General features: G+C 58.7%; 90 protein-coding genes, 1 other RNA gene and 2 pseudogenes (1 of these 93 only partly in view). 49 read left to right on the top strand and 44 right to left on the bottom strand.

The window, feature by feature from the left end; all coding sequences use genetic code 11:
• Positions 1-404: 404 nt before the first annotated feature.
• Genes M5G20_RS10315 through M5G20_RS10305 form a run of 3 tightly spaced genes read right to left on the bottom strand, consistent with a single transcriptional unit; the run spans position 405 to position 2,126 of the window.
• On the bottom strand, positions 405-674 hold the full coding sequence (locus tag M5G20_RS10315; protein ID WP_023446638.1) for a pentapeptide MXKDX repeat protein: 270 nt from the start codon (positions 672-674) through the stop codon (positions 405-407).
• A 52-nt stretch (positions 675-726) separates the two neighbouring features.
• On the bottom strand, positions 727-1,512 hold the full coding sequence (locus M5G20_RS10310; protein ID WP_047292637.1) for a molybdopterin-dependent oxidoreductase: 786 nt from the start codon (positions 1,510-1,512) through the stop codon (positions 727-729).
• Entirely contained in the window at positions 1,509-2,126 is a 618-nt protein-coding gene (locus M5G20_RS10305; protein ID WP_047292638.1) for a cytochrome b/b6 domain-containing protein, read from the bottom strand. Before M5G20_RS10305 ends, M5G20_RS10310 begins: the two co-directional genes overlap by 4 nt.
• A 273-nt stretch (positions 2,127-2,399) precedes the next feature.
• Here M5G20_RS10305 and M5G20_RS10300 point away from each other — a divergent pair, with 273 nt between their 5' ends.
• Positions 2,400-2,807 (top strand): hypothetical protein, encoded by a 408-nt coding sequence (locus M5G20_RS10300; RefSeq protein ID WP_126634724.1) that lies wholly within the window; start codon positions 2,400-2,402, stop codon positions 2,805-2,807.
• Between the two features lie 472 nt (positions 2,808-3,279).
• Here M5G20_RS10300 and tnpC read toward each other — a convergent pair whose 3' ends face one another.
• From tnpC to tnpA, 3 genes are all read right to left on the bottom strand, one after another.
• Positions 3,280-4,806: an IS66 family transposase gene (gene tnpC, locus M5G20_RS10295; RefSeq protein ID WP_047292640.1), complete on the bottom strand. Its 1,527-nt coding sequence runs from the start codon at positions 4,804-4,806 to the stop codon at positions 3,280-3,282.
• An 81-nt stretch (positions 4,807-4,887) separates the two neighbouring features.
• Complete coding sequence (tnpB, locus tag M5G20_RS10290; RefSeq protein ID WP_034149241.1) at positions 4,888-5,223, bottom strand: IS66 family insertion sequence element accessory protein TnpB; 336 nt, start codon at positions 5,221-5,223, stop codon at positions 4,888-4,890.
• Entirely contained in the window at positions 5,223-5,579 is a 357-nt protein-coding gene (gene tnpA / locus M5G20_RS10285) for an IS66-like element accessory protein TnpA (RefSeq protein ID WP_073665531.1), read from the bottom strand. Before tnpA ends, tnpB begins: the two co-directional genes overlap by 1 nt.
• Positions 5,580-6,165: 586 nt before the next feature.
• Between tnpA and M5G20_RS10280 the strand changes: the two genes are divergently transcribed.
• From M5G20_RS10280 to M5G20_RS10260, 5 genes are all read left to right on the top strand, one after another.
• The gene (locus tag M5G20_RS10280; protein ID WP_273919046.1) at positions 6,166-6,468 is read left to right on the top strand and encodes a hypothetical protein; all 303 of its coding nucleotides are present in this window, start codon (positions 6,166-6,168) and stop codon (positions 6,466-6,468) included.
• A 1-nt stretch (position 6,469) separates the two neighbouring features.
• The gene (locus M5G20_RS10275) at positions 6,470-7,972 is read left to right on the top strand and encodes a hypothetical protein (RefSeq protein WP_273919045.1); all 1,503 of its coding nucleotides are present in this window, start codon (positions 6,470-6,472) and stop codon (positions 7,970-7,972) included.
• Positions 7,973-8,201: 229 nt separating this feature from the next.
• Positions 8,202-9,146: a choline ABC transporter substrate-binding protein gene (gene choX / locus M5G20_RS10270; RefSeq protein ID WP_273919044.1), complete on the top strand. Its 945-nt coding sequence runs from the start codon at positions 8,202-8,204 to the stop codon at positions 9,144-9,146.
• 24 nt (positions 9,147-9,170) lie between these two features.
• Positions 9,171-10,085, top strand: a complete 915-nt coding sequence (locus M5G20_RS10265; RefSeq protein ID WP_273919043.1) for an alpha/beta hydrolase — start codon at positions 9,171-9,173, stop codon at positions 10,083-10,085.
• Positions 10,086-10,226: 141 nt separating this feature from the next.
• On the top strand, positions 10,227-11,201 hold the full coding sequence (locus tag M5G20_RS10260; protein ID WP_273919042.1) for a hypothetical protein: 975 nt from the start codon (positions 10,227-10,229) through the stop codon (positions 11,199-11,201).
• A gap of 141 nt (positions 11,202-11,342) precedes the next feature.
• Here the strand turns inward: M5G20_RS10260 and M5G20_RS10255 are convergent, their stop codons facing one another.
• From M5G20_RS10255 to M5G20_RS10230, 6 genes are all read right to left on the bottom strand, one after another.
• Positions 11,343-12,017, bottom strand: a complete 675-nt coding sequence (locus tag M5G20_RS10255; protein ID WP_273919041.1) for a hypothetical protein — start codon at positions 12,015-12,017, stop codon at positions 11,343-11,345.
• Between the two features lie 114 nt (positions 12,018-12,131).
• On the bottom strand, positions 12,132-13,295 hold the full coding sequence (locus M5G20_RS10250) for a Wadjet anti-phage system protein JetD domain-containing protein (RefSeq protein WP_273919040.1): 1,164 nt from the start codon (positions 13,293-13,295) through the stop codon (positions 12,132-12,134).
• Positions 13,295-16,012, bottom strand: coding sequence for an SbcC/MukB-like Walker B domain-containing protein (locus M5G20_RS10245; protein WP_273919039.1), 2,718 nt, complete (start codon positions 16,010-16,012; stop codon positions 13,295-13,297). Before M5G20_RS10245 ends, M5G20_RS10250 begins: the two co-directional genes overlap by 1 nt.
• A gap of 59 nt (positions 16,013-16,071) precedes the next feature.
• Complete coding sequence (locus M5G20_RS10240) at positions 16,072-16,701, bottom strand: ATP-binding protein (protein ID WP_273919038.1); 630 nt, start codon at positions 16,699-16,701, stop codon at positions 16,072-16,074.
• Positions 16,688-17,293 (bottom strand): DUF4194 domain-containing protein, encoded by a 606-nt coding sequence (locus tag M5G20_RS10235; RefSeq protein WP_273919037.1) that lies wholly within the window; start codon positions 17,291-17,293, stop codon positions 16,688-16,690. Before M5G20_RS10235 ends, M5G20_RS10240 begins: the two co-directional genes overlap by 14 nt.
• On the bottom strand, positions 17,290-18,708 hold the full coding sequence (locus tag M5G20_RS10230; protein WP_273919036.1) for a Wadjet anti-phage system protein JetA family protein: 1,419 nt from the start codon (positions 18,706-18,708) through the stop codon (positions 17,290-17,292). The genes M5G20_RS10235 and M5G20_RS10230 overlap by 4 nt, the downstream gene beginning before the upstream one ends.
• A gap of 95 nt (positions 18,709-18,803) precedes the next feature.
• On the opposite strand from M5G20_RS10230, the gene M5G20_RS10225 reads away from it, so the two are divergent.
• The gene (locus M5G20_RS10225; RefSeq protein ID WP_273919035.1) at positions 18,804-19,640 is read left to right on the top strand and encodes a WYL domain-containing protein; all 837 of its coding nucleotides are present in this window, start codon (positions 18,804-18,806) and stop codon (positions 19,638-19,640) included.
• A 246-nt stretch (positions 19,641-19,886) separates the two neighbouring features.
• On the opposite strand, the pseudogene M5G20_RS10220 reads toward M5G20_RS10225, so the two are convergent.
• From M5G20_RS10220 to M5G20_RS10210, 3 genes and pseudogenes are all read right to left on the bottom strand, one after another.
• Positions 19,887-20,732 (bottom strand): annotated as a pseudogene (locus M5G20_RS10220) (YifB family Mg chelatase-like AAA ATPase); the annotation flags it as partial.
• Between the two features lie 247 nt (positions 20,733-20,979).
• Entirely contained in the window at positions 20,980-22,680 is a 1,701-nt protein-coding gene (locus M5G20_RS10215) for an anti-phage dCTP deaminase (RefSeq protein ID WP_273919034.1), read from the bottom strand.
• Positions 22,681-22,721: 41 nt separating this feature from the next.
• Entirely contained in the window at positions 22,722-22,895 is a 174-nt protein-coding gene (locus tag M5G20_RS10210; RefSeq protein ID WP_273919033.1) for a hypothetical protein, read from the bottom strand.
• Positions 22,896-23,413: 518 nt separating this feature from the next.
• Here M5G20_RS10210 and M5G20_RS10205 point away from each other — a divergent pair.
• Positions 23,414-23,677, top strand: a complete 264-nt coding sequence (locus tag M5G20_RS10205; RefSeq protein ID WP_273919054.1) for a HigA family addiction module antitoxin — start codon at positions 23,414-23,416, stop codon at positions 23,675-23,677.
• Between the two features lie 10 nt (positions 23,678-23,687).
• On the opposite strand, the gene M5G20_RS10200 is transcribed toward M5G20_RS10205, so the two are convergent.
• Together M5G20_RS10200 and M5G20_RS10195 are read right to left on the bottom strand one after the other, a co-directional pair.
• On the bottom strand, positions 23,688-24,215 hold the full coding sequence (locus tag M5G20_RS10200) for a BRO-N domain-containing protein (protein ID WP_273919032.1): 528 nt from the start codon (positions 24,213-24,215) through the stop codon (positions 23,688-23,690).
• 411 nt (positions 24,216-24,626) lie between these two features.
• Positions 24,627-24,887 carry an accessory factor UbiK family protein gene (locus M5G20_RS10195; RefSeq protein WP_273919031.1) on the bottom strand — a complete coding sequence of 87 codons (261 nt, stop codon included), beginning with the start codon at positions 24,885-24,887 and terminating at the stop codon, positions 24,627-24,629.
• Between the two features lie 420 nt (positions 24,888-25,307).
• On the opposite strand from M5G20_RS10195, the gene glnK reads away from it, so the two are divergent.
• The 4 genes from glnK (at position 25,308) to sutA (ending at position 28,084) form a co-directional block, all read left to right on the top strand.
• Positions 25,308-25,646 (top strand): P-II family nitrogen regulator, encoded by a 339-nt coding sequence (gene glnK, locus M5G20_RS10190; protein ID WP_002555808.1) that lies wholly within the window; start codon positions 25,308-25,310, stop codon positions 25,644-25,646.
• 35 nt (positions 25,647-25,681) lie between these two features.
• Positions 25,682-27,019 (top strand): ammonium transporter, encoded by a 1,338-nt coding sequence (locus M5G20_RS10185; RefSeq protein WP_046818496.1) that lies wholly within the window; start codon positions 25,682-25,684, stop codon positions 27,017-27,019.
• A 214-nt stretch (positions 27,020-27,233) separates the two neighbouring features.
• Complete coding sequence (locus tag M5G20_RS10180; protein ID WP_075946468.1) at positions 27,234-27,659, top strand: secondary thiamine-phosphate synthase enzyme YjbQ; 426 nt, start codon at positions 27,234-27,236, stop codon at positions 27,657-27,659.
• 101 nt (positions 27,660-27,760) lie between these two features.
• Positions 27,761-28,084 carry a transcriptional regulator SutA gene (gene sutA / locus M5G20_RS10175; protein WP_150705529.1) on the top strand — a complete coding sequence of 108 codons (324 nt, stop codon included), beginning with the start codon at positions 27,761-27,763 and terminating at the stop codon, positions 28,082-28,084.
• A gap of 162 nt (positions 28,085-28,246) precedes the next feature.
• On the opposite strand, the gene M5G20_RS10170 is transcribed toward sutA, so the two are convergent.
• The 6 genes from M5G20_RS10170 to lptM are packed head-to-tail and all read right to left on the bottom strand — an operon-like array spanning position 28,247 to position 32,865.
• Positions 28,247-28,963, bottom strand: coding sequence for an HAD family hydrolase (locus tag M5G20_RS10170; protein WP_273919030.1), 717 nt, complete (start codon positions 28,961-28,963; stop codon positions 28,247-28,249).
• Entirely contained in the window at positions 28,960-29,859 is a 900-nt protein-coding gene (xerC, locus tag M5G20_RS10165; RefSeq protein ID WP_273919029.1) for a tyrosine recombinase XerC, read from the bottom strand. The genes M5G20_RS10170 and xerC overlap by 4 nt, the downstream gene beginning before the upstream one ends.
• A gap of 2 nt (positions 29,860-29,861) precedes the next feature.
• Positions 29,862-30,587 carry a DUF484 family protein gene (locus M5G20_RS10160; protein ID WP_273919028.1) on the bottom strand — a complete coding sequence of 242 codons (726 nt, stop codon included), beginning with the start codon at positions 30,585-30,587 and terminating at the stop codon, positions 29,862-29,864.
• A 13-nt stretch (positions 30,588-30,600) separates the two neighbouring features.
• Positions 30,601-31,431 (bottom strand): diaminopimelate epimerase, encoded by an 831-nt coding sequence (dapF, locus tag M5G20_RS10155; RefSeq protein WP_273919027.1) that lies wholly within the window; start codon positions 31,429-31,431, stop codon positions 30,601-30,603.
• Positions 31,432-31,434: 3 nt separating this feature from the next.
• Positions 31,435-32,682: a diaminopimelate decarboxylase gene (lysA, locus tag M5G20_RS10150; protein WP_273919026.1), complete on the bottom strand. Its 1,248-nt coding sequence runs from the start codon at positions 32,680-32,682 to the stop codon at positions 31,435-31,437.
• A 9-nt stretch (positions 32,683-32,691) separates the two neighbouring features.
• The gene (gene lptM, locus M5G20_RS10145; RefSeq protein ID WP_075946461.1) at positions 32,692-32,865 is read right to left on the bottom strand and encodes an LPS translocon maturation chaperone LptM; all 174 of its coding nucleotides are present in this window, start codon (positions 32,863-32,865) and stop codon (positions 32,692-32,694) included.
• 308 nt (positions 32,866-33,173) lie between these two features.
• Between lptM and cyaY the strand changes: the two genes are divergently transcribed.
• The 3 genes from cyaY (at position 33,174) to rnk (ending at position 34,313) form a co-directional block, all read left to right on the top strand.
• A complete protein-coding gene (cyaY, locus tag M5G20_RS10140; RefSeq protein ID WP_150734040.1) occupies positions 33,174-33,506 on the top strand; it encodes an iron donor protein CyaY in 333 nt (110 codons plus the stop codon).
• A gap of 4 nt (positions 33,507-33,510) precedes the next feature.
• Positions 33,511-33,744 carry a DUF1289 domain-containing protein gene (locus M5G20_RS10135; protein WP_273919025.1) on the top strand — a complete coding sequence of 78 codons (234 nt, stop codon included), beginning with the start codon at positions 33,511-33,513 and terminating at the stop codon, positions 33,742-33,744.
• A 158-nt stretch (positions 33,745-33,902) separates the two neighbouring features.
• The gene (rnk, locus tag M5G20_RS10130) at positions 33,903-34,313 is read left to right on the top strand and encodes a nucleoside diphosphate kinase regulator (protein ID WP_150734042.1); all 411 of its coding nucleotides are present in this window, start codon (positions 33,903-33,905) and stop codon (positions 34,311-34,313) included.
• Positions 34,314-34,319: 6 nt separating this feature from the next.
• Here rnk and M5G20_RS10125 read toward each other — a convergent pair whose 3' ends face one another.
• The 3 genes from M5G20_RS10125 to M5G20_RS10115 all read right to left on the bottom strand — a co-directional run bounded on the left by M5G20_RS10125 (position 34,320) and on the right by M5G20_RS10115 (position 38,216).
• The gene (locus M5G20_RS10125; RefSeq protein WP_273919024.1) at positions 34,320-37,166 is read right to left on the bottom strand and encodes a class I adenylate cyclase; all 2,847 of its coding nucleotides are present in this window, start codon (positions 37,164-37,166) and stop codon (positions 34,320-34,322) included.
• A gap of 204 nt (positions 37,167-37,370) precedes the next feature.
• On the bottom strand, positions 37,371-37,616 hold the full coding sequence (locus M5G20_RS10120; RefSeq protein WP_273919023.1) for a TIGR02647 family protein: 246 nt from the start codon (positions 37,614-37,616) through the stop codon (positions 37,371-37,373).
• 315 nt (positions 37,617-37,931) lie between these two features.
• Positions 37,932-38,216, bottom strand: a complete 285-nt coding sequence (locus M5G20_RS10115; protein ID WP_075946455.1) for a hypothetical protein — start codon at positions 38,214-38,216, stop codon at positions 37,932-37,934.
• A gap of 124 nt (positions 38,217-38,340) precedes the next feature.
• On the opposite strand from M5G20_RS10115, the gene M5G20_RS10110 reads away from it, so the two are divergent.
• Positions 38,341-39,000, top strand: a complete 660-nt coding sequence (locus M5G20_RS10110) for a glutathione S-transferase family protein (RefSeq protein ID WP_273919022.1) — start codon at positions 38,341-38,343, stop codon at positions 38,998-39,000.
• Between the two features lie 119 nt (positions 39,001-39,119).
• Here M5G20_RS10110 and argH read toward each other — a convergent pair whose 3' ends face one another.
• Positions 39,120-40,514: an argininosuccinate lyase gene (gene argH / locus M5G20_RS10105; protein WP_273919021.1), complete on the bottom strand. Its 1,395-nt coding sequence runs from the start codon at positions 40,512-40,514 to the stop codon at positions 39,120-39,122.
• A 455-nt stretch (positions 40,515-40,969) separates the two neighbouring features.
• Here argH and M5G20_RS10100 point away from each other — a divergent pair, with 455 nt between their 5' ends.
• The 7 genes from M5G20_RS10100 (at position 40,970) to M5G20_RS10070 (ending at position 47,403) form a co-directional block, all read left to right on the top strand.
• Positions 40,970-41,716: a LytR/AlgR family response regulator transcription factor gene (locus M5G20_RS10100; protein WP_273919020.1), complete on the top strand. Its 747-nt coding sequence runs from the start codon at positions 40,970-40,972 to the stop codon at positions 41,714-41,716.
• Between the two features lie 138 nt (positions 41,717-41,854).
• Positions 41,855-42,796, top strand: a complete 942-nt coding sequence (gene hemC, locus M5G20_RS10095; protein ID WP_273919019.1) for a hydroxymethylbilane synthase — start codon at positions 41,855-41,857, stop codon at positions 42,794-42,796.
• Positions 42,793-43,560 (top strand): uroporphyrinogen-III synthase, encoded by a 768-nt coding sequence (locus tag M5G20_RS10090; RefSeq protein ID WP_273919018.1) that lies wholly within the window; start codon positions 42,793-42,795, stop codon positions 43,558-43,560. The genes hemC and M5G20_RS10090 overlap by 4 nt, the downstream gene beginning before the upstream one ends.
• A gap of 16 nt (positions 43,561-43,576) precedes the next feature.
• Positions 43,577-44,737: a uroporphyrinogen-III C-methyltransferase gene (locus M5G20_RS10085; protein ID WP_273919017.1), complete on the top strand. Its 1,161-nt coding sequence runs from the start codon at positions 43,577-43,579 to the stop codon at positions 44,735-44,737.
• A complete protein-coding gene (locus M5G20_RS10080) occupies positions 44,734-45,972 on the top strand; it encodes a heme biosynthesis protein HemY (RefSeq protein ID WP_273919016.1) in 1,239 nt (412 codons plus the stop codon). Before M5G20_RS10085 ends, M5G20_RS10080 begins: the two co-directional genes overlap by 4 nt.
• A gap of 249 nt (positions 45,973-46,221) precedes the next feature.
• Positions 46,222-46,773, top strand: a complete 552-nt coding sequence (locus M5G20_RS10075) for a disulfide bond formation protein B (RefSeq protein WP_273919015.1) — start codon at positions 46,222-46,224, stop codon at positions 46,771-46,773.
• A 171-nt stretch (positions 46,774-46,944) separates the two neighbouring features.
• The gene (locus M5G20_RS10070; protein WP_075946447.1) at positions 46,945-47,403 is read left to right on the top strand and encodes an Rsd/AlgQ family anti-sigma factor; all 459 of its coding nucleotides are present in this window, start codon (positions 46,945-46,947) and stop codon (positions 47,401-47,403) included.
• A gap of 61 nt (positions 47,404-47,464) precedes the next feature.
• Here M5G20_RS10070 and M5G20_RS10065 read toward each other — a convergent pair whose 3' ends face one another.
• A complete protein-coding gene (locus M5G20_RS10065; RefSeq protein WP_273919014.1) occupies positions 47,465-48,130 on the bottom strand; it encodes an FKBP-type peptidyl-prolyl cis-trans isomerase in 666 nt (221 codons plus the stop codon).
• Positions 48,131-48,324: 194 nt separating this feature from the next.
• Between M5G20_RS10065 and M5G20_RS10060 the strand changes: the two genes are divergently transcribed.
• Positions 48,325-49,449: an AlgP family protein gene (locus M5G20_RS10060; RefSeq protein ID WP_273919013.1), complete on the top strand. Its 1,125-nt coding sequence runs from the start codon at positions 48,325-48,327 to the stop codon at positions 49,447-49,449.
• On the opposite strand, the gene M5G20_RS10055 is transcribed toward M5G20_RS10060, so the two are convergent.
• Positions 49,446-49,910, bottom strand: a complete 465-nt coding sequence (locus M5G20_RS10055; protein WP_273919012.1) for a TIGR02444 family protein — start codon at positions 49,908-49,910, stop codon at positions 49,446-49,448. The genes M5G20_RS10060 and M5G20_RS10055 overlap by 4 nt on opposite strands.
• Positions 49,911-49,960: 50 nt before the next feature.
• Between M5G20_RS10055 and M5G20_RS10050 the strand changes: the two genes are divergently transcribed.
• The 3 genes from M5G20_RS10050 to rhtB all read left to right on the top strand — a co-directional run bounded on the left by M5G20_RS10050 (position 49,961) and on the right by rhtB (position 53,192).
• The gene (locus M5G20_RS10050) at positions 49,961-51,871 is read left to right on the top strand and encodes an ATP-binding cassette domain-containing protein (RefSeq protein ID WP_273919011.1); all 1,911 of its coding nucleotides are present in this window, start codon (positions 49,961-49,963) and stop codon (positions 51,869-51,871) included.
• Positions 51,871-52,452 (top strand): mechanosensitive ion channel family protein, encoded by a 582-nt coding sequence (locus M5G20_RS10045; RefSeq protein WP_273919010.1) that lies wholly within the window; start codon positions 51,871-51,873, stop codon positions 52,450-52,452. Before M5G20_RS10050 ends, M5G20_RS10045 begins: the two co-directional genes overlap by 1 nt.
• A 107-nt stretch (positions 52,453-52,559) precedes the next feature.
• Positions 52,560-53,192 carry a homoserine/homoserine lactone efflux protein gene (gene rhtB, locus M5G20_RS10040; protein WP_273919009.1) on the top strand — a complete coding sequence of 211 codons (633 nt, stop codon included), beginning with the start codon at positions 52,560-52,562 and terminating at the stop codon, positions 53,190-53,192.
• Positions 53,193-53,307: 115 nt separating this feature from the next.
• Here rhtB and M5G20_RS10035 read toward each other — a convergent pair.
• Positions 53,308-53,526: pseudogene (locus M5G20_RS10035) on the bottom strand (penicillin-binding protein activator LpoB); the annotation flags it as partial.
• 242 nt (positions 53,527-53,768) lie between these two features.
• On the opposite strand from M5G20_RS10035, the gene M5G20_RS10030 reads away from it, so the two are divergent.
• Both M5G20_RS10030 and M5G20_RS10025 read left to right on the top strand, forming a co-directional pair.
• Positions 53,769-55,667 (top strand): FTR1 family protein, encoded by a 1,899-nt coding sequence (locus M5G20_RS10030; protein WP_273919008.1) that lies wholly within the window; start codon positions 53,769-53,771, stop codon positions 55,665-55,667.
• Positions 55,668-55,775: 108 nt separating this feature from the next.
• Entirely contained in the window at positions 55,776-56,231 is a 456-nt protein-coding gene (locus M5G20_RS10025; protein WP_273919007.1) for a YaiI/YqxD family protein, read from the top strand.
• A gap of 26 nt (positions 56,232-56,257) precedes the next feature.
• Here M5G20_RS10025 and elbB read toward each other — a convergent pair whose 3' ends face one another.
• A complete protein-coding gene (elbB, locus tag M5G20_RS10020; protein WP_273919006.1) occupies positions 56,258-56,926 on the bottom strand; it encodes an isoprenoid biosynthesis glyoxalase ElbB in 669 nt (222 codons plus the stop codon).
• A gap of 115 nt (positions 56,927-57,041) precedes the next feature.
• On the opposite strand from elbB, the gene M5G20_RS10015 reads away from it, so the two are divergent.
• Positions 57,042-58,274, top strand: a complete 1,233-nt coding sequence (locus M5G20_RS10015; RefSeq protein WP_273919005.1) for a sterol desaturase family protein — start codon at positions 57,042-57,044, stop codon at positions 58,272-58,274.
• Here the strand turns inward: M5G20_RS10015 and M5G20_RS10010 are convergent.
• A complete protein-coding gene (locus tag M5G20_RS10010; RefSeq protein ID WP_075946432.1) occupies positions 58,258-58,887 on the bottom strand; it encodes a DedA family protein in 630 nt (209 codons plus the stop codon). The genes M5G20_RS10015 and M5G20_RS10010 overlap by 17 nt on opposite strands.
• Before the next feature lie 205 nt (positions 58,888-59,092).
• Here M5G20_RS10010 and hemB point away from each other — a divergent pair, with 205 nt between their 5' ends.
• Together hemB and ppk1 are read left to right on the top strand one after the other, a co-directional pair.
• Positions 59,093-60,106 (top strand): porphobilinogen synthase, encoded by a 1,014-nt coding sequence (gene hemB / locus M5G20_RS10005; RefSeq protein WP_008015467.1) that lies wholly within the window; start codon positions 59,093-59,095, stop codon positions 60,104-60,106.
• Between the two features lie 18 nt (positions 60,107-60,124).
• Positions 60,125-62,347, top strand: coding sequence for a polyphosphate kinase 1 (gene ppk1, locus M5G20_RS10000; protein WP_273919004.1), 2,223 nt, complete (start codon positions 60,125-60,127; stop codon positions 62,345-62,347).
• Between the two features lie 153 nt (positions 62,348-62,500).
• Here the strand turns inward: ppk1 and ppx are convergent, their stop codons facing one another.
• The 5 genes from ppx to M5G20_RS09975 form a co-directional block, all read right to left on the bottom strand.
• Entirely contained in the window at positions 62,501-64,003 is a 1,503-nt protein-coding gene (ppx, locus tag M5G20_RS09995) for an exopolyphosphatase (RefSeq protein WP_273919003.1), read from the bottom strand.
• Between the two features lie 208 nt (positions 64,004-64,211).
• Positions 64,212-64,949, bottom strand: a complete 738-nt coding sequence (locus M5G20_RS09990) for an amino acid ABC transporter ATP-binding protein (protein ID WP_273919002.1) — start codon at positions 64,947-64,949, stop codon at positions 64,212-64,214.
• Positions 64,936-65,586 (bottom strand): amino acid ABC transporter permease, encoded by a 651-nt coding sequence (locus M5G20_RS09985; RefSeq protein WP_075946428.1) that lies wholly within the window; start codon positions 65,584-65,586, stop codon positions 64,936-64,938. The genes M5G20_RS09990 and M5G20_RS09985 overlap by 14 nt, the downstream gene beginning before the upstream one ends.
• A complete protein-coding gene (locus M5G20_RS09980) occupies positions 65,583-66,251 on the bottom strand; it encodes an amino acid ABC transporter permease (RefSeq protein WP_075946427.1) in 669 nt (222 codons plus the stop codon). The genes M5G20_RS09985 and M5G20_RS09980 overlap by 4 nt, the downstream gene beginning before the upstream one ends.
• Before the next feature lie 22 nt (positions 66,252-66,273).
• Positions 66,274-67,059 (bottom strand): transporter substrate-binding domain-containing protein, encoded by a 786-nt coding sequence (locus tag M5G20_RS09975; protein WP_150734064.1) that lies wholly within the window; start codon positions 67,057-67,059, stop codon positions 66,274-66,276.
• Positions 67,060-67,315: 256 nt separating this feature from the next.
• Between M5G20_RS09975 and M5G20_RS09970 the strand changes: the two genes are divergently transcribed.
• From M5G20_RS09970 to M5G20_RS09945, 6 genes are all read left to right on the top strand, one after another.
• On the top strand, positions 67,316-68,023 hold the full coding sequence (locus tag M5G20_RS09970) for a FadR/GntR family transcriptional regulator (RefSeq protein ID WP_150734065.1): 708 nt from the start codon (positions 67,316-67,318) through the stop codon (positions 68,021-68,023).
• 121 nt (positions 68,024-68,144) lie between these two features.
• Positions 68,145-68,474, top strand: coding sequence for a thioredoxin TrxA (gene trxA / locus M5G20_RS09965; RefSeq protein ID WP_003206727.1), 330 nt, complete (start codon positions 68,145-68,147; stop codon positions 68,472-68,474).
• Between the two features lie 247 nt (positions 68,475-68,721).
• Positions 68,722-69,981 (top strand): transcription termination factor Rho, encoded by a 1,260-nt coding sequence (gene rho / locus M5G20_RS09960; protein ID WP_003206716.1) that lies wholly within the window; start codon positions 68,722-68,724, stop codon positions 69,979-69,981.
• Positions 69,982-70,121: 140 nt separating this feature from the next.
• Positions 70,122-71,588: a 4-hydroxy-3-polyprenylbenzoate decarboxylase gene (ubiD, locus tag M5G20_RS09955; protein ID WP_273919001.1), complete on the top strand. Its 1,467-nt coding sequence runs from the start codon at positions 70,122-70,124 to the stop codon at positions 71,586-71,588.
• A complete protein-coding gene (locus M5G20_RS09950; protein WP_273919000.1) occupies positions 71,588-72,556 on the top strand; it encodes a CDP-6-deoxy-delta-3,4-glucoseen reductase in 969 nt (322 codons plus the stop codon). Before ubiD ends, M5G20_RS09950 begins: the two co-directional genes overlap by 1 nt.
• 209 nt (positions 72,557-72,765) lie before the next feature.
• The gene (locus M5G20_RS09945; RefSeq protein WP_273918999.1) at positions 72,766-73,434 is read left to right on the top strand and encodes a gamma-glutamylcyclotransferase; all 669 of its coding nucleotides are present in this window, start codon (positions 72,766-72,768) and stop codon (positions 73,432-73,434) included.
• Here the strand turns inward: M5G20_RS09945 and glpT are convergent.
• Positions 73,410-74,759: a glycerol-3-phosphate transporter gene (gene glpT / locus M5G20_RS09940; protein ID WP_273918998.1), complete on the bottom strand. Its 1,350-nt coding sequence runs from the start codon at positions 74,757-74,759 to the stop codon at positions 73,410-73,412. The two genes, M5G20_RS09945 and glpT, sit on opposite strands and share 25 nt — an antisense overlap.
• Positions 74,760-75,087: 328 nt before the next feature.
• On the opposite strand from glpT, the gene M5G20_RS09935 reads away from it, so the two are divergent.
• Entirely contained in the window at positions 75,088-75,702 is a 615-nt protein-coding gene (locus M5G20_RS09935; RefSeq protein WP_273918997.1) for an energy transducer TonB, read from the top strand.
• A 48-nt stretch (positions 75,703-75,750) separates the two neighbouring features.
• On the opposite strand, the gene M5G20_RS09930 is transcribed toward M5G20_RS09935, so the two are convergent.
• Complete coding sequence (locus M5G20_RS09930; protein WP_273918996.1) at positions 75,751-76,728, bottom strand: NADPH:quinone oxidoreductase family protein; 978 nt, start codon at positions 76,726-76,728, stop codon at positions 75,751-75,753.
• A 150-nt stretch (positions 76,729-76,878) separates the two neighbouring features.
• Between M5G20_RS09930 and M5G20_RS09925 the strand changes: the two genes are divergently transcribed.
• Positions 76,879-77,286, top strand: coding sequence for a flagellar basal body-associated protein FliL (locus M5G20_RS09925; RefSeq protein WP_075946415.1), 408 nt, complete (start codon positions 76,879-76,881; stop codon positions 77,284-77,286).
• Positions 77,287-77,370: 84 nt separating this feature from the next.
• Here M5G20_RS09925 and M5G20_RS09920 read toward each other — a convergent pair whose 3' ends face one another.
• Complete coding sequence (locus M5G20_RS09920; RefSeq protein ID WP_075946414.1) at positions 77,371-77,820, bottom strand: EVE domain-containing protein; 450 nt, start codon at positions 77,818-77,820, stop codon at positions 77,371-77,373.
• Between the two features lie 197 nt (positions 77,821-78,017).
• Here M5G20_RS09920 and M5G20_RS09915 point away from each other — a divergent pair, with 197 nt between their 5' ends.
• Positions 78,018-78,173: a hypothetical protein gene (locus M5G20_RS09915; RefSeq protein WP_008048702.1), complete on the top strand. Its 156-nt coding sequence runs from the start codon at positions 78,018-78,020 to the stop codon at positions 78,171-78,173.
• A gap of 34 nt (positions 78,174-78,207) precedes the next feature.
• Here M5G20_RS09915 and M5G20_RS09910 read toward each other — a convergent pair whose 3' ends face one another.
• From M5G20_RS09910 to M5G20_RS09895, 4 genes are all read right to left on the bottom strand, one after another.
• Entirely contained in the window at positions 78,208-78,813 is a 606-nt protein-coding gene (locus M5G20_RS09910; RefSeq protein WP_150734073.1) for a 5-formyltetrahydrofolate cyclo-ligase, read from the bottom strand.
• 86 nt (positions 78,814-78,899) lie between these two features.
• Positions 78,900-79,078, bottom strand: a non-coding RNA gene (ssrS, locus tag M5G20_RS09905) — 6S RNA.
• A 30-nt stretch (positions 79,079-79,108) separates the two neighbouring features.
• Positions 79,109-79,426: a cell division protein ZapA gene (locus M5G20_RS09900; RefSeq protein WP_007978902.1), complete on the bottom strand. Its 318-nt coding sequence runs from the start codon at positions 79,424-79,426 to the stop codon at positions 79,109-79,111.
• Positions 79,423-79,632 carry a TIGR02449 family protein gene (locus M5G20_RS09895; RefSeq protein WP_007982902.1) on the bottom strand — a complete coding sequence of 70 codons (210 nt, stop codon included), beginning with the start codon at positions 79,630-79,632 and terminating at the stop codon, positions 79,423-79,425. Before M5G20_RS09895 ends, M5G20_RS09900 begins: the two co-directional genes overlap by 4 nt.
• 196 nt (positions 79,633-79,828) lie before the next feature.
• Here M5G20_RS09895 and M5G20_RS09890 point away from each other — a divergent pair, with 196 nt between their 5' ends.
• From M5G20_RS09890 to gcvT, 8 genes are all read left to right on the top strand, one after another.
• Positions 79,829-80,386, top strand: a complete 558-nt coding sequence (locus M5G20_RS09890) for a YecA/YgfB family protein (protein WP_273918995.1) — start codon at positions 79,829-79,831, stop codon at positions 80,384-80,386.
• A gap of 26 nt (positions 80,387-80,412) precedes the next feature.
• Entirely contained in the window at positions 80,413-81,747 is a 1,335-nt protein-coding gene (pepP, locus tag M5G20_RS09885) for a Xaa-Pro aminopeptidase (protein WP_075946411.1), read from the top strand.
• The gene (gene ubiH / locus M5G20_RS09880) at positions 81,744-82,931 is read left to right on the top strand and encodes a 2-octaprenyl-6-methoxyphenyl hydroxylase (protein WP_273918994.1); all 1,188 of its coding nucleotides are present in this window, start codon (positions 81,744-81,746) and stop codon (positions 82,929-82,931) included. Before pepP ends, ubiH begins: the two co-directional genes overlap by 4 nt.
• Positions 82,924-83,409, top strand: a complete 486-nt coding sequence (locus M5G20_RS09875) for a DUF4442 domain-containing protein (RefSeq protein ID WP_273918993.1) — start codon at positions 82,924-82,926, stop codon at positions 83,407-83,409. Before ubiH ends, M5G20_RS09875 begins: the two co-directional genes overlap by 8 nt.
• Before the next feature lie 9 nt (positions 83,410-83,418).
• Complete coding sequence (locus tag M5G20_RS09870) at positions 83,419-84,636, top strand: 2-octaprenyl-3-methyl-6-methoxy-1,4-benzoquinol hydroxylase (RefSeq protein ID WP_273919053.1); 1,218 nt, start codon at positions 83,419-83,421, stop codon at positions 84,634-84,636.
• Between the two features lie 222 nt (positions 84,637-84,858).
• Complete coding sequence (locus tag M5G20_RS09865; protein ID WP_273918992.1) at positions 84,859-85,863, top strand: extracellular solute-binding protein; 1,005 nt, start codon at positions 84,859-84,861, stop codon at positions 85,861-85,863.
• A 145-nt stretch (positions 85,864-86,008) separates the two neighbouring features.
• Complete coding sequence (locus M5G20_RS09860) at positions 86,009-87,625, top strand: ABC transporter permease (RefSeq protein ID WP_273918991.1); 1,617 nt, start codon at positions 86,009-86,011, stop codon at positions 87,623-87,625.
• Positions 87,626-87,781: 156 nt separating this feature from the next.
• Positions 87,782-88,783 carry the 5' portion of a glycine cleavage system aminomethyltransferase GcvT gene (gene gcvT, locus M5G20_RS09855; RefSeq protein WP_273918990.1) on the top strand. The gene runs 81 nt beyond the window's last position, so only the first 1,002 of its 1,083 coding nucleotides appear in the window; the start codon lies at positions 87,782-87,784; its stop codon lies beyond the right edge, outside the window.

The raw sequence follows: 88,783 nt of genomic DNA, 5'->3' as shown, positions 1-88,783 counted from the left end.
CAACTATCCTGACACCGGGGGATGACTGTGTTGGATGAATGACAGGTGTAAAAATAGATGTCTCTTAATACCAGACGTTTTGGCTTGTTTAGGCGGAACGGATGAGTGCTCAACGTTCCATCAGTTTCGTCAAAAGACCTGGGTTTCCTAGGTTTCGATAAATGAAGGACGACGAGATTACTGGAGTGTCCACCAATTCGGTTTTTAGGTGTTCAAGGTTGTCTTTAAGTCAATGTATGAGGCCCGGGCTAAAACTGCAGCACTAAACGCTGCATTCTCAGGCCTCATTTTTTGAAATTTCTGGGCACCATTCGCGCGGATGATATAGGTCGCAAAGAAATACCGCGGATCACCATTTCGTGACCAGTTCTTTGTGCGCTCTTATATGGGCGCGATGATTGAAATTACTGCGACATGGCGTCCTTTTTCATCGAATCCTTGGACATGGCTTCTTTTTTCATACCGTCTTTAGACATAGAGTCCTTGGACATATGGTCTTTTGACATCGAGTCTTTGGACATGGGGTCAGACTTTTTCATGCCATCTTTTTTCATTGCATCCTTGGACATGGAATCCTTGCTCATGCTGTCGTGACTCATGGTGTCAGCAGCGAACACAGAGCCAGCGCCAACGGCCAGGCACAAGGACAGAACAACGGTAGTCAGCTTTTTCATGATGAAACTCCTTGAAGCTCAGTTTGCGGGTGTGTGAAAGCTTCAGGCTCCGTCAGCTGCCACCGAACCAGTTGTAGCCCTGGTCTTCCCAGTAGCCGCCGCTGTAGGTGTTGCTAACGAAAATCGCCTGGATGTGTTTGGGGTTCTTGTAGCCAAGCTTGGTGGGCATGCGCAGTTTCATCGGGAAGCCGTACTCACGCGGCAGCACCTTGCCGTCCCAAGTCAGCGCCAACAGGGTCTGCGCATGCAGCGCGGTGGCCATGTCGATGCTGGTGTAGTAATCGTCGGCGCACTTGAAGCCGACGTATTTGGCGTCGGTGTCGGCGCCGATGCGTTTGAGGAAGTCGCTGAAGCGCACACCGCCCCAGCGACCGATCGCGCTCCAGCCTTCGACGCAGATGTGGCGGGTGATCTGGTCGGTCTGCGCCATGGCACGTAGCTCTTCAAGGCGCCAACTGCGTTTGTCTGCGACCAATCCAGACACCTCGAGGCGATAACTCTCTTCCTCCATTGTCGGTGCTTCGTCGATGCCGTAGAAGGCATTGAACGGAAACGGACGGGTGATCATCGATTCGGGATAGGTCGGCGCCATGGCGTTGGGGTTGAATAACCAGCCCTGTACTCGGTCGTTCAAACGCGACATGGAGGACAATGCGGTATCAACGCTATCGGTATTGGTCAGATTGCATCCGGACAACATGGCCACGCCACCAAGCGTCAGGCCGTGCAGTAGGAATGAGCGGCGCGAACGGTCTTCAATTTGCGGCGCAAGGATCTTGCGGGCATCCGACAGGATCGAGGACTCGTCCAGATCAGGATTGTGAATGCGCTTTTTCATACGGGCTCCTTGCGACCGACAATCATGGCCAGCAGGGTTTTTGGTACCAGCGCGACCATCACTAGATGCACCGCCACAAACGCTACCAGCAGCGCCATCGCAATGAAGTGCACATGCCGCGCGGTGTCGTAGCCACCCAACAATTCACGCAGCAGCGGGAACTGCACTGACTTCCACAGCACCAGTCCGGAAACCACCAGCAGGGCGATATCCACCATGACAAACAGATAGGCAAAGCGCTGCACCTGGTTGTAATGGCTGAGGTCGGCGTGACCGAGTTTTCCGCGCAGGGCGGCCCACAGGTCGTGCAGTACTCCCTTTGGCGAAACCGGGAAAAAGCGCCGCTTGAAGCGACCACTGAACAGGTTGAAGGCCACGTATAGGAGGCCGTTGAACGCCAGCAGCCACATCGCCGCGAAGTGCCACTGCAATGCGCCGCCGAGCCAGCCCCCAAGTGTGATCGCGTTGGAAAACCTGAAATCGTAAAGAGGTGAAGCGTTATAGATCCGCCAGCCGCTGGTGATCATCATCAACACGGCCAGAGCGTTGAGCCAATGCGTCAGGCGTAGCCAGCGCGGATGAATGGGCCTGGGTGAAGCAGTGCGCTGCAACATGTCCGGCTCCCACTCGTTACTGAATGGGGCGGAGTATGGATGGCTGGGTTTCGCTAAATCCTCACGAAGAGTTAAACAAAACGTGATAACTCTCGGTCGATCCCCTCTGATGGGCGCATAAGAAAGTCATTGGTTGTGGGGTACTGCATGGATAGCACGATTGTCCGTTGCGTCGAACAAACAGCGGAGTAGGATTGGTTACAAGCCCGAATCGAGGTGATGTCTGTGGAAAAAGACGACATCCGGCGCAGAGTTATCGCTAGGGAGCGGGAAATGCTCGCTCAAGCCAAGAGCGACATTTTAGGATGCGGTGATTTCCTTCCCGTTAATCGGCTGGCGCAGCATTTCAACATACGTGTTGAAGCACTTACTCCGGCTTTAGTTAAGTGGGAGGCAGACAACCGAATTTTCTCGATCGATCATGAAGGCTGCAGCCTATTCCCCTGCTATGCATTTTCTACTGAACCGACGCTCAGCCCGTATCCAGAATTGAAAGGGATACTCTCAATTCTCTCCCCTACGAAAAACAGCGTAAGCGTCCGGCAAAGGCATCTGGCCCTAAGTCGGAAATTGGCGCAGCAGCCGATAGCTTCCTGTGACCATTGCCACTTCTTGAGGGATGGTGCGCGCGGTACCGCAATGCAACACAATCACAAAACAAAATTCTCCCTTGCTGAGTAGTATTACATTAGACGGGGATTTAAGAGGTTTCAGGTATTGCAGAGGCTATCGCTTCCGACCGTCTTCCGTCGCAAAATTTCATAAATTTGGATCAGTTTTGCGAGTTTTGCTACCAAATGCGGAGCGACAACGCCCGAGTGACTTTGGACGGGGCAGAATGGGGTGCGCTACGGGGATAATCAGGGTGTGGCGGGGGGTTACAGGAATTGTTAGGGGAAATGGGGGATATGAGGGGGCGCTAACTCCAGGGTAACTACTGTTCCGCGGATTAAATGAGGGGGAAAGGGGGTGTTTGAGAGGGGGATACAGGGAGACTGCGGGATTTATAGGGTGTCTCGGGGCGCTAAAGGGCGGTACGTGGCGTAGATCTACCCCATTGCAACCAATGCTACGAAAAACCATGTTTTGTGGATGATTTTGGGACTATGCGCCGGAATATTCATAAACGCGTCCACGACGCCACCTGATGTAATTACACCGGTTGCCACCGATGTGGTAGCAACGCCGCAATCTCACTCGCTCGCTGCGTGGGCAGCCGCGTCAGAACATCCTTCAGATAGGCGTACGGATCATGTCCATTAAGCCGTGCTGACTGGATCAAACTCATGATCGCAGCCGCACGTTTGCCGCTGCGTAGTGACCCGGCGAACAGCCAGTTCGACCGCCCAAGTGCCCATGGCCGGATTTGATTTTCACACCAATTATTGTCTATGGGCACGGCGCCATCCTCGAGATATCGGATCAACGCGACCCAGCGTTTGAGGCTGTAATCCAGGGCTTTGGCGATGGCCGACCCTTCGGGCACGAGTTCGCGCTGGGCAATCATCCAGGCGTGTAGCGCCTCGATTATCGGAGTCGCCTTTTCCTGCCGTATTCGGTGCCGCATGTCCGGCTCTAGGTCTTTTACTTCACGCTCTATTTCGTAAAGTGCTGCGATGTAATGCAGCGCTTTTTCGGCGATTTGGCTCTTGTTGGTCGCGTGAAGGTCGAAGAACTTGCGGCGAGCATGGGTCATGCAGCCGATCTCTGTGACGCCCAGATCAAAGCTCGCCTTGTAACCGGCGAAGTCGTCGCAGACCAGCTTGCCGTTCCAGTTGTTCAGGAAGGTTCGGGCGTGTTCACCGGCGCGGCTCGGGCTGAAGTCGTAAACGACTGCCGCCAAGTCGGCGAACTGGCTGGTTGCGTAGGCCCAAACGTAGGCTCGGTGGGTCTTCTTGGCGCCCGGCGTCAGCATCTGTACCGGCGTTTCATCGGCGTGGATCACGCCATGCTCGAGCACTGCTTCGCGCAGCGCATCCACCAGTGGCTGTAGCTGCACGCCGCAGGCGCCAACCCATTGCGCCAAGGTCGAACGGGCGATTGCCAGACCGGCTCGGCCGAAAATTTTCTCTTGTCGATACAGCGGCAGATGGTCAGCAAACTTGGCCACCATAACGTGGGCCAGCAGGCCTGCCGTAGGGATGCCTTTGTCGATGACATGCGCCGGTACCGGCGCCTGGATCAGCGTCTCGCACTGCTCACAGGCCCATTTCCCACGGATATGGCGCTCGACGGTAAACACGCCGGGGGTGTAGTCGAGCTTTTCGCTGGCATCTTCACCGATACGCTTGAGGACGCAGCCGCATTGGCAATGGCTGTTGTCCGGTTCGTGGTGGATCAGCGTACGAGGAAACTGCGCTGGCAGCGGCGCACGCTTGGGTTGCTGGCGCACTTTGGCCGCAGTCGGCGTCGGTTGCAGTGCCTCAAGTTCAGCTTCGATAGCCGCGATGTCGGTGTCGATCAGGTCATCGAGCAAGCTGGCTTGAGCAGGACTTAGTTGCTCGCTGCGCTTGGCAAACTTGAAGCGCTTGAGCAGCGCGATCTCATGGGCCAGTTTCTCGTTGACTGTTTTGTGATGGTGGATTTGCTTGTCCATCGTCTCGACGCGCTGCATCAACTGCGCGGCCAGAGCGCGCAGTTGTTCAGGGTTCAGTTGGTCGAGATTCGGGATGGAAGTCATGCCGCCGATTTTGCCAGAGAGGGCTTTGGGCGGCGATAGACTGATGGGCCAATTGCGCTGGCAAGCTGGCCATGGCAGAACTTAAAGCACAGTGATGACGCCGCCGGCACCGACTCTTTGCCAAGGTAAACCGAGTATCAGGGCCTGAAGCTGTTCTGCATCCAACTCAAGTTCCGAACCATGTCGCACGCCTGGCCAGAAAAAGCGTCCTTGGTGCAACCGACGTGCTGCCAGCCAGATGCCGACGCCGTCATGCACCAGCACTTTCATCCGATTGGCGCGGCGGTTGGCGAAGAGATATGCACAGTGCGGCTTTGCCGCACCGAACACGGCCACTACCCGTGCAAGCGCGGTGTCGGTGCCCGCGCGCATGTCCATCGGCTCGGTGGCGAGCCAGATGGAATCGATGCGGATCATCAGATTAATCCCCGGACGAATCGGGCACATCCCTCGGGATCGTTGACGGGCCAGTTCACCACGAGGCTCCCATGCTCGCTTGGCACGTCGATTCTGATCGATGGCTCGGGACGATCATGAACGCAGGGTTCTAGTTTCAAAGGCATAAAAGCGGGCAGGTTTTTACTGTCCGCGTCGCGATAAAGCGGAATCCATTTACGCACGAGATTGGCATTGATCCCGTGGCTCAGCGCGACGCTTGCGATGGACGCACCAGCGTGCAGACATTCCTGAACGACTTGGGCTTTGAAAGGTTTGGGGTAAGAGTGTCGTTGACGCATGGCGATCCGCTTAATAAGGCTAAAAATGGTGTCCACTTAAATAGGTGTCCACCATCGCCCTAAGCGTTGGGATCAGAAAGGTGTGTTGGCCGGACGCTTACAAAACAGCTGGTCGGTCGCATTCTGGTTTTATTCCCCGAATGGAGTGCTGGGAGGTAAACGCCCCCGAGATTTGGTTTCCACGGATGCATTCCGTGTTTCCTTGGCTGCACAACATGAGGTTGATGGGATCACTCATGGCTAGGTACACCAATTTATGTAAGAGGTGTTGGTACGAAACCTCCGACTCCGAAGGCTATACCCGGTTTGTACACGAGTTGACGTAGTGTCCAGCTGACTGGTGAGTGAACCGGCACCGAGACTGTAGGAATTCTACTGATTGTTATTCGGTGCGAAAAACCTCATTCCACTCAACGATCCGTTTGCATTTTTTTGATCAAAAAATGCATCAGATTTGACCAGCGCACTTTCACCCCATGGGGGCGCTTGCGGCCCCACTTCGGACGCCCCAACGCCCCGCGGATCTGGGCAAATCCAGATTCGTAAGATTCGATCATCAATATTTAAGAGGCCAATCGGTATCGTTCACCTCACACCAATCATGCCAGTGAGGAGCATGCCAATGAGCAACAACGTCGTATTTACACCGGGTAATGACATGTACCACTTCGCCTGTCTGCGTAAGGAGGTCGGCGACCTTCATGTAATCGGCGTCTTGGCACAGAGGCTCATGCAAAAGAGCCATCCAGACGCAGCTACGGCAGTCAGAGCTGCAGTGGATCAATTTGAATTGCTGAAAGATATGCAAAGCGGTCAGGCAATCTTTTCTGAAATACGTGCAGAAAATGGCCTGGGTCGAAAGGGGCAAGCACGGAAGATGCAGAGCATCGAGGCTCCCAAAAAAACTGACGGTGGGGACAAGTAAAATGGATACGATCGAACACCAAATCCTCGCGGAAGGACGGTACGAGCCAGAGGTTGCGATCGACGTAATAGAGCCTCTGACATTCAAGCAGGAGGATTTCTTTAATTACATGTCCCAGCGTTTTGGAGTCAGTGAGAAGCCCTATGAACCTCTGAAAGACCTGCTGTCGCTTTATGACATCAAGAGTGACGAAATTCTGGGCACTGGCTTCCAGTGCCAGGAGGAGGATAAGGGGAACTTGGCGTCGTTTGAGCAGGCTAAGCTCGCCGTCCTTGTGCGAATGATGTCTAAAATCAATAAAAAATGGCGCGCGCGGGTCAAGCTGGGCAAGGCTTCTATGAGTGCGGTGTTGGGGGCGAAGGCACCTAGCAGCACTGTTGCAAAGCGAGAAAACGATGAGATGCTCATGGAGTACATTGCCCTGCTGAGGGATGGTGTTCCAGCTTCTCAACGAGGCGCTGCCGCTCCTCTGTTTGAAAATGCTCCAGAGTACGCATTTGAAGGTGGCAAGTTCGAACACTTAGCGATGCTGATGATGAAATATGTCTCGGAGTTTTTGGCTGGGCGTCAGCGGGAGTTGGTGGTGAAGCAGAACGAGGCTAACGGCTGGGTTTCGCCAGAGAAAGGTTACGCATTTTGGCCTGATCATGTCTCGCCGGCCTATGGTGCATCGGAAGCCGTCGATATGGCGAGGAGAGCGTTTTTTGCTTATCTGGAGGGTGTTCCTGCTGATGCCCAAAAGGATATGGCGCGTGTTCGACTGCTGAAAGACTATTTCCTCGACGCTGAGGCGAGCCATTGGGAAGAAATGCACGCGGTTTGCACGCTTTTGGAGGGAGAGATACCTGAAGAGGTCGGTAAACTCGATTTGGAGTTGAAGCAAGAAGATCTGCCCGAGAAAGTCGCTCAGGCGTTTGGTGTTGGGACGTCCTCCTTACCAGGTGAGTTGATTGGGCAGGCGCAATGCCTCGTGCGCCTTTATGCATTGAAACACGGTCCTTTTGACCCAGGCACAGACTCTCCGGAGAAGCTCGACTACCTCGAAAAGATGAAGCAGCCGTTTTACACCGGCTTGGCAGCGGTCATCCTTTACCATCTGCAAATCCGCCGTAAGAGCATCAAAATCGAGGTCCCTGGGGAAACCTATCCCAGTGTGCCGGTTTACAAGGCTTTCAAAAACGCGCTGCTCGATGCCGGCGTAGATCTGGGCCTTAGCCTCGAAAACAATGAACCGGCATTCAAGTCGGTGCTGAATACGATGGATACGAAGGCCCTCAGTTATATGCTGTCCATGTTCTCCTATGCGTCCAATGCCGATGACGGGCGTACAAGATTTTTGCGGATGGACTACATAGGTGAGCAAGCCAGGACCAAAGTAGAGCGATGCGCATTTCTGGCGGAATTGCCTCAGATGCTCAAGGGCTATAGCTGCGCGACGGCCCACTTTTTGATGAGCACATATGTGTCAGAGCTGATCGAGAACACTCACAACCCGCTGAATTAGCCTGCAACGTGGAGCTGATGCATGAACCACCCAGTGAGTAGTCGTAGGTGATCACTCACTGTGATGGCTCTGCCGAGGGTTGCGATCTTTTTAGTCGCCATCGTGCAAATCAAGGTCGCCACAGTTTGCTTTTACCGCTCGTCGGCTGCGTAATGTTTCGAGCACGGTGCACAGACACTGGCCCGACAATAACCCGCTACCGCCGAGATGCTTCCCCATGACAAGCACGATGAAAAGATTCGCCCGTGGTCTCTCAATCCTCTGTGGTACTGCGCTTTTGAGCACCAGTGTGCTGGCCGGTGACGACCCTTCCTGCAAGGCGGTGCGCATGGGAGTGGTCAACTGGACCGATGTAATCGCCACCAGCGGCATGGCCGATGTGCTGCTCAATAGCCTGGGTTATGAAAGCAAGCAGACCAGTGCCGTGCAGCAAATCATATTCGCCGGCATTCGCGACAAGCGCCTGGATATCTTCCTCGGTTACTGGAAGCCGGCGATGGACAAGAACATAGCGCCGTTCCTGGCCGCCAATCAGGTCAAGGTCATGGACAAGCCAAGCATGGCCGACGCACAGGCAACGTTGGCGGTCCCCGATTACGTGGCGGCGGCGGGCCTGAAAACCTTCGCCGACATCGCCAAATTCAAGGATCAGCTCGGCGGCAAAATCTATGGCATCGAGCCGGGCAGCGGCGCCAACACCACGATCAAAACCATGATCGAGACCAATCACTTTGGTCTGAAGGACTTCAAACTGATCGAATCCGGCGAGGCCGGTATGCTCGCCGAGGTGCAGCGGGCGGTGAATCGCAAGGAGTTCGTGGTCTTCGTCGGTTGGACCCCGCACCCGATGAACATCAACATGAACATCAGTTACCTCACCGGCAGCGAGGACGTGTACGGGCCGAACGAAGGCGCGGCCACCGTCTCCTCCGTGACCTCGCCCGACTACGCCGAGCGTTGCCCCAATGTCTACCGCCTGCTGGAGAACCTGACCTTCACCGCCGCCCAAGAAAGTCAGCTGATGGTGCCAATCATGAAACGCCAGACCGCCCGGGACGTGGCCAGGAAATGGCTGAGTGATCACCCCGAGGATCTGCAGCGCTGGCTGGCGGGTGTCAGCAGTTTCGATGGCAAGGACGGCGTTGCCAAGGTGCAGGCCAGTTTGAAGAACTGATTTCAGAATTCGGGCTCCTGACTCATGGCTCCTTACCCGCTCTCCAAACAAATGACGGCCTTCATCGACAAGACCGTCAGCTTCAACAGCACCGAAACCAGCCTCACCTGTTTGCGTCAGGCCTACAGTGCCATGTGCCGGGCCTTTACCCCACCGCGCCCGGCGGATCTGTATGTGGTGGATTTCGAGTTGGCCTGCGTGCGCCTGCGTTCCTATCAGCCGCCGGCATCCTTGAACGACGGTTCGCCGTGCATCGTTTATCTGCACGGCGGCGGTTGGGTGGTGGGGGATCTGGACTCCCACGATTTCATCTGCGCCGAGATGGCCTCGAAGTTGGGCGTGCTGGTGATCGCCGTCGACTACCGACTGGCGCCGGAGCATCCATTCCCGGCAGCGTTCGACGATTGCCTGGCCGTGTGGCGAGCCCTGCGCACCGGCCCGTTCCGGCTGGACCCCAAGCGCACCCTGGTGGCCGGCGACAGCGCCGGTGGCAATCTCGCCGCCGCGTTGTGCCTGGCGCTGCGGGATGCGGGCGAGCCCATGCCCTGTGCGCAGGTGCTGATTTACCCGGGGCTCGGCGGCGATACGCAGCTGCCGTCGCGCCGCGAATGCGCCGATGCACCGTTGCTCACCAGCAACGACCTGGATTGTTATCAGGCGCTGTACCTGGGTGACACTGCCAGACCGGGTGTTTATGCCAAGCCGCTGCTGGCAGGAAATTTCCGAGGACTGCCTCCAGCCTTGATCGCTGTGGCGCAGTACGACCCGCTGTGTGATGACGGTGTGCAATACGCCGAACACCTCAACAACGCCGGCGTGGCCGCCACGCTCTACTACGGCAAGGGCCTGGTACACGGTTGTCTGCGGGGGCGAGGGCAGGTTGACGAGGTAGATGCGCTGTACGATGTGCTGTTTAACTTTCTGCGGAAAAAACTCTGACCCAGCAAGCACATGCTCATTGACGTAAATCGGGTTTATGATGCCGGACGGCAGAATAATAGAAGTCCCTCCAGGGATGACCCGACCCCTTAGTGCGTACTCAAAAGGGCCGTTTGGCCAAATTAAGGTAGATGAAACAGCATGGATTCGCAGAATGAAATTGAAGAGTTTTCACGCTCAGGAGTGATCAAGCTAAATATGAAGCTTACTCCTGATCAGGTTGAATATTTCAGGGAGTGGGCAGCAAACGTTCCTACGCTATATTTCTTGGATATTTGTGTCGTCGGCGCTACTAAGCTGTCACAGGATCAACTCGAGAAAAGTGAACGCAAAGCCGAGATCGTTGAACATCTTCGATTCTTAGACAGGCCTACAAACGGCTTCTCTTATTTTTTTGCCTTGATGGAAAAAGTAAGCGATTCGCGTGGTACCGCTTCAGACCTCGAGTTGGAAGAACGGATACTCGGTGACTTAGCTGCTCTGCGAGCATTCTTCGTACATGCCCATATATATGAGCCCGACGACTTCGTGATTCAGTTCCTTCGTGAGCTGAGGCGTTCTGCAATCGAACTTGAACGGCCAAAATATGTAAAATTCCTAGAAGCAATCAACGATAGCTTCGATATCAGAGAGCCTGTCGGAAAGTCGCTTAGGTTCGAGAAAGCAAAAGAAATTGTCGCCCTCGCACACTCATTAGATGTCTATCATCAGCACCCGATCGTCTCCATAGTATTGGCCTGTTTGTATGGAAATAGGGCTGCGAAGAAACTGATGAAGTTTAAAGCAGATTCCGCCAAATTTAACGCTGAGAATGTGTTAGCAGACGTCATGACGATCACAAGATTCGCCAAGCAAAGGCTTCAAATCGATAAAATTAGTCGCTCAGGCGGGCGATATCAAAATACGTCATTCATCACAGACGATGACGGTCTGATTGGCATAATCAGGTACTTTCAGCCTGAAAGTATGACTGTGGAAAACACGAGCGAAGGGGCCACTACGCGCTACACGCTAACAGTTGAGCTACAAAAGCTTTTGACAGAAATTGAAACCGATGAGTACGAGAAAATCTGCAACCTTCTGATTGCAGGCCCTACAACTGAACCTGAAGAATAAATTTTATTCCCGCGAACGTGCCTATAGTTGATTGATTGTATAGGCACGTATCCGCTCCCCTAAAAGCATAAAAGGGGAAACCTTCCGAATGCTAATTTTTGCTAGTTTTTGAAAAGCGGGTTCCATTTTCAGGAAAGATCACTAGTCTAGCAATAGGTACTGCTGCTCAATCTTATCTCTGTAGGCGTCATGCAAGGTTTTCAGAAACAAATTGCCAATCCCTGTAAGTTCATAACTTACCTTGATGTATTGTTCCTTTTCGCCGCTGAGGAAATTTTTGTTCCGACTGGCAAGACTCACGCTGCGCTTGCAAATGCGATGATTTACTAGTATGTCTCCCAGTCCATCATCGAAAATGTTGGGGTTGTGATACCCGTGCATAAATTTAAATAGATCAATTATGTAGATTTTATTGATAAACCGAACTTGATCAGAAAATTGCCCCCGAGTTATTTTATTCCGAACAAGTCTGCGGAAAGTGACCCCGATCATTTTGGCTTTTTGCTCGGACTCCGCCTGCTCAATAAGCTCTAATAAATGCTCGCTAAGTAGAGGGTCGTCTTTGGGGTCCCTTGCTGCTATGAATCGTGATACTTCCTCCTGTTTTAGATCATCGGCACCCTCAATAAATCCCTTTAGTTTTTCTTTGAGTTTCTCTGTTTTGTAGCTTTTGAAAGCCTTGAATATACCTATCGCAGATCCAGCTATGGGGAGCTCGCTAAGAGCGCCGCTGGTTACGAAGGTATCGACAAATGCCTCGACTGCATCATCTAAAGGCAACTCCTTGCTGGCTTTGATTATTTTATTGTCTTTCATACTCGCTAACTCCTTGTAATTGGTTAGTGGTTAATCTTGAAACCGCGTCGAAGGGTTAAACAATCTGCAGTAGTGATTCAGTCTGACGGTGCGTCTGAATTTAAGCGCCCTCGATTAAGGCAATCGAATAGGCAAACCTTCCTGTTCGAGGATGATTGCTTTGAGCGTCGATGCCAATTCTGCCCAACCAGCACGGATGGCGCTTTTGATCATCGATCGATGCTGTTCTGCCTGGGCCGCGTCGCCTTGCTCGTTCCACTGGCTCGCATCCATGTACCAAGGCTCGAGGTGGCGTCCTGTAGTCGCGGCGAAATGCGCAACACGTGCTGCCACGCGAAATCCTCCCTCGTCATGATCGCCCCAATGAAGAATGCGAGTGTTGTGTGGGAGTGACATGAGGATGTTCGCATACGCCTTGCCCCAAGTCGGGGAGGGCATGCCGGCAGTGTAGATGACAAGGCCTGGCCGGTTGGGGAGCAATGCTTTGGCAGCTTGATGAAACGTGGTGAGATTTTCGATGGTCAGGAGCCACTCAGGTGTTCCTGAATAGCCACGGATGACCGAGTTCGCAACGCCTATGAAAGGGCGAACAATCGAGCATTGCACTGACTCATCCAGTATGAGATGCCCAGTTCCGGCTACCAGAAACGGTTGTGGTTCTTTGGTGAGGCCGATTTCACCGAATACTTCACTCCAATGGCGAGCCCGCGAGCTCAGTGCTTCACTGGTCAAGACATCCAGGTGCTTGATAAGCGCCTCGATGCGTTTGGATTTTCTGAACAGTTGAACGCTTAGTTGGCGAACCACCTGATCTTCAACTGATGCATCCATTGCATCCAGGACGCGCATGGCGTCAGCAAAATCGCCAGCGGATTCAGGTCCTAGGGATCTGACCTGTTTGAGTTTGGCCCAATGCGCCAATAGCTCTTCTACTCGGGCATTCGAGCTCCATTGGCGTAATTGTTCGCGAGCGTAGGCAACGGAGGCATTGTTGGTGGCTTGCCCAAGATGGGCGGCCAGCAGATCCACGTCGAGTAGCACCGCGGCATCCAGGGGGCGATCGTCTCCTCCCTGCCGAGCCCACTCCAATTTTATTGCACCGGCTGTTGCAGCCCGGCGCATTTGGGCGTGCATGGCATCTCGGTCATGAAGTTTTTGCTGCCAGTAGGGCGATTCTGGTGAAGTAAAGGATTCGCGAATCGTGCGTGAATTGCCGCTCAGTCGAGCACGTTCACCACGCGTGAGCAGTCGAAGCAGGGCATCTTCAGCAAGACTCATCAGTTGCCCTCCAGTCGGTCGATTTCCTGCTGCAGAAGATCCGGGTGTGCGTAAAAGTTGTCGCTGTGAAGCAGCTCACGTGTTTTGTCGAACACGACATTTTTCTTGAGATGCACGTGCTTGGTCCCGAAGCGGGACATGTCGTAGTAAACGTTCAAAAATGATGAAAGCTTGGCTTGATCGGTTTCCGGGCCTGCCATTATCAACTGCAGGCCTAGTCCATTGAGGTACTTGACCGCCGCACGGATGTTTTGCGGATCCATTTTGTCGAACGCTTCGTCCAGCAGCATGATGCCGCCTCCAGACGTGCCGCCTTTCGTTTTTCCGTAAGCCGCAGCTAGCGCTGCCCCGAAGATCAGATACAGCGGGGTGCGGTGTTCACCGCCGGACGCTGGGCCGAACCGGTTGCTCAACATCCCGACTGAGGCGCCGTGCTGGTAAACCTCGACGTCATAACTGAAGAAGCGCCGATGATCATTCAGAGGGCTTGTGTCGTCCAGTAGGGTTGAGCTGATGTCGCCGTCCACCAACATACGGAATGCTTCCGGAGTTTCACCTGGACCGCCAAACAGATCGTCTTCCGATCCCCCGTGAGTCCGTATGCGTTCAAGAAAGTCGTGTAATTCACGATGCTCGTCGACGACTTTGTACCTGAACTCGTAGCGTTCATCGTTGGTAAAGGGCGGCGCTTCTTTCAGGACGGCGGTCAGGGTCTTGATCTGTTCCTCGAGCTGGTCAAATCCAGAGAGCAGCGTCTGTGCGACATCCGTACGGAACACCTTCACTGCGGCCTCATAAGCCTGCTCTGCTTTCTGCTCTTGCTCCACCAGCTCGAGCTCCTCGAGGCGCTGACGCTCCTTGAAGATAAATTCGAATGCGGCTATCCAGTTTTCGTTGGTGACGTCATGGTTTTGCAGGTTATAGGTGCTTGCGTAGCTGGTGAATGACACCCAGGCATCTCGGTGGGCATTCGCGGCGCTATCGATAGCTCTTTTCAATGACTCTTCTAACTCAACAAATTTACTGGACCAGTGGTCCCCGTGCTTTTCATCGAGCCTGGTACGAAGGCGTTCAACTTCATCGGCGCCGTACAGGATGTGCTGCCGTGACTCCCGTTCTGCTAACTGCTTGATTTCCAAGGATGCTTCCAGCACCTTGATTTGCGCCTGGCAGGTCGTCAGATTTGCCCTTAGACCCGCGGCCTTCTCTACACAGTGTGTCGCCGCACGGTCTGCATCGGCCTGGCGAGTATCAGCTGCTTCTTTTTTTCGGGTGAGTGCAGCCAGCGTATCGGTGAGGGTGCTTTCAAATGCGGCTCGGTGAATGTTTGTTTCATTGGTTGCCCTCGACAGCTCGCTGAGCAGGTTCTCGATCAACACCTGCACGTCGGCAGCATCCGAAAAACGGACGAGTTTCTTGTGAGGAGAATCCAAACGAGCGACCGCTTCGTTCGCTTGGCGCAACTGCTCAGCGGTATCCTGAACATATCTGGCTGATCGCTGCCTTCTGGTATGAGCATCATTGCGACCAATACGCAGCTCATGAATACCGAGCAGGCGGCGACGTTCGATGCCGCCGCCGGCACTGGCCATCCCTTCTTTGGAAATGACCTTGTCGCCCGTACGAAGCTGTTCGTTGGTTTCCACCAGCATGGTGCGCCCTAACTCACCCTGCAGATAACGAACGGCGTCCACATTTTCTCCGCGAACAAGCTGTGCGGCATACAGCTGGTCGCCAGGGGCGCTCCATGCTCGCAAGCGGGAGGGCAGGGCCAGCTTGACTCCATAAATGCCACTCGCGGCGCCGCTGCGATAGATCTGTATCGCTTGGAGCTCCTGATCGGCAGGTACCAGCAAGGCTTCCACATGACGCCCAAGCCACGATTCAATTGCGGGTTGCCAGTCAGGATCTGCGATGCTGACCAGATCACACACCGGTGTGACCTCCACCCCTGCGTTTTTCAGGACGCCCATCAGGCGGATGGTGTTGCCAGTGAGTTCAGTGAGACCTCTGTCCGCGCGATCCGAATTGGTAAGTGCGTCCTGATGCCGGGCTTTGGCCAGGTGTTGCCCCTGTTCTGCCTGAGTCAAGGCTGCATGGACTAGTTCATATACCCGGCTTAATGACCGGACTGCGGAGTGCACCGCGGCACTGGGTGGTATCTTTCCCACGTCCAGTGTTTCAAGTAGGACCGCCACCTGCTGGCTGGCTTGATTGAGTAGCTCGAGATCCGAGTGGTCTTGAAAAAACGTAAAGCATGATGCGATAGCGGCCGTCATCGCGTTGAATTGGAGCAGCAGTTCTTTGCTTCGAATTTCCTGCGTGTCCTCCATGCGTTTGAGGTTCTGCGCGAAATCTGCCTGATTGCGATATTCAGGATTACTGTGCAACTCACCGATCGCCAGGTCCCTTTCAGCCTTAGCATTTTCAGCTTCGGTCTGTGCTCTACCCAGTTCCATATCGGCGATCCCAATGCTTTCGCTGAGCCGCTCTAGCTCAGATTGAGCGGCATCGAGGGTTTCACCTTGTCTTTCGAGGTCATAGGTGTGCTTAAGCACCTTCAGATTCGCTTCGACGCTTCGTTCGCGCTTCACCTGCGTGTATTGATTCACGGTTTTGGTGGCGTGGCCGATGCGTTCTTTCAACATTTTGATCAGGTCGCGCAGCTTCCGCACATCGTCCAGCCTGTCCCGGAAAGCCTTGACGTGGGTTGGCATGGGTTCGATCAGATGCTGACGCAGGGTATCGCTCAGATCATGAATTTCCTCGCTGAGCTTTAACGAGCGCGCAAATGCTGCGCGCAGGGATTTCGAGTTGGGCTTGTCCCCGGGCCGGCCAGGTGGTCGATGAGCAATTGGCGAATAAACTCGTCTTTATGTCGGGTGATGACTGGTGTGCCGTGCCCCTCCAGTCGGCACAAATCGGCAGCTACATGGCGGAAGTCCTTCCATGGCAACACAGTTTCCCGCTGCCCCTCTGTCTGCTGATGATGCTTGGGGGTCAGGGCGACGCCAGGAAGAATGTACAGTCCTTCGACTTCATGATGTGAGTCTTCAACCCGGGCACTGAGGGCGACACCGGCAGTAAAGGGAATGCCGGTCTCCGTGTCCCGAAACACAAGATCAACATAGGTATTGGCTGATGTGCGGGCGTATTCCTTTATCCCGGGCACATAGGCTCCAAGACAGTAATCTCGTAGGGTGCGTGCGCGCTTTTTACCTTCACCGGCCGCGTTGAAATGCGTGCGGCTGCCATCGGCGGCCAGCATTACCACTTGAATAGCATCGAGGATGGCGGACTTGCCCGTACCGTTGGGGCCAAGAAACGCAGTGTTCAGACCTGTCTCCAAGTCTTCGCCGCCGTAAAGAAAAAACTGAACCAGCACCACATGCTCAAGCAATTTCATCGTCGACCTCCGAGTTGGACTCAACGGTCCCATAAGCGGCAAGCTGATGGAGTGCTGTCTCGCCGAGGATATCGGTGATGCCCGGACGGATGACGATCTTGAATGGCTGTCCGTCCGCTGAATCCTCAAGGCGCACTAGCCCGTAGCGCTTCAAAGCAATGGCGAGTTGCCTGAGCTCTGCCCGTTCAGGAAGAACGCGGTTGAGCCATTCTCGATAGGCACGTTCGAGCTCTTCCAGGGAAATGTAGGCTTCACCGTCGCTAATCTCGGCAGTGTGCATTCGATCATCGTAGAAACGGCGCAGCACCAAGGCTAGGCGGGTTTCGTTAATGGACATCTTCTCCGCGACCTGGTGGCTGGGAATGGCTACCAAGTAGGAATGATGAGGGTTGTGCCTTAGAGACATGCCGAACTTGGAAAGGAGCTCTTTGAAGGTCGCCAGGTATTTCACGATCAACTGATAGGTATAGCGACTACCATGATCTGTGGCGTAAATGGCCTGAGAAACCATTAGGCGATAGGCCGCCTTCTCGAAATCCTCGACCATGTGGTTCCCTGATGAGTCTTCTGCCAAGCGCTCCCAACTGATCATTTGACACTCCTCGCGCGGATCACGAATTGTTGATGTTCCATGTATTCATTGCGGGTGACGGCGTTGGCAACAAAACCCACCTGCATTCCCCTTACCATCTGAAGATGCGGATCGTTCAAACGTTTATCGGATGGGCAATTTTCACGTGAAGCGATCAGCAGCAACTTCTGATAACAGCAAAGATCAGTGATGGATTCGATTGTCAGTTCATCAGAAACGACAGCTTGCTTTCTGCCCAGATGGCGGGCGACATACTGAGCAAGCTTGATTGGGGTGATGTTGCGAGCGGCGTTCATTTGCTGCCTGAGCGCTTCCATGGCCAACTGCTGAGTGCTGGGCTGTTCCTTTTCAACGGGTGTTGCACGCACTTCACGCATTGGCGCTCGAGGTTTGGCCAGACCAACCCCAGATGCATGATAAAAGCCAGAAACTGACGGGAGCGCAGAATGCCCTTCCGGAAGATCTTGCGTGCCGCTGATCGCCTGCTGAATCAATTGATCGAAGTTGCCAGGCGACCGTAGCTTGTACTCGAACATTGCCAGGGCTCGCTGGTAGGCGATCCGGATCTCTTCATCAAGCCGGCGTAGATGTTCCTCAACTTCTTGCAGGCGCAGCAGCTGACGGGTGTCACGCTCATAGAGGGCTTCGGCGCGAAGGAAGTCATCGCCTGTCATCTTCTGCGCATACCACCCGATCAGCGACTCCCGAAAATCCTTGTCATGCTTAAACTGGAGCGTGAGTCGAATGACCTCGGACCTGAACTGCAGTGGGTGGTTGTTGGTACGCATGTCGCTGTAGTCGGCGATGAACACCTTGTCGATGTACTGCTCGAAGAATCCCTGGGTGAACTCCTTCACCGACTGTTTGGTAACCAGTTCGTCCATCACATCTTGAATGCGGCACCCGGTATTTGCGATGTGTGCCAGACATTGTTTGGCATGCTTGGCCGCAATGGTGTACAGCTGAGGAGCCTTACCCGTTGCCACCTCCCGCAGGTTTACACAAATGGAGTGAACCTGTCCGCCCAAGAACTCGGGCTGGTGGTAGGCAAAATCCGACAGCATCGAAAACAGGCGGGCTACGATCGGCCGCACTGTGACGTGTTCGATTACGCCGCGGCGACGTTCGCTGAGCCATCCACTGGTGGACAGCACCTTGAAGGCGTTATGAGCGCGAATATTCAAGCTGCTACCGAGCTCTTCCCCCCACGGATCATCCGCAATCAGCAAGGACTCGATTGTGCGAATGACGACGGGTTTCGGTGCTTCTTCTCCAGGGGAACGTCCACCGTCGCCCCACATCTCTTCCATTAATCGACTGAGAAGCTCCCAGTAGCGCCGATTATTGTTGGTGGCTAATGGCCGGAATATGTCTTCCGGGATGCGTTCGAACAGTGGAGGGATGCGGGTTTCCATGCCTAACACTCGGGACTACTGGGGTCATATTCGTAGCATAGATCTACCAATAGATCTATGCTACGGTAATACGTACTTTTTTTGGATTGATCACCATGCCCCGCCGTAGCTCAGCTCCCCAAGAGCGTCTTGAAGCCATCGAGATACTTCTTCTTTGGGAAGGGCGGGTTTCTAGATCGCGCATGCTGAGCTTGTTTGATGTGCATGAAACGCTGGCCAGCCGGGATATCACCAACTATCGACTGCAATATCCGGATGCTTGTGAGCCGGAAATGGCAAGTAAAAGCTATGTGGCGTCTTGGGGATTGCGCCCGCAGCTCACCGTCGGAGAATTTGGCGAGTACCAGCGGCTGATTGGCGCCTCTCGAGGGCTTGATGGTGTCGCGACCTGCGTCCCGTTCGAACACTCTCAAATCGATGCCACCGCAATCCGGTATCCCATGTTTTCCCAGATCCACCAGGCGATTGCTCTGAGCCGGTGCATAAAGGTGCAATATCGATCCATGACCAATCCGCAGGGACAGGATCGAATCATCAGGCCGCACGCGCTGATCCAGGCAGGGCCGCGGTGGCACGTTCGGGCGTTTTGCTCTAAGGCTCAGGAATTCAGGGATTTCAACCTAGGGCGTATTTTGACGGTCAGTGCGTCTGAGCAAGCTGATCTACAGTCTGGGGATCAAGATCAAACCTGGCACCAGATGATCTCCATTCGTCTGGTCCCGCACAGCGGACTCTCTGCGGCTCAAGCCATGATGGTCAGGGATGAGTACATGGGCGGCACCGTGGCGAAGGTATTCACGGTCCGTGCATCAATGGCCAAATATTTGATTCAGTCATTCCGCGCCGCTGTCGATCCCGATCGAGAGAAAGCTCCAGAGCATTTGCTGATGGTGGCCAATCCTAAGGAATTACCCGCAGGTTCGACCTGGTAACGATCTGCCGGACCTTCTGTGGTACGACACTGATCCACATCTTGGATCATTTGATTTCCGTCCAAGGACCGCAACCCTATCTAAGCCCGAAATGTAGGCTCGGCATCAGCTCTCCGACTTCTCTTAGGCTTCAGCCCCGCTGGAAGGCCCGTATTCTCTAGCATGTTTATAAAATCAGTTGTGGTAGTGGGACGGGCGTCAGTTGCATCTATTTCCAATTAGTTGCATTTATTGCGAAATGTCACAGCCGCCCCCCACGAGTGCAGGCCCGGAAGCAGAGTGATGGGGCTGGCGGAAGGGTCGTTGCGGCCAATGACTCAAGGGGGAGCAACTGACCACGGATTGAATTGCCGCCACTTCCAGCGCCTCAGACTCCGCCAGCGGGGGCAGCAAGCCTGGCAAACGACTCGCCAGCAGCGTCTTGCCCGTCCCTGGCGGCCCGCTGAACAGAAGATTATGGGCGCCCGCCGCAGCAATCAGCAGCGCACGCTTGGCGGCTTGTTGCCCCTGTACCTCGTTCAAGTCGGGGTAGGGTTTGCTGGCGTGAATCAAGCCATCGGAGACATAGGGTTCGACTGGCGTGTGCCCGTTGAAATGGGCGACGGCTTCCAGCAGATGATCCACCGCAATCACCTTCAAGCCGGACGCCAGGCACGCCTCCTCGGCATTCGCCCGCGGCACCATCAGCGAACGCCCGGCCTTGCGCGCCGCCAATGCCGCCGGCAAGACGCCGCGCACGGCACGCACCGCGCCTGACAGCGCCAACTCACCCAGACATTCCACATCATCGAGCGTCAGCGTCGGCACCTGCACACTGGCCGAGAGAATCCCCAACGCAATCGCCAGATCGAACCGCCCGCCATCCTTGGGCAGATCCGCCGGCGCCAGATTCAACGTGATCCGCCGCGCCGGAAATTGCAGCCCCGAATTGATGATCGCACTGCGCACCCGATCCTTACTCTCCTTCACCGCCGCCTCGGGCAGCCCAACCATGGTCAGCGATGGCAAACCATTGGCCAGATGGACTTCGACTGTGACAGCGGGTGCATCCACGCCAATCTGGGCGCGGCTGTGGACGATGGAGAGGGACATGGTCGTTCCTTGAATTGTACGGGGGCCGCTTCCTGCGGTATTTGAAGGGTAGTCGGGGGAGGGGATATTGGTGAGTTGGTTGATGGGGCAAACTTTCACTGGATGTTGCGAGGTGGATTGGCTTGAGTTGCAGGCGAAATAAAACCGCCCTGAAGAGGCGGTTTTTTTATTACAGGCTTTAGTGAGGTGGGGTTTGGTTTAGGTCGATGTACTACACACCGACCTTCTCTTCGGGGTGTACTTAAATTCAAGCAGCTTTTGGTGGAGTTGGAGGCCATGGAGGCGGAGGAGGTAAGTCTGCTGCAGAAACTGTGCCTGCGGGTGGAGTGGGAGCTGCGGGCGGCGCAGGTGGGACAGGTGGTACTGGAGTAGTCGGAGGAGTAGAACTAGGGGGAGCAGACGATACTTTCGACATTAAATCCTGGACAACCTTACCTTCGATCGTTTGGTAAGGGTCAAGGTATTCAGTGCCAATATGTTGTGCGTCGATTTTTATTATATCGATAGCAAGACCACTACTGTCTTTTCTTTTTCCGCGCGCAATAAAGAAAGATGCATATTTGCTCGGTGATACACCCGCAAAGGTTTCGAATAAGGTTTTTCCTGGCAGGTTCGCATCTGTGGTTATTGCATCTTCATGCAAGTCTAGTGCTAAGCTTTTTTCGTATGGTTCAATGTATACAACGCGCTTTATTCCTGCGGCAATAATGTGACGGGCGCAGTTGTGGCAGGGAAATGTCGTTGTATAAAGAACGCAAGAGTCAGTGGAATTTCCCTGCGATCTGGCTAGTCCAAGTATCGCCTCCATTTCAGCATGGATTGCACGAGAGAATTCGATAATTGAGCCAGCTCTTGTTTCTTTTTGAATGAGTTTTGCTAGTTCTTCCTTGGTCTCATTTGTTACTGTGACTTTTGAGCTGACTATTTTGACAATGTCCTGAATAAGCAATGACTTATGGATGTCGTTATAGCACTTTCCTCCGTGATATATGCATCGTTGATCATTGGGTAAGTCTGATGTGTACAGTCCGCCGCCGAATTTCGGAACGTCATTCCAACCCAAAGAAATTACGTTGCCTTCTTTGTTGGCAATTGCGGCGCCAACTTGTCTGCTTAGACAGGCAGATTTTAACGATGCCGAGTAAGCAGCATACATTCCGGATTCGTCTTTCGTAGGAGTTACACCATTTTTTCCATGCACCAGTGCAACAAATCTTTGGCAAGGATCAAATAGATTGGATATGGAGTCTTGATTGTTTCTGATGAAATAATCTGCAAGCTGTACAGTTTTTTCTAGTTTTTGACCGTGCGTGGCATTCAACTCGTCCCTGTCGCGATCAATAAGATACTGAGCGTCGTGACCAGGAATTCTTTCTGTACGTGTTAAATAGTTAAATCTGACGTTTTGTGGGCTAAGAACGCCAATTAAATAAAATATATCGCCGTAAACAAGCTTGAAGAGTTCAACCTCTTCCGGGTGCTTAAGCTGATCAATTATGTAAACTGTTTTTGGTGGTTTGCTGGCATCGTTCTTTGACATAGCGATGTCACGTTTAGCTGCGACATTTGCCATAGACAAAGCTGCTAGTATTTGTGGGTCAAATTGTTCTCTTAGGTTGTTGCCAAGATCTTGCAGGGTGTTATATCTCTGTTTTCCGCTAGAGGGCTCAAGAGATAAATGCTTCAGATGGTCTGGTAGGCCGTGTTCGCGAAAATACGTTCTTATTATGTCACTGACTTTTATATGTTCAGTGGCATATCCGTATTCTTCAAATTGGGTCCGTGTTGTTCTAATAACATCTGCTAGGTTACAGCCAACAGGGCCACAAAATGCGATAATTATTTCATCGCTGCGTCGACCTTCTATCCGGTCTCTAATGCTACGAGTAGTAGTTGTAGTTGAGTGGCTATGGGATGGAGCTCTTTCCTTAGATGCAGGTGCTGACATTTTTCGCGCCCTTGAAGCACGAGCAAAAGCTTTACCTTTTGTTACCAGTCTACTTTTTGCGCTCGTGCCAGAATATTATTTATGGCTTTTTTGTATTCATTTTCGGCTTTTTTTTCTTTGAAAGTAGCGAAGCCGATAATGTTGGAGTTCTGATTGGTCTCAGTGCGGACCGATTTATCATTTTGATAAATGTTCGTGTCATCAGATCTCTTCATTTCCGTTTCCTTTCTCCAATTGATACGCGGAGTTTGACTTTCAAAATCGGTGCATTCTACAGCTACCAATCACAAAATCAACGTCTTTACAAGCCATAGGTTAGCTTGTGGTTGGACGGTGGCAAGCCACGATCAGAAAAAGAGGTCGCGCCGTCCAAAAAAACATTGCGGTTTCTGATGGTCGCAGTGGTTTAGAAAAGATGCACCTAGCCGGCGAAAACCGCTTGCTGCGGTTGACTCAAGCTATTTATCTGCAGCGGCCTGAAGGAAGCGGCGCTGACAGGTTGGAACGGTGCCGGCTAACCGAAGTACGCCAGTACGATACTGCGCTATCCACCCAGATTTAGGCTCTCGCTATCTTGTCTTCAAAGTGACCAGTCGAAAAGTCGGTACAAGACCTGCTTTTTGTAGGACCTTGCCGAGAAAGATGAGGGACGCTGGTGAAAACGTGTGGATGGTCTTGCCTGATTAAGGTGTCTGCTTATGATCGCGGTTCTATGCAGCGTTTGGAGGTAAAGATGAACCGAAATGGAATGCGGCCGATTCATCCTGGTGAAATTCTCAGCGAAGAGTTTCTGAAGCCGTTGGGCATCACAATCACCGCTTTGGCTCGCTCTATGACCGAGCCTGAGGCTGAGTTGATTGATGTTTTGGGTCGGCAGAGCGGTGTCGGCGCCGGACTGGCGGGCAAGCTATCTGTTCAACTGAACACCACGCCCGAGTTCTGGCTGAATCTGCAATCGACCTTCGATTTACGTCCAGCCCAGATCGAGCGTGGTTGAACCTCTGTGCTCAAAGCGTTTGCAGCATCCGCGAAGCTCGCTTCCACCATGGTGCATTGACCGCAGGCCTTGGCTTCTCATGATCAGGCAGCATATGCGGGACATCCTGCAACCGAATCCACGGCTGGTTATTCCAGTGCAGTAAACTCAAAGACATTTGCGGCCAATTGAGCAGGCTCAGTTGTGGGCGTTCGGTTGTGGTGGGGTGTTGGGCGTCACGCAGGGCGGGGACGACTTCGTGGGTGAGCCATTCGCGTAGCGCTCGGTATTCGGGGCAGTAGTGGTAGATGAGGAGGGCGTAGACGCCGGATTCGCTTATTAGCAGGGTGTTTTCGGTTTGGCCGTAGATGAGGGTTTTTGCGGTTTGGTGTTGGTCGGGGTCGAGTTTTCGGAGTTGGCGGTCGTTGAGGTGGATGCGCAGTAGGCGGCTCAGGTCGCGGGCGCTGAACCAGGGTTGGTTTTGGATGAGTAGGGCATGGAGGTGAAGTTTGTGGCGCGTGAAGACGTGTGGAATCAGGTAAGCATCATCTCGATTCATTGATACAGCTCCTCTTGCTTAAGGGCTGCCGGCAATTGTCGCCAAACAATTGGGTGGCAGTTGTACGCGGGTTGGCGAACCGGAGCAAAAGGAACCCGGCAGATCCGAAGATCTCCCACGCACAACCGCCATGACTTGCGTCGATAGTCGTTATGCTCCTTTAGCTTCCAGGTCGCCAAACCCGGTGCTGAACTTTCAGCAGGAGGTGAGCTTAGGAACCGGAGCATCGCGGCGCAATCGGACGGCGGATGAGAACTTTGTAGGACGTTGCCGGGATATTTGCGGGCTGTGGGATCAAAAGATCGCAGCCTTCGGCAGCTCCTAGAGGTGAAGCTGAAGGTCGTGCCGACCTTCAATCGCGAGCAGGCTCGCTCCCACAGTGGATTGGGTTTCTACAGTGGGATTCGTCCATTATTCGGTGGGTGGGTTCAGCTTCGCTTCCAGCTCTGCCACTTTCGACTCAAGCGCTTCCAGGCGTGCCCGGGTGCGCGCCAGCACGACCATCTGGCTGTCGAACTCTTCCCTGCTCACCAGATCCAGCTTGCTGAAGCCGCTCTGCAACAGCGCTTTGAACTGGCTTTCGATTTCGCTTTTCGGCAGGGGGGTGTCGCCGCTGAAGAGGCGGGAGGCGGTGCCGGTCAGGGCGTCGAGGAAGTCTTTGGGCGCGAGCATGGGAAGAGGTCCTGATAACAATGGCGGGCAGTGTATCACGCAGTGTCTATAGTCATTTTCGCAGGCAAGGAATGCACGCTTTTCGCGCATGCGGACGGACGGCATCGCACCGTTGTTGTGCGTATCGCGTCGGGTGTTGGAGTGAAGTGGTCGCCATCTGCAGGCAAAGGCTTGAAAACAGAGGATTTTGTGGACATGGCAAGGTTTCTGCTTAGACGCTAATGACCCATGCACTGATGCAGTCGCTGTGACGAATGCAGTGCGCCAGGCGAAACGGGGGAGTGTTTCGCAAGGAGCGGTTAACTGGCGTCGGACGGGCAGGTTAGAGCCGACGATGCGTTACAAAGCCAGGCACTGCGCTTAGACTTGAGACGGGTTTGTTTTCCTGGGGCAAGTCCACCAATTCGGGAGAGAGTTTTCATGAAGCTAGTCACTGCCATCATCAAGCCGTTCAAGTTGGACGACGTGCGCGAGTCGTTGTCCGAGATCGGCGTGCAGGGCATTACCGTTACTGAAGTCAAAGGCTTCGGTCGGCAGAAAGGTCACACCGAGCTGTATCGCGGCGCGGAGTACGTGGTCGATTTCCTGCCAAAGGTGAAGATTGATGTCGCCATTGACGACAAGGATCTCGACCGGGTTATCGAGGCGATAACCAAGGCCGCCAACACCGGCAAGATCGGTGACGGCAAGATCTTCGTGGTCAATCTGGAACAGGCGATTCGCATCCGTACCGGCGAAACCGATACCGACGCAATCTAAGCCGCCACAAACCCAACGCCCCAGGAGAAAACAATATGACTCTGCGTAAATTCGCAGGGCTAGGAGCCCTGTTGTCCATCGTAATGCCCAGCCTAGCTTTGGCGGCAGACGAAGTGGCGGCCCCAGTCCTCAACTCTGGCGATACCGCCTGGATGTTGACCTCGACAGCTCTCGTGCTGTTCATGACCATTCCCGGCCTCGCGCTGTTCTACGGCGGCATGGTTCGGTCGAAAAACATTCTTTCCGTGATGATGCAGTGCTTCGCCATTACCGGTCTGATCAGCGTCCTGTGGGTCATTTATGGCTACAGCATCGCGTTCGACACCACTGGCATGGAGCAGGGCGTCGTCAACTTCAACTCGTTCTTCGGTGGCATGGGCAAGGCGTTCCTCGCCGGTGTCACGCCATCGAGCCTGACCGGCCCGGCGGCGCTGTTCCCTGAGGCGGTGTTCATCACCTTCCAGATGACCTTCGCCATCATCACCCCGGCGCTGATCGTCGGTGCCTTCGCCGAGCGGATGAAATTCTCCGCGATGCTGATCTTCATGGGCATCTGGTTCACCCTGGTGTATGCGCCAATCGCTCACATGGTGTGGTCCGGTAACGGCGGCCTGATGTGGGACTGGGGCGTGCTCGACTTCGCTGGCGGCACCGTGGTGCACATCAACGCCGGTGTGGCCGGTCTGATTGCCTGCCTGGTACTGGGCAAGCGCAAAGGCTTCCCGACCACCCCGATGGCACCGCACAACCTCGGTTACACCCTGATGGGCGCCGCGATGCTGTGGGTTGGCTGGTTCGGTTTCAACGCCGGTTCCGCTGCTGCAGCCAACGGCACCGCCGGTATGGCGATGCTGGTGACCCAGATCGCTACCGCCGCTGCTGCACTGGGCTGGATGTTCGCCGAGTGGGTCACCCACGGTAAGCCAAGTGCACTGGGTATTGCTTCGGGTGTGGTCGCCGGTCTGGTCGCCATCACTCCAGCCGCGGGCACCGTTGGCCCGATGGGCGCACTGGTGATCGGTCTGGCTGCAGGCGTGGTGTGCTTCTTCTGCGCCACCACCCTGAAACGAAAACTCGGTTATGACGATTCCCTCGACGCTTTCGGCGTGCACGGTATCGGCGGTATCCTCGGCGCGATCCTGACCGGTGTGTTCGCTGCACCATCGCTGGGTGGCTTCGGCACCGTGACCGACATCGCCGCACAAGTCTGGATTCAGTGCAAAGGTGTGGGCTTTACCGTGATCTACACCGCGATCGTCACATTTATCATCCTCAAGGTCCTCGACGCCGTCATGGGCCTGCGGATCACCGAAGAAGAAGAGGCCGTCGGCATCGATCTGGCGCTTCACAACGAACGCGGCTACAACTTGTAAGCACGCGCATAAAAAACTTGCCCGGCTTGCCGGGCATTTTTTTGTCTGGAATTTGTCATTGGATGTGTGGCTGAAAGGTTTCTTCTGACAGCTTTGTGAACGTTTACGGCAGGCGTTTTTCTGCGGGCAATCGCTTACGCAATGGAAGGAATATTAGGGCCTTTGTTTTTTCCCAGAGCGCGCTAGAATGCGCCCCGAACGTGCGGAGAACTGTATGTGGCAACAGACTCTGATTACCCTGCGGGCGAGGCCCCGGGGCTTTCATCTGGTAACGGACGAGTTACTCGCCGGCTTGCCTGAACTCAAGGCGTGTCGGGTCGGTCTGTTGCATTTGTGGCTGCAGCATACCTCGGCGTCGTTGACCATCAACGAGAACGCCGATCCGGCGGTACGTCGCGACTTCGAACGATTTTTCAATCGTCTGATCCCACAAGGAACAGACGGCTATGAGCATAACGACGAAGGCCTGGACGACCTCCCGGCGCACTTCAAGGCCAGCGTGCTTGGTTGTCAGCTCAGTCTGCCGATTTCGGCAGGCCGACTGGCATTAGGGACCTGGCAAGGCGTTTATCTGGGCGAGCACCGTGATCATGGCGGTGCTCGTAAAGTCCTCGCCACCGTGCACGGTGATGGGGCATAGCCGCTGGTCAGCAGCGGCTGTTGATTTTTTTCCGGCAGCCTTCGACAGAGGGCAAAGCTGGGCTATAACTAATCTGCTTTTCGCAAGTCATGAGGTAGAACATGAGCGACGATGATCTGGAAAACGACGACCTCGAAGTAGGCGACGAAGACGAGGCCGAAGAAGGCCTGGAAGCAGCAGCGGAAGACGTTGCTGACGACGACGGCGGTGATGCGCCCGCGCCGACTGCCAAAGGCAAGGCCAAGGCTGCGGTATCGGTCGATGAACTGCCGAGTGTTGAAGCCAAGAACAAGGAACGCGATGCTCTCGCGCGGGCCATGGAAGAGTTTTTGGCCAAAGGTGGCAAGGTGCAGGAAGTGGAGGCCAATGTGGTCGCCGATCCGCCCAAGAAGCCTGACAACAAGTACGGCAGCCGGCCTATCTAAGGCTGCTCCGTGTTTGCTGAAAAAGCCCGCCGTCGCTGCGGGCTTTTTCATGGGTGTAACAAAATTCTTCGTAACCTTGTAGGAGCCGGTTTGCTGGCGATGGCGCCAGGTCAGGCAACATCGTTGTTGAATGATGAACCGTGATCGCCAGCAAGCCGGCTCCTACAGAGGTGATGCTGCGCTGGCATTCCAGAGCGCCAACAACGCCGGCAATTCGGTCAGGCTGCGAATTTCCGCATCCGGCGAACGGTCCGCCTCCCAAGCCTTGCCCGCCGGGTTGAACCAGATTGCCCGCAGCCCCGCTTGCTGCGCCCCGGCAATATCATCACCCGGATGATCACCGATATGCACCGCGGTCTCGGGTGTTGCACCACCACGCTGCAACGCCTCGTGAAACAGCCGCGCATCAGGTTTGGCGATGCCGATGTCTTCGGCGCACAGCGCAAACTTGAAGTAGTCCGCAAGGCCCAGTCGACGTACATCGGCGTTGCCGTTGGTGACCACGCCGAGGGCGTAATGGTTGGCGAGGATCTCCAGGGTCGGTTCGACTTCCGGAAACACCTCGATCTGGTGCCGAGCGTGCAGAAACACTTCGAAGCTCTTGTCCGCCAGGTCCGAGGCCTCGGCATGGGGGTAGCCGGACTCTTCCAATGCCTGGAACAGCACGCGCCGACGCAGGGCGCTGATGCGATGCTTGAGGCCCGGTTCGCTGCTCAGGATGCGCTCGCGAATGGCCCACAAATGCTCCACCGGCACCGCACCCAGAATGGGCGCGTGCTCGGTCAGCCATTCACGCAAAACGGTTTCGGCGCTGACGATCACCGGGGCGGTGTCCCACAGGGTGTCGTCGAGGTCGAAGGTGATCAACTGAATGCTCATGAATCGTCGCCTTTGATGCGTTTGGCCCGTGGATGGGCGCTGTCATAGACCGTGGCCAGATGCTGGAAGTCCAGGTGGGTATAGATCTGCGTGGTCTTGATGTCGGAATGGCCGAGCAATTCCTGCACCGCCCGCAGGTCCTGGGAGGACTCCAGCAAATGGCTGGCGAAGGAGTGACGCAGCATATGCGGGTGCAGGTTCTGCCCCAGTTCGCGTTCACCGGCGGCTTTAACCCGTACCTGAATCGCCCTAGGCCCGAGGCGCCGGCCTTGCTGACTGACAAGCACCGCATCGTCGGCCGGATTGGCCAGCGCCCGCAGCGGCAACCATTGCTCCAACGCTTCGCGGGCCTTTTTTCCTACCGGCAACAGTCGGGTCTTGCTGCCTTTGCCGAGCACCTGGACCATGCCGTCTGCAAGGTCGAGTTGATCAAGGTTGAGGCCGGTCAACTCCGAAAGCCGCAGTCCAGAGGAATAGAACAGTTCCAGAATCGCTTGATCGCGACGAGCGAGAAAATCATCCTCCACGCCACCCTCAAGCAGTTGCAGCGCGCGGTCGGTGTCGAGGGTTTTCGGCAGGCGTCGTTCGCCCTTGGGCGGTGCCAGGCCGTTGGCCGGATCGTGGTCGCACAGGCCTTCGCGGTTCAGGTAGTGATAGAGCCCGCGAACTGCCGACAACAGCCGCGCCAGACTGCGCGAGGATTGGCCTTGGGCATGCAGGCGGGCAATCAGGCTGCGCAGGCGCTGAATGTCCAGTGCCGCCCAACTGCCGATGTTCTGTTTGACGCACCAGCCCAGGACTTTATCGAGGTCACGGCGGTAGGCCGACAGCGTGTGCGGCGACACCTGCCGCTCACTGCGCAGGTGTTCGCAGTAAGCGTCCAGTTGCCGTTCCATGTTCAGCGTACCGAGCGCAGGGAGCTATTGACCCGTGGCAGCACGCGGCCCATGACTTCGGCGATGTAGCTCAGGAACAAGGTGCCCACCGAGCTTTTGTAATGCTGCGGATCACGGCTGGCGATGGCCAGGATGCCGTGGATGCCTTGATGGCTGATGGCGACGACGGCCGTGGAGCCAATCTGTTTGCGTTGTTCTTCGCCGAACAAAAAGTCCAGCTCATGTTCACGCAGGCTGCCACTGACGCTTTTGTCTTCCAGCAACAGGCCGCCGATGGCCACTTGTGCCTCGGCGTGGGTGACCCAGCGGCCCACCGGCATGGCGTTGTCGCCCAGCAGGATGAGGCTGACGAAGGGCACCTGGAAATCCTGACGCAGGCTGTCTTCCACGCAGATCACCACGTCTTCCAGGCTGGTGGCATCCATCAGCGCGAGAATCAGGCGGCGGGTCTTGTCGAAGAGGCGATCGTTGTCGCGGGCCACGTCCATCAAGTGCGACAGACGGTGACGCAGTTCGATGTTGCGGTCGCGCAGGATGGTCATCTGCCGCTCTACCAGCGAAACGGTGTCGCCGCGCCGGTGGGGAATGCGCATTGCCGGCAGTAGTTCTTCGTATTCGACGAAGAAGTCCGGGTGAGCCTCCAGGTACGCGGCAATTGCCGCCGCTTCCAGGCTCTCGGACGGAGATTCGTCGGACTGTCGGGCTGGTACCTGTGGCTTATCGGTCATGGCTTTGGCTCACTCAAAGACGTACTTGTCCTTCGTATACGCGGACTGCCGGGCCGGTCATCAGCACCGGTTGGCCAGGGCCTGCCCACTCAATGGACAGACGCCCGCCAGGCAGGTCGATCAACAACGGCGAATCCATCCACCCCTGACTGATCGCGGCTACTGCCGCGGCACAAGCGCCGGTGCCGCAGGCCTGGGTTTCCCCGGCACCGCGTTCCCAGACGCGCAACTGCGCGCGGCCCCGGTCGATGACCTGGAGAAAACCGACGTTGACCCGTGCCGGGAAGCGTGGGTGATGTTCGATTTTCGGCCCCAGTTCATGCACCGGTGCGTTGTTGATATCGCTGACCCGCAGCACCGCATGGGGATTGCCCATGGACACCGCGGCCAGCTCGACCGGCGTGCCGTCGACTTCAACCTGATAGCTCAGCGCCTGTTCAGGCGCCTGGAACGGAATATCCGCCGGCACCAGGCGCGGGGCGCCCATGTTCACGCCGATCTGGCCGTCGCTACGAACGTCCAGTTCGATGATGCCGCCTTTGGTCTCGACGCGAATCTGCCGCTTTGCGGTCAGGCGCTTGTCGAGGACGAAGCGGGCGAAACAGCGCGCACCGTTGCCGCATTGTTCCACTTCGGACCCATCGGAATTGAAGATCCGATAGCGAAAATCCACATCCGGGTTGCTCGGCGCTTCGACGATCAGCAATTGATCGAAACCGATGCCGGTGTGCCGATCGCCCCATTGCTTGGCATGCTTGGGCAGAATATGCGCGTGCTGGCTGACCAGGTCGAGGACCATGAAGTCATTGCCCAGGCCGTGCATTTTGGTAAAACGCAGCAGCATGGCTTACTCCGGCAGCAGGCTTTCGCCAGCAAACAACTCGGCTACCGTCTCACGGCGACGCACTTCAAATGCCTGATCACCGTCCACCAACACTTCAGCGGCACGGCCGCGGGTGTTGTAGTTGGAACTCATGACAAACCCATAGGCGCCAGCCGAATGTACGGCCAGCAGGTCGCCTTCTTCCAGGGCCAGTTCACGCTCCTTGGCCAGGAAGTCGCCGGTTTCGCAGATCGGGCCGACGATGTCGTAGGCGCGGGCAGCGGCGTTACGCGGGCGCACGGCGGTGACGTCCATCCAGGCTTGATACAGCGCCGGGCGGATCAAGTCGTTCATGGCCGCATCGACGATGGCGAAGTCTTTGTGCTCGGTGTGCTTGAGGTACTCGACCTGGGTCAGCAGTACGCCGGCGTTGGCGACGATGAAGCGGCCCGGCTCGAACACCAGCGCCAGGTCACGACCGTCGAGACGCTCGCGCACGGCCTTGATGTAGTCGGCAGCCAGTGGCGGCTCCTCGTCCTTGTATCGCACGCCCAGGCCACCACCGAGATCGATGTGGCGCAGGTAAATGCCACAATCGCCGAGGCGGTCGACCAGGCCCAGCAGGCGGTCGAGGGCGTCGATGAACGGCGGCAGGGTGGTCAGTTGCGAACCGATGTGGCAGTCGACGCCGACCACTTCCAGGTTCGGCAACTGCGCGGCACGCACGTACACGTCTTCGGCGTCGGCGATGGCGATACCGAACTTGTTCTCTTTGAGGCCGGTGGAAATATACGGGTGGGTGCCGGCATCGACGTCCGGGTTCACGCGCAGCGAAATCGGCGCGCGAACGTTCAGCTCGGCGGCAACCACTTGCAGGCGTTCCAGTTCGTCGGTGGATTCGACGTTGAAGCAGTGCACGCCGACTTCCAGGGCGCGACGCATGTCGTCACGGGTCTTGCCGACGCCGGAGAACACGATCTTGTCGGCGCTGCCGCCAGCGGCCAGAACGCGTTCCAGCTCACCGCGGGAAACGATGTCGAAACCGGCGCCCAAACGCGCCAGGACATTCAGTACGCCCAGGTTGGAGTTGGCCTTTACCGCAAAGCACACCAGGTGCGGCATGCCGGCCAGCGCATCGGCGTAAGCCAGGTATTGAGCTTCGATGTGTGCGCGCGAGTAAACGTAGGTCGGTGTACCAAAGCGATCAGCGATAGCAGACAGGGCAACACCTTCCGCGAACAGTTCACCGTCACGGTAGTTAAAAGCGTCCATGATGTTCCCTTATTGGTAGACGTCGTGCTTGTGTGCCTTGGACGGCTGCTTTTGCGAGGACTGTGCCTGCTCTGCAGGGTCCTGGCTGTCGTCCGGCAGGTACAACGGGCCTTTTTGACCACAGGCCGACACGAGACAGGCGACCGCGAGGAGCGCGGCAAGGGAAGAGATCAGGCGCTTCATGGCGAAATCCTTGAAAATGCATTAATTGCGCCGGAGTATACCGGCCACCCGGCAGCTTGCCTATGCGATGGGGCTCCCGTCCGGCGGGGCTTGGCCGCAAGCACATCGAACCCGGTGGGGGCGGGCTTGCCCGCGATAGCGGAGGTTCAGTCGACATTGATGTTGAATTTGCCGGCCCTATCGCGGGCAAGCCCGCTCCCACAGGGTGAAGTATCAGGGCCCCTTGGTCGTTATCCTTTGCAATCGACAGGGCTCGCCCGTATCTTGCGGCGCTTGAGCCTGATCAGACATTTTTTGAGGTTGCCGCAATGAGTTTGTCCGAAGCCCGTTTCCACGATCTGGTCGACGAAACCCAGGAAAAACTGGAAGACATCTTTGACGAAAGCGATCTGGATATCGATCTGGAGAGCTCGGCCGGTGTGCTGACCGTCAAGTTCGAGAACGGCACCCAGTTGATCTTCAGTCGCCAGGAGCCGCTGCGTCAGCTGTGGCTGGCGGCCGTATCCGGTGGTTTCCACTTCGATTACGACGAAGAAAGCGAGCGCTGGATGTGCGACAAGAGCGAAGAGCAACTGGGCGAAATGCTTGAGCGCATCGTCAAGCAGCAGGCCGGTGCCGAATTCGATTTCGAAGGCCTGTGAGATCGTGACCCAGCCTGCACCTGTGCGCCCGCCCAAACCGCTCTACAGCAATGTCAGTCCTGCGGTGCCGTCGCCGTGCAGCGGTGTGTGTCGCCTGGATGAGCAAAAAGTCTGCCTGGGCTGCTTTCGCCATGTCGAAGACATCCGCGAATGGCGCTCGGCCGATGACGAGCGCCGGCGGGTGATTTGCGCCCAGGCTTCGAATCGCAAGGCAGCCACCCCTCTGCAGGCGCTGTAGCCTTCGACCGCTCCTGCGCCGCCGGGTGGCGACTTGTATATTTTTTGAGCTGTGATAGTGTCCGGCTACGCCTCAACCCATCGAGGCTTGTGAAAACCCCGCCTTCTTCTGGCGGGGTTTTGCTTTTTTCGCGCAGAAGAAAGGAGTCTGCCCTGATCATGACCGCACCTTCCATCACCCTTACCCGTCTGGACGTTCAGCGTCTGGAGCGTCTGATCGACAGCCTGGATGACACGCTGCCGGGCGTTATCGCGCTGCAAACCGAACTGGATCGCGCCGATACGCTGGTCGGCCACGATGAAGTGCCCGCCGATGTCGTGACCATGAATTCCCGTGTGCACTGCCGCGAAGAAAGCAGTGGCAAGGATTACCACCTGACGCTGGTGTACCCCAAGGATGCCAATGCCGATGAAGGCAAAATTTCCATTCTGGCGCCGGTCGGCAGTGCCCTGCTGGGCCTGAAGGTCGGTCAGCATATCGATTGGCCGGCCCCGGGCGGCAAGACGCTGAAGCTGACCTTGCTGGAAGTCGAATCGCAGCCAGCCCTCGGTGGCCACTTCCCCGAATGACGCCCGTCAGACCTGCTCGAGCGCTGCGTTCAATGCACGCTCCAGGTCAGCCTTGTAGCGCAAATATAGATTGCTTGAACCCTGAACATCACCGAGCAGGCCAGACAGGTCCAGGTCGGTGATGTAGCAGCGGTAACGTTCGGTTTCGCGGCGCTGCTCGACAATCTCCCGGGCGACCACGCTGAACAGTTGGTCGCCGTGCTCCAGCTCTGAAAACTCCCGTTGATTGCAATACAGCGTGACCTGCACCTCGCCCGGTGCGGCTTTGCCGACGATCGCCTGTACGTCGTAGAACGGCTTGTTGACCGGGGTTTGCGGTGCCGGCCGGGCCTCGACCCGGCGCGCTCGGCCTGGACCGCCTGGCAGTAGTTGGTAATACAGGATGTGCGGATTTTTCGGGTGCGCCGAATCCATCGGCAGCGCCGCGTCACGCCGGTATTGAATCGACAGCAGAAACCGTTGCAACGGCACCAGCAGGCTCTGCTCGTCATGCCAGGGCAAGCGCTGATGCCACATGGCATTGAGTTCATCGAGGACGTACAGATCGGCCAGGCCTTCGCTCACCCGATAGAACACTTGAATGCTGTCAGGCTGACCCATGGGCAGCAACAGTGACAGGTCGTGATCTTCCAGCGCCATCGGGTCCAGGTGCAGCGGGCTGTAACCGGACTGTTCCTGAGCCAGGTACTCGAACAGGGCCGGCAGCGAGGTAAGGGCTGCATGTTTGACCTGGCCAGGCACCAGCTCAAGCACGTGGTAATGCTGCTGGACCTGGATCAGGTAGCGCAGATTGAGTTGGCTCAGCAGCAGGTTCTGCGCGGTGTCGAGAATGTCTTCGACGCGCTGGGCGATGAACTGCGCGCGGTTGTGGCAGAAACAACGCACGCGTAACTTCGGTTGCAGCGGGCCGTCCGGCAGGTTGTTGAGGTAATCACGCAGGCAGTCGAGCAGGGCGTGGGGGCCGTCGTAGCGGCTGACCAGCACTTCGTTCCAGCTGTTGAGCGTGACCTGGTCGAGGGTCATCACCAGGTTTTCCCGGACCCCGGCATAGCTCAGTGAGTCGGTACGCTCGGTGGTCATCAGGATGTTCAAGTCGCGGTGATGCTTGAGCGGGTCGACACCGACGTTCACCAGAATCAGCACTTCGCTCGGCACGCTGGCGCGCAGTAAGGGCTCCTCGGCAACGGTCGGCAGCGGCAAAGGAATGCTTTGTTGCAAGCTGCCGAGCAGATTGAACAGCTCGAATTCGCTCAAGTCGCTGCTGCCGGGGTGCAAGGCCAGGCGCGTGCTGCTGTCGATCACGCCGTTGCGATGGCACCAGGTGAGCAATTCGAGCAGATGCCGGCTGCGCTTGATCGGCGCGAAATGCTCCCATTCAAGGGCAGTCAGGCTGCCGTTGTACAAGCCCCATTGGCTTTGCCCGGATTCCTTTTTGTCGGGCGAGTGCACCAGGGTCAGAGTGTCTTCGGCCAGGTCCGGGGCGATGCCCGGATTGATGAACTCGACCTTGTCGGCTTTGCGCTCGAACGCCGCATACAGGCGGCGCCCCAGCACACTGAGATCGCGTTTGTTGATCAGGCTGACGGTTTGTTCGTTGCGGGCAAACTGGGTCAGGAAGCGGTAGCTGTAATTCAGCTCGTTGACCAGCGCGCGGCGCTCCGAACTGACTTGCCGGACTTTCCACTGGCTGCGACTGTCGAGCAGGGCCAGTTGTCGCTGGTCCCACTTCCATTCATGGGCCAGGCGTTCAAGCAGCGAACGTTGCCAGCTCTGGGTGCGGCCGCCGCTTCCGGTCAGCTTGCGATTGACCTTCAGGTACAGCGCGCGCCGCACCAGTTCCAGGCGTTCCGGTTCATTTCGGGCAATGAGGTACTCTTCGATGCGCCGGTAAACCACGACGTACGGGTCCAGTTCATCGAGGTCGAGCTGATTGGCGAACACCGCTTGTTTGAAGCGCAGGCTCAAGCACTGGACCCTGGGGTGTTCGCTGGCGTAGACCTCGGTCAGCAGCAGTTTGAGCACTGATTTGTACGGCGACTCAATGCCCTTGAACAGCTGCCAAAGGCCGGCGCCGACGAATTCGCCGGGTGGAATAAACGCCAGGTGCCCCAGGTCCAGGCTTTCGTCGGCGCGAATGAAACGCTTGGACAGCAGCGTGTGGGTGTAGCGGTCGTAACTCGATTCTTCGTAGACCGGCACCAGCCACCAGATCGGTGTGCGTCCCGCCAGCCAGATCGCAGTGCGATAGAACTCGTCGAGCAGCAGGTAGTGCTGGGTTGTGCCGCAGTTTTCCGAACTCAGCTGATTGTCGCGCTCGCCCCGAACGAAACGAGCCGGATCAATCAGGAAGAAGTGCGCCTCGGCGCCCTGGTTGGCAGCCCAGGCTTCAAGCAGCTGGCATTTCTTGCGCAGCTCGGCGAGCTCGCTTTCGGTCAAGTCCGGGCTGTGGCACACCCACATGTCCATATCGCTCTGATCGGCCTGGGCCAGGGTGCCGAGGCTGCCCATCAGAAACAGGCCGTGAATCGGCCGTGGCGGATTGCTGCCGTGGCGCGGCTTGTAGGAAAACGAGCGGGTCAGGCGCTGGGCTTCGGCCAGGACATTGGTGTCCGGCTCGAAATTCGACACACCGGCCGGCGTGTTGCCCGAAACGTAACCCGGCAACAGCGGATGATTGACGTGGAAGAACAACGGCAAAAGGCTCAACACCGCCTGCTGGCGCGTGGACAGACCTTCAAAGGCGCGGGCCAGACGGCCCTCATTGAGCTTGAGAAAACGTGCGCGCAGCTGGTTGAGAACCTTTCGGTCGATTCCCTCGTCCAGATCGGGGCGGATTTCATGGGTGCGGGTCATGTCAGCTCAAACCGGCTCGCAGGGCTCGGATGTGGGGCTCTCGGGTGAGGGGCAGTTTAGCGCCTCGGCCTCGGGATTTTTAAGCTGATTTTGTTTTTTGACGTCAGATTTCTATCGCTTGGTGACAGCGCTCAACAGTCGCGGCTGACCGGGCTGGCCCGCGGAAATCCCGTGGCAGGGGTTCCCGTGGGCGAAGGCGTGTAATCAGGCTGTTTCCTGGACGCTCAGGATGGTCAGCAGGGTTTGTACGTTTTGCGCGGCATCGCGACCCAGGCTGGTCAGGTAACCGCCATCGGGCTGGTCGATCAGTTCTTTTTCATGCAGGCGTTTGGCAGCGGCAATGTGTTTCGGGGCAGCGGTCTGATGAATTTTCAAACCTTCCTGGGAACTGTCCAGGTTGAAGAGTGCGAGGACTTCCAGTTCGGCAACCAACTCAGGGGTAAGCGACATAAGGACTCCAGACTTTCTAGGAATTGGACGACAGCGCTCCTAAGGTGAACCCGCTTGTGCGGCATGTCCAGTGCTCGCGACAGGGTTTTTTCGCCTTTGGCAGCATTCCCCGTCGGGCCGTGTGGCAGCGGGGTGTTTGCAGTGTAGTCAGGTGCCGGGGGGCGGCAGGCAGGATTGGCAACAAAATGTGTGGAGCAGCATTTGTGTGGCGAGTGAGCTTGCTCGCGCTCGACTGCGAACTCGTCGCAACGCTTTGGGACCGCTTCGCGATCCAGCGGGAGCAAGCTCACTCGCCACACAAACTGATGTCGATGCTTATTTCTTTTCCGGCGGCAACTCTGGCAAGGCCCGCAATGCGGCTTCATACCATTCAGTGTTGAACGCGCGGTCTTCTTCGAGGATCGCGTCGATTTCCACTGCTAGAACGTGAGCCATGAGATTGAGGATTTCTTCTCGCTCGTAACCTACCAGGGTCAGCTTGTTGAACGTTGCCTTGGCCGCTGGCGGGTTGTCGCTTTCGATCTGGTTTTCGATGGCTTCGACCAGCGTATTTTCGGCGAACTCTTCTTCGTCGGCGTCGATATCGGTTGGCTCGCTCATGGCAGGCTCCTTGGGGAAAGGTGGCCAGTTTACCCGTATTCAGGCGCGTGATGCTGCTGGCAAGAAACCACAGAGCGATCTATAAAAGGGCACTGCCCACCCCGCACGGCCTGGAGGCTATGTGATGCTCAAGCTTTATGGATTCGCCGTCAGCAACTACTACAACATGGTCAAACTGGCACTGCTGGAAAAAGGCCTGCCGTTCGAAGAAGTGCCGTTTTACGCCGGGCAAACCCCGCAAGCGCTTACCATCAGCCCGCGTGGCAAAGTACCGGTGCTAGGCGTCGAGCAGGGTTTCATCAATGAAACCAGTGTGATTCTCGAATACATCGAGCAAAGCCAGAAAGGCACGCCACTGCTGCCAAGTGAACCTTTCGAGCGGGCGCAGGTGCTGGCGTTGGCCAAGGAGATCGAGTTGTATATCGAACTGCCGGGCCGGGCTTGCTATGCCGAGGCATTTTTCGGCATGACAGTGCCTGATGCGATCAAGGAAAAGACCAAGGCCGAATTGTTGCTAGGCATCGCTTCCCTGGGCAGGCACGGCAAATTCAGCCCCTATGTGGCGGGCGACCGTTTGAGTGTGGCGGATTTGTATTTCCTGTACAGCGTGCCGTTGGCTTGCGGGGTCGCCAAGAAGTTGTTCGACATCGATTTGCTTGCCGAGCTGCCGGCGGCCAAGGCGCTGTTGCAGCGGCTGGAGCAGAATCCGAATGTGCAAAGGATTGCGGCTGACAAGGAAGCGGCCATGCCGGCGTTTATGGCGATGATCGCGGCCAAGAAGTAGGTTTGTAGCGCTCTTAAGGCCACGTTCGCGAGCAGGCTCGCTCCCACATTCGATCACATTCTTTCTGAAAGAACCCGGTCAATTGTGGGAGCGAGCCTGCTCGCGAAGCTTTTGGCGATCTAGCGGCTGGCGATCAGCGCCTGGCCACGCACTACAGCTGCCTTCACCTGCGCCGGCGCAGTGCCGCCGATGTGGTTACGCGCATTGACCGAGCCTTCCAGGGTCAGCACGGCAAACACGTCCTGATCGATCTGGTCGCTGAACTTGCGCAGCTCTTCCAGGCTCATCTCCGCCAGGTCCTTGCCGCTTTCCACGCCGTATTTCACGGCATGACCGACGATTTCGTGGCAATCACGGAACGGCAGGCCACGACGCACCAGGTAGTCGGCCAGGTCAGTGGCAGTGGAGAAGCCGCGCAGTGCCGCTTCACGCATCATCGCGTGCTTGGGCTTGATCGCCGGGATCATGTCGGCGAAGGCGCGCAACGAGTCGCGCAGGGTATCGGCGGCGTCGAACAACGGTTCCTTGTCTTCCTGGTTGTCCTTGTTGTAGGCCAGCGGCTGGCCTTTCATCAGGGTCAGCAGGCCCATCAGCGCGCCGAACACACGGCCGGTCTTGCCACGCACCAGCTCCGGCACGTCCGGGTTTTTCTTTTGCGGCATGATCGAGCTGCCGGTGCAGAAACGGTCTGGCAGATCGATGAACTGGAACTGCGCGCTGGTCCACAGCACCAGCTCTTCGGAGAAACGTGACAGGTGCATCATCGCAATGCTGGCGGCCGAGCAGAACTCGATGGCGAAATCGCGATCGGACACGTTGTCCAGCGAGTTGCCGCCGACGGCGTCGAAGCCCAGCAGTTGCGCGGTGTATTCGCGGTCGATCGGGTAGGTGGTGCCGGCCAGCGCGGCGCTGCCCAGAGGCATGCGATTGGTGCGCTTGCGGCAGTCCACCAGGCGCTCATAGTCGCGGCTGAGCATTTCGAACCAGGCCAGCATGTGGTGCCCGAAGGTCACCGGCTGGGCAGTTTGCAGGTGAGTGAAGCCGGGCATGATGCTGCCGGCTTCGCGTTCGGCCTGTTCCAGCAAGCCTTTCTGCAAACGGGTGATTTCGCCGAGGATCAGGTCGATCTCGTCGCGCAGCCACAGGCGGATGTCAGTGGCGACCTGGTCGTTGCGGCTGCGGCCGGTGTGCAGCTTTTTACCGGTCACGCCGATGCGGTCGGTCAGACGCGCCTCGATGTTCATGTGCACGTCTTCGAGGTCGACGCGCCAGTCGAACTGGCCGGCCTCGATTTCACCCTGGATGGTCTTCAGGCCATCGGTGATGCTGTCGCGCTCGGCATCGGTCAGCACGCCGACCTTGGCCAACATGGTGGCGTGGGCGATCGAGCCCATGATGTCGTGGCGATACAGGCGCTGGTCGAAAGTGACGGAGGCGGTGAAGCGGGCGACGAAGGCGTCGACGGGTTCACTGAAGCGGCCGCCCCAGGACTGATTGGTCTTGTCAGTGCTCATGAATTCGCTCGTATCGGCTGAAGAAAGATGGCGTTGAAAGCTGGCGCGGATAATAACAGGGTTGCCAATCGTGTCGGTGACACTGGTCGACTGGTTTTTCATGTCGTGAGTCGTGCCAGGTACAGGCCTCGTACAAATTGCATAACGATATTTTTCAATTGAGCAATATCGTCTCGGCAACCGTCTACAGTTGGACAGTAGGATCAGCGCACTTCCCGGTGCCAATGCTGCCTATAAGAAGAGGGGGTGTTCGTATTGCGTATCAGCAAACCCTGTGGCGATGTGTCGCCAAAGCGGGCCTGGGCCGCTAATCGCCCGGCAGATGAAAATTTAGCTGCCCGACCAGCGGCACTTTTTGACGCTCGCGCTAGTCTTAGCGTGGATCGCGGTGACGGACGTCACTTCACCTGTCTACGCTATCCTTGTGCGAGACTCACGCAGGAATCCAGCGCAATATGAATGTCCTGATCGTTGATGACGACCCCCTAGCCCGCGAGCGCCTGAGCCGAATGGTTGGCGAACTCGAGGGATACAGTGTCCTGGAGCCTAGCGCCACGAATGGCGAAGAAGCGTTGGCACTGATCGACAGCCACAAGCCGGACATCGTGCTGCTCGATATCCGGATGCCGGGCCTCGATGGCCTGCAAGTGGCTGCGCGGTTGTGCGAACGCGAAACTCCGCCCGCCGTGGTGTTTTGCACCGGGCCCGATGAATTTGCCGTGGAAGCCTTACAGGCCAGCGCCGTAGGCTATCTGGTGAAACCTGTGAGAACTGAACATTTACATGACGCGTTAAAAAAAGCCGAGCGCCCCAACCGTGTTCAACTCTCGGCCCTGACCCGCCCCGCCGCCGAAAGTGGCAATGGCCCCCGCAGCCACATCAGCGCCCGCACCCGTAAAGGGATCGAGCTGATTCCGCTGGATCAGGTGGTCTACTTCATCGCGGATCACAAATACGTGACCTTGCGCCATGAAGCGGGCGAAGTGCTGCTCGACGAGCCGCTCAAGGCCCTCGAAGACGAATTCGGTGACCGTTTCGTGCGCATCCACCGTAACGCGCTGGTGGCTCGTGAGCGCATCGAGCGCTTGCAACGCACGCCGCTTGGGCATTTCCAACTGTTCCTCAAAGGCCTGAACGGTGACGCATTGATCGTCAGTCGGCGCCATGTGGCCGGCGTGCGGAAAATGATGCAACAGCTTTAACTCGCTGTCCGCAGGCGACCTTCACACCCGATTGCCGGATATCCGGGGCCAGGGAGGCCGAGTAGTTTCTGATACAAGTCAAAGTGGATTTGGCTGAGCTGTTATTATCCGTCGTATCTTTTCAGTACGGATTGATCCATGTCCTCTCGCCAGATCCGCATCGCCACCCGCAAAAGTGCTCTCGCCCTGTGGCAGGCCGAATACGTCAAAGCCCGTCTGGAAGAGGCCCATCCGGGGCTGCTCGTGACGTTGGTCCCGATGGTCAGTCGTGGCGACAAGCTGCTCGATTCGCCATTGTCGAAAATCGGTGGCAAAGGCCTGTTCGTCAAGGAACTGGAAACCGCGCTGCTGGAAAACGAAGCCGACATCGCTGTGCATTCGATGAAAGACGTGCCGATGGACTTCCCCGAAGGGCTCGGCCTGTTCTGCATCTGCGAGCGCGAAGACCCGCGCGATGCGTTCGTCTCCAATACCTATTCCAGCCTGGATCAATTGCCGCAAGGCAGCATCGTCGGTACATCGAGCCTGCGCCGTCAGGCCCAGTTGCTGACCCGTCGACCGGACCTGGAAATCCGCTTCCTGCGCGGCAACGTCAACACCCGTCTGGCCAAGCTGGATGCGGGCGAATACGACGCCATTATTCTCGCCGCTGCCGGTTTGATCCGGTTGGGCTTTGAAGATCGCATCACCTCGGCCATCAGTGTCGACGACAGCTTGCCGGCCGGTGGCCAGGGCGCCGTCGGCATCGAGTGCCGGACTGCCGACAGCGAGATTCACGCGCTGCTGGCGCCACTGCATCATCAGGACACCGCCACCCGCGTGACCGCCGAACGAGCCCTCAACAAACACCTCAATGGCGGCTGCCAAGTGCCAATCGCCTGCTACGCCGTGCTTGAAGGCGAGCAGGTCTGGCTGCGTGGCCTGGTGGGCGACCCGAGTGGCGGCCTGCTGCTCAGTGCCGATGCGCGCGCGCCACGTGGCGCTGCCGAAGCGTTGGGTGTGCAGGTGGCCGAAGATCTTTTGAGCCAGGGTGCCGCCGACATTCTCAAGGCGGTCTACGGCGAGGCAGGTCACGAGTGACGGGTTGGCGCCTGCTGCTGACGCGTCCGGCGGAGGAGTCGGCGGCGCTGAGCCGCAGCCTGGCCGAGCAGGGGATTTTCAGCAGCAGCCTGCCGCTTTTGGACATAGCCCCGATCCCGGCCTCTGAGACAATGCTCGACGTGATTCGGGATCTGGACCGCTATTGCGCCGTGATCGTGGTCAGCAAACCCGCTGCGCGAACAGGTGTCGAGTTGCTCGACCGGATCGGCCTGCACCCCAGGCATGTGAAGTGGTTCAGTGTCGGTGCGGCCACCGCGCAGGTCCTTGAGGCGCGCGGCCTGGACGTGAGCTTCCCCGAGGCCGGAGATGACAGCGAGGCCTTGCTTGAATTGCCGCGGTTGCGCGAGGCTATCGCCCGGCCTGATCCACGGGTACTGATTCTTCGTGGCGAGGGTGGGCGCGAGCTGCTGGCCGAGCGCTTGCGCGAGCGAGGTGCTAGTGTCGAGTATCTGGAGTTGTATCGTCGCGAACTGCCGCAGTACCCGCCGGCAGCGTTGTCGCAGCGGATTGAAGCGGAACGCCTGAACGCGCTGGTGGTCAGCAGTGGACAGGGTTTCGAGCACCTGCATCAATTGGCCGGCGATGCCTGGCCGCAGTTGGCGCGGTTGCCGTTGTTTGTACCAAGCCCCAGGGTCGCCGAGCTGGCACGTGCCGCCGGGGCCATAACAGTTGTGGATTGTCGTGGCGCGAGTGCCGCGGCATTGCTGACGGCGCTACGGGAGCATCCCGGGCCCGTTCTCTAATGCAAAGGATGGATACGTGAGCGAAACAGCCTTGCCTAAAGATGACTCGCGGCCTGTGCTTGATGCGCCGGTTGATGTGCCTGTTAATGAAACGCCGCTTCCCCCTGCTGCAGAGCAGCGCCGAGGCAATGGGCTGGCAGTCGTTGCGCTGCTGCTGGGCGCCGCCGGTATCGCGGTGGGTGGTTGGGGTGTCTGGCAGGTGCGTCATCTGCAAGCGACCCATCAACAGCAATTGAGCCAGGTGCAGGCGTTGAGCGACGAGGCGCAAAGCCTGAAGCTCAATGAACAACGCTTGAGCGCGCGTCTCGAGCAACTGCCGGGCGCCGATGTGCTGGAAGAGCGCAGCCGTCTGGTGGTTCAGTTGCAGGGTGAGCAACAGAAACTCAATCAGCGTCTGGAAACAATCCTCGGCGCCAGCCGCAAGGATTGGCGTCTGGCCGAGGCCGAGCACTTGTTGCGTCTGGCCAGCCTGCGATTGTCGGCATTGCAGGACATCAGCAGCGCCCAGGCGCTGGTGCAGGGCGCTGATGAAATTCTCCGTGAACAGAATGATCCCGGCTCTTTTGCCGCTCGCGAACAAGTGGCTAAAACCCTGGTGGCCCTGCGCAGCACCGAACAACCGGATCGCACCGGTTTGTTCCTGCGACTGGGTGCGCTGCGCGATCAAGTCATCAGCCTCACCGAGTTAGCGCCCGAGTACAAGGATCGGGGCGAATCCCTGTTGGGGCTCACCGCCGATGGCGATGGCGCCAGTCGCTGGGCGCAATGGTGGGATCAGATCTCGCGCTATATCCGCATCGATTTCAACGCCGACAAGAATGTCCGTCCGTTGCTGGCCGGGCAGAGCCTGAGCCAGGTGCGCCTGGCGCTGAGCCTGGCGCTGGAGCAGGCACAATGGGCTGCACTCAACGGCCAGGCCGCGGTTTACAGCCAGGCACTGGACGAGGCGCGAGATGTACTCAAAGGCAACTTCAACCCGGACAACCCGCAGAGCAAAGTGATGCTCGAGCAGGTGGCCGAACTCAGCAAGCAGCCAGTCACCGTGGTCACCCCGGACCTGACCGGCACCCTGAGTGCGGTGCAAGGTTATCTGGAGCGGCGTAACGTCAATGCCGAGGAGTCGGTCAAGCCGCTGGCCAAACCTGCTGCGAACACCGCGCAGGAGGCCACCCCATGAAACGCCTCTATGTCATCGTGTTCCTGGTCATCGCGGCGGCGGCCGCGTTGGGCCTGGCCATCGCTGAGCATTCCGGTTACGTGCTGATTGCTTACAAGAGCTTCCGCTTCGAGTCGAGCCTGTGGGCCACGCTGGCGTTGGTGGCGGTGCTGTGGCTGGTGTTCTGGGGTATCAAGGCGTTGATCGAGTTGGTGGCGACGTCCAGCGGCGTGGTCAATCCGTGGTCACGGCGTAATCGCAGTCGTCGGGTACAGGTGGCCATCGAGCACGGCCAGCTGGACCTGGCCGAAGGTCGCTGGGCCAGTGCGCAACGTCATCTGCATCGCGCCGCGGAAGCTGAGCGCCAACCGCTGCTTTACTATCTCGGCGCTGCCCGCGCGGCGAACGAACAAGGTCATTACGAAGAAAGTGACAACCTTCTGGAGCGTGCTCTGGAGCGCCAACCCCAGGCTGAGTTGGCGATTGCCTTGAGTCATGCGCAATTGCAGACCGACCGTGGCGATACCGAGGGTGCCCTCACCACCTTGCAAGCGATGCACGAGCGACACCCGCATAACGCGCAGGTACTGCGCCAGTTGCAACGCCTGCACCAACAGCGGGGCGATTGGTCGGCGGTAATCCGGCTGCTGCCTGAGTTGCGCAAGGATAAAGTCCTGCCCAAGGCCGAACTGGCTGAGCTGGAACGCCGCGCCTGGGGTGAGAACCTGTCCCTGGCGGCGCATCGGGACGCGGATGGAACCGTCGGTTTGCAAGCGCTCGAACGCGCCTGGCAGCAACTGACATCTGCTCAGCGCCAGGAACCGCAACTGGTGCTGGCCTATGCCGAGCAACTACGTCAACTCGGCGCTCAGGCCGAGGCCGAAGACGTCTTGCGCACCGCACTCAAACGCAGCTACGACAGCCATCTGGCGCGCCTCTACGGGTTGGTGCGTGGCAGTGATCCGGCGCGTCAGCTACAACTGGCCGAAGGCTGGCTCAAGGAACATCCCGCCGATCCGAGCCTGTTGCTGACCCTGGGGCGCTTGTGTCTGCAAGCCAGCCTGTGGGGCAAGGCCCGGGACTATCTGGAAAGCAGTCTGCGGGTGCAGCGCAACCCGGAAGCCTGTGCCGAGCTGGCGCGGCTGCTGGCGCAAATGGGCGACACCGAGCGCAGCAATCAGCTGTTCCAGGAAGGCCTGGGCATGCTGGATGAGCGCTTGTTGGCAGCGCCGTTACCGGTACTCGCTCACGCTTGATGGTTTAATGCTGTAGGAGCAGCCCCTACAGAAAACTGCATGGAAGGCAGCTCAGGGTGGCGAAAATCACCCTGTTTTTGTCTTCCTGTCGCAACTTAAGCAGAGTCCTACAAGCGACTACATCCAATCCTCTAACTTCTGTCGGGAATTCCCTACGTCCCTGCTGAAGTGTCGCTGTCCCCCTGCCTTGAAAGGCTGGCGCGCTTTCCTCTACCGTAGCTGTCTGTCCTTAATTGTTACGGAAAAGCCATGTCGTTGGCCTGTTCACGCTCCTTGTTTTTTACGCTTTTCATCGCGGGTGCCCTGGTGCTGGGCGTGTCTTACTATCTGGAATACGCCGTCGGTCTCAAGCCCTGCGGGTTGTGTCTGTTGCAGCGGCTTTGCCTGGCGTTGCTGACGGGCGTCTGCCTGATCGCGGCAGTGCATGGCCCGGGACGCTTGGGGTCGTTCCTGTATTGGTTGCTGGGTCTTGGTTGCAGTCTGGCCGGTACCGTGACGGCGTGGCGGCAGGTCTTGCTGCAAAGCGACCCGGCGCGTCAGCTATCGACCTGCGTGCCGGATCTGACTGACCTGTTCGCCAGCGCGCCCTGGTCGTGCGTCGTGCGACTGATGTTCAAAGGCACGATCGACTGTGGGCAAGTTGCCTGGACATTGTTCGACCTGAGCCTCCCCGAATGGAGTCTGCTGTTCTTCGTGGCGATGATGATTCTCGGGATTTATCAGTTGTTGCGACTGGTGCGGAGCAGCGTGCAGCGACCGCTCGGCGGCGATTCGTCGCACCGGGCCCTGGTGGGTGATTAAACACTTGTATGAACTTTATCGCCTGCGTACCTTGAAGCCACAGTCGTGCGGGCATAATCTGGCCCGCACGTGTCATTGGAATTATGTTGCTCGATGACGCTCTGCCTGACCGCCCATTACAAGAGGCGAGCGGGCATAGAGCAGCTGACCCACAAGGGAAGAGAGATCACCATGCTCGAAAGTTGTCAGAATGCTCAGGAACGCTGGGGTGGAGTGCATCTGCTGATCGATCGCTGGTTGCAGGAGCGAAAAGAGCTGATCGACGCCTACGACAAGCTCGGTGCAAAGCCTGAAGCGCTGGGCGAGAACCGAAAGCCTTTGCAGGAATTCTGCGGCGTGCTGGTCGACTACGTATCCGCCGGGCACTTCGAGATCTACGAACAGCTGACGGGCGAGGCCAAGGCCTTCAACGACAAACGTGGTCTGGAACTGGCCGAGACCATCTACCCGCGTATCGATGTCATCACCGAGAAACTCCTCGCGTTCAACGACCTGTGCGATGAAGGGAAGTGTGTCGCGGAGAAGTTCAAGGAACTCGGCGGCCTGTTGCATGAACGCTTCGAACTGGAAGACTGCCTGATCGAAGTGCTGCACACCGCTCACAAGGAAACCGATTCGGTCCAGGCTTGAATCGCTTCGTGCAAGACCCCGAAACGGCGTGCCTCAGGCACGCCGTTTTTCATTTCTGCTTTCAGCCGGTAGCGCCGCGTAATTCGACCTCGAACACCAGGGGGGTGAAAGGCGCAATCAGGTCGCCGGCACCGTCCGCGCCATAGGCTTGCGCTGAAGGAATCACCAGGCGCCATTTTGCGCCGACCGGCATTTGCTGCAACGCACTGCGCCAGCCGCTGATTACGCTATCGAGACTGAACCACTGCGGCTGACTGTTCTGGTCGAACACTGAACCGTCAGGCAGGCGACCGATGTACAGCACTTGCACCTTGCCGTTCGGTCCGGCCTTGGCGCCAGTGCCGGGGGCCAGCTCTGTCAGCAGGATTCCATCGGCCAATTCCCGGACACCGGGTTTGGCTTTTTCCGCGGCGAGAAAGCGTTGCTCGTTTTCCAGTGCCAGTTCGCTTTGCGGTGCCGGTGATTGCGTGGCCACCCGCGCTTCATGCTCGGTGAGAATCTGCTCGATCTGTTCGTCTTTCAGCGCCAATGGTTTGCCTTGGTAGGCTTGCTGCAGCCCTTCGACCAGCGCCTTGAGTTGCAGGTCGGGAACCTCCTGGCGCAAGCGTTCCCCGAGGCTCGCGCCGAGGCTGTAAGCGAGATCGTGGGCGTCGTTTTCCTGGTTTTTTTCTGCGGCCTGGGACACGGAAAAAACTACGCACAACGATAAAAAAAGGTAGCGCGGCATGGGCACTCTCCGACCTGAGATGCGGGCGATTATGCCAGTGTGAACAGGCTGAATGGTGAACTGCTTTTTGCGTCGATGAAGAAGATTTTCGTTGGTTTGCAACGCACCGCTTTCGATAGTGTCAACATGCCCTAGCGGCGGTTGCAGCAGAGGTCTAGTATGAGCCGCAACTCACTTCAGCCAGGAGGTAAACCATGTCGGCCACCAAGAAGCCAGTAAACACTCCGTTGCACCTGCTTCAACAACTCTCGGGCAGCTTGCTCGAGCATCTGGAAACCGCTTGTTCCGAAGCCTTGGCTGATGCTGAAAAATTGCTCGCCAAGCTGGAAAAGCAGCGCGGAAAAGCGCAGGAAAAACTGCACAAGTCCCGTACCAAATTGCAGGACGCTGCGGCGGCCGGCAAGGCCAAGGCACAGGCCAAAGCCAAGGATGGAGTTAAAGAACTCGAAGACCTGCTTGATGCTCTCAAAGAGCGCCAGTCGGACACTCGTGGCTACATTCTGCAACTCAAGCGCGACGCTCAGGAAAGCCTGAAACTGGCGCAGGGCATTGGTCGTGTACAAGAGGCTGTCGGCAAGGCGTTGTCCTTGCGTGCGGCCAAGCCCGCTGCGGCCCCTGCGAAGAAAGCCGCTGCCAAGCCGGCAGCTGCAAAAGCACCGGCCAGGTCTGCCGCCAAACCGGCTGCCAAAGCTCCGGCGAAAGCGGCAGCCAAGCCTGCTGCAAAACCTGCCGCTAAAACTGCTGCTGCCAAGCCAGCCGCTAAACCTGCTGCAAGAACTGCTGCTGCCAAGCCTGCTGCTGCAAAAACCGCTGCAGCAAAACCAGCGGAAAAAACCGCCGCTAAACCCGCTGCCAAGCCGGCCGCTAAAACTGCTGCAAAACCTGCTGCCCGAACCGCCGCGGCGAAGCCTGCTGCCAAGCCGGCAGCCAAACCGGTTGCGGCTAAAACCGCAGCCAAGCCAGCGGCTAAACCTGCTGCAAAAGCACCGGCTAAACCAGCCGCTAAAACGGCTGCTACCAAGCCTGCCGCTGCTGCCAAACCGGCCACTGCCAGTGCAGCCAAACCTGCCGCAGCCAAACCCGCTGCCAAGCCAGTCGCAGCCAAGCCTGCTGCAAAACCAGCGGCCAGACCTGCTGCCAAACCCGCCGTGAAAAAGCCGGTTGCTGCCAAACCTGCGACTGCACCTGTTGCCAAGCCAGCCACCCCGGCTCCAGCCGCAGCACCTGCTTCGACGGCTAGCACCTCGACAGCTTCGCCAGCGCCAACGCCGGCCGCTGTTCCGAGTGCAGCAACCACCACCCCAACCAGCGCTTCCTAAGTGCCGGTTACCGCGACGCGCAGCTGATGCAGCGCGTCGCGGTCGAGGTCGGCGGCGTCTGCCGCCACACCTTCCAGCCAGGCCGATAGATCGGTCGTCTCTTCTTGCGGCCAATTTTGCGCCGATCGCTCCAGTTGCTGTAACAGATGCCGTTCGGCTTCCAGCTCCAGCGTCTTCACTTGTTCGCGCAATGAGCGCAACCCGGCGTCCTTCGCGGCCGCGTCTTTCCATTGCATGCGCAACGCCCGTAGCGGTCGCACGACATCAGCGTCCCAGGTCCGGGCCACGTTGCGAAGTTGCTGCAAGCGTTGTTCGTTGCAGGCAATGCCTCGCTCGCCCAGCCATGCCGCGCACAGCAAAAGGCACACATTGACGCCCGTCGCCTGTAATTGCAGGCATGCCTGCTCCACGCCCGGGCGGGCATAAGTGGTCAGGGAAAAGCTCCACAGGTCAGAGGACATAGTGCTACTCGCGCCAGTTGCGAGCGAAGCTGGTAGACTCCGCCGCCATTATGATTCGACTTCAGAACCTGACTTTACAGCGTGGCCCGCAACGTCTGCTAGAAGACGCCGAGCTGACCCTGCACGCCGGCCAGAAAGCCGGCCTCATCGGTGCCAACGGCGCCGGCAAATCGAGCCTGTTCGCCTTGCTTCGGGGTGAGCTGCACCCGGACTCGGGTGATTGCTTCCTGCCGGCCGACTGGCGTATCGCCCACATGCGCCAGGAGGTCGATACGCTCGAACGCCTGGCGGTCGACTACGTGCTCGATGGCGACCTGCGCCTGCGTCAGGTGCAACGTGACCTGGCGGCAGCCGAAGCGGCCCATGACGGTGCCGCCCAGGCCCGCCTGCACTCCGAGCTCGACAGCGCCGACGGCTACACCGCCGACGCCCGGGCGCGCAAGTTGCTGGCCGGCCTGGGCTTCACCAACGAGCAGATGGATCGTCAGGTCGGGGATTTTTCCGGTGGCTGGCGGATGCGTCTGAACCTGGCGCAGGCCTTGATGTGTCCATCGGACCTGCTGCTGCTCGACGAACCGACCAACCACTTGGACCTCGACGCCATCATCTGGCTCGAGGAGTGGCTCAAAAGCTATCCCGGCACCTTGATGCTGATTTCCCACGACCGGGATTTCCTCGATGCCGTGGTCGATCATGTGGCCCACGTCGATCAGCGCAAGATCACCCTGTATCGCGGTGGCTACAGCGCCTTCGAACGTGCCCGTGCCGAACGTCTGGCCCAGCAACAACAGGCCTACGAAAAGCAGCAGGCGCAACGTGCGCACATGGAAAGCTACATCGCCCGCTTCAAGGCCCAGGCCACCAAGGCCCGCCAGGCCCAGAGCCGGATCAAGGCGCTGGAGCGGATGGAAGAGTTGACCGCCGCCCACGTCGATTCGCCGTTCGATTTTGTTTTCCGTGAATCGCAGAAGATCTCCAGCCCGCTGATCGACCTGTCCGACGCTCGCCTGGGTTACGGCGACAAAGCCGTGTTGGAGAAGGTCAAGCTGCAACTGACCCCGGGTGCGCGGATCGGCTTGCTCGGCCCGAACGGTGCCGGTAAATCGACCCTGATCAAAAACCTTGCCGGTGAGCTGTCGCCGCTGGCGGGTCGGTTGACCCGTGGCGAGAACACCGTCGTTGGTTATTTCGCCCAGCATCAGTTGGACTCGCTGGACTCCAAGGCCAGCCCGTTGCTGCACTTGCAGCGACTGGCGCCGACCGAGCGCGAACAAACCCTGCGCGACTTCCTCGGCGGTTTCGACTTCCGTGGTGCGCGGATCGACGAGCCAGTGCTGAATTTCTCCGGTGGCGAGAAAGCGCGCCTGGCGCTGGCCTTGATCGCCTGGGACCGACCGAACCTGTTGCTGCTCGACGAACCCACCAACCACCTGGATCTGGAAATGCGCCTGGCGCTGACCATGGCCCTGCAGGAATTCAGTGGCGCGGTACTGGTGGTCTCCCACGACCGTCACCTGCTCAAGAGCACCACCGACAATTTCTATCTGGTAGCGGATGGCAAGGTCGAAGAGTTCGACGGCGACCTGGAGGACTACACCCGTTGGCTGGTGGATTATCGCCAGCGCAATGCGCCGGTCAGCAACACCCCGGTCAACCCGGACAAGACCGACAAGAAAGCCCAACGCCAGGCCGCGGCTGCGTTGCGTCAGCAATTGGCGCCGCACAAGCGCGAAGCGGAAAAGCTCGAAGCCGAACTGGGCAAGCTGCACGAGAAGCTGGCGAAGATCGATGCCAGCCTCGGCGACAGCGACATTTACGAGCCGGCTCGCAAAAATGACTTGCGTGATCTGCTGGCCGAGCAAGCCAGGCTGAAGGTGCGTGAAGCGGAGTTGGAAGAGGCCTGGATGGAAGCGCTGGAACTGCTCGAAAGCATGCAGGCGGAGCTGGAGGCGCTGTCCTGATGGACGCCTTCAAGTTGCCGCTGCCGGCCATGTGGGTCGAGCCGATTCTGCTCGGTGTGCAAATCCTGCTGATCCTGCTGGCCGGTTACATCGCCCAGCGTTTCGTCGCCAAGTGCCTGACCCGCCTCGGTGAGCGCTATCCGTTTCCGCCACAACTGCTGATGCCTTTGCGCGGTGGCTTGCGCTGGCTGATCATGGGCAGTGCGCTGATTTTCGTCCTGGAGCGCCTCGGGGTTTCGGCGACGGTGCTCTGGACCGCGTTGTCCGGTTTTGTCGCGGTCGCGGCGGTGGCGTTTTTCGCCATGTGGAGCGTGCTGTCGAACCTGCTCTGCGCAATTCTGATTTTCACCGTCGGCCCGTTCCGCATTGGCGATGTGGTCGAACTGGTGGACACCACCGACAAACCCGGGGTCAAGGGCCGTGTGGTGGCGATCAATCTGCTCTACACCACGTTGATCGAGGCCGAAGAGCTGGGGACTGGCAGCGCCATGGTGCAGGTGCCCAACAGCCTGTTCTTCCAGCGCTCGGTGCGGCGCTGGCGCGGGACGGATGTTTTCCCGTCGAGCGGTTTTGAGAAGTAGGCGCAATCGTTGGTCGTCAGTCGCCATCTCCTACAAAAAATCGGTAGTCATCGGCCCAAAGCCGCATTAGCTTAGACGTCTGTCACGAGTCTGAGTCGAGGTGTGCAATGGAGCTTCAAACATGGCTGGCGTTTTTTGCCGCGTGCTGGGTGATCAGTCTGTCCCCAGGCGCCGGCGCCATTGCGTCGATGTCCAGCGGTTTGCAATACGGTTTCTGGCGCGGTTACTGGAACGCCCTCGGTCTGCAACTGGGTCTTGCGGTGCAGATTGCGATTGTCGGCGCCGGTGTCGGTGCAATTCTTACCGCCTCTGCCACGGCCTTTTATGCGATCAAATGGTTCGGTGTGGCGTACCTGGTGTATCTGGCGATCAAACAATGGCGCGCGCTGCCCAGCGACATGACCGACGACGCGGCGGTGCGCCAGATTGGCAAGCCGATGGCGCTGGTGTTCCGTGGCTTCCTGGTGAACATCAGCAACCCCAAGGCGCTGGTGTTCATGCTGGCGGTGTTGCCACAGTTCATTGATCCGCACGCGCCGCTGCTGCTCCAGTACGTGATCATCGGTGTGACCATGATCTTCGTCGACCTGATCGTCATGGCCGGGTACACCGGGCTGGCCTCCAAAGTGCTGCGCCTGTTGCGCACACCCAAGCAGCAAAAACGCATGAACCGCACCTTCGCCGGGCTGTTCATTGGCGCGGCGGCGTTCATGGCAACGTTGCGTAAAGCCGCCGTTTAAAACCAAAGCGTTCCATGGTGGCGAGCGAGCTTGCTCGCCACATAAAGCCTCCCCCGTACCGCTCATGAGGCACAAAAAAGGCGACCTTTTCAGGGCGCCTTTTTCGTATCAGGCATCAGCGCAGAATCACCGGAGCGGTATCCGCCGGCAGGTTATTGCGCTGTCTGGCCTGCCCAGGCCGTTCTTCACTCCCGCCGCCCAGCTGTTGGCTCAACTGCGCGGCCACATCCTCACCCAATGCCTTGGACACTTCACGCACGACGCGCGGGCGGTTCAGCGAGACTTTGATGTCCCGGCCATTCACCAGTTTGGTGTCCTGGCCTTCGCCCCCAGCCGGACAACAAGGTCACGGCGCTGAGCGCGATGAAGATAAGGGCGCGGGATGCCATGGGTGTTTCTTCCCTGAAGGTTTGAGCAGCCGCACTTGCTGGTCGGGCTGATGGGGACCCACTGGCGGGCGCCGGGGCGACCTTGCGACCAAAGCACAACAAAGCACAACAAAGCACAACAAAGCTTGAGTGAAAGTGATTGGGAGTGAACAATATGTTACTTCGTGTTTCCAACTGAGATTCATTCATGATTGCCCCGTCCCGTTTCCTGGCCTGGCTGCTAGCGCCTGTGTTCGCCCTGTGCAGTTTCAATCTGCTGGCCGACACCGTGGAGGGCGCACCGCAAGCATTGCATTTACTCGACTACATCGGCGCGGACTACCCGGCAGCGGTACAAGCAGGCAAGGTCGTCAACGAGTCCGAGTACCGCGAGCAGCTGGAATTCGCCCAGGCCCTGCAAGGATTGGTAGCGGCCATGCCGGCGAAACCGGAAAAGGCTGCGCTGGAGCAGGGCATCGGCACGTTGCGCAGCGCGATTGCTGCGCGTCAGGAGGGGGCCGAGGTTGCCCGTCAGGCGCGGCAACTGGGCGCAAAACTGGCGGTGGCTTATGAAGTCAGCCAAGCCCCGATCATCACCCCGGACCCGACCCGAGGCGCGCCGCTCTACGCCCAGCATTGCTCGGTGTGCCATGGCGACACCGGCGCGGGCGATGGCCCGGCGGGCGTTGGTCTGTCGCCGGCTCCGGCCAATCTGCGTGATAACGCGCGCCTGGATCACCTGAGTCTCTACGCGATCTACAACACCCTGAGCCTGGGCGTGGAAGGCACAGACATGCCCGCGTTCGCCGATCAGCTCGATGATCGTCAGCGTTGGGACCTGGCCACCTACATCGCCAGCTTCAGCGCCGATCCGGCGACCGCCAGCAGCGACAAGGTCTACAACATTGCCGATCTGGCCCGCCAGACCCCGGCCGAAGTGCAGGCCGTCGACGGTCCGCAAGCCGCTGCGACTTTCCGCGCACAACGGGCACAGCCGCCGCAGGTCAAGCGTGGCCCGGCGCAATTGCTCGACTACACCGCCGCGACCCTGGACAAAAGCGTTGCGGCATACCGTACTGGCGAGCACGATCAGGCCTATGACCTGTCGGTAGCGGCCTACCTGGAAGGTTTCGAACTGGTCGAGAGCTCCCTGGACAACGTCGACGCCAATGTGCGCAAAGACACGGAAAAATCACTGATGGCTTACCGTCAGGCGTTGCAGGATGGCTTGCCGCTGGAGCAGGTCGAGCAGCGTCTGGAGGCGGCCAAGGCCAAACTGAAAGTCTCTGCCGGCTTGTTGGGCAGCGATGGTTTGAGCGGGTCCCTGAGCTACATTTCCGGTTTGCTGATCCTTCTGCGTGAAGGGCTGGAAGCGATTCTGGTGCTGGCGGCGATTCTCGCCTTCCTGCGTAACACCGGCCAGCAATCGGCGGTGCGCAGCGTTAACGTCGGTTGGGGCCTGGCGCTGTTGGCGGGTCTGGGGACCTGGGCGCTGGCGGCGTACGTGATCGATGTCAGCGGTTCCCAGCGTGAGCTGCTTGAAGGCGCAACGGCGTTGTTTGCCAGCGTCATGGTGCTATGGCTCGGCGTCTGGATGCACGACCGTCGTCACGCTGCGGCCTGGCAGGATTACATCAAGAGCAGTCTGGTGGGCGGCGGCGGGCGTTTCGGCTTTGCGATCCTGGCGTTCTTCTCGGTGTATCGCGAGCTGTTCGAAGTGATTCTGTTCTACGAAACCCTGTGGCTGCAGGCCGGCCCTGCTGGTCACGATGCCGTGCTGGCCGGTGGCGCCACGGCGCTGGTGTTGCTGGTGGGCCTGGCCTGGGTGATTTTGCGCGGTTCGGCGAAACTGCCGTTGACGCTGTTTTTCAGCATCAACGCGGCCCTGTTGTGCGCGCTGTCGGTGGTGTTCGCCGGGCATGGCGTGAAGGCGTTGCAGGAGGCTGGGATCTTCGGCACGCGACCGGTGCCGTTCTTTGAATTCGACTGGCTGGGGATTCATGCCGATGTGTATTCGCTGACGGCGCAGGCGGTGGCGATTGCTGCGATTGTTGTGTTGTATGGCCGTAGTTGGGTGGCTGAGAAACGGCGGGTGGCTGCTTCTTAAACAGCATTCGCTGCGCTCACCATCGCGGGCAAGCCCGCTCCCACAGGTTTTAGCGTTAACCTTGTGGGAGTGGCTTGCCCGCGATGCTTTTTGGAAGAGGAAAAACAGATGCGCGTATGGATCGATGCCGACGCCTGCCCGCGGGCGGCCAAGGACCTGGTAGTGAAGTTCGCCCTCAAGCGCCAATTCGAAGTGGTGCTGGTGGCAGGGCAGCCTCAGATCAAGCCGGGTCTGGCGCGGGTGAAGTTGATCGTAGTGCCGAGCGGCCCGGACGCGGCCGATGACTATCTGGTGGAACACGCGGTTCCCGGTGAGCTGGTGATTTGCAGCGATGTGCCGCTGGCCGACCGTTTGGTGAAGAAGGGCGTTGCGGCGCTGGACCCGCGGGGCAAGGAGTTCGATGCGCAGAACATGGGCGACCGGCTGGCGGTGCGCAACCTGTACACGGATTTGCGCGAGCAAGGGCAGATGAGCGGCGGGCCAGCGCCGTTTGGCGAGCGTGAGAAGCAGGCGTTTGCCAATGCGCTGGACCGGATCTTGACGCGCTTATCCCGAAAACCCTGAGCGAATGCAGCCTTTGTGGTGAGGGATCAGGCGTCGTTTTCGTGAGTCAGTTCGAGGACGCGGTCCACCAGTTTGTTGATCCCCGACGCCGCCTCACTGATCGATTGCGCCAGCATGTACGCCGGGGTGCTCACCAGTTTGCGCGCCTTGTCTTCAACGATGTCGCTGACGGCGCACTCTTGGTGGGTGGCGCCCATCTTGTTCATTGCCGTCGCCGTATCGGCATCGTTGCCAATGGTGCAGGTTACGCCCGGGCCATAGATTTTTGCTGCCAGCGCCGGCGAGATACAGATCAACCCCATCGGTTTGCCAGCTTCGGCAAAGGCTTCAGTCAACGCCAGAACGTCGGGTTGCACGGTGCACCCGATGCCTTCGATGGCAAAGTTGGAGAGGTTCTTGGCCGAACCGAAACCGCCGGGAATGATCAGCGCATCGAAGTCTTCGGCATCTGCTTCGCGGATGTCCTTGATCTCGCCACGAGCGATGCGCGCCGACTCCACCAGCACATTGCGCGACTCGGGCATTTCTTCGCCGGTCAGGTGGTTGATCACGTGCAGCTGCGCAATGTTCGGTGCGAAACACTGCACCTGCGCGCCGCGCTGGTCCAGGCGCAGCAGGGTTATGACGCTCTCGTAGATCTCGGCGCCGTCGTACACGCCACAGCCGGAAAGGATCACTGCAACTTTTTTGCTCATGGGCTTTTCTCCAGATTCATGGCGTTAAATGTCCACTAATTTGTCACTCGTTGCCATAGGGTTAATTCGCGGCTACACCTAGCATCTGTCCTCAAGATTCCGATCAGGGCGCGTCATGGACTTCATTCTGTATGCGGTGCCGTTTTTCTTTGTGTTGATTGCCATCGAACTGGTGGCCGACCGCTGGCGCGGGGTCAGTCACTATCGGCTGGCAGACGCGATCAACAGCATCAGCACTGGTGTGTTGTCGACTACCACGGGCCTGCTGACCAAGGGCGTGGGACTGGTCACCTATGCGTTTGCCCTCGAGCACCTCGCGCTGTTCGAACTCTCGGCGGACAGCGTCTGGGTCTGGGTATTCGCCTTCGTGTTCTATGACTTCTGTTACTACTGGCTGCACCGCATGGGCCATGAGCGCAACATTCTCTGGGCTGCGCATTCGGTGCATCACCAGAGCGAGGACTACAACCTCTCCACCGCCCTGCGCCAGACCAGCACCGGGTTTTTGCTGAGCTGGATCTTCTACCTGCCCATGGCCGTGGCCGGCGTGCCGTTGCTGGTGTTCGTCAGCGTCGCCGCGCTCAACCTGCTGTACCAGTTTTGGGTGCATACGCGGCACATTCCCAAGCTCGGCTGGTTCGAGTGGTTCTTCGTCACGCCATCCAATCATCGGGCTCACCATGCACAGAACGCTCTCTACATGGATCGCAACTACGGCGGGGTGTTCATTATTTGGGACCGTCTGTTCGGCTCGTTCCAGGAAGAGGACGACAACGAACCGGTGATTTTCGGCGTGACCACGCCGCTGGCGAGCTGGAATCCACTGTGGGCGAACGTGCAGTTCTACGCACAGTTGTGGGCGGATGCGCGGCGTGCGCAAAGCGTTTGGGACAAGCTGCGGATCTGGTTTATGCGCACCGGTTGGCGGCCGGCGGACGTGGCGGCCAAATACCCGATGAACAAGCCGGACTTGAGCCAGTTCCGTAAGTTCGAGGTGCCGCTGGACGGACGCCAGCAGCTTTACGTGCTGATCCAGTTCTGTGTCTACATCGCCCTGGGCAGCTATTTGATGAACCTGGAGCCGAGCCTGCCGACCGCCGCGTTGGTGCTGGGTTGGGGCGCCGTGGCACTGGGATTGTTCGTGCTGGGCGTAGCCCTGGAGAATCGCCCGTGGGCGTTCAAGCTGGAGTTGCTGCGGCTGGCGTCTAACATGCCGCTGGTGTGGCTGGCGCCGTTGGTGGGGCTGTGGCCGGCCAGCGCAGTGGGCTGGATCGGCCTGCTCAGTTACAGCCTGCTGAGCGGTATCGGTCTCTACTGCTGCAGAAACCGCTTCACTCGACTGGCTTAGTTTCGCCGGTCTTGGCCTGTTCGGCTTTCAGGGCCTGCTCGTCGGCGTAGATCTGTCTGGCCAGGCGGGCATTCTTGAAGCGCCGGCGCAGCCACAGGCCCAGGCCCAGGATGAGCAGGGCGCCGAGCACCCACAGTTCGTACTTCTTGATGCTGCCGAGCATGCCTTCCAGGACCGCGCCAAAGTGATAGGCGGCGGCCGCCAGCGCGGTGGCCCAGATCGCCGCGCCAATCCCGTTGAGCAACAGGTAGCGTCCCGGTGGATAGCCCGACAGGCCGATCGCTACCGGCATCACCGTGCGCAGTCCGTAGACGAAGCGGAAGCTCAGGACCCAGATGTCCGGGTGCTTGCGGATGTGTTCCAGCGCCCGGTCACCCATCATTTGCCAGCGCGGTTTGCGCGCCAGCAACTTGCGCCCGTGCTTGCGTCCCAGGAAGTACCACAGCTGATCGCCGGCATAACTGCCACAGAACGCCACGACCACCACCAGGTTGATGTCCATGTATCCACGGAACGCGAGGAAGCCTGCGAGCACCAGAATGGTTTCGCCTTCGAAAAACGTGCCGAGGAACAAGGCAAAGTAGCCGAAGTCATGCAGAAATTGTTGGAGCATTGTCTGGGTGCTGGCGAAATGAACGCGCAGCCTAACCCTTCATACACATTCAGGAAAGTGTCCAAATGTGTCTCGACGTGAAGATTTCCTGCAACGACAATGGAATGCGGCTACATGTCGCGGTGTGCGCACAACTGTCACACGTTCGTCATAATGGCCGCTTATAACTGTCACGCTCGCACGCCTGCGGGCTCAGGAGTCTGCCGTGAGCTTCACCCCCGCCAACCGTTTGTTCCCTGCAACCCGCCTGCGCCGTAACCGCCGCGATGATTTCTCGCGTCGACTGGTTCGTGAAAACGTATTGACCGTCGATGACCTGATTTTGCCGGTGTTCGTGCTGGATGGTGAAAACCGTCGTGAAGCAGTGGCTTCGATGCCGGGTGTCGAGCGTCTGACCATCGACCTGTTGCTCGAAGAAGCGGCCAAGTGGGTCGAGCTGGGAATTCCGGCGTTGGCCCTGTTCCCGGTGACCCCGGCAGAACTGAAGTCACTGGACGCCGCCGAGGCATGGAACCCTGAGGGCATCGCCCAGCGCGCGACCCGTGCCTTGCGTGCGCAATTCCCTGAGCTGGGAGTAATCACCGACGTTGCCCTCGACCCGTTCACCACTCACGGCCAGGACGGCATCCTCGACGAAGAAGGCTACGTGCAGAACGACATCACCGTCGACGCACTGGTCAGGCAAGCCCTGTCCCACGCCGAAGCCGGTGCTCAGGTGGTGGCCCCGTCGGACATGATGGACGGTCGCATCCAGGCAATCCGCGAAGCCCTCGAAGTGGCCGGTCACGTCAACGTGCGGATCATGGCCTACTCGGCGAAGTACGCCAGCGCCTATTACGGCCCGTTCCGCGATGCGGTCGGTTCGGCGCTGAACCTGGGCAAGGCCAACAAGGCCTCCTATCAGATGGACCCGGCCAACAGCAACGAAGCCCTGCACGAAGTGGCGGCGGACTTGTCAGAAGGCGCAGACATGGTCATGGTCAAGCCAGGCATGCCGTACCTGGACATCCTCTGCCGGGTCAAAGAAGAATTCAAAGTACCAACGTTTGTTTATCAAGTCAGTGGCGAGTACGCCATGCACATGGCCGCGATCCAGAATGGCTGGTTGAGCGAAGGGGTTATCCTCGAATCCCTGACCGCCTTTAAACGTGCAGGCGCTGATGGCATCCTGACGTACTTTGCCGTCCGTGCCGCTCAATTGTTACGAGAGCAAAAATAGCCCTCCCAGGAACATGTGATGAATACCGAAGGACTCACGGAAGTTGCCGTACAAGACGCTCAACCGGTGGTGGAGCAAATCGCCGAGACCCCGCCGGAGCTGGAGCCTGCTCCGCCCGCGACGGTGACCGAGCCCGCCCCGGCGCCGCCGGCGATTGCCATTCCCGGCCTGGATGACAGCAGCCTGTACATCCATCGCGAGTTGTCGCAACTGCAGTTCAACATCCGCGTGCTGGAACAGGCGCTGGATGAGTCCTACCCGTTGCTGGAGCGGCTGAAGTTCCTGTTGATCTTCTCCAGCAACCTGGACGAGTTCTTCGAAATTCGCGTCGCCGGCCTGAAAAAGCAGATCACCTTCGCCCGTGAGCAGGCGGGGGCCGATGGCCTGCAGCCGCACCAGGCCCTGGCGCGCATCAGCGAACTGGTGCACGGTCACGTTGACCGCCAGTACGCGATTCTCAACGACATTCTGTTGCCGGAGCTGGAAAAACATCAGGTCCGGTTTATCCGTCGTCGCCACTGGACGACCAAGCTCAAAACCTGGGTACGCCGTTATTTCCGCGACGAGATCGCACCGATCATCACCCCGATCGGCCTCGACCCGACGCACCCGTTCCCGTTGCTGGTGAACAAGAGTCTGAACTTCATCGTCGAGCTCGAAGGCATCGACGCCTTCGGTCGCGACTCCGGTCTGGCGATCATCCCGGCACCGCGCCTGCTGCCGCGCATCATCAAGGTCCCGGAAGAAGTCGGTGGCGCCGGCGACAACTATGTGTTCCTGTCGTCGATGATCCATGCTCACGCCGATGACCTGTTCCAGGGCATGAAGGTCAAGGGCTGCTACCAGTTCCGCCTGACCCGAAACGCCGACCTGGCGCTCGATTCCGAAGACGTGGAAGACCTGGCCCGCGCCCTGCGCGGTGAGCTGTTTTCGCGTCGCTACGGTGATGCGGTGCGTCTTGAAGTCGCCGACACCTGCCCGAAACACCTGTCCGACTACCTGCTCAAGCAGTTCAACCTGGGCGAGACCGAGTTGTATCAGGTCAACGGTCCGGTGAACCTGACGCGTCTGTTCAGCATCACCGGCCTGGACAGCCAGCGCGAGCTGCAATACCTGCCGTTCACGCCGCAGATCCCGAAACTGCTGCAAAACAGCGAGAACATCTTCAGCGTGATCAGCAAGCAGGATATCCTGCTGTTGCACCCGTTCGAGTCGTTCACGCCGGTGGTCGACCTGCTGCGCCAGGCCGCCAAGGACCCGCACGTATTGGCGGTGCGCCAGACGTTGTACCGTTCCGGCGCCAACTCGGAAATCGTCGATGCGCTGGTGGATGCGGCGCGAAACGGCAAGGAAGTCACGGCGGTGATCGAACTGCGCGCGCGGTTCGACGAAGAGTCCAACCTGCAGCTGGCCAGCCGTCTGCAAGCGGCCGGTGCGGTGGTGATCTACGGTGTGGTCGGCTTCAAGACCCACGCCAAGATGATGCTGATCCTGCGCCGCGAGGCCGGTGAAATCGTGCGTTACGCGCACCTCGGCACCGGTAACTACCACGCCGGCAACGCTCGCCTGTACACCGACTACAGCCTGCTGACCTCCGACGACGCCTTGTGCGAAGACGTCGGCAAACTGTTCAGCCAGTTGATCGGCATGGGTAAAACCCTGCGCATGAAGAAGTTGCTGCATGCGCCGTTCACCCTGAAGAAGGGCATGCTCGACATGATTGCCCGCGAGACCCAGTTCGCCCTTGACGGCAAACCGGCGCACATCATTGCCAAGTTCAATTCGCTGACCGATCCGAAGATCATCCGCGCGTTGTACAAGGCCAGTCAGTCGGGCGTACGCATCGATCTCATCGTTCGTGGCATGTGCTGCCTGCGGCCGGGCATTGCCGGGGTTTCGCACAACATTCACGTGCGCTCGATCATCGGTCGTTTCCTGGAACACACCCGGGTCTTCTACTTCCTCAATGGCGGCGACGAGCAGATGTTCCTCTCCAGTGCCGACTGGATGGAGCGCAACCTCGACAAGCGCGTCGAGACTTGCTTCCCGGTGGAAGGCAAGAAGCTGATCATGCGGGTCAAGAAGGAGCTGGAGCTGTATCTCACCGATAACACCCACAGCTGGAGCCTGCAGTCCGACGGTCGTTACATCCGTAACACGCCAACCGGCAACCAGAACCCGCGCAGCGCCCAGGCGACGTTGCTGGAACGGTTGGGCAGTCCGATTCTGGCTGTGCGGTAACGCCGGTCCGTTAAAAAAATGGCGATCCCTGCGGATCGCCATTTTTGTTTACACCGACCCCTGTAGGAGCTGGCTTGCCAGCGAGGGCGGACGTTCAGTTACCGCATGGCGTGATGCTGCATCGCCAGCAAGCCGGCTCCTACAGCGCGAATTTCAGCGGGCCTTGAGGACGATATCGACCCGCGTCAGCCACTGCGCTTCAATTTCGAAGTCGGCCTGGGTCAGCTGGTTTTCATCCAGCCAGTCTTTCGGGAACACCACTTCCAGTTGATTGCCGTTGGCGTTGAGCTCGACCTGAGGCATTTGCTGGGTGCCGCGGATGTGGTGGAACAGGATCGCGAAGCGCAGCAGCACGCACAGGCGAATCAGCTTGATGCCGTCATCACCGAAGTCGGCGAATTTGTCCTTGGGGATGTTGCGACGATGGCCGCGCACCAACAGTGCGAGCATCAGCTGGTCTTCGCGGGAGAACCCGGCCAGGTCCGAGTGCTCGATCAGGTAGGCGCCGTGCTTGTGGTACTGGTAGTGAGCGATGTCCAGACCCACCTCGTGGACCTTGGCCGCCCAGCCGAGCAGTTCGCGCCAGACGCCGTCTTCCAGGTCCCAATCCTTGGCCACCTGATCGAAGGCATGCAGGGCTTTGCGCTCGACCCGCGCCGCTTGTTCCAGATCGACGTGATAACGCTCCATCAGCGAAGTCAGGGTGCGTTCGCGCACGTCTTCGTGATGATGGCGACCGAGCAGGTCATACAGCACGCCTTCACGCAGGGCACCTTCGCAGTGATCCATGCGTTGCAGCTCTAGGGAATCGAAGATCGCTTCGAGGATCGCCAGGCCCGCCGGGAAGATCGCCCGACGGTCCGGCTTGATGCCTTCGAAGTCGATTTTCTCGACATCGCCGAGCTTGATCAGCTTGCGCTTGAGCCAGGCCAGGCCTTCGGCGTTCACTTCGCCCGAGCCGTAACCACCGGCCTTCAGCGCCAGGCCGATGGCGCGGATGGTGCCGGAAGAGCCGATGGCTTCATCCCAGGTCAGGCGATGCAGGGCGTGTTCGATGCTCATGATCTCCAGCCGCGCCGCGGTGTACGCCTGGGCGTAGCGGGCCGGGGTGATCTTGCCATCCTTGAAATAGCGCTGGGTGTAGCTGACGCAGCCCATTTGCAGGCTTTCGCGCAGCAGCGGTTCGAAGCGCTGGCCGATGATGAATTCGGTACTGCCACCGCCGATGTCGGCCACCAGGCGCTTGCCCGGGGTGTCGGCGAGGGTGTGGGACACGCCGAGGTAGATCAGGCGCGCTTCTTCACGGCCAGAGATGACTTCCACCGGGTGGCCGAGGATTTTTTCGGCGCGGTGGATGAATTCAGCGCGGTTGCGGGCTTCACGCAGGGCGTTGGTGCCAACAATCCGTACGGCGCCGAGCGGCATACCGTTGATCAGTTGCGCAAAACGCTTGAGGCAATCGAGCCCGCGCTGCATGGATTCTTCGCTGAGCTGGCGCTCATCGTCGATGCCGGCCGCCAGCTGAACCTTCTCCCCGAGACGCTCGAGAATACGGATTTCGCCGTTCTGGGCCTTGGCCACGACCATGTGAAAACTGTTGGAGCCCAGGTCGATTGCGGCGATCAGGGACAGATTCTTGGCTTGAGATTGCGGCATGGTCAGGGGGTCTCGGTCGATAACCTCGACATCGTGCCACGATCAAAGGCTGCCGCCAACGCGCAGTGTTCAAAGCCTTGATCCAGTGCAGGAAAGTCGGTGCCCGCTACGCGGTCAATCGCCAGCAGGCTGGCTCCCACATTGGAATGCGTACCCCTGTGGGAGCTAGCCTGCTAGCGATGAGGGCATTAAAGACAATGAGGTTGTTTCAGGCTGTCGCTTCAACAGTGCCAATGAAGTTGGCCAGCTCCGCGGTCTGCGGATTGGCAAACAAAACCTTCGGATCACCCACCTCATGCACCTTGCCCATGTGCATGAAGACCAACTTATCCCCAACCTCCCGGGCAAAGCGCATTTCGTGGGTGACCATGATCAGCGTCATGCCTTCCTTGGCCAGTTGCCGAACCACGCTCAGCACTTCGTTGACCAGCTCCGGGTCCAGCGCGGAGGTGATTTCGTCACACAACAAAACCTTCGGCGACATCGCCAGCGCCCGGGCAATCGCCACCCTTTGTTGCTGCCCGCCGGACAGTCGATCAGGGAAAGCATCGAACTTCTCACCCAATCCAACCCTTTCCAGCATCTGCCGCGCCAGTTCAGCAGCTTTGGCTTTGGGGACTTTTTGCACCACTTGCGGTGCGAGCATCACGTTTTCGCCCACCGTCAAGTGCGGGAACAGGTTGAACTGCTGAAACACCATGCCAACCTTCTGCCGCAGGCTGCGCAGGTCGGCCCGGGCGGCGTCGAGGTATTCGCCGTCGACTTCGATCACGCCGTCGTTGATCGACTCCAGCCCGTTGAGGGTGCGCAGCAAGGTCGACTTTCCCGAGCCGCTGCGGCCGATAATCGCTACCACCTGGCCTTCCTCGACGCTCAGGTCGATGCCTTTGAGCACATGGTGATCGCCGTAGTATTTATGCAGGGCGGAAATTCTAAGCAGAGGCATGCAGTCTCCTTTCCAGGTAGCGCGCGCTGAGGGACAAGGGGTAACAGAGCAGGAAATAGCCGAGGGCGACGAGGCCGTAGACCATGAAAGGTTCGAAGGTGGCGTTGGCGAGCATGCCGCCGGTCTTGGTCAGCTCGGTGAAGCCGATGATCGAGGTCACCGCTGTGCCTTTGACCACTTGCACCGAAAAGCCCACGGTGGGCGCCACGGCGATGCGCAGGGCTTGCGGCAGGATCACGTAGCGCAGCTGCTCCAGCGGGTTAAGCGCCAGGCTCGACGAGGCTTCCCACTGGCCGTTGGGGATCGAGTCGACGCAACCGCGCCAGATCTCCGCCAGATAGGCGCTGGTGAACAGCGTCAGGGCAATCGCCGCCGCCATCCACGGCGAAATCTCGATCCCGGCCAACGCCACGCCGAAGAACACCAGAAACAATTGCATCAACAGCGGTGTGCCCTGGAACAGCTCGATGTAAGTGCGGGCGAAGCTGCGCGGCAGGGTTTTTTTCGAAATGCGCATGACCATGATCAGCAAACCGATCACACCGCCGCCGATGAACGCCACCAGCGACAACGCCAGCGTCCATTGCAGGCCTGTGAGCAGGTTGCGCACGATGTCCCAGAAGGTGAAATCGCTCATCGGCTGTTCCTCGCGATGTAGCGATTGCCGATCCAGTTCAGCAACTGACGGATCAGCAACGCCATGCACAGATAGAGCAAGGTGGTCAGCGCGTAGGTTTCAAAGGCGCGGAAGTTGCGCGACTGAATGAAGTTGGCGGCGAAGCTCAGCTCTTCGGTAGCGATCTGCGAGCAGACTGCCGAGCCGAGCATGACGATGATGATCTGGCTGCTCAGGGCCGGCCAGACCTTGCCCAGCGCCGGCAGCAGCACCACGTGGCGAAACGCCTCGAAGCGAGTCATCGCCAACGCGGCGGCGGCTTCCAGTTGCCCCCGAGGGATCGCCTGAATGCCCGCGCGGATAATCTCGGTGGAATAGGCGCCAAGGTTGATCACCATCGCCAGCACCGCGGCTTGCCATTCGGAAATCTGCACCCCCAGTGACGGCAAGCCGAAGAAGATGAAAAACAACTGCACCAGAAATGGCGTGTTGCGGATCAACTCGACGTAGACCGCGAAGATCCCGGCGAACGGGCGAATGTTCCACGCCCGTACCAGTGCCCCGACGATGCCCAGCCCAACGCCGAGCACCGCGCCGATGGCCGTCAGCTCAAGGGTGAACAACGCACCGCGCAGCAATAGATCGGTGTTGTGTACCACCGGCAAGAAATCGAACTGATAAGCCATAGCGTGTCTCCTGCGCGCCGGATCAGAGGTCGGCCGGCAGCGGCTCTTTGAGCCAGGTCATGGCGTTCTTCTCCAGCGCGCCGTCGCCCTTGGCAGTGACGAGGATCTGGTTGACCTTATCCAGCAGCGCCGGCTCGTTCTTGTTCACGCCGACATAGACTGGCGAATCCTTGAGCTTCACTTTCAGCGCCGGCACGCGTTTCGGGTTCTTCTCGCTGATAGCGACCATCACCACGTTGCCGCTGGCGATCAGGTCGACTTGCCCCGCCAGGTAGGCGGCGATGGTCGAGTTGTTGTCTTCGAAGCGCTTGATGGTCACGCCTTCGGGGGCGACCTTGGTCAGCTCGATGTCTTCAATGGCGCCACGGGTAACGCTGATGGTCTTGCCCTTGAGGTCGTCCAGGCCTTTGATGTCGGCGTCTGGCGGACCGAACACGGCGAGGTAGAACGGTGCGTAAGCGCGGGAGAAGTCGATGACTTTTTCGCGCTCGGGGTTTTTGCCGAGGCTGGAGATCACTAGGTCAACCTTACCAGTGGTCAGAAACGGAATGCGGTTGGTGCTGTTGACCGGGGTCAGTTCGAGTTTGACCTTGAGCTGGTCGGCCAGCAGTTTAGCGGTATCAATATCCAGACCGCGTGGTTTCATGTCCGGGCCGACCGAGCCGAACGGCGGGAAGTCCTGAGGTACGGCGACCTTGAGGACGCCGCGCTTGACCACATCCTCCAGACCGTCGGCGTGGGCGGGAGCCTGGCTCAGCATCAGGCTGGCGAACAAGGCGGCGAGGAGGGCGCTGTAACGCTGGGTCATGGCAAATCTCCGGATCGGCAAGAAGTGATTTCTGCGGATCGACAGAGCACGGGCCATGCCAACCCGGGGATCTGGAGGCGCCAGAGCACGGTTTTACTGGTGTCGGACGGTCTTACTGGTCTGAACAGTCAGGTTGCGTTTCGCACCTCGATGGCGCAGCCGTGAAAATTTCCGAACCCCCATGGGGCACGACTTGCCGGGCGCCGCGAATAGCTTTACAACTGGCCGCACATTGGCCTGGTTCGTCTGGAAAACCATGAACTCGATCTCCCGTGCCGTACCCGAAGTGGCGCTGCAAGCCATCCGCAAACTGATCACCGAACAGGGCTTCGGGCCGGGTGATGCCTTGCCATCGCAACGAGACCTGGCGGTGCAGTTGGGGGTCAGTCGGGCGTCGTTGCGTGAAGCGTTGTCATCGCTGAGCGCACTGGGAGTCATCAGTATCCAGCCGGGCAAAGGCGTGTTTGTGCAGTCGCCAGTGGAGCTGCCGCGAGGTGATGCGGCGCCGGGCTGGCCGTTCGCGGCGCAGGCGTCGCCGCTGGACATCTTCCAGTTGCGCTATGCGCTGGAGGGATTTGCCGCAGGGCTGGCGGCCGTGACCTTGAGTACCGAGGAGCTTGATGCGCTGGAAGACAATGTCGCCGCCATGCGCAACGAATTGAAGGCCGGCGATTTTGAAGCCGCGGCGCGGCTGGATTTCGAATTCCACCGCCGAATCCTGTTGGCCAGCGGCAATCAAGCGATGCTGAGCATCCTCACTAACAGCGCCGACATCTTTCTGGAGAGCCAGAAACTGCCGTTCATCCGGGCCGAGCGGGCCATGGAAACCTGGCAGGAACACCGCAAAATCCTTCGTGCACTGGCCCGGCGGGCCTCTGGTGCGGCGCAAAAAGCCATGCACGAACACGTGCGCAACGCTGCGCTGCGTACCGGCATTGCATTCGTCGCTCCCGCCACGGCGTGACTTGGGCTATACCCAAACTCATGGACCACCATAGCGAGACTCAATCATCTGCGGCTTCCTGAACACGGGAAGGGCAGCTATGATGGGCCACGTTTTTTTGCTTACAACCCTGGAGAATTCCATGAGCAGCGATCTTATCAAACACGTTAGCGACGCTAGCTTCGAGGCCGACGTACTCAAGGCTGAAGGCGCTGTACTGGTCGACTACTGGGCTGAGTGGTGCGGCCCTTGCAAAATGATCGCTCCTGTTCTGGACGAAATTGCCGAGACCTACAAAGGCAAGCTGACCGTTGCCAAACTGAACATCGACGAAAACCAGGAAACCCCGGCCAAGCATGGCGTGCGTGGTATCCCGACCCTGATGCTGTTCAAGAATGGCAACGTTGAAGCGACCAAGGTCGGCGCGCTGTCGAAGTCGCAGTTGGCGGCCTTCCTTGACGCCAACATCTAAGCGTCGTTGTAGCTTGTCAAAAAAAGGCCCCGCATATTGCGGGGCTTTTTCGTTATTGAGGGCTAGACGCTCCGAAACTCAGGTGTTACATTCGGCCCCGCGCTGGTTTCTCCAGTGCCCCCTGCTAGCCGTCGCCGACGCTCTCCTTTTCGAATAAGTACGCGATCCTGTCGCCTTCTCCGCGGCGCGGCCTCATTAAGCCAAAAGCTTAATTTCCCCCCTCCATAAATGATTACGTCATTCCTATATGAATCTGACTGAACTCAAGCAAAAGCCGATTACCGAACTGCTCGAATTGGCCGAACAGATGGGCATAGAAAATATGGCCCGTTCGCGCAAGCAGGACGTGATTTTCTCCCTGCTGAAAAAGCACGCGAAAAGCGGCGAGGAAATCTCCGGTGATGGCGTGCTGGAGATTCTCCAGGACGGCTTCGGCTTCCTCCGCTCTGCAGACGCTTCCTATCTCGCCGGCCCAGACGATATCTACGTCTCGCCGAGCCAGATCCGTCGCTTCAACTTGCGCACCGGTGACACCATCGTTGGCAAGATCCGCCCTCCGAAGGAAGGCGAGCGTTATTTCGCGCTGCTCAAGGTCGACACGATCAACTTCGACCGTCCGGAAAACGCGAAAAACAAGATTCTCTTCGAGAACCTGACCCCGCTGTTCCCGACCGTGCGCATGAAGATGGAAGCCGGTAACGGTTCCACCGAAGACTTGACCGGTCGTGTCATCGACCTGTGCGCCCCGATCGGCAAAGGCCAGCGCGGTCTGATCGTTGCACCGCCGAAAGCCGGTAAAACGATCATGCTGCAGAACATCGCGGCAAACATCGCTCGTAACAATCCTGAAGTTCACCTGATCGTGTTGCTGATCGACGAACGTCCGGAAGAAGTCACCGAAATGCAGCGCACCGTGCGCGGCGAAGTGGTTGCCTCGACGTTCGACGAGCCGCCAACCCGCCACGTGCAGGTTGCCGAAATGGTGATCGAGAAGGCCAAGCGCCTGGTCGAACACAAGAAGGACGTGGTGATCCTGCTCGACTCCATCACCCGTCTGGCTCGTGCCTACAACACCGTGATCCCGAGCTCCGGCAAGGTACTGACCGGTGGTGTCGATGCCCACGCCCTGGAGAAACCGAAACGTTTCTTCGGCGCCGCGCGGAACATCGAAGAAGGCGGCTCGCTGACCATCATCGCCACCGCGCTGGTTGAAACCGGCTCGAAGATGGACGAAGTGATCTACGAGGAATTCAAAGGTACCGGCAACATGGAACTGCCTCTGGATCGTCGCATCGCTGAAAAACGCGTGTTCCCGGCTATCAACATCAACCGTTCCGGTACTCGCCGCGAAGAGTTGCTGACCGCCGACGACGAGTTGCAGCGCATGTGGATCCTGCGCAAGTTGCTGCACCCGATGGACGAAGTCGCTGCCATCGAGTTCCTGGTCGACAAGCTGAAAACGACCAAGACCAACGATGAGTTCTTCCTGTCGATGAAACGCAAGTAAGTCGAGCAGGGCACCTGAGCCGGGGAAACCCGGCTTTTTGCTATCTGATTTTTGATCAAGCGGCAGTTCGTGGTTCTGAACCGCAGGGTTCGGCGCTAAACTGCCTGCCCCGAACGCCACGGCCAACACGAGGCTTACGCATGCAGTATCGCGACTTGCGCGACTTTATCAGCGGGCTGGAACAGCGCGGCGAGCTCAAGCGCATCCAGGTTCCGGTGTCCCCAGTGCTCGAAATGACCGAGGTCTGCGACCGCACCTTGCGCGCCAAAGGCCCGGCCCTGCTCTTCGAAAAGCCTGTGGGTTATGACATACCCGTGCTCGGCAACCTGTTCGGCACCCCCGAACGCGTGGCGCTGGGCATGGGGGCCGAGGCGGTCAGCGAGCTGCGCGAGATCGGCAAATTGCTGGCGTTCCTCAAGGAACCCGAGCCGCCTAAAGGTCTGAAAGACGCCTGGTCCAAGCTGCCGATCTTCCGCAAGATCATCTCGATGGCGCCCAAAGTCGTCAAAGATGCGATCTGCCAGGAAGTGGTCGTCGAAGGCGACGACGTCGATCTCTCGACGCTGCCGGTGCAGACCTGCTGGCCGGGCGACGTTGCGCCGCTGATCACTTGGGGCCTGACCGTCACCAAAGGTCCGAACAAGGATCGACAGAACCTCGGTATCTACCGCCAGCAAGTGATCGGCCGCAACAAGGTCATCATGCGCTGGCTGAGTCACCGTGGCGGTGCGCTGGATTACCGCGAATGGTGCGAGAAACATCCGGGCCAGCCGTTCCCTGTAGCTGTGGCGCTGGGTGCTGACCCGGCGACCATCCTCGGCGCCGTGACGCCAGTACCCGACAGCCTCTCCGAATACGCCTTCGCAGGTCTCTTGCGCGGCAATCGCACCGAACTGGTGAAGTGCCGCGGCAACGATCTGCAAGTGCCAGCCACCGCCGAAATCATCCTCGAAGGCGTGATCCATCCGGGCGAGATGGCCGATGAAGGCCCGTACGGCGACCACACCGGTTACTACAACGAAGTCGACAGCTTCCCGGTGTTCACCGTCGAGCGCATCACCCATCGGATCAAGCCGATCTACCACAGCACCTACACCGGCCGTCCGCCGGATGAACCGGCGATTCTCGGCGTGGCGTTGAACGAAGTGTTCGTGCCGATCCTGCAGAAGCAGTTCCCGGAAATCACCGACTTCTACCTGCCGCCTGAGGGCTGCTCGTACCGCATGGCCGTCGTGACCATGAAAAAGTCGTATCCGGGGCATGCCAAGCGGGTAATGCTGGGTGTCTGGTCGTTTTTGCGACAGTTCATGTACACCAAGTTCGTTATCGTCACTGACGACGATATCAACGCGCGGGACTGGAATGACGTGATCTGGGCCATCACCACGCGCATGGACCCCAAGCGCGACACAGTGATGATCGAGAACACACCGATCGACTACCTCGACTTCGCCTCGCCGGTATCCGGCCTGGGTTCGAAGATGGGGCTCGATGCCACGCATAAGTGGCCGGGCGAAACCACGCGAGAGTGGGGTCGGGTGATCGTCAAGGACGATGCCGTGACCCAGCGGATCGATGCCATCTGGAATCAGTTAGGAATAGATTGATGCGTGTAACCTTGCAGCCCTCCGGAGCAGTGCTTGAGATTCTGCCCGGCGAGCGGATTCTCGATGGCGCACGCCGCCTGGGCTATGACTGCCCGCAAAGCTGCCGCAACGGCAACTGCCATGTGTGCGCTGCGCTGCTGGTGGAAGGTCGGGTCGAGCAGGCCGGCGGTGTGCGCGACCATGGCGAGTTCTACACTTGCATAGCAGAGCCGCTGGAAGACTGCATCGTGCTGTGGGATGGCGTGCTCGCGCTGGGAGAGTTACCGGTGCGCACTCTGTCGTGTCAGGTCACCAGTTGCACCGAGGTCGGTGGTGATACCTGGCGGGTCCGGCTGCGGGCGCCGGCCGGCAAGCCTCCGCGTTATCACGCCGGCCAGTATTTGATGATCCATCGGGACAATGGCGAGAAGTCATCCTTCTCCCTGGCCTCGGCGCCCTCCGGTGGGCGTGATCTGGAAATCCACGTCCTGGCGCGCGAAGCCAGTGCAATAAACCTGATCAAACAGCTGCAAGGCAACACGATGGTGCGGGTCGACATGCCATTCGGCGACACGCACCTGGCCGAATTGCCGGACGGTCCACTGGTACTGATTGCCGCGGGCACTGGCATGGGTCAGGTCCACGGTTTGATCGAACACTGCCGCGCTGAAGGCTTCAAGCACCCCGTGCACTTGTATTGGGGCGTTCGCCGTCCAGAAGACTTCTATGAAATCGAGCACTGGGACGAATGGCTGAAGTTGCCCAACCTGTTCCTGCACAAGGTCGTCAGCGATCAATGTGGCTGGCAAGGGCGTTGCGGCATGTTGCATGAAGCCGTTTGCGAAGACTTTCCCGATCTCAAGACGCTGCATGTGTACGCCAGTGGCTCGCCGGCCATGGTCTACGGCACGCTGGATGCGCTGGTCGAGGCGGGGATGGATGCCCATCAAATGCGCGCCGACGTATTTGCGTACGCCCCTCGATCTTGATGCTGCTCCTGCAGGTTATAACCCCCTATATAGCCTATCGGTATTTATAAAATAATATAAATGCCGGTAGGTTATATTGTGTTCAGGTAATTAATTAACAACAGTGTCATGGCACTTGAATTGCTTTGAAAAACATATGTGCCTTATTGTTACAGCGGTGCGTTCTATTAAGTAACTCTTTATTCGCGGGGAGCTGAACGCTAATCGCCATGAGCGCCATTGAATCATCCATTTTGAATCTGGCTTACCCTCCGCGGCTCGATCTGGGGCCGCAGCTCACGCACGAACAATTACTCAGCTCGATGCAATCGACCATGGCGCGCCATAAAGGTGGGCCAGTGTGGTTGTTCGCGTACGGCTCGCTGATCTGGCGTCCCGAGTGCACGGCGGTTGAACGGCTTCGCGGGCGGGTGCATGGTTACCATCGCGGTTTGTATCTGTGGTCCCACGAACATCGCGGCACACCGGAAATGCCCGGCCTGGTCTTTGGTCTGGATCGCGGCGGTTCATGCAGCGGCTTTGCTTATCGCCTGCCTGAAGAGCAACTTGAGGCATCGCTGTATGCACTTTGGCAACGCGAGATGCCGTTCCCTTCTTATCGTCCACACTGGCTCAACTGCCGTCTCGAAGACGGAAGCCAGGTTCAGGCATTGGGCTTTGTTCTGGAACGGCATTTGCCCAGCTATGCCGGCAACTTGCCGGATCATGTGCTGAGCCACGTGTTTGAGAACGCTTGCGGGCGTTACGGCACGACTCGCGATTATGTCGAGCAGACCGCTCACGCCCTGCGTAGCCACGCCATGCCAGACCGGAATCTGGAGGCGCGGCTCAAGCGCTGCAAATCAAAGGTTGATCAGGCGATTGCTTCGCGGCTCTGACTGGCGACTTGCTTGTGCCACAGCGTTGGCGCGAGGAAGGCCATCGCCAGCAGGCAGGCACCGATCAGCAGAACAAAACCGCCATCCCAACCAAAATGGTCCACGGTGTAGCCCATCGCTGCACTGGCCGCGACCGACCCACCCAGATAACCAAACAGGCCGGTGAAACCTGCTGCCGTGCCGGCGGCTTTCTTCGGCGCCAGTTCCAGCGCCTGCAAGCCGATCAGCATCACCGGGCCGTAGATCAGGAAGCCGATGGACACCAGGGCGATCATGTCGACGGTCGGGTTGCCGGCCGGGTTGAGCCAGTACACCAGCGTTGCCACGGTCACCAGCGCCATGAACACCATGCCGGTCAGGCCACGGTTGCCGCGGAAAATCTTGTCCGACATCCAGCCGCACAGCAGCGTGCCCGGAATGCCTGCCCACTCGTAGAAGAAGTACGCCCAGGACGTCTTGTCCACAGTGAAGCCCTTGGCTTCCTTGAGGTAGGTTGGCGCCCAGTCCAGTACGCCGTAGCGCAGCAGATAGACAAAGACGTTGGCCAAGGCGATGTACCAGAGCATTTTATTGCGCAGCACGTATTTGACGAAGATTTCCTTGGCGCTGAATTCTTCTTCGTGGCTGGCGTCGTAGCCTTCCGGATAGTCGTTCTTGTACTTCTCGATGGGCGGCAGGCCCACCGATTGCGGGGTGTCGCGCATGGTGATGAAGGCGAACACCGCCACGGCCATGGCCACCGCCGCCGGTACGTAGAACGCGGCATGCCAGTCATTGAACAAGCCCATGCCGATCAGGAACAGCGGGCCGATCAAGCCGCCGCCGACGTTATGCGCCACGTTCCACAGCGACACCACGCCACCGCGTTCCTTCTGCGACCACCAGTGCACCATGGTCCGGCCACTTGGCGGCCAGCCCATGCCCTGCGCCCAGCCATTGATGAACAGCAGGACGAACATGATAGTCACGCTGGACGTTGCCCAATGCGCGAAACCGAACGTGAACATCACGGCAGCCGAAACTATCAGGCCGAACGGCAGGAAGAAGCGCGGGTTGGAGCGGTCGGAAACGATGCCCATGAGGAACTTGGACAAGCCGTAGGCAATGGCAATCGCCGACAGCGCCACCCCCAGCTCACCCCGGGTGTAGCCCTCGTCAATCAGGTAAGGCATGGCCAGTGAGAAGTTTTTGCGCAGCAGGTAGTAGCCGGCATAACCGATAAAAATACCGGCGAAGATTTGCCAGCGCAGGCGGCGGTAGGTGCTGTCTATTTTTTCTTCAGGCAATGGAGCCTGATGTGCGGCAGGACGAAAGAAAGCAAACATTCAGGAGCTCCAATTTTCTTGTTTTGACTGCGGATGCGAATGTTACAGTTTCGTTACCGAAAATAGCACCGGTTCTCATCGGCAAAACAGTGAAAATGTTGGAATTCGAGCATTCCTTCATGAGCATGTCGCTCAGATATAAATGAAGGGCGTTGTAGGAGGTTTCGCCGCTTTCCATTTTTTGCGCGCGGGTTGGCAGGAATAAGGCAAGTCTTTGGGAAATGTCCTGCGTCGTTACCGGAAGTCATGATCTTCAGCTCAAGACGCTCTCTCTTTAACCTTTGTCCGGCTGCCAGGATTGGCATTTGAGGTGTAGAGGGGAGGGGTTATGCGGTGGTTTTTGTTGATGCTGGGGCTGGCGTTGTCTGGCGAGATCCGGGCAGGGGAGTTTTTTCTGATACCCGAAAACAATCCTCGGCCGATTTACCCGGTTGCGCTGCAAAGGGCCGGGATCATTGGTGATGTTCGAGTCAGCTTCGTAGCCCACTCCGATGGCTCTGTCAGCCAGGTGAGCATCCTGCAAAGCGATCACCCTGAACTGGCCGAGGCGACTCGGGTTGCCATAGAGCAGTGGCGGTTCAAACCGTGGATGGTGGAAGAGGGCAGGCCGGCAGAGCAGGAAGTGATCGCGCCCATGCAGTTCAGGTTCAACTCGTCTTTGCCGCTCCACACCAATAAATGGCTGAAGGAGCTGAAGTGTCGAGATCTGAACGAGGCAATTGTTCATGTCGCAGAGCAATCGTGGATCGATTCTCCTGCATTCCATTTCACCCGCGCCTACCTGTCGAACTCATTCTCTACGACAGCGCTGACGAATGAGCAGCGTCTGGCGCTGATCGCCAAGCTCAACAGAAAGGTGCCGATCATTGTCAGGCAATGCCTGAACAACCCGGTTTCGCGGTATGTGCGGTATTTGCCGGAGGACATTCGCAAGATGCTATAGCGTTGATGGTCTGGACGACGCTCAGCGAAGTCCAGACTCCAGATGGACTCAGCGAACCTGCACCACCACCTTCCCAACCGCCTTGCGCTGGCCGAGATCATTTATCGCTTGAGCTGCGTTGCTCAATGGATACACCTGCGACACCAGCGGTTTCAACTTGCCTTCGGCAAACCAGCCAAACAGTTGCTGGAAGTTCGCGGCGTTGTCCTGCGGCTGGCGCTGGGCAAATGAGCCCCAGAATACGCCCAGCACCGCTGCGCCCTTGAGCAATGCCAGGTTTACCGGCAGTTCGGGAATGCGCCCGCTGGCGAAGCCGACCACCAGCAGGCGGCCGTTCCAGGCGATGGCGCGGATGGCCTGGTCGAACAGGTCACCGCCCACCGGGTCGTAGATCACGTCGGCGCCCTGACCATCGGTCAGGCGTTTGATTTCGTCCTTGAGGCTGGTTTCGCTGTAGTTGATCAGTTCATCGGCCCCCGCAGCCTTGGCTACGGCGAGTTTTTCGGTGCTGCTGGCGGCGGCGATTACCCGGGCACCCATGGCTTTGCCGATTTCTACAGCGGCGAGGCCGACACCGCCGGAGGCGCCGAGTACCAGCAGGGTTTCACCCGGTTGCAGGTTGCCGCGCTGCTTGAGTGCGTGCATCGAGGTGCCGTAGGTCATGCTGAAGGCGGCGGCGGTATTGAAGTCCATCGAGGGTGGAATCGGCAGCACGTTGTAGCCCGGCACCGCGACCTGCTCGGCGAAACTGCCCCAGCCGGTCAGTGCCATGACCCGGTCACCGACTTTCAGGTGGCTGACCTTTTCACCCACGTCACTGACCACGCCGGCTGCTTCACCGCCCGGTGAAAACGGGAAGGGCGGCTTGAACTGGTACTTGCCCTCGATGATCAGCGTATCGGGGAAGTTGACCCCCGCGGCGTGCACGTCCAGCAGGATTTCGTTCTTCTTCGCGACAGGACTGGCGACGTCTTCCAGCACCAGCGATTCGGCAGGGCCGAAGGCTTTGCACAGCACGGCTTTCATCAAGGCTATTCCTTTGGGAGTGATGGCCGATAAGTGTAGGTGTGTGAGTCGATGGGTCAATGAGCATGCCCGGCCCTGATAGTCAGCCATAAGCTTGTGCTTGCGCGGCGGGTCGTTATGCTAGGCCGCAAACCGGATAAGGAGCGAATTGTGAAAGCGTGGATCATGTTGATGCTGGCCCTGTCTCTGCCTGTGGCAGCGGTGGCCGAAGAAGCCAAAGAAGGTGAAGCACCAAAGGTCAATTACATCACCCTGAGCCCGCCGTTCGTGGGTAATTACGGGCTGGATGGCACACCGAAACTCAAGGTCTACAAGGCCGACGTGGCGTTGCGGGTGACCGGCGAAGAGGCGACCAAAGCGGTCAAGGCCAACGAACCGCTGATTCGTAATCAGCTCGTGGCGTTGTTTGCCCAGCAGACTACCGAGACGATGAACAACGTCGAGGCCAAAGAGAAGCTGCGTCAGGAAGCGTTGAAGCAGACCCAGCAGATCATGAACGATGAAACCGGTAAGCCGGTGGTTGAGGATTTGTTGTTCAACAACCTGATCATCCAGTAATGCTGGATCCTGTAGGAGCTGGCTTGCCAGCGATAGCGCCCTCAAGATCGCCATCGCTGGCAAGCCAGCTCCTACAAAAGCATTTCAACGCAGCTCCATCACAGCCGCCCACTGCTCGGCCGTCACCGGCATCACCGACAGCCGCGAGCCCTTCTGCACCAACGGCATCTCGGCCAGTGCCGTCTGTTGCTTGAGATAGTCCAGCTTCAGTACCTTGGAAAACGTCTCGACATGCGCGACATCAATCGCGCTCCAGGCGTTTTTCTCCGGTGTGGCTTTGGGATCATAGTAATGACTTTCAGGCTCCAGCGCCGTTGGGTCGGGATACGCGGCTTCGATAATCTTGCCGATCCCGGCAATCCCCGGCTCCGGGCAGCTGGAGTGATAGAAGAAAAACTCATCCCCCACAGCCATGGCCCGCAGGAAGTTTCGTGCCTGATAGTTGCGAACCCCGTCCCAGCGCGCTTTGCCAAGCTTCTCCAGGCCTTTGATCGAGAGTTCGTCGGGCTCGGATTTCATCAGCCAATAGGCCATGTTTTTTGCTCCTTGCGAGGTCAGTGGGCAGGTTGTCGGGCAATTTTATGACAAACCGACAGTCGGTTGACGTCAGCATTTGCGCAGCGGTTCACGTTGCCGCAAAATGCCGGCCTTTAGAGCTTGACGCTGCTGCACGGCCTACAAAACGGAAACCGCTGCTGTCATCGTGTTGATGTGCCTTTGGGGGGCAATCGATGAAACGCAAACCGGATTTACTATGGATTTTGGTCATTTTGTTCGGCCTCGGCGTCGTGACAACTGGCTATGCTCAAAGCCTGTGGGCCAACAAGACCGATGCACCGGTTGAAGTTGCCCAGTTGCAGCAACAGTCGACCGCGTTCAAACGCTAAGCTGTCTTTTCGGCGCCGCTGATTCCAGTGGCGTCTAGCCTGCGTAATACCAGGCCTTGTCCGTTACCGTTCCCTGCAACGGTACATCCCAGCTCGCTTGAGCCAATCGCTCGACCTTCTGACACTCATGGGCCAGCCCCAGCAGCGTCGGCTTGCGCCAGTCATTTCGGCGCGCCAGGTAAGCCAGGCTTCGATCGTAGAAGCCGCCGCCCATCCCTAGCCGTCCGCCGACATCGTCAAACCCCACCAACGGCAGCAGCACCAGATCCAGCGCCCAGACTTTGCGTTGTCGGGCAAGGTTGTGCCGGGGTTCCAGAATCCGAAAGCGGTTGGGCTTGAGCTTTTCACCAGGGCGGATGCGCTGGAATACCATTTTGGTTCGCGGCCAGGCACTGAGTACCGGCAGATAGGTAGCCTTGCCTCGCCGCTGAGCGGCACGCAGCAGCAGGCGCGGATCGATTTCGCCGTCGGTGGGCAGGTAAAGAGAGATATGTCTGGCGCGGCGAAACAGTGGCTGCTGGGCCAATTGCTTGTACAGCCCGCGAGCGGCCTGGCGCTGTTGACTGGGTGTCAGTGCGCGGCGGGCCTTGCGCAGCATGCGTCGAAGTTGCGGGCGGGGTAGCAGCGCAGGTTCGGTCATGAATTCGGGCTTCGAAAGTACGGATACGTAAAGCGTACCCGTAAAAACGCCGATGCCGGTATTTAAACCGGCATCGGACTGGAATCAGGCTCCCCGAATGTGTCGCTGTCGACTTAGCCCTTGAACCCGAAAGTTCAAGGTGGAAGATGCAGTAGGCTTTAAGGCTTTCCGTCTAGCGGACATGCACACCAGCCCAACGTGCAACCTCCAGGGTATAGCAAATCGGCTCAGGGACATCGCCAACTGGCAAACACCCCAGGGAGTGTTTGGAGTATACCCCAAGCGGTGAGCCGAATCAGCCTTTGGTGACGTCCGGATCGGTTGCGAGCACCAGATCGACGCGATCGAGCAGGTCGCGCACCTGCTCACGGGTCGAGCCGCTGACCTGCACATCCGGCCGGTCTTCCTTGTGCAGCAGGTCGTGGGTGATGTTCAGCGCGGCCATCACGGCGATACGGTCGGCACCGATGACTTTGCCGCTGCTGCGGATCTCGCGCATCTTGCCGTCCAGATAGCGGGCGGCGCTCACCAGGTTACTGCGTTCTTCCTGGGGGCAGATGATCGAATACTCTTTGTCGAGGATCTGCACGGTGACGCTATTGCTTGAACTCATGAGTCTTGCTCCAGGGCCTTGAGGCGCGAAATCATCGATTCGACCTTACGCCGGGCGATTTCGTTTTTTTCAATGAGGTGCGCGCGTTCCTCGCGCCAGGTCTTTTCCTGAGCAAGTAAGAGTCCGTTTTGGCTCTTAAGTTGCTCGACTCGGGTAATGAGTAGTTCGAGTCTGGCCATCAGCGCTTGCAGGTCGGTGTCTTCCATTGTCTTCACTGTCTGATGGGTGTTGGACTTGTAGGAGCGAGCGTGCTCGCGATGAACCGGAGATCGCCACGGGGGTGTCAGGTACGCAACGTTATCGTTGACGACCATCGCGAGCAAGCTCGCTCCTACAGGGGTAGTCGATGTAGGATACAAGGCCTTCATTCTAGACATAGCGCCGTCTGGCGCCTAGCTGCCCATGACCATTCAGAATTCCCCGTACCAAGCCTTCGCCACCCTGCTGACGTCCAGCGGTCACAATGTCTCGCCTGCCGAACTGCATGGCCTGCTGCTCGGTCGCAGCTGCGCCGGCGCCGGTTTCGATGCCGAAGGCTGGCTGATCGACGCCGCTGAACTGCTGGAAAACGAGCCGCAGGACAACGTTCGCAACGCCTTGATCGGCCTGCAAGAGATGGTAAAAGGCGAGCTCACCGGCGATGACGTGACCGTCGTTCTGTTGCTGCCCACCGACGATGCTCCGCTCACCGAGCGTGCCGCCGCACTGGGCGAGTGGTGCCAGGGTTTCCTCAGCGGCTTCGGCTTGAACTGCCGTGACAGCAGCGCCCTTAGCACCGAGGCCACCGAAGTGCTGCAGGACCTGGCAGCCATTTCCCAAGTGCAAGATGCGCTGGAAGAGTCCGAAGACGGCGAGTCCGACTACATGGAAGTCATGGAATACCTGCGCGTCGCGCCGCTGCTGTTGTTCTCGGAAACCAAGAAAGACGTGGCGGCCGCCGCCAAACCGTCGCTGCACTGATCTAAGCCAGGGAACGCCATCTGCCCATGATCCATATCCCGAAATCGGAATACAGCCGTCGCCGCAAGGCCTTGATGGCGCAGATGGAACCCAACAGCATCGCCATCCTGCCCGCCGCCGCGGTCGCCATTCGCAACCGTGACGTAGAGCACGTCTACCGCCAGGACAGCGACTTCCAGTACCTCAGCGGTTTTCCCGAGCCTCAGGCGGTGCTGGTGTTGATGCCAGGGCGCGTACACGGCGAATACATCCTGTTCTGCCGTGAACGCAATGCCGAACGTGAACTGTGGGATGGCCTGCGGGCCGGGCAGGAAGGCGCGATTCGCGACTTCGGTGCCGACGACGCCTTCCCGATCACGGATATCGACGACATCCTGCCGGGCCTGATCGAGGGTCGTGACCGGGTGTATTCGGCCATGGGCAGCAACCCCGAATTTGACCGGCATTTGATGGAGTGGATCAACGTGATCCGCTCAAAGGCCAACCTCGGCGCCCAGCCACCGAACGAATTCGTTGCCCTGGATCATCTGCTGCACGACATGCGCCTGTATAAATCGGCGGCAGAAGTGAAGGTGATGCGCGAGGCTGCACGGATTTCTGCCCAGGCGCATGTGCGTGCGATGCAGGCCAGTCGTGCCGGGTTGTATGAGTACAGTCTCGAAGCGGAGCTCGATTACGAATTCCGCAAGGGTGGCGCGAAGATGCCCGCTTACGGCTCGATCGTCGCCACGGGGCGCAACAGCTGCATCCTGCATTACCAGCAGAATGACGCCGTGCTCAAGGACGGCGAGCTGGTGCTGATCGACGCCGGTTGCGAGATCGACTGCTACGCCAGCGACATCACCCGCACCTGGCCGGTGAATGGCAAGTATTCGGCGGAGCAGAAGGCGATCTACGAATTGGTGCTGGCGGCCCAGGAAGCGGCGTTTGCCGAAATCGCGCCGAACAAACACTGGAATCAGGCCCACGAAGCGACGGTCCGGGTGATCACTTCGGGCCTGGTGGAATTGGGTTTGCTCCAGGGCAATGTTGACGAATTGATCGCCGGCGAAGCCTACAAGGCGTTTTACATGCACCGCGCCGGTCACTGGCTGGGCATGGATGTGCATGACGTCGGCGAATACAAGGTCGGTGGCGAATGGCGCGTGCTGGAGGTCGGCATGGCGCTGACGGTGGAGCCGGGGATCTACATTGCCCCGGACAATCAGAGCGTGGCGAAAAAATGGCGCGGCATTGGCGTGCGCATCGAGGACGACGTAGTGGTCACCAAAACCGGCTGTGAAATCCTCACCAAAGGCGTACCGAAAACGGTCGCTGAAATCGAGGCCTTGATGGCGCAAGCGCGGACACAAGCGGCATGAGTCGAGTCAATCTGGCAATCATCGGCGGTGGCCTGGTCGGTGCCAGCCTCGCGTTGGCGTTGCAGGCCGGGGCCAAGGCCCGGGGCTGGAAAATCGTCCTGATCGAGCCCTTCGCCCCCGGCGATACCTATCAGCCAAGTTATGACGCGCGCTCCACCGCATTGTCCTTTGGTGCCCGTCAGATTTATCAGCGGCTGGGCGTTTGGCAGGAGATCTCCCGTCGTGCCGAGCCGATCAAACAGATTCACGTTTCCGACCGCGGGCGTTTTTCCACGGCGCGGCTGTCGGCCATGGAAGAGGGCGTTCCGGCGCTGGGCTACGTGGTGGAAAACGCCTGGCTCGGCCAATGCCTGTGGCAAGGCCTGGACAAAGACGTCATCAGTTGGCGCTGCCCGGCGGAAGTCACCCGCATGGAACCGCTCACCGATGGCTATCGCCTGACCCTCAATGACGAAACCACGCTGGAGTGCGACCTCGCCGTGTTGGCTGATGGCGGCCGCTCCGGCCTGCGCGAGCAACTGGGGATCGGCATTCGAAAGCGTCCGTACAATCAAAGCGCACTGATCGCCAACATCACCCCGAGTGAAGCCCACAACGGCATGGCGTTCGAACGCTTTACCGATGATGGGCCGATGGCGTTGCTGCCATTGCCGGACAACCGCTGTGCATTGGTCTGGACTCGCCTGGGGATGGATGCGCAACGCTTGGCCGCGCTGGATGAACGCAGTTTTCTGAGTGAATTGCAGGGCGTGTTCGGTTATCGCCTGGGCACGTTGAAGCAGGTTGGCGCTCGACATCTGTACCCGTTGGCGCTGGTCGAGGCCGAAGAACAGGTGCGTTCGCATCTGGCGGTGCTTGGCAATGCCGCCCACAGCTTGCACCCGATTGCCGGACAGGGTTTCAACCTGTCGTTGCGTGATGCCCAGGCGCTGGCCGATGCGTTGCTCGCCAGCGAGCAGTCACCGGGCGATTTTGCGACCTTGCAGGCCTATCGCGAGCGTCAGCGTCTGGACCAGAACCTCACCGTCGGTTTTTCCGATCAGGTCACGCGTCTGTTCGGCAGCACCCAGCCACTGGTTTCGCTGGGCCGTAATCTCGGGCTGCTCGGTCTGGATCTGCTGCCGCCGGCCAAGCGCTGGTTCGCCCGGCAGGCCATGGGCCTGGGTACTCGCCCTGATGCTTAAGTGGCTGACGCGCAAGTTCGGCAAGGCGCGATTGATGCGCCGATTCATGAGCTTCTATCCGCCATACCTTGGCGCTGGCGTTCGGGTGCAGCACATCAGCGATGATTTCCGCGACATCCAGGTCTGCATGGGCCTGAGCTGGTACAACCGCAATTACGTTGGTACCCAGTTTGGTGGCAGCCTGTATTCGATGGTCGACCCGTTTTTCATGTTGATGTTGATGGAGAACCTGGGTCGCAAGTACATCGTCTGGGACAAGGCTGCCGACATCGATTTCATCGCGCCGGGCAAAGGCCCGGTGTTCGCCCGTTTCAACATTGACGACACCTTGCTCGACGAAATTCGGCGGCAAACGGCGGGTGGCGAAAAATACCTGCCGCAACTGCAGGTCGATATTCATGACGGTGCTGGCAACCTCGTAGCACGCGTCGGAAAAACCCTTTACGTGCGGCTCAAGCCGCAAGCGAGACAGGCTTAAAGCATGGAAATGCGCGCAGATCTGCTGATTGTCGGAGCCGGAATGGTCGGCAGCGCCCTGGCGCTGGCGTTGCAGGACAGCGGGCTGGAAGTCCTGTTGCTCGACGGCAGCCCGATGAGCGTCAAACCGTTTGACGCTCAAGCCCCGTTCGAACCGCGGGTGAGTGCGCTGTCCATCGCCAGCCAGCGGATTCTCGAACGCCTGGGTGTCTGGGACGGCATCGCCAACCGGCGCAGCAGTCCCTATAGCGACATGCAGGTCTGGGACGGCAGCGGCACGGGGCAGATTCACTTCTCGGCGGCCAGTGTGCATGCCGAGGTGCTGGGGCATATCGTCGAGAACCGCGTGGTGCAGGACGCCTTGCTCGAGCGCTTGCACGATTGCGACCTGGGGTTGCTGGCCAATGCCCGCCTCGAACAGATGCGTCGTTCCGGCGACGATTGGCTGCTGACCCTGGCCGACGGCCGCACCCTGCGTGCGCCGCTGGTGATTGCGGCCGATGGCGCCAACTCGGCGGTGCGGCGCCTGACGGGCGTTGCGACACGGGAGTGGGATTATCTGCATCACGCCATCGTCACCAGCGTGCGTTGCTCGAAAAACCACCAATCGACCGCCTGGCAGCGCTTTACCGATACCGGGCCCCTGGCGTTCCTGCCCCTGGCGCGTGATGGTCAGCAGGACTGGTGCTCGATCGTCTGGTCGACCACACCGAGCGAAGCCGAACGCTTGATGGCGCTGGATGACGAGGCGTTTTGCCGCGAACTGGAACGCGCCTTCGAAGGCCGGCTCGGGGCCGTGCTCAACGCCGACCCGCGCCTGTGCGTGCCGCTACGTCAGCGTCATGCCAAGCGTTACGTGGCTGAAGGCCTTGCGCTGATTGGCGATGCGGCCCACACCATCCATCCGCTAGCCGGGCAGGGCGTGAACCTCGGGTTCCTCGATGCCGCCGTGCTGGCCGAAGTGTTGTTGCAAGCGGCAGGCCGTGGCGAGCGGCTGGCGGATGTGAAAGTGCTCAGCCGCTACGAACGTCGCCGCATGCCCCATAACCTGGCGCTGATGGCGGCAATGGAGGGCTTCGAACGCTTGTTCCAGGCCGACCCGTTGCCGGTGCGCTGGTTGCGTAATACCGGGCTGAAGATGGTCGACCAGATGCCCGAGGCCAAAGCGTTGTTTGTGCGCGAAGCCCTCGGACTGATTGGCGATCTCCCGGCACTCGCCAAGGCCTGAGATTTTCGCTGGGGCTGATTGGCCTCTTCGCGAGCCGGCTCCGCTCCCACATTTGAAATGCGTTCCACTGAGGGAGCGAGCCTGCTCGCGAATGCGTCGGCACATTCACCTCCTTTTTCGGCTGTGCAACATTTGGTAACGCCTCCACCAACTGTTCGATTGAGAAGGCAAATGTGAGTCCTTATCATTTGGCTTCCATTTTTTAATCGAGAGACCGCTCCCATGTTGGCACCGAAGCGTCTACTGACCGCACTGGCCTTGACCCTGATTGGCAGCACCGCGGCCCAGGCCGCCGACGAGGTGGTGGTCTACTCCTCGCGTATCGACGAACTGATCAAGCCAGTCTTCGATGCCTACACCGCAAAAACCGGCGTGAAGGTGAAGTTCATCACCGACAAGGAAGCGCCGCTGATGCAGCGGATCAAGGCCGAGGGTGAGAACGCCACTGCCGACCTGCTGCTGACGGTGGATGCCGGCAACCTCTGGCAAGCCGAGCAGATGGGCATCCTCCAGCCGTTCACCTCGAAGACCATCGATGCCAACATCCCGCTGCAATATCGCGCCGCGTCCCATGCCTGGACCGGCCTGAGCCTGCGCGCACGGACCATCGCCTATTCCACCGAGCGGGTGAAGCCGGGTGAGTTGACCACCTACGAAGCACTGGCCGACAAGAACTGGGAGGGTCGCCTGTGCCTGCGCACGGCGAAGAAGGTGTACAACCAGTCCCTGACCGCCACCATGATCGAAGTGCACGGTGCCGAGAAAACCGAGAAGATCCTCAAGGGCTGGGTCAACAACCTGTCCACCGACGTGTTCTCCGACGACGTTGCGGTGCTTGAAGCCATCAACGCCGGCCAATGCGACGTGGGTATCGTCAACACTTACTACTACGGTCGCCTGCACAAGCAGAAACCGGAGCTGCCGGTGAAGCTGTTCTGGCCGAACCAGGCGGATCGCGGCGTGCACGTCAACCTGTCGGGCATCGGCCTGACCAAGCACGCGCCGCACCCGGAAGCCGCCAAGGCCCTGGTGGAGTGGATGACCACGCCTGAAGCGCAGAAGATCTTTGCTGACGTGAACCAGGAATTCCCGGCCAACCCGGCTGTTCAGCCATCCGCTGAAGTGGCCGCATGGGGCAAGTTCGTTGCGGACACCTTGCCGGTGGAAATCGCGGGCAAGCGTCAGGCTGAAGCGATTCGCCTGATGGATCGGGCTGGCTGGAACTGACACCTGCTGGTTTAAAGAGTAAAAGATCGCAGCCTTCGGCGGCGCCTACAGGGTGATCACCCACTCACTGTAGGCGCTGCCGGAGGCTGCGATCTTTTTGTGTTTCACGTACATTTCGTTGATTTTTCTCCAGAGAGCTTTTCCTTTGGCCCACCCCGCCCAACGCCGCTGGTATCCCCTGGTCTTCGCCATCGCTGCGCTGGTCCTGCTGCCCTTGAGCGTGTTGCTGCTGTCCTGGCAAAGCATCGATCAACAGATCTGGTCCCATCTCTGGGCAACGCAGATGCCGCGCCTGCTGGGCAATACCCTGACCCTGGTGCTCGGGGTTGGCGTCGGCGTGACGGTTCTCGGTGTGAGCCTGGCCTGGCTCACCAGCCTCTGCGAATTCCCCGGCCGACGCTGGCTGGACTGGGCGTTGATGCTGCCTTTTGCAATTCCGGCCTACGTGCTGGCGTTCGTCTTTGTCGGCTTGCTGGATTTCGCCGGTCCCGTACAAACGCTGTTGCGTGAATGGTTCGGCACGGGGCTGCGCCTGCCACGGGTGCGTTCCACGGGCGGGGTGATTCTGGTCTTGGTGCTGGTGTTCTATCCCTACGTTTACCTGCTGGCACGCACGGCATTCCTGGCGCAGGGCAAAGGCCTGATGGAGGCCGCGCGGGTGCTTGGGCAATCGCCATGGCAAGCGTTCTGGCGGGTGGCCATGCCCATGGCGCGTCCCGCCATCGGCGCAGGCGTGGCATTGGCGTTGATGGAAACCCTGGCGGATTTCGGTGCCGTCTCGGTGTTTAACTTCGACACCTTCACCACCGCCATCTACAAGACCTGGTACGGCTTTTTCAGCCTCTCCACCGCCGCGCAACTGGCCAGCCTGCTACTGCTGGTGGTGATGCTGGTGCTGTACGGCGAGCGTCGTGCCCGTGGCGCCAATCGGGCGAGCAATGAACGGCCACGGGTCAAGGCGTTGTACCACCTGCGTGGGGGCAAAGCGCTGCTGGCCACCGGCTGGTGCGGTTTGGTGTTTGCCTGCGCCTTCGTCATTCCGATGCTGCAACTGGTGGTGTGGTTCTGGCAGCGTGGGCGCTTTGATCTCGATGAGCGTTACACCGGGCTGATCATCCACACCTTGTACCTGGGCGCGATGGCCGCGTTGATCACCGTCAGTGTCGCCCTGGTCCTGGCGTTTGCCCGACGTTTGGCGCCGACGCAAGGCATCCGTGCGGGTGTCAGCCTGGCCAATCTTGGCTACGCCTTGCCCGGTTCGGTGCTCGCGGTGTCGATCATGCTGGCGTTCAGTTATCTGGACCGCGAACTGGTGATTCCACTCTCCGGCTGGCTTGGCGGTGACGGCAAGCCACTGCTGCTGGGCAGTCTGGCGGCGCTGTTGCTGGCCTATCTGGTGCGCTTCATCGCCGTGGCTTACGGGCCGCTGGAAAGCAGCCTGGCACGTATACGGCCCTCTTTGCCCGAAGCGGCACGTAGCCTGGGTGTCAGTGGGCCACGACTGTTTTTCAAAGTGTATCTGCCGTTATTGCTGCCCGGTTCGCTGAGCGCGGCGTTGCTGGTGTTCGTCGATGTTCTCAAGGAAATGCCGGCGACCCTGCTGATGCGCCCGTTTGGCTGGGACACGCTGGCAGTGCGCATCTTCGAAATGACCAGTGAGGGTGAGTGGGCCAGGGCGTCTTTGCCGGCGCTGACCCTGGTTTTGGTCGGGCTGCTACCGGTAATCGGATTGATACGACGTTCGGCGCATCGAAACAGCTAGGTGTCAGTCCTACACCTTGCGGCTACAATGCGCGGCATTCGGTGCGGTCCGTCTGACAGACAAGGTAGTAAAAATCGGCTGGAAGCCTTTGATTTCAAGGTTTGCATACGGTTTATCACTCGCCCGCACCTTCGCCACGCCCGGAAGGAGAAACCCATGGGACAGCGTACGCCTCTGTATGACCTTCATCTCGCCCTTGGCGCGAAGATGGTCGATTTTGGCGGTTGGGATATGCCCCTGCATTATGGATCGCAGGTCGAGGAACACCATCAGGTGCGCCGCGATTGCGGTGTCTTCGATGTATCCCACATGACCGTGATCGATGTCGGCGGCCCCCAGGCCAAGGCCTGGCTGCAGCACTTGCTGGCCAACGACGTCGAACGCCTGCACAGCTCTGGCCGTGCGTTGTACAGCACCATGCTCAATGAGCGTGGCGGCATCGTTGACGACATGATCGTCTACCGCCTCGATGAGGGTTATCGCCTGGTGGTCAACGCGTCCACCCGCGATCAGGATATGGCGTGGATGCAGGCCCATCTCGACGGTTTCAAGGTGCAGCTCAGCGAACGGGCCGAACTGGCAATGCTGGCCATTCAGGGGCCTCACGCCCGGCACAAGATTGCCGAACTGGTGAACCAGTCCCGCGGCAACCTGATCCAGCTTCTCAAGCCTTTTGAAGGCCAGCCCGACGGTGACTGGTTCATCGCGCGAACCGGTTACACCGGTGAAGACGGTCTGGAAATCATCTTGCCGGCCGATCAGGCACCGGGCTTTTTCAACGACCTGGTGGGCGCGGGTATTTCCCCGATCGGTCTGGGCGCGCGCGATACGCTGCGGGTCGAGGCCGGGATGAACCTCTACGGTCAGGACATCAATCAGGACGTTTCCCCGCTGGCCTCCAACATGGCCTGGAGCATTGCCTGGGAACCGGCCTCGCGCCAGTTCATCGGGCGCAAGGCGCTCGAAGCCGAAAAGGCCGGCGGCGTACAGCACAAACTGGTGGGGCTGGTTCTTGAGGAGCGCGGTGTTTTGCGCGCTCATCAAGTGGTCCGCATCGCTGATGTTGGCGAAGGGGAGATCACCAGTGGTAGTTTCTCTCCTACGCTTAGCAAGTCGATTGCACTGGCGCGCGTGCCGATGGCAACTGCCGACCGCGCA

Origin of the sequence: Pseudomonas sp. TNT2022 ID1044, from assembly GCF_028656895.1 — a bacterium.
Lineage (GTDB): Bacteria > Pseudomonadota > Gammaproteobacteria > Pseudomonadales > Pseudomonadaceae > Aquipseudomonas > Aquipseudomonas reinekei.
Note: the sequence above shows the minus strand (reverse complement) of the source record. Positions and strands in the feature narration are given on the sequence as shown.

Excerpts from the sequence above, each read along its gene's own strand:
- M5G20_RS10315 (WP_023446638.1), bottom strand. The coding sequence starts at position 674 with ATGAAAAAGCTGACTACCGTTGTTCTGTCCTTGTGCCTGGCCGTTGGC.
- M5G20_RS09970 (WP_150734065.1), top strand. The coding sequence starts at position 67,316 with ATGAACTCGATCTCCCGTGCCGTACCCGAAGTGGCGCTGCAAGCCATC.
- M5G20_RS10280 (WP_273919046.1), top strand. The coding sequence starts at position 6,166 with ATGAGCAACAACGTCGTATTTACACCGGGTAATGACATGTACCACTTC.
- hemC (WP_273919019.1), top strand. The coding sequence starts at position 41,855 with ATGTCCTCTCGCCAGATCCGCATCGCCACCCGCAAAAGTGCTCTCGCC.
- M5G20_RS10060 (WP_273919013.1), top strand. The coding sequence starts at position 48,325 with ATGTCGGCCACCAAGAAGCCAGTAAACACTCCGTTGCACCTGCTTCAA.
- M5G20_RS09920 (WP_075946414.1), bottom strand. The coding sequence starts at position 77,820 with ATGGCCTATTGGCTGATGAAATCCGAGCCCGACGAACTCTCGATCAAA.
- M5G20_RS09990 (WP_273919002.1), bottom strand. The coding sequence starts at position 64,949 with ATGCCTCTGCTTAGAATTTCCGCCCTGCATAAATACTACGGCGATCAC.
- M5G20_RS10070 (WP_075946447.1), top strand. The coding sequence starts at position 46,945 with ATGCTCGAAAGTTGTCAGAATGCTCAGGAACGCTGGGGTGGAGTGCAT.
- M5G20_RS10230 (WP_273919036.1), bottom strand. The coding sequence starts at position 18,708 with ATGGAAACCCGCATCCCTCCACTGTTCGAACGCATCCCGGAAGACATA.
- M5G20_RS10215 (WP_273919034.1), bottom strand. The coding sequence starts at position 22,680 with ATGTCAGCACCTGCATCTAAGGAAAGAGCTCCATCCCATAGCCACTCA.
- M5G20_RS10225 (WP_273919035.1), top strand. The coding sequence starts at position 18,804 with ATGCCCCGCCGTAGCTCAGCTCCCCAAGAGCGTCTTGAAGCCATCGAG.
- M5G20_RS10185 (WP_046818496.1), top strand. The coding sequence starts at position 25,682 with ATGACTCTGCGTAAATTCGCAGGGCTAGGAGCCCTGTTGTCCATCGTA.
- M5G20_RS09900 (WP_007978902.1), bottom strand. The coding sequence starts at position 79,426 with ATGAGTTCAAGCAATAGCGTCACCGTGCAGATCCTCGACAAAGAGTAT.
- trxA (WP_003206727.1), top strand. The coding sequence starts at position 68,145 with ATGAGCAGCGATCTTATCAAACACGTTAGCGACGCTAGCTTCGAGGCC.
- M5G20_RS09980 (WP_075946427.1), bottom strand. The coding sequence starts at position 66,251 with ATGGCTTATCAGTTCGATTTCTTGCCGGTGGTACACAACACCGATCTA.
- M5G20_RS10275 (WP_273919045.1), top strand. The coding sequence starts at position 6,470 with ATGGATACGATCGAACACCAAATCCTCGCGGAAGGACGGTACGAGCCA.
- M5G20_RS10205 (WP_273919054.1), top strand. The coding sequence starts at position 23,414 with ATGAACCGAAATGGAATGCGGCCGATTCATCCTGGTGAAATTCTCAGC.
- M5G20_RS10180 (WP_075946468.1), top strand. The coding sequence starts at position 27,234 with ATGTGGCAACAGACTCTGATTACCCTGCGGGCGAGGCCCCGGGGCTTT.
- M5G20_RS10075 (WP_273919015.1), top strand. The coding sequence starts at position 46,222 with ATGTCGTTGGCCTGTTCACGCTCCTTGTTTTTTACGCTTTTCATCGCG.
- glpT (WP_273918998.1), bottom strand. The coding sequence starts at position 74,759 with ATGTTTGCTTTCTTTCGTCCTGCCGCACATCAGGCTCCATTGCCTGAA.
- M5G20_RS10115 (WP_075946455.1), bottom strand. The coding sequence starts at position 38,216 with ATGAGCGAGCCAACCGATATCGACGCCGACGAAGAAGAGTTCGCCGAA.
- M5G20_RS10260 (WP_273919042.1), top strand. The coding sequence starts at position 10,227 with ATGGATTCGCAGAATGAAATTGAAGAGTTTTCACGCTCAGGAGTGATC.
- choX (WP_273919044.1), top strand. The coding sequence starts at position 8,202 with ATGAAAAGATTCGCCCGTGGTCTCTCAATCCTCTGTGGTACTGCGCTT.
- M5G20_RS10200 (WP_273919032.1), bottom strand. The coding sequence starts at position 24,215 with ATGAATCGAGATGATGCTTACCTGATTCCACACGTCTTCACGCGCCAC.
- M5G20_RS10100 (WP_273919020.1), top strand. The coding sequence starts at position 40,970 with ATGAATGTCCTGATCGTTGATGACGACCCCCTAGCCCGCGAGCGCCTG.
- M5G20_RS10110 (WP_273919022.1), top strand. The coding sequence starts at position 38,341 with ATGCTCAAGCTTTATGGATTCGCCGTCAGCAACTACTACAACATGGTC.
- ppx (WP_273919003.1), bottom strand. The coding sequence starts at position 64,003 with ATGCCGCAATCTCAAGCCAAGAATCTGTCCCTGATCGCCGCAATCGAC.
- M5G20_RS09930 (WP_273918996.1), bottom strand. The coding sequence starts at position 76,728 with ATGAAAGCCGTGCTGTGCAAAGCCTTCGGCCCTGCCGAATCGCTGGTG.
- M5G20_RS09875 (WP_273918993.1), top strand. The coding sequence starts at position 82,924 with ATGCTTAAGTGGCTGACGCGCAAGTTCGGCAAGGCGCGATTGATGCGC.
- M5G20_RS09865 (WP_273918992.1), top strand. The coding sequence starts at position 84,859 with ATGTTGGCACCGAAGCGTCTACTGACCGCACTGGCCTTGACCCTGATT.
- lptM (WP_075946461.1), bottom strand. The coding sequence starts at position 32,865 with ATGAAGCGCCTGATCTCTTCCCTTGCCGCGCTCCTCGCGGTCGCCTGT.
- M5G20_RS10065 (WP_273919014.1), bottom strand. The coding sequence starts at position 48,130 with ATGCCGCGCTACCTTTTTTTATCGTTGTGCGTAGTTTTTTCCGTGTCC.
- M5G20_RS10235 (WP_273919037.1), bottom strand. The coding sequence starts at position 17,293 with ATGATCAGTTGGGAGCGCTTGGCAGAAGACTCATCAGGGAACCACATG.
- lysA (WP_273919026.1), bottom strand. The coding sequence starts at position 32,682 with ATGGACGCTTTTAACTACCGTGACGGTGAACTGTTCGCGGAAGGTGTT.
- M5G20_RS10050 (WP_273919011.1), top strand. The coding sequence starts at position 49,961 with ATGATTCGACTTCAGAACCTGACTTTACAGCGTGGCCCGCAACGTCTG.
- argH (WP_273919021.1), bottom strand. The coding sequence starts at position 40,514 with ATGAGCACTGACAAGACCAATCAGTCCTGGGGCGGCCGCTTCAGTGAA.
- cyaY (WP_150734040.1), top strand. The coding sequence starts at position 33,174 with ATGAGTTTGTCCGAAGCCCGTTTCCACGATCTGGTCGACGAAACCCAG.
- tnpB (WP_034149241.1), bottom strand. The coding sequence starts at position 5,223 with ATGATCCGCATCGATTCCATCTGGCTCGCCACCGAGCCGATGGACATG.
- M5G20_RS10245 (WP_273919039.1), bottom strand. The coding sequence starts at position 16,012 with ATGCCAACCCACGTCAAGGCTTTCCGGGACAGGCTGGACGATGTGCGG.
- M5G20_RS10125 (WP_273919024.1), bottom strand. The coding sequence starts at position 37,166 with ATGACCCGCACCCATGAAATCCGCCCCGATCTGGACGAGGGAATCGAC.
- M5G20_RS10240 (WP_273919038.1), bottom strand. The coding sequence starts at position 16,701 with ATGAAATTGCTTGAGCATGTGGTGCTGGTTCAGTTTTTTCTTTACGGC.
- M5G20_RS09985 (WP_075946428.1), bottom strand. The coding sequence starts at position 65,586 with ATGAGCGATTTCACCTTCTGGGACATCGTGCGCAACCTGCTCACAGGC.
- M5G20_RS10030 (WP_273919008.1), top strand. The coding sequence starts at position 53,769 with ATGATTGCCCCGTCCCGTTTCCTGGCCTGGCTGCTAGCGCCTGTGTTC.
- M5G20_RS10305 (WP_047292638.1), bottom strand. The coding sequence starts at position 2,126 with ATGTTGCAGCGCACTGCTTCACCCAGGCCCATTCATCCGCGCTGGCTA.
- xerC (WP_273919029.1), bottom strand. The coding sequence starts at position 29,859 with ATGGAACGGCAACTGGACGCTTACTGCGAACACCTGCGCAGTGAGCGG.
- M5G20_RS10210 (WP_273919033.1), bottom strand. The coding sequence starts at position 22,895 with ATGAAGAGATCTGATGACACGAACATTTATCAAAATGATAAATCGGTC.
- ppk1 (WP_273919004.1), top strand. The coding sequence starts at position 60,125 with ATGAATACCGAAGGACTCACGGAAGTTGCCGTACAAGACGCTCAACCG.
- M5G20_RS10195 (WP_273919031.1), bottom strand. The coding sequence starts at position 24,887 with ATGCTCGCGCCCAAAGACTTCCTCGACGCCCTGACCGGCACCGCCTCC.
- M5G20_RS10045 (WP_273919010.1), top strand. The coding sequence starts at position 51,871 with ATGGACGCCTTCAAGTTGCCGCTGCCGGCCATGTGGGTCGAGCCGATT.
- M5G20_RS09945 (WP_273918999.1), top strand. The coding sequence starts at position 72,766 with ATGAGCGCCATTGAATCATCCATTTTGAATCTGGCTTACCCTCCGCGG.
- rho (WP_003206716.1), top strand. The coding sequence starts at position 68,722 with ATGAATCTGACTGAACTCAAGCAAAAGCCGATTACCGAACTGCTCGAA.
- tnpC (WP_047292640.1), bottom strand. The coding sequence starts at position 4,806 with ATGACTTCCATCCCGAATCTCGACCAACTGAACCCTGAACAACTGCGC.
- dapF (WP_273919027.1), bottom strand. The coding sequence starts at position 31,431 with ATGCTGCTGCGTTTTACCAAAATGCACGGCCTGGGCAATGACTTCATG.
- glnK (WP_002555808.1), top strand. The coding sequence starts at position 25,308 with ATGAAGCTAGTCACTGCCATCATCAAGCCGTTCAAGTTGGACGACGTG.
- elbB (WP_273919006.1), bottom strand. The coding sequence starts at position 56,926 with ATGAGCAAAAAAGTTGCAGTGATCCTTTCCGGCTGTGGCGTGTACGAC.
- M5G20_RS10250 (WP_273919040.1), bottom strand. The coding sequence starts at position 13,295 with ATGAGTCTTGCTGAAGATGCCCTGCTTCGACTGCTCACGCGTGGTGAA.
- M5G20_RS09935 (WP_273918997.1), top strand. The coding sequence starts at position 75,088 with ATGCGGTGGTTTTTGTTGATGCTGGGGCTGGCGTTGTCTGGCGAGATC.
- M5G20_RS10120 (WP_273919023.1), bottom strand. The coding sequence starts at position 37,616 with ATGTCGCTTACCCCTGAGTTGGTTGCCGAACTGGAAGTCCTCGCACTC.
- M5G20_RS10015 (WP_273919005.1), top strand. The coding sequence starts at position 57,042 with ATGGACTTCATTCTGTATGCGGTGCCGTTTTTCTTTGTGTTGATTGCC.
- M5G20_RS09975 (WP_150734064.1), bottom strand. The coding sequence starts at position 67,059 with ATGACCCAGCGTTACAGCGCCCTCCTCGCCGCCTTGTTCGCCAGCCTG.
- M5G20_RS10160 (WP_273919028.1), bottom strand. The coding sequence starts at position 30,587 with ATGACCGATAAGCCACAGGTACCAGCCCGACAGTCCGACGAATCTCCG.
- M5G20_RS09910 (WP_150734073.1), bottom strand. The coding sequence starts at position 78,813 with ATGACCGAACCTGCGCTGCTACCCCGCCCGCAACTTCGACGCATGCTG.
- M5G20_RS10170 (WP_273919030.1), bottom strand. The coding sequence starts at position 28,963 with ATGAGCATTCAGTTGATCACCTTCGACCTCGACGACACCCTGTGGGAC.
- M5G20_RS09915 (WP_008048702.1), top strand. The coding sequence starts at position 78,018 with ATGAAACGCAAACCGGATTTACTATGGATTTTGGTCATTTTGTTCGGC.
- rhtB (WP_273919009.1), top strand. The coding sequence starts at position 52,560 with ATGGAGCTTCAAACATGGCTGGCGTTTTTTGCCGCGTGCTGGGTGATC.
- M5G20_RS10025 (WP_273919007.1), top strand. The coding sequence starts at position 55,776 with ATGCGCGTATGGATCGATGCCGACGCCTGCCCGCGGGCGGCCAAGGAC.
- M5G20_RS10265 (WP_273919043.1), top strand. The coding sequence starts at position 9,171 with ATGGCTCCTTACCCGCTCTCCAAACAAATGACGGCCTTCATCGACAAG.
- M5G20_RS09950 (WP_273919000.1), top strand. The coding sequence starts at position 71,588 with ATGCGTGTAACCTTGCAGCCCTCCGGAGCAGTGCTTGAGATTCTGCCC.
- M5G20_RS09870 (WP_273919053.1), top strand. The coding sequence starts at position 83,419 with ATGCGCGCAGATCTGCTGATTGTCGGAGCCGGAATGGTCGGCAGCGCC.
- ubiH (WP_273918994.1), top strand. The coding sequence starts at position 81,744 with ATGAGTCGAGTCAATCTGGCAATCATCGGCGGTGGCCTGGTCGGTGCC.
- M5G20_RS10055 (WP_273919012.1), bottom strand. The coding sequence starts at position 49,910 with ATGTCCTCTGACCTGTGGAGCTTTTCCCTGACCACTTATGCCCGCCCG.
- M5G20_RS10310 (WP_047292637.1), bottom strand. The coding sequence starts at position 1,512 with ATGAAAAAGCGCATTCACAATCCTGATCTGGACGAGTCCTCGATCCTG.
- M5G20_RS10010 (WP_075946432.1), bottom strand. The coding sequence starts at position 58,887 with ATGCTCCAACAATTTCTGCATGACTTCGGCTACTTTGCCTTGTTCCTC.
- M5G20_RS09895 (WP_007982902.1), bottom strand. The coding sequence starts at position 79,632 with ATGGAAGACACCGACCTGCAAGCGCTGATGGCCAGACTCGAACTACTC.
- ubiD (WP_273919001.1), top strand. The coding sequence starts at position 70,122 with ATGCAGTATCGCGACTTGCGCGACTTTATCAGCGGGCTGGAACAGCGC.
- rnk (WP_150734042.1), top strand. The coding sequence starts at position 33,903 with ATGACCGCACCTTCCATCACCCTTACCCGTCTGGACGTTCAGCGTCTG.
- M5G20_RS10300 (WP_126634724.1), top strand. The coding sequence starts at position 2,400 with ATGCTCGCTCAAGCCAAGAGCGACATTTTAGGATGCGGTGATTTCCTT.
- M5G20_RS10080 (WP_273919016.1), top strand. The coding sequence starts at position 44,734 with ATGAAACGCCTCTATGTCATCGTGTTCCTGGTCATCGCGGCGGCGGCC.
- sutA (WP_150705529.1), top strand. The coding sequence starts at position 27,761 with ATGAGCGACGATGATCTGGAAAACGACGACCTCGAAGTAGGCGACGAA.
- M5G20_RS09890 (WP_273918995.1), top strand. The coding sequence starts at position 79,829 with ATGACCATTCAGAATTCCCCGTACCAAGCCTTCGCCACCCTGCTGACG.
- pepP (WP_075946411.1), top strand. The coding sequence starts at position 80,413 with ATGATCCATATCCCGAAATCGGAATACAGCCGTCGCCGCAAGGCCTTG.
- M5G20_RS10255 (WP_273919041.1), bottom strand. The coding sequence starts at position 12,017 with ATGAAAGACAATAAAATAATCAAAGCCAGCAAGGAGTTGCCTTTAGAT.